The organism is Burkholderia plantarii (assembly GCF_001411805.1).
Taxonomy (GTDB): domain Bacteria; phylum Pseudomonadota; class Gammaproteobacteria; order Burkholderiales; family Burkholderiaceae; genus Burkholderia; species Burkholderia plantarii.
In genome coordinates this window covers 1541463-1655824 of sequence record NZ_CP007212.1, presented here as the reverse complement: position 1 = coordinate 1655824, position 114362 = coordinate 1541463, and the positions used below count along the sequence as shown (strand labels likewise).

General features: G+C 67.7%; 104 protein-coding genes and 1 pseudogene (2 of these 105 cut by a window edge). 56 read left to right on the top strand and 49 right to left on the bottom strand.

Annotated features, from left to right (window positions below):
- The 5 genes from bpln_RS07120 to bpln_RS07100 form a co-directional block, all read left to right on the top strand.
- Positions 1–156, top strand: partial view of a BufA1 family periplasmic bufferin-type metallophore gene (locus bpln_RS07120; protein ID WP_042624587.1) — the 3' end only. It extends 156 nt beyond the left edge of the window; 156 of the gene's 312 nt are visible here — the last part of the coding sequence; the start codon falls outside the window, past its left edge; its stop codon occupies positions 154–156.
- A gap of 25 nt (positions 157–181) precedes the next feature.
- Positions 182–1126: an MNIO family bufferin maturase gene (bufB, locus tag bpln_RS07115; RefSeq protein ID WP_082465219.1), complete on the top strand. Its 945-nt coding sequence runs from the start codon at positions 182–184 to the stop codon at positions 1124–1126.
- Positions 1116–1895 carry an HvfC/BufC N-terminal domain-containing protein gene (locus bpln_RS07110; protein WP_055138434.1) on the top strand — a complete coding sequence of 260 codons (780 nt, stop codon included), beginning with the start codon at positions 1116–1118 and terminating at the stop codon, positions 1893–1895. The genes bufB and bpln_RS07110 overlap by 11 nt, the downstream gene beginning before the upstream one ends.
- A 5-nt stretch (positions 1896–1900) precedes the next feature.
- Complete coding sequence (locus tag bpln_RS07105; RefSeq protein ID WP_042624585.1) at positions 1901–2404, top strand: DoxX family protein; 504 nt, start codon at positions 1901–1903, stop codon at positions 2402–2404.
- 127 nt (positions 2405–2531) lie between these two features.
- Entirely contained in the window at positions 2532–3173 is a 642-nt protein-coding gene (locus bpln_RS07100) for a DUF1109 domain-containing protein (protein WP_042624584.1), read from the top strand.
- A gap of 12 nt (positions 3174–3185) precedes the next feature.
- Here the strand turns inward: bpln_RS07100 and bpln_RS07095 are convergent, their stop codons facing one another.
- Both bpln_RS07095 and bpln_RS07090 read right to left on the bottom strand, forming a co-directional pair.
- A complete protein-coding gene (locus tag bpln_RS07095) occupies positions 3186–3512 on the bottom strand; it encodes a hypothetical protein (protein ID WP_042624583.1) in 327 nt (108 codons plus the stop codon).
- Positions 3513–3659: 147 nt separating this feature from the next.
- Complete coding sequence (locus bpln_RS07090; protein WP_123863457.1) at positions 3660–3902, bottom strand: hypothetical protein; 243 nt, start codon at positions 3900–3902, stop codon at positions 3660–3662.
- Here bpln_RS07090 and bpln_RS35165 point away from each other — a divergent pair.
- Positions 3901–4311 (top strand): hypothetical protein, encoded by a 411-nt coding sequence (locus tag bpln_RS35165; RefSeq protein ID WP_148653954.1) that lies wholly within the window; start codon positions 3901–3903, stop codon positions 4309–4311. The two genes, bpln_RS07090 and bpln_RS35165, sit on opposite strands and share 2 nt — an antisense overlap.
- A gap of 38 nt (positions 4312–4349) precedes the next feature.
- Here the strand turns inward: bpln_RS35165 and bpln_RS07085 are convergent, their stop codons facing one another.
- From bpln_RS07085 to bpln_RS07075, 4 genes are all read right to left on the bottom strand, one after another.
- Positions 4350–5093, bottom strand: coding sequence for a helix-turn-helix transcriptional regulator (locus bpln_RS07085; protein ID WP_226993617.1), 744 nt, complete (start codon positions 5091–5093; stop codon positions 4350–4352).
- Positions 5094–5270: 177 nt separating this feature from the next.
- On the bottom strand, positions 5271–5450 hold the full coding sequence (locus bpln_RS35160) for a hypothetical protein (protein ID WP_148653953.1): 180 nt from the start codon (positions 5448–5450) through the stop codon (positions 5271–5273).
- Between the two features lie 112 nt (positions 5451–5562).
- Positions 5563–6813, bottom strand: coding sequence for a dicarboxylate/amino acid:cation symporter (locus bpln_RS07080; protein WP_055138433.1), 1251 nt, complete (start codon positions 6811–6813; stop codon positions 5563–5565).
- Positions 6797–7459 carry a GntR family transcriptional regulator gene (locus tag bpln_RS07075; RefSeq protein ID WP_055138432.1) on the bottom strand — a complete coding sequence of 221 codons (663 nt, stop codon included), beginning with the start codon at positions 7457–7459 and terminating at the stop codon, positions 6797–6799. Before bpln_RS07075 ends, bpln_RS07080 begins: the two co-directional genes overlap by 17 nt.
- A gap of 140 nt (positions 7460–7599) precedes the next feature.
- Between bpln_RS07075 and bpln_RS07070 the strand changes: the two genes are divergently transcribed.
- Positions 7600–8058 carry a GNAT family N-acetyltransferase gene (locus tag bpln_RS07070; protein WP_042624578.1) on the top strand — a complete coding sequence of 153 codons (459 nt, stop codon included), beginning with the start codon at positions 7600–7602 and terminating at the stop codon, positions 8056–8058.
- A 338-nt stretch (positions 8059–8396) separates the two neighbouring features.
- On the opposite strand, the gene bpln_RS07065 is transcribed toward bpln_RS07070, so the two are convergent.
- From bpln_RS07065 to bpln_RS07045, 5 genes are all read right to left on the bottom strand, one after another.
- The gene (locus bpln_RS07065) at positions 8397–9683 is read right to left on the bottom strand and encodes an MFS transporter (protein ID WP_042624577.1); all 1287 of its coding nucleotides are present in this window, start codon (positions 9681–9683) and stop codon (positions 8397–8399) included.
- Between the two features lie 62 nt (positions 9684–9745).
- A complete protein-coding gene (locus bpln_RS07060; RefSeq protein WP_042624576.1) occupies positions 9746–10888 on the bottom strand; it encodes a mandelate racemase/muconate lactonizing enzyme family protein in 1143 nt (380 codons plus the stop codon).
- 257 nt (positions 10889–11145) lie between these two features.
- Positions 11146–12465, bottom strand: a complete 1320-nt coding sequence (locus bpln_RS07055) for an MFS transporter (RefSeq protein WP_042624575.1) — start codon at positions 12463–12465, stop codon at positions 11146–11148.
- A 142-nt stretch (positions 12466–12607) separates the two neighbouring features.
- Entirely contained in the window at positions 12608–13882 is a 1275-nt protein-coding gene (locus tag bpln_RS07050; protein ID WP_042624574.1) for a glucarate dehydratase family protein, read from the bottom strand.
- 37 nt (positions 13883–13919) lie between these two features.
- A complete protein-coding gene (locus tag bpln_RS07045; RefSeq protein ID WP_042624573.1) occupies positions 13920–15254 on the bottom strand; it encodes an MFS transporter in 1335 nt (444 codons plus the stop codon).
- Positions 15255–15578: 324 nt separating this feature from the next.
- On the opposite strand from bpln_RS07045, the gene bpln_RS07040 reads away from it, so the two are divergent.
- The 8 genes from bpln_RS07040 to bpln_RS07005 all read left to right on the top strand — a co-directional run bounded on the left by bpln_RS07040 (position 15579) and on the right by bpln_RS07005 (position 24340).
- Positions 15579–16307 (top strand): GntR family transcriptional regulator, encoded by a 729-nt coding sequence (locus bpln_RS07040; protein WP_080937120.1) that lies wholly within the window; start codon positions 15579–15581, stop codon positions 16305–16307.
- Positions 16308–16751: 444 nt separating this feature from the next.
- Positions 16752–17615, top strand: coding sequence for an STAS domain-containing protein (locus bpln_RS07035; RefSeq protein WP_042624572.1), 864 nt, complete (start codon positions 16752–16754; stop codon positions 17613–17615).
- 10 nt (positions 17616–17625) lie between these two features.
- A complete protein-coding gene (locus tag bpln_RS07030) occupies positions 17626–17985 on the top strand; it encodes an STAS domain-containing protein (protein ID WP_042624571.1) in 360 nt (119 codons plus the stop codon).
- 20 nt (positions 17986–18005) lie between these two features.
- Positions 18006–18431, top strand: a complete 426-nt coding sequence (locus bpln_RS07025) for an ATP-binding protein (protein ID WP_042624570.1) — start codon at positions 18006–18008, stop codon at positions 18429–18431.
- Positions 18416–19558: an ATP-binding SpoIIE family protein phosphatase gene (locus bpln_RS07020; RefSeq protein ID WP_042624569.1), complete on the top strand. Its 1143-nt coding sequence runs from the start codon at positions 18416–18418 to the stop codon at positions 19556–19558. Before bpln_RS07025 ends, bpln_RS07020 begins: the two co-directional genes overlap by 16 nt.
- Before the next feature lie 57 nt (positions 19559–19615).
- On the top strand, positions 19616–21151 hold the full coding sequence (locus bpln_RS07015) for an ATP-binding protein (RefSeq protein WP_055138431.1): 1536 nt from the start codon (positions 19616–19618) through the stop codon (positions 21149–21151).
- Complete coding sequence (locus bpln_RS07010; RefSeq protein WP_042624567.1) at positions 21139–22668, top strand: ATP-binding response regulator; 1530 nt, start codon at positions 21139–21141, stop codon at positions 22666–22668. The genes bpln_RS07015 and bpln_RS07010 overlap by 13 nt, the downstream gene beginning before the upstream one ends.
- A 478-nt stretch (positions 22669–23146) precedes the next feature.
- Positions 23147–24340 carry an SDR family NAD(P)-dependent oxidoreductase gene (locus bpln_RS07005; protein ID WP_055138430.1) on the top strand — a complete coding sequence of 398 codons (1194 nt, stop codon included), beginning with the start codon at positions 23147–23149 and terminating at the stop codon, positions 24338–24340.
- An 88-nt stretch (positions 24341–24428) separates the two neighbouring features.
- Here bpln_RS07005 and bpln_RS07000 read toward each other — a convergent pair whose 3' ends face one another.
- From bpln_RS07000 to bpln_RS36630, 3 genes are all read right to left on the bottom strand, one after another.
- On the bottom strand, positions 24429–24824 hold the full coding sequence (locus bpln_RS07000) for a tautomerase family protein (RefSeq protein ID WP_055138429.1): 396 nt from the start codon (positions 24822–24824) through the stop codon (positions 24429–24431).
- 126 nt (positions 24825–24950) lie between these two features.
- Complete coding sequence (locus tag bpln_RS06995) at positions 24951–25856, bottom strand: LysR substrate-binding domain-containing protein (RefSeq protein WP_042624565.1); 906 nt, start codon at positions 25854–25856, stop codon at positions 24951–24953.
- Positions 25857–25876: 20 nt separating this feature from the next.
- Positions 25877–26032: a hypothetical protein gene (locus bpln_RS36630; protein WP_158512012.1), complete on the bottom strand. Its 156-nt coding sequence runs from the start codon at positions 26030–26032 to the stop codon at positions 25877–25879.
- On the opposite strand from bpln_RS36630, the gene bpln_RS06990 reads away from it, so the two are divergent.
- Positions 26031–26429, top strand: coding sequence for a tautomerase family protein (locus bpln_RS06990; protein WP_042624564.1), 399 nt, complete (start codon positions 26031–26033; stop codon positions 26427–26429). The genes bpln_RS36630 and bpln_RS06990 overlap by 2 nt on opposite strands.
- A 122-nt stretch (positions 26430–26551) precedes the next feature.
- Positions 26552–26896 carry a DUF3088 domain-containing protein gene (locus bpln_RS06985; protein WP_055138428.1) on the top strand — a complete coding sequence of 115 codons (345 nt, stop codon included), beginning with the start codon at positions 26552–26554 and terminating at the stop codon, positions 26894–26896.
- 139 nt (positions 26897–27035) lie between these two features.
- Here the strand turns inward: bpln_RS06985 and bpln_RS06980 are convergent, their stop codons facing one another.
- The 6 genes from bpln_RS06980 to bpln_RS35155 all read right to left on the bottom strand — a co-directional run bounded on the left by bpln_RS06980 (position 27036) and on the right by bpln_RS35155 (position 32907).
- The gene (locus bpln_RS06980) at positions 27036–27806 is read right to left on the bottom strand and encodes an SDR family oxidoreductase (protein ID WP_055138427.1); all 771 of its coding nucleotides are present in this window, start codon (positions 27804–27806) and stop codon (positions 27036–27038) included.
- 100 nt (positions 27807–27906) lie between these two features.
- Positions 27907–28317, bottom strand: a complete 411-nt coding sequence (locus bpln_RS06975) for a cupin domain-containing protein (RefSeq protein ID WP_042624561.1) — start codon at positions 28315–28317, stop codon at positions 27907–27909.
- 247 nt (positions 28318–28564) lie between these two features.
- Positions 28565–29962 carry a carbohydrate porin gene (locus bpln_RS06970; RefSeq protein ID WP_404990976.1) on the bottom strand — a complete coding sequence of 466 codons (1398 nt, stop codon included), beginning with the start codon at positions 29960–29962 and terminating at the stop codon, positions 28565–28567.
- A 123-nt stretch (positions 29963–30085) separates the two neighbouring features.
- A complete protein-coding gene (locus bpln_RS06965) occupies positions 30086–30904 on the bottom strand; it encodes an ABC transporter ATP-binding protein (protein WP_042624559.1) in 819 nt (272 codons plus the stop codon).
- A 22-nt stretch (positions 30905–30926) separates the two neighbouring features.
- Positions 30927–32648, bottom strand: a complete 1722-nt coding sequence (locus tag bpln_RS06960) for an ABC transporter permease subunit (protein ID WP_042624558.1) — start codon at positions 32646–32648, stop codon at positions 30927–30929.
- A 61-nt stretch (positions 32649–32709) separates the two neighbouring features.
- Positions 32710–32907 (bottom strand): hypothetical protein, encoded by a 198-nt coding sequence (locus bpln_RS35155; protein ID WP_070106394.1) that lies wholly within the window; start codon positions 32905–32907, stop codon positions 32710–32712.
- A gap of 646 nt (positions 32908–33553) precedes the next feature.
- On the opposite strand from bpln_RS35155, the gene bpln_RS37625 reads away from it, so the two are divergent.
- The 6 genes from bpln_RS37625 to bpln_RS06935 all read left to right on the top strand — a co-directional run bounded on the left by bpln_RS37625 (position 33554) and on the right by bpln_RS06935 (position 39546).
- Complete coding sequence (locus tag bpln_RS37625) at positions 33554–34078, top strand: hypothetical protein (protein WP_244486968.1); 525 nt, start codon at positions 33554–33556, stop codon at positions 34076–34078.
- A gap of 30 nt (positions 34079–34108) precedes the next feature.
- Complete coding sequence (locus tag bpln_RS37620; protein ID WP_226993614.1) at positions 34109–34624, top strand: fimbrial protein; 516 nt, start codon at positions 34109–34111, stop codon at positions 34622–34624.
- A 7-nt stretch (positions 34625–34631) separates the two neighbouring features.
- The gene (locus bpln_RS06950) at positions 34632–35372 is read left to right on the top strand and encodes a fimbrial biogenesis chaperone (protein WP_055138426.1); all 741 of its coding nucleotides are present in this window, start codon (positions 34632–34634) and stop codon (positions 35370–35372) included.
- A 13-nt stretch (positions 35373–35385) separates the two neighbouring features.
- Entirely contained in the window at positions 35386–37815 is a 2430-nt protein-coding gene (locus bpln_RS06945; protein WP_055138425.1) for a fimbria/pilus outer membrane usher protein, read from the top strand.
- On the top strand, positions 37812–38765 hold the full coding sequence (locus bpln_RS06940; protein ID WP_055139470.1) for a fimbrial protein: 954 nt from the start codon (positions 37812–37814) through the stop codon (positions 38763–38765). The genes bpln_RS06945 and bpln_RS06940 overlap by 4 nt, the downstream gene beginning before the upstream one ends.
- Positions 38766–38889: 124 nt before the next feature.
- Positions 38890–39546 carry a response regulator transcription factor gene (locus tag bpln_RS06935; protein WP_042624554.1) on the top strand — a complete coding sequence of 219 codons (657 nt, stop codon included), beginning with the start codon at positions 38890–38892 and terminating at the stop codon, positions 39544–39546.
- Positions 39547–39615: 69 nt separating this feature from the next.
- On the opposite strand, the gene bpln_RS06930 is transcribed toward bpln_RS06935, so the two are convergent.
- From bpln_RS06930 to bpln_RS06920, 3 genes are all read right to left on the bottom strand, one after another.
- Positions 39616–43053, bottom strand: a complete 3438-nt coding sequence (locus bpln_RS06930) for a hybrid sensor histidine kinase/response regulator (RefSeq protein ID WP_055138424.1) — start codon at positions 43051–43053, stop codon at positions 39616–39618.
- A gap of 281 nt (positions 43054–43334) precedes the next feature.
- Positions 43335–44561, bottom strand: a complete 1227-nt coding sequence (locus tag bpln_RS06925; RefSeq protein WP_042624552.1) for a beta-ketoacyl-[acyl-carrier-protein] synthase family protein — start codon at positions 44559–44561, stop codon at positions 43335–43337.
- Positions 44561–44959: an acyl carrier protein gene (locus bpln_RS06920; protein WP_141755106.1), complete on the bottom strand. Its 399-nt coding sequence runs from the start codon at positions 44957–44959 to the stop codon at positions 44561–44563. Before bpln_RS06920 ends, bpln_RS06925 begins: the two co-directional genes overlap by 1 nt.
- Before the next feature lie 378 nt (positions 44960–45337).
- On the opposite strand from bpln_RS06920, the gene bpln_RS06915 reads away from it, so the two are divergent.
- The gene (locus bpln_RS06915) at positions 45338–46555 is read left to right on the top strand and encodes an MFS transporter (protein ID WP_055138423.1); all 1218 of its coding nucleotides are present in this window, start codon (positions 45338–45340) and stop codon (positions 46553–46555) included.
- A gap of 73 nt (positions 46556–46628) precedes the next feature.
- On the opposite strand, the gene bpln_RS06910 is transcribed toward bpln_RS06915, so the two are convergent.
- Positions 46629–47276, bottom strand: coding sequence for a carbonic anhydrase (locus tag bpln_RS06910; RefSeq protein ID WP_042626507.1), 648 nt, complete (start codon positions 47274–47276; stop codon positions 46629–46631).
- A gap of 357 nt (positions 47277–47633) precedes the next feature.
- The gene (locus bpln_RS06905; RefSeq protein ID WP_244131902.1) at positions 47634–48743 is read right to left on the bottom strand and encodes a GGDEF domain-containing protein; all 1110 of its coding nucleotides are present in this window, start codon (positions 48741–48743) and stop codon (positions 47634–47636) included.
- A 432-nt stretch (positions 48744–49175) separates the two neighbouring features.
- On the opposite strand from bpln_RS06905, the gene bpln_RS35150 reads away from it, so the two are divergent.
- The 28 genes from bpln_RS35150 to bpln_RS06770 all read left to right on the top strand — a co-directional run bounded on the left by bpln_RS35150 (position 49176) and on the right by bpln_RS06770 (position 69685).
- A complete protein-coding gene (locus bpln_RS35150; RefSeq protein WP_148653952.1) occupies positions 49176–49418 on the top strand; it encodes a hypothetical protein in 243 nt (80 codons plus the stop codon).
- A 28-nt stretch (positions 49419–49446) separates the two neighbouring features.
- Positions 49447–49713 carry a flagellar biosynthesis protein FliQ gene (gene fliQ / locus bpln_RS06900; RefSeq protein WP_042624550.1) on the top strand — a complete coding sequence of 89 codons (267 nt, stop codon included), beginning with the start codon at positions 49447–49449 and terminating at the stop codon, positions 49711–49713.
- Positions 49714–49715: 2 nt separating this feature from the next.
- Positions 49716–50474, top strand: coding sequence for a flagellar biosynthetic protein FliR (locus tag bpln_RS06895; protein WP_055138421.1), 759 nt, complete (start codon positions 49716–49718; stop codon positions 50472–50474).
- Positions 50467–51534, top strand: a complete 1068-nt coding sequence (locus tag bpln_RS33725) for an EscU/YscU/HrcU family type III secretion system export apparatus switch protein (protein ID WP_082465217.1) — start codon at positions 50467–50469, stop codon at positions 51532–51534. The genes bpln_RS06895 and bpln_RS33725 overlap by 8 nt, the downstream gene beginning before the upstream one ends.
- The gene (locus tag bpln_RS06885; RefSeq protein ID WP_055138420.1) at positions 51531–53603 is read left to right on the top strand and encodes a flagellar biosynthesis protein FlhA; all 2073 of its coding nucleotides are present in this window, start codon (positions 51531–51533) and stop codon (positions 53601–53603) included. Before bpln_RS33725 ends, bpln_RS06885 begins: the two co-directional genes overlap by 4 nt.
- Positions 53604–53621: 18 nt before the next feature.
- Positions 53622–54347 carry a flagellar hook-basal body protein gene (locus bpln_RS06880; protein WP_042624547.1) on the top strand — a complete coding sequence of 242 codons (726 nt, stop codon included), beginning with the start codon at positions 53622–53624 and terminating at the stop codon, positions 54345–54347.
- Complete coding sequence (locus bpln_RS06875) at positions 54344–55117, top strand: flagellar hook-basal body protein (RefSeq protein ID WP_055138419.1); 774 nt, start codon at positions 54344–54346, stop codon at positions 55115–55117. Before bpln_RS06880 ends, bpln_RS06875 begins: the two co-directional genes overlap by 4 nt.
- Positions 55118–55194: 77 nt before the next feature.
- Positions 55195–55929: a hypothetical protein gene (locus bpln_RS06870; protein ID WP_055138418.1), complete on the top strand. Its 735-nt coding sequence runs from the start codon at positions 55195–55197 to the stop codon at positions 55927–55929.
- Between the two features lie 2 nt (positions 55930–55931).
- The gene (locus bpln_RS06865) at positions 55932–56522 is read left to right on the top strand and encodes a flagellar basal body L-ring protein FlgH (protein WP_055138417.1); all 591 of its coding nucleotides are present in this window, start codon (positions 55932–55934) and stop codon (positions 56520–56522) included.
- The gene (gene flgI / locus bpln_RS06860) at positions 56516–57661 is read left to right on the top strand and encodes a flagellar basal body P-ring protein FlgI (protein ID WP_244131904.1); all 1146 of its coding nucleotides are present in this window, start codon (positions 56516–56518) and stop codon (positions 57659–57661) included. The genes bpln_RS06865 and flgI overlap by 7 nt, the downstream gene beginning before the upstream one ends.
- Positions 57662–57674: 13 nt before the next feature.
- A complete protein-coding gene (locus tag bpln_RS06855; protein ID WP_042624542.1) occupies positions 57675–58040 on the top strand; it encodes a flagellar basal body rod protein FlgB in 366 nt (121 codons plus the stop codon).
- A gap of 2 nt (positions 58041–58042) precedes the next feature.
- The gene (gene flgC, locus bpln_RS06850) at positions 58043–58492 is read left to right on the top strand and encodes a flagellar basal body rod protein FlgC (RefSeq protein ID WP_055138415.1); all 450 of its coding nucleotides are present in this window, start codon (positions 58043–58045) and stop codon (positions 58490–58492) included.
- Complete coding sequence (gene fliE / locus bpln_RS06845) at positions 58489–58791, top strand: flagellar hook-basal body complex protein FliE (protein ID WP_042624540.1); 303 nt, start codon at positions 58489–58491, stop codon at positions 58789–58791. Before flgC ends, fliE begins: the two co-directional genes overlap by 4 nt.
- 3 nt (positions 58792–58794) lie before the next feature.
- On the top strand, positions 58795–60267 hold the full coding sequence (fliF, locus tag bpln_RS06840) for a flagellar basal-body MS-ring/collar protein FliF (RefSeq protein WP_055138414.1): 1473 nt from the start codon (positions 58795–58797) through the stop codon (positions 60265–60267).
- The gene (locus bpln_RS06835) at positions 60257–60829 is read left to right on the top strand and encodes a hypothetical protein (RefSeq protein WP_055138413.1); all 573 of its coding nucleotides are present in this window, start codon (positions 60257–60259) and stop codon (positions 60827–60829) included. Before fliF ends, bpln_RS06835 begins: the two co-directional genes overlap by 11 nt.
- On the top strand, positions 60826–61542 hold the full coding sequence (locus bpln_RS06830) for a FliH/SctL family protein (RefSeq protein WP_055138412.1): 717 nt from the start codon (positions 60826–60828) through the stop codon (positions 61540–61542). Before bpln_RS06835 ends, bpln_RS06830 begins: the two co-directional genes overlap by 4 nt.
- Complete coding sequence (locus tag bpln_RS06825; protein WP_055138411.1) at positions 61535–62860, top strand: FliI/YscN family ATPase; 1326 nt, start codon at positions 61535–61537, stop codon at positions 62858–62860. Before bpln_RS06830 ends, bpln_RS06825 begins: the two co-directional genes overlap by 8 nt.
- Positions 62857–63309 (top strand): hypothetical protein, encoded by a 453-nt coding sequence (locus bpln_RS06820; protein ID WP_055138410.1) that lies wholly within the window; start codon positions 62857–62859, stop codon positions 63307–63309. Before bpln_RS06825 ends, bpln_RS06820 begins: the two co-directional genes overlap by 4 nt.
- Complete coding sequence (locus bpln_RS06815; RefSeq protein WP_055138409.1) at positions 63306–64043, top strand: hypothetical protein; 738 nt, start codon at positions 63306–63308, stop codon at positions 64041–64043. Before bpln_RS06820 ends, bpln_RS06815 begins: the two co-directional genes overlap by 4 nt.
- A complete protein-coding gene (locus bpln_RS06810; RefSeq protein WP_055138408.1) occupies positions 64033–64446 on the top strand; it encodes a flagellar hook capping FlgD N-terminal domain-containing protein in 414 nt (137 codons plus the stop codon). The genes bpln_RS06815 and bpln_RS06810 overlap by 11 nt, the downstream gene beginning before the upstream one ends.
- 22 nt (positions 64447–64468) lie before the next feature.
- Entirely contained in the window at positions 64469–65662 is a 1194-nt protein-coding gene (locus bpln_RS06805; RefSeq protein ID WP_042624532.1) for a flagellar hook protein FlgE, read from the top strand.
- On the top strand, positions 65659–66462 hold the full coding sequence (locus bpln_RS06800) for a FliM/FliN family flagellar motor switch protein (RefSeq protein ID WP_055138407.1): 804 nt from the start codon (positions 65659–65661) through the stop codon (positions 66460–66462). The genes bpln_RS06805 and bpln_RS06800 overlap by 4 nt, the downstream gene beginning before the upstream one ends.
- Positions 66459–66791, top strand: coding sequence for a FliM/FliN family flagellar motor switch protein (locus tag bpln_RS06795; protein WP_055138406.1), 333 nt, complete (start codon positions 66459–66461; stop codon positions 66789–66791). Before bpln_RS06800 ends, bpln_RS06795 begins: the two co-directional genes overlap by 4 nt.
- On the top strand, positions 66788–67138 hold the full coding sequence (locus tag bpln_RS06790) for a flagellar biosynthetic protein FliO (RefSeq protein ID WP_055138405.1): 351 nt from the start codon (positions 66788–66790) through the stop codon (positions 67136–67138). The genes bpln_RS06795 and bpln_RS06790 overlap by 4 nt, the downstream gene beginning before the upstream one ends.
- A 1-nt stretch (position 67139) precedes the next feature.
- Positions 67140–67931: a flagellar type III secretion system pore protein FliP gene (fliP, locus tag bpln_RS06785; protein WP_063891195.1), complete on the top strand. Its 792-nt coding sequence runs from the start codon at positions 67140–67142 to the stop codon at positions 67929–67931.
- Positions 67928–68713 carry a sigma-70 family RNA polymerase sigma factor gene (locus bpln_RS06780; protein WP_082465216.1) on the top strand — a complete coding sequence of 262 codons (786 nt, stop codon included), beginning with the start codon at positions 67928–67930 and terminating at the stop codon, positions 68711–68713. Before fliP ends, bpln_RS06780 begins: the two co-directional genes overlap by 4 nt.
- Before the next feature lie 90 nt (positions 68714–68803).
- Positions 68804–69307: a tetratricopeptide repeat protein gene (locus bpln_RS06775; protein ID WP_148653951.1), complete on the top strand. Its 504-nt coding sequence runs from the start codon at positions 68804–68806 to the stop codon at positions 69305–69307.
- A gap of 18 nt (positions 69308–69325) precedes the next feature.
- Complete coding sequence (locus bpln_RS06770) at positions 69326–69685, top strand: hypothetical protein (RefSeq protein WP_055138403.1); 360 nt, start codon at positions 69326–69328, stop codon at positions 69683–69685.
- Between the two features lie 220 nt (positions 69686–69905).
- Here bpln_RS06770 and bpln_RS06765 read toward each other — a convergent pair whose 3' ends face one another.
- From bpln_RS06765 to bpln_RS06755, 4 genes and pseudogenes are all read right to left on the bottom strand, one after another.
- Positions 69906–70451: a DUF4410 domain-containing protein gene (locus bpln_RS06765; protein WP_055138402.1), complete on the bottom strand. Its 546-nt coding sequence runs from the start codon at positions 70449–70451 to the stop codon at positions 69906–69908.
- Between the two features lie 216 nt (positions 70452–70667).
- Positions 70668–71115 (bottom strand): annotated as a pseudogene (locus bpln_RS37615) (integrase core domain-containing protein); the annotation flags it as partial.
- A gap of 504 nt (positions 71116–71619) precedes the next feature.
- On the bottom strand, positions 71620–71937 hold the full coding sequence (locus bpln_RS35145) for a hypothetical protein (RefSeq protein ID WP_148653949.1): 318 nt from the start codon (positions 71935–71937) through the stop codon (positions 71620–71622).
- Between the two features lie 4 nt (positions 71938–71941).
- A complete protein-coding gene (locus bpln_RS06755; RefSeq protein ID WP_158512010.1) occupies positions 71942–86497 on the bottom strand; it encodes a LysM peptidoglycan-binding domain-containing protein in 14556 nt (4851 codons plus the stop codon).
- A gap of 227 nt (positions 86498–86724) precedes the next feature.
- Here bpln_RS06755 and bpln_RS35140 point away from each other — a divergent pair, with 227 nt between their 5' ends.
- Complete coding sequence (locus bpln_RS35140; protein ID WP_055138400.1) at positions 86725–87849, top strand: tetratricopeptide repeat protein; 1125 nt, start codon at positions 86725–86727, stop codon at positions 87847–87849.
- 115 nt (positions 87850–87964) lie between these two features.
- Here bpln_RS35140 and bpln_RS06745 read toward each other — a convergent pair whose 3' ends face one another.
- Positions 87965–88555 carry a DUF4442 domain-containing protein gene (locus tag bpln_RS06745; protein WP_175937905.1) on the bottom strand — a complete coding sequence of 197 codons (591 nt, stop codon included), beginning with the start codon at positions 88553–88555 and terminating at the stop codon, positions 87965–87967.
- Between the two features lie 78 nt (positions 88556–88633).
- Positions 88634–89314 carry a TetR/AcrR family transcriptional regulator gene (locus bpln_RS06740; RefSeq protein ID WP_055139467.1) on the bottom strand — a complete coding sequence of 227 codons (681 nt, stop codon included), beginning with the start codon at positions 89312–89314 and terminating at the stop codon, positions 88634–88636.
- Between the two features lie 107 nt (positions 89315–89421).
- Here bpln_RS06740 and bpln_RS06735 point away from each other — a divergent pair, with 107 nt between their 5' ends.
- Together bpln_RS06735 and bpln_RS37295 are read left to right on the top strand one after the other, a co-directional pair.
- Positions 89422–90567, top strand: coding sequence for an FAD-dependent oxidoreductase (locus bpln_RS06735; protein WP_055138398.1), 1146 nt, complete (start codon positions 89422–89424; stop codon positions 90565–90567).
- 227 nt (positions 90568–90794) lie between these two features.
- Complete coding sequence (locus tag bpln_RS37295) at positions 90795–91985, top strand: FUSC family protein (protein WP_055138397.1); 1191 nt, start codon at positions 90795–90797, stop codon at positions 91983–91985.
- A 66-nt stretch (positions 91986–92051) separates the two neighbouring features.
- Here the strand turns inward: bpln_RS37295 and bpln_RS06725 are convergent, their stop codons facing one another.
- Positions 92052–92771: a ribonuclease activity regulator RraA gene (locus bpln_RS06725; RefSeq protein ID WP_055138396.1), complete on the bottom strand. Its 720-nt coding sequence runs from the start codon at positions 92769–92771 to the stop codon at positions 92052–92054.
- A gap of 320 nt (positions 92772–93091) precedes the next feature.
- Here bpln_RS06725 and bpln_RS06720 point away from each other — a divergent pair, with 320 nt between their 5' ends.
- A complete protein-coding gene (locus tag bpln_RS06720) occupies positions 93092–93847 on the top strand; it encodes a cytochrome c (RefSeq protein ID WP_148653947.1) in 756 nt (251 codons plus the stop codon).
- A 73-nt stretch (positions 93848–93920) separates the two neighbouring features.
- On the opposite strand, the gene icmH is transcribed toward bpln_RS06720, so the two are convergent.
- The 17 genes from icmH to tssH all read right to left on the bottom strand — a co-directional run.
- The gene (icmH, locus tag bpln_RS06715; protein WP_055138394.1) at positions 93921–95135 is read right to left on the bottom strand and encodes a type IVB secretion system protein IcmH/DotU; all 1215 of its coding nucleotides are present in this window, start codon (positions 95133–95135) and stop codon (positions 93921–93923) included.
- A gap of 21 nt (positions 95136–95156) precedes the next feature.
- The gene (gene tssM, locus bpln_RS06710; RefSeq protein ID WP_055138393.1) at positions 95157–99257 is read right to left on the bottom strand and encodes a type VI secretion system membrane subunit TssM; all 4101 of its coding nucleotides are present in this window, start codon (positions 99255–99257) and stop codon (positions 95157–95159) included.
- 25 nt (positions 99258–99282) lie between these two features.
- Positions 99283–100602, bottom strand: coding sequence for a type VI secretion system protein TssL, long form (tssL, locus tag bpln_RS06705; protein ID WP_082465213.1), 1320 nt, complete (start codon positions 100600–100602; stop codon positions 99283–99285).
- Positions 100603–100604: 2 nt separating this feature from the next.
- Positions 100605–100886 carry a PAAR domain-containing protein gene (locus bpln_RS33720; protein ID WP_082465212.1) on the bottom strand — a complete coding sequence of 94 codons (282 nt, stop codon included), beginning with the start codon at positions 100884–100886 and terminating at the stop codon, positions 100605–100607.
- Between the two features lie 24 nt (positions 100887–100910).
- Positions 100911–103271 carry a T6SS phospholipase effector Tle1-like catalytic domain-containing protein gene (locus bpln_RS06700; RefSeq protein WP_055138392.1) on the bottom strand — a complete coding sequence of 787 codons (2361 nt, stop codon included), beginning with the start codon at positions 103269–103271 and terminating at the stop codon, positions 100911–100913.
- Between the two features lie 12 nt (positions 103272–103283).
- A complete protein-coding gene (locus bpln_RS06695; protein ID WP_055138391.1) occupies positions 103284–103805 on the bottom strand; it encodes a DUF3304 domain-containing protein in 522 nt (173 codons plus the stop codon).
- Positions 103806–103964: 159 nt separating this feature from the next.
- Positions 103965–104576 carry a DUF3304 domain-containing protein gene (locus bpln_RS33715; RefSeq protein ID WP_244486967.1) on the bottom strand — a complete coding sequence of 204 codons (612 nt, stop codon included), beginning with the start codon at positions 104574–104576 and terminating at the stop codon, positions 103965–103967.
- Between the two features lie 13 nt (positions 104577–104589).
- The gene (locus tag bpln_RS06690) at positions 104590–105117 is read right to left on the bottom strand and encodes a DUF3304 domain-containing protein (RefSeq protein ID WP_055138390.1); all 528 of its coding nucleotides are present in this window, start codon (positions 105115–105117) and stop codon (positions 104590–104592) included.
- 159 nt (positions 105118–105276) lie between these two features.
- Entirely contained in the window at positions 105277–105804 is a 528-nt protein-coding gene (locus tag bpln_RS33710) for a DUF3304 domain-containing protein (RefSeq protein ID WP_080937102.1), read from the bottom strand.
- Positions 105801–106685 (bottom strand): DUF4123 domain-containing protein, encoded by an 885-nt coding sequence (locus tag bpln_RS06685; RefSeq protein WP_055138389.1) that lies wholly within the window; start codon positions 106683–106685, stop codon positions 105801–105803. Before bpln_RS06685 ends, bpln_RS33710 begins: the two co-directional genes overlap by 4 nt.
- A gap of 10 nt (positions 106686–106695) precedes the next feature.
- The gene (locus tag bpln_RS06680) at positions 106696–109227 is read right to left on the bottom strand and encodes a type VI secretion system Vgr family protein (protein WP_055138388.1); all 2532 of its coding nucleotides are present in this window, start codon (positions 109225–109227) and stop codon (positions 106696–106698) included.
- Between the two features lie 184 nt (positions 109228–109411).
- Positions 109412–110758, bottom strand: coding sequence for a type VI secretion system baseplate subunit TssK (tssK, locus tag bpln_RS06675; protein ID WP_042624512.1), 1347 nt, complete (start codon positions 110756–110758; stop codon positions 109412–109414).
- A gap of 31 nt (positions 110759–110789) precedes the next feature.
- A complete protein-coding gene (tssJ, locus tag bpln_RS06670; RefSeq protein WP_055138387.1) occupies positions 110790–111296 on the bottom strand; it encodes a type VI secretion system lipoprotein TssJ in 507 nt (168 codons plus the stop codon).
- 87 nt (positions 111297–111383) lie between these two features.
- A complete protein-coding gene (locus bpln_RS06665; protein ID WP_042624510.1) occupies positions 111384–111869 on the bottom strand; it encodes an Hcp family type VI secretion system effector in 486 nt (161 codons plus the stop codon).
- Between the two features lie 86 nt (positions 111870–111955).
- Positions 111956–113449, bottom strand: coding sequence for a type VI secretion system contractile sheath large subunit (gene tssC, locus bpln_RS06660; RefSeq protein WP_042624509.1), 1494 nt, complete (start codon positions 113447–113449; stop codon positions 111956–111958).
- 27 nt (positions 113450–113476) lie between these two features.
- Positions 113477–114019: a type VI secretion system contractile sheath small subunit gene (gene tssB / locus bpln_RS06655; protein ID WP_042624508.1), complete on the bottom strand. Its 543-nt coding sequence runs from the start codon at positions 114017–114019 to the stop codon at positions 113477–113479.
- A 38-nt stretch (positions 114020–114057) separates the two neighbouring features.
- A protein-coding gene (gene tssH / locus bpln_RS06650; protein ID WP_055138386.1) for a type VI secretion system ATPase TssH crosses the window boundary here: on the bottom strand, positions 114058–114362 show its end. Its footprint extends 2389 nt past the window's final position; only the last 305 of its 2694 coding nucleotides appear in the window; its start codon lies beyond the right edge, outside the window; its stop codon occupies positions 114058–114060.

Here is a 114362-nt window from a genome sequence, read left to right as displayed (position 1 = left end):
CAGAACGATTGCGCGGCAGGTCCCGGCACGACCTGCCAGGGCACCTCGACGGTCGATTTCCAGGGCAACTCGTGGAAGTTCGTCCAGGGCGGCACGTGCGCCAGCATCTCCGTGCCGAACGGCGGCCACGGCTCGCTGACGCCGATCAAGTCGTAAGCGGCGCACGGCACTGGAGACGACCATGGCACACACCATCGTCAGCCCGGCAGGCCACGATCCCGGTCGTCTCCAGCCGGCCATCCCGCACGGCCTGCTGGCCGGCACCAGCTTCAAGCCACAGCACCTCGCCGAGATCCTCGACGACGGCCTTGCCGGCGGTTTCTTCGAAGTCCACGCGGAAAACTACATGGGCGCGGGCGGCCCGCCGCATCGCTCGCTCACGGCGATCCGCGAGGCGTATCCGCTTTCCGTGCATGGCGTCTGCCTGTCGATCGGCGGCCCGGCTCCGCTTGATCGCGACCATCTCGCCCGCTTTGCCCGCCTCGTCGCGCGCTACCAGCCGGCGCTCGTCTCCGAGCACCTGGCCTGGTCCACGCACGACGGCGCATACTTCAACGACCTGCTGCCGCTGCCCTACACGAAGGCCACGCTCGACCGCGTCTGCGAACACGTCGACCAGGTGCAGACGGCGATCGGCCGGACCCTGCTGCTGGAGAATCCTTCCACCTACGTCGCGTTCGAGGCATCGACGATGAGCGAGACCGAATTCATCGCCGCCATCGCGCGCCGCACCGGCTGCGGCCTGCTGCTCGACATCAACAACGTATTCGTTTCGGCGACCAATCACGGCGAATCGGCGCCACGCTATCTCGCCGCGTTCCCGCTCGACCGGGTCGGCGAAATCCATCTGGCCGGCCACACCGCGCAGCACGACGACGAAGGCGCGCCGCTCCTGATCGACAGCCACGATCGCGCCGTGGCCGACGCCGTCTGGCAGCTCTATGACGACGTGCTGGCGCGCACCGGCCCGCTCCCGACGCTGATCGAATGGGACAGCGCGCTGCCCGACTGGCCGACGCTGCGCGGCGAGGCGCTGGAAGCGCGGCGGCGCCTGTCGGCCGCGGCGCGGGCACGGACATCGGCACGAACGCAGACACCCGCGGAGGCGCCCGATCATGTCAGTTGAGATTGATTCGGATCACTATGCATCGGCGTTCTCTTCCGGCCTCGTGAATCCCGAACTGGCCGCGCCGCCCGGGGTCGTCGCGCACGGCGGCAAGGGCGTCGTGACGCGCTACAACGTCTATCGCAACAACGTCACGGTCAGCCTGATCGACGCGCTGGCCGCGATCTACCCGGCCGTGCAGCGCATCACCGGCGTGGAATTCTTCCGCGCGATGGCGCGCTTCCATCTGCGCGAGACGCCGCCCGTCTCGCCGCTGCTGTTCGAATACGGCCGTGCGTTCCCCGAGTTCATCGCGCGCTACGAGTACGCGCGCGAGATGCCGTGGCTCGCCGACACGGCACGCATCGAGCGCGCCTGGCTCGACGCCTATCACGCGGCCGACCTGCCGGTGCTCGCGGCCGACGCGTTCGCGTCGATCGCGCCCGAGGTGCTGGCCGACGTCACGTTCACCGCGCACCCGGCCACGCGGATCGTGCGCTCGCCGTACCCGGCCGTCGCGATCTTCGCGATGAACAAGCAGGACGGCCCGGTCGAGCCGCTCGTCCGCGGCGACGCCGAGGACGCGCTCGTCACGCGGCCCGATCTCGACGTGATCGTCTCGCGCCTCGCGCCCGGCGGCGCCGCGTTCCTCACCGCCCTGATCGACGGCGCCCCGCTCGGCGAGGCCGTCGCGATCGCGCTCGATGCCACCCCCTCGTTCGATCTGCCGGCCAATCTCGCCGCGATGATCGACACCGGCGTGTTCAGCGCCGTTCACCTCGGAGACTGATCGACATGTCAGCCCCTCGCATGCCTTCCCGGCCGCTGTCCGGCGGCCTCCCCGAACTGGTCCGCCGCGCGCGGCTGGCCGTCGAATGGTTCGCGCAGCCGTGGCTCGCGCAACTCGCGCTGCGGCTCGCGCTCGCGGTGCCGTTCTGGAAATCGGGCGTGCTCAAATGGAGCGGCGTCTTCCAGTTGAGCGACACGGCGATCCAGCTGTTCACGAGCGAGTTCCAGCTGCACCTGCCCGGCGGCCCCTACCCGTTCCCGATGCCGGCGCTGTTCGCGTTCCTGTCGGGCTGCGGCGAGGTGGGGTTTCCGGTGCTGCTGGTGCTCGGCCTCGGCACGCGGTTCGCCGCGATCGGCCTGCTGCTGATGACCTGCGTGGTGGAGCTGACGGTGCCCGACGGCTGGCCGGTCCATCTGACCTGGGCCGCGATGGCGCTCGGCATCGCCGCCTGGGGGCCGGGCCGGATCTCGCTCGACAGCCTGCTCGGCGATCGCTCGCCGCGCGCGTGAACCGGCACGTCGTGCGCGCGCCCGAGGTTCGGAATGGTCGACGTGATCGAGGCGGTCGAAGCGACCTTCGGGACGCGCTTCACGGCCCGCATCGATCGGCCGGCGGCGCCGCGGCCCTGGCTCCACGATGAAGACGCGCGATCTCGTCACGCGGCTCGCGGCCGACCTGCGGCCGGTCGAGCCCGGTGCCGTCGCGCGCCGCATCGAGCGCGCGCTGCTGACCGGCTTCGCCGGCAGCGTCGCGCTGCTGGTCGGGCTGTACGGCATCCGCAGCGACATGCCGGAGGTGATCCTGACCACGCGGTTCTGGGCGCGTCTCGCGTTCCCGCTCAGCCTCATCGTCGCGGCGATGAAGCTGACCGAGCGGCTCGGGCGGCCCGGCGCGCCGGTGCGCATGGCATGGATCGCGGCGGCGCTGCCGGTGTTGACGATGCTGCTGGCGGGCGGCGGCGTGCTGCTCGCCACGCCGCCCGGCTACCGGCTGCAGCTGATGCTCGGCACGAGCGGGTGGCTGGCCGCCGCGAACCTCGTGCTGCTCTCGCTGCCGCCGCTGGCGGCGGCGATGCACGCGCTCAAGGGGCTCGCGCCGACGCGCCTCGCGCTGGCCGGCGCGGGCGCGGGCCTGCTGGCCGGCGCCCAGGGGCTGCTGGTGTTTTCGCTGTACGGCGCCGACGTGTCGCTGTCGTTCTGGGGAATCTGGTACGCGCTGGCGATCGTGCTGACGACCGCGATCGGCGCGGCGCTCGCGCCCGGCTATCTCAGGTGGTGAGACGCGCGCCGCTCAGCCGCCGTGCAGGCACTCGCCCACCACCGGCGCGGCGATGCATTCGCGCAGCGCGGCGGTATGCTCGATGAAGGCCGCGTACATCAGGAGCGAGCAGTCGCTCTCGCGCAGCGACAGGCTCATGTTCGCCGTTTCGGCCTCGAGGCGGCGCAGCAGCCCGTCCTTGTCCGGACAGATCTCCATCAGCGCCTTGAGCAGCGCCTCCTGCGCGTGAATCCGGCCGGACAGCACGTCGATGCGCATCTCGTCCTTCGTCATCCTGCCCGGCGGCATGCCGTGTACCTCGCCCACGTATGCCGTCCGCGTCTCCTGCCGCACGTTCATCTGGTCTCGCTCCTTAAGTCCCAATCGCGGGCGCTACATCGCCGTGCCACCACGGCGAACGGCGCCGCCGCAGCCGTCCTGCCCGCTCCATCGATCCCGCGCCCGTCCTTCGATCACGCCCTCTCCACCGTTTTGCCCGCGCCCGCCTCAGCCATGCCGCCACGGCGCACCCGGCGCGGCCGGCGGCGGCCGCGCGGCGTGCCTGGCCGCACCGGCCAGCAGATCGCCGCGCGCGACGGCGCCCTGATGCATGCCGGCGTCGTCCGGCGTGCAGCCGCCGAGGATCGCCAGCGCGACGGCACAGGCGACAAGCAGCGCGCTCGCGGCCAGACAGCATTTCTCGACCGTCACGGCGAAGCTCCGGTGCTCCTGACTGAATGGACGTTCCATGGCTCTCCCGATGGTGACCCGGCCCCGCGCCGCGCACGCCGCCGTGATACCGGCGGACCACCTCGCGCCGCGCTGCGGCAATAAATCGATATCGTCAATTATGTTCGGCTTCGCGTGCAATTCATTCGGGCATTTATGCCGAACACAAAATCAACCGTATTCCGTGATTGACCGCGATTCGATCGGCCTGGCGCCAGCCGCCGCGCCGGCATGGCCGGCATCCGGTTATCGAAAAAAAATAACGGATTACTTCACGAGTGCCGCGACCGGCGCCGGCACCGTCCGCCCCGCCAGGGCCGGCACGGCCTTGCCGGCCGGCGCACTCCGCCCGTGCGCCCGTATCGTAACACCCGAATTTTCCAGTCACTATATTAAATATCAGTGCTGTCTGATAGCCTTTTATCGATGAAAAAAGATTCCGTGACGCACATGTTTTAAGTGAATCATTTATTGATCCAGCAAACCCAGGGTGGCAGCCCGCTTTACCGTCAGCGAAATGTGATTTACAGAAAATTTTTCGTTGAGCCGTTTGTAATAGCCGTAGACCGTCGGTACCGCGACGCTCAACTCCTTGGCGATGTTGTGGGCGGTATAGCCGCTGCGCAGCAGCCGCAGGATGCCCGTTTCACGCTCGGTCAGCGCCAGCGAACGCGCCGCGTCGCGGCGGATCTGCCCCGCGTGCCAGTCCAGCAGTTCGTTCGCGATCAGCCGGAAGAACATCCGCTTCGCGTGCAGCGCGGGCTCGGCCTCGCGCGCGGGCGCGGCGCTGCCCACGTAGAGCACGCCGCCCAGGTTCAGCGTCGGCAGATGGGCCGGCGCGATCAGCTTCGCGCCGAAGCCGTGCGCGGCGTCGTGCGTGCGCAGCGCGAGCTGGCCGTCGGTCTGCGGCGCGATCGAGCCGGCCGTGGTGGGCGTGGAGGTGCGGCGCGCGTAGGCGATGCCGGGGTCCGCGTCGAACCAGCGCCGCTCGCGGTAACCGCTGAGCCAGCCCGGCGCCGCGTCGGTCAGCACCGCGTCGTCGTCGAGCCGCGGATGCGCGGCGCCCTCGGCCGGCATCAGCAGGAACGCGAAGCGCTCGCCGCCCAGCGGCCGGATCAGCCGCGTCACGATCTTGCGCAGCGCGGTGCGGTCCGACGCGCGCTCGAGTTCGTCGAACACGGCGAAATAGTTCTGCTGGTCGATCTCACGCACGGCGCCCACCTCGCGCGTTGGGCCGCGCCGGTGCCGGCGGACCTCGCCGGGCCTCGGCCGGTTGCTGCATCCGGGTTTCCGTCAGGACAGTCATGCGAACGCTCTCTCTCGGTAAGCTGCGACGTCCGAGAGCGGCTGCGCTGCCCTCGATCACGTCGCGACGTCATGGACACGTCTTCACTTCGCCTGCTGCATGCCGACGATCGCGCGAATCTGCGATCGCAGTTTGCTTGATCCTTTCCATCGAAACGCGGCCGTCATTCCCGCCTCGGGAAAGCCGGCCTTGCCGCTACCGCTGATACTGCCTCGACCGCCGATACCGCTTGCCGCCGCGTCGCCCGCCGTGGACGATGCCATCGGCCGGCGCCGTGCCGGATGAATCCAGGCCGGCGCGCGGCAAGCCTCGCGCGACGGCGCCGGCCGGCCGCGCGGGCGCCCGCGCCCGCGCCCGGGCCCGGGCCCGGTCCGATCAGTTGGTGCGGTACGAGGCGCCGCCGTCGACGCCGTCGGCCGCCGTGATCCGTTCGTCGCTCGACAGGCGCAGCGACACCGTCATCGCCACGGTGCTCGCGTAGACGTTCATCGCCGTGCGGCCCATGTCGAAGAACGCGTCCACGCCGAGGATCAACAGCACCGCCTCGGCGGGCAGCCCCACCGCGGCCAGCACGATCGTGATCGCGACGATCGCGCCCGACGGCACGTTCGCGGCGCCGTCGATGGTCAGGATCGTCAGCGCGAGGATCGTCAGCGCGAGCGGCCAGCTCCAGGCCACGTGATAGGCATCGGCCAGGTAGCCGACCGCGAGCGCGGTATAGAGCACCGCGCCGTCGCGGTTGAAGATGTACGACAGCGGCAGGATGGTCGAGGCGATCGACGACGGCACGCCCATTTCCGTCAGTTTCTTCAGATGCACCGGATAGGTGATTTCCGACGAACGCGTGGTGAAGGCGAGGATCAGCGGCTCGCTGACCTTGCGGATCACGGCGAGCGGCTGGTTGCCGGTGGCCACGATGATCAGCGTCAGCAGCACGGCCAGGATCGCCATGCCGAGATAGGCGATGCCGAGCAGCTTGACGAGCGGCATCAGGCCGGCCACGCCGCGGCTGCTCATCAGCCCGGCCACCGCCGCGAAGATCGCCAGCGGCGAGAGCGCGACGATCCACTCGACCATCTTGAACAGGCCGGCCAGCAGCGAGGCGAACAGGTTGATGGCCGGGCGCCCCGCTTCGCCGGTGGCGCCGAGCGCGGTGCCGAGCATCACGCCGAACACCAGCACCGGGATCGCGTTGCCCGAGGAAAGCGCGGCCACCAGGTTTTGCGGCACCATGTCGGTGATGAACTTGATCCAGTCGATGCTGGTGGCGAGGTGGTCGGGCAGCGCGCCCGAGCCCGTCATCGAGGCGCCGAGGCCCGGACGGAACAGCCAGTACAGCCCGAGCCCGAGCGCGCTCGAAATGACCGTCATGACGATGAAGAACAGGATCGCGATCACGGCCGTGCGCCCGAGGTGGCGGCGCTGCTCGACGGCGCGATAGCTGCCCACCACCACCGACAGCAGGATCAGCGGCATCACCACCATCTTGATGGCATGGCCGAACAGCGTGGAGAGGAAGCCCACGTCGGCCGCGAAATGCGGGGCATAAACGCCGGTCAACGCGCCGAGAATCAGCGCGATGATCATGATCAGCGGTAGCGAGGTGCTGCTATTCTTTTGATTCATTTCTGGCCCGGATTAATTTGATTCTTGCAGGGGTTCCATCTACGATGTGATTCCACATGTGACCGCGGGCTTCCTCGGGTTGTCCGTCCCGAATCGCGGAATAAATCGCCAGATGTTCCGTGGTGCCACGCCGAACCGTCTCGATGTCCTGACGTGGCAATTCATTCAATGCAAGCGTCTGTGCTCTCAGTAATTTATAAAAATTGTGCAGCCGTTCGTTTCTCGCGGCCAGAAACATTTCCTGATGAAAAACCCAACCGATGCGCTGCTCGGCCATGATGTCGGTCTCGCCGCTCTCGATCAGCCGCTCCATCCGGTCCACCGAGGCCGCCATCGCGGGCGTCGGCCCGCGGCACGCCGCGAGGTAGGCTGCCGTGCTTTCCAGCGCGAGCCGGACCTCGAAGATCTGCTGGAGATCGTCGCGCGTCGGATCGTTCACATAGGTGCCGCGCTTGTCGAACACGGTGACGAGATTCTCGGCGGCCAGGCGTTGCAACGCGCTGCGCACCGGCATCTGCCCGATTCCGAGTTTGCTTGCCAACCCGCGATGTGAGATTTTCTGGCCTGGTTCCAGGCGTCCGTCGAGAATTCGTGTTCGAATTTCGTCATACGCGTGGTCGGCGTCTGAATTTGTTTTTTCTTCCATTCTGTGATCGCAGTATTGTCTTTTGCTAAACACGCAATCGGCCCGCGGACGAGGATACCCTTACCGCCAGCTCCGAGCAACCGTCAGATGTGACGGGCAACACTGATTTCAAAGACCGCTCTCTATCGCCCAGATTCTCGATGATTAATCACGCTTCGCTGTTTGAAATTGTTATGGTCGGCGCCGACGACGTTTATCCGCTGCGCGCCCGCTTGCTGCTCGATGGCGATGAAATCGCCTCGCGCCTCGCCGGCGATCTGGAAGCGGACACGCTGCATCTCGGCATCCGGCGCGACGGGAGGCTGGTCGGGGTGGCCTCGGTATGCCGCGAGGATCACCACGCGTTGGCGCCGGCCGGCGGCTGGCGCCTGCGCGGCATGGCGATCGACGAGCCGCTGCGCGGGCTCGGTTTCGGACGCGTGCTGGTGCGGCTCTGCGCGAACCACGCGCGCGAGCATGGCGGCAAGACGCTCTGGTGTACCGGCCGCGAGACGGCGGCCGGATTCTACGAGGGGCTCGGCTTCGCGCGCGATCCCGAGGCGCTGACGCTGGCCTCGAAACCAGGCGTGCTGTTCTACCGGATGTGGATGGCGATCTGATTCGCGTGCCGCCGAGGCAGGGCGGCGGCAGGCCGATCGACGCGCAAGGCGTGATGCCGGCGCGCAGCGATGGCGGGGGAAGCGAAGCGACGGCGCGGCGGCGCCGTCTGTCGCGGCGTCGCCACGGCCGCGGGCCGGCAACGCGAGCACGACGCGCGGGATCCGTCTCGCGGATCGGACGATGCTCGGCAATGGAAACGGTCCCGTGGAAACCGGCGCGCGCCGGCACCGGTTCGGGCACGCGGCAACCGCGCGCGTAACGCAGACGGACCACCCACCGAATTCACCCCGTCCCGACTGCGGCCCGCCCCTCCCTCAACGGCGCGCCGGCCGACGCTTCACGCCGCGCCGCGCAGCCGCTCGACGGCGGCTGGGCGCACCGCGAACATCAGGATCAGCGCGCCGACGAACGCCGACGCGCCCGCCAGCACGAACGCGCTCTCGTAACCGCCGCCGTACTGCACCAGCCAGCCGGTCAGGCTCGGCGACAGGATCCCGGCCAGGTTGGCCAGCAGATGGACGAAGCCGCCCGCGGCGCCCACCCGGCGGCGCGGCACGATCTCCTGCAGCAGCGACCAGCAGGCCTGCGGCGCCATGAACGCGAACAGGCTCGCGATCGCGATCAGCGTGACGGCCGCGCCGAGCGAACTCACGCGCGAGGCCAGCAACACGCAGGCGGCGGCCACGCCGAGCCCCACCACGATCACGATCTTGCGCGCGAACAGCACGTCGCCGGTGCGCCGGTAGATGCGGTCCGACACGCTGCCGCCCGCGGCGAAGCCCACCGTCGCGCCGAGCCACGGCAGGATCCCCACCACGCTCATCTGCTTGATGTTCAGGTGCTGGTAGTCGGTCAGGTAGCTCGGCAGCCAGGACAGGAAAAAGTACAGCACGTAGTTGAAGCTGAAGAACGCGAGCGCCACGCCGAGCACCGGCCGCGACAGCAGGTAGTGGACCAGGCCGCGCTCGCCGCCGCCCGGCGCGCCGGACTCGGCCACCGCATCCACGGCGCGGTCCGCCACGATCTCGCGCGCCTCCTCGGCCGACACGCGCGGGTGCGTGGCCGGGTCGTCGCGGAACACGGTCAACCAGGCGGCCAGCCACAGGAAGCCGAGCGCGGCGATCACCACGAACGAGATGCGCCAGCCGAACTGCAGCGCGACCAGCCCGACGACGGGCGCCGCGATCGCCGCGCCGAGCGGCTGCCCGGCGTTGGTCCAGCCCACCGCGCGGCCGGCCTCGCTGCGCGGGAACCAGTTCGAGATCGACTTGTTGGTGGTGGTGCCCATCGGCCCCTCGCCCACTCCGAACGCCACGCGCACGATCATCAGGTGCGCGAACGAGCCGGCCAGCGCGGTCGCGCCGCAGAACAGCGACCACACCGCCGCCGCCACGCCGAACACGCGGCGCGGGCCGAAGCGGTCGGCCGCCCAGCCGCCGACGAAACAGAACAGGCAGTAGCCGACGAAGAAGCTGCTGAACAGCACGCCCATCTGCGCGTCGTCGATGCCGAGGTCGTGCTTGATGATCGGCGCGACCACCGACAGCGCGGCGCGGTCGAGATAGTTCAGCATGCCGGCGCCGAACAGCAGCGCGCCGATCCAGTAGCGATAGCGGATTGTCATCGTGTCTCCGGGTGATCTTGATCGTCTTGGTTCTGTTCGTGCGATTTGAGCGCGGCGGCGCCTCAGTCGAGCGTCGCGTGGGCCAGCGTGTTTTGCGCCAGCAGCGCGAGATCGGGCGCGAAGCCGAGGCCCGGCGTGTCGGGCAGCGTGAAGCGTGCGCCGGGGCGCTGCGCCGCGTGCAGCCGCTCGGGCCAGTCGAGGTAGGGAATTTCCAGCGCGACGTCGGCGGGCAGCGTCGCCACCACGTGCGCCGTGGCCAGCAGCCCCGCGCCGTAGTAGAAGCAATGCGGCACCACGCGCACGCCGTGCTGCGCGGCCAGCGCGATCACGGCGCGCATGCCGGTCGGCCCGCCGATCTTCGCGATGCTCGGCTGCGCGACGTCGAGCGCGCCGCGCTCGAGCAGCTCGCGAAAGCCCGCCACGCCCGAGGCGTTCTCGCCGGCCGCCACCGGCACGCCGAGCGCGCGCACGCGGGCGAGGCCCGCGACGTCGTCGCACGGCCAGACCGGCTCCTCGATCCAGCCGAGGCCCAGCTCGCGCAGCGCCGCGACACGCGTGGCAGCCTCGTCCACGCGCCACGGGCAGTTCACGTCCACCATCAGGCGCCCGCCCTCGGGCAGCGCGGCGCGCGCGGCCGCGATCGCCGCCTGCGCGGTCTCGTGCAGCTTGATCGAGCGGAAGCCCTCGTCCCATGCGCGGCGCACGTGGCGCGCCACTTCGTCGGCGTCGTTCTCGTAGCTGACCAGGCTCGCGTAGACGTCGATCTCGCCGCGCTCGCCGCCGAACCAGCGGTACAGCGGCAGCCCGGCGGCCTGCGCGGCCAGGTCGTGCAGCGCGGTGTCGATCGCCGACAGCGCGTAAAGCACCGGGCCGGTCCGGCCGAACGCATGCAGCGCCTGATCGGCCCGCTCGCGCAGCGCGGCGATGCCGTCCGGCGTCGGCTCGAATTCGGCGCCGCGGAACCAGCGGCCCACCGGGCCTTCGAGCGCGGCGAACGTGACCGGATTGATCAGATGGCCGAATGCCTCGCCCCAGCCGGTGCGGCCCGCGTCGTCGGTGAGCCGCACCAGCAGCGTCTCCATCCGGCGCAGCGAGCGGTCGGCGGCGTTATAGGTATCGGTGGCGGAATCGGGCACGGCGGCGGGGCGGCGCCCGGCGTCGAATGCGAGTGACAGGCGGATGACTTCGACGGCGGCGATTTTCACTGGCGACTCTCGTGACCGCCGGCCCCCAGGATGGCGCCCTCGCCGTGCGCGCCGTCATGGCGACGCGGACGAGCGACGGACACCCCGCCTCGGGGCCGGCTCGAATGAATTGTCCGTCATCGTATGACATAGCGAAACACAATGCAATCGACGGAATTGTTCATTTTTTCAGCGATCTGGCGGCACGACATCCCGGATCACGCCGCCTTTATCATTAGACGTCGTATATCTTGTCGATGTGAAGCGATGCCTGCCGTTCAGCCGGGCGCGCGCAGGCCGCCCGCCTCGCCGGCCTCGCGCAGCATCACCGGCGTCATGCGCGGCATCAGCGCATGCATGATCGCGAGCGCGACCAGATAGGCCAGCGCGCCGATCGCGAACAGCGCCCAGTACTGCCCGGTGCGCTGCAGCGTCTCGCCGATCACGCCCGAGAACAGGAACGAGCCGAGCATGCCCATGGTGCCGCCGATGCCGATCACGGTGCCCACCGCGCGGCGCGGGAACACGTCCGACACCAGCGTGACGAGGTTGGCCGACCAGCCCTGGTGTGCGGCGGCCGCGAGCCCGACCGCGAGCACCGCGAACCAGAGCGTGTGGAACTGCGAGAGCAGCGCGATCGGCGTGACGCAGAGCGCGCAGACCGCCATCGTCAGCTTGCGCGCGTAGTTCACGCGCCCGCTGCGCGCGATCAGCCGCGACGACGCCCAGCCGCCCAACACGCTGCCGCCGCAGGCCATCGCGTAGATCGTGACGAGCGGCGGCCCCATGTGCTGCATGTCGATGCCGTTCGCCTCGTTGAGCCACTTCGGCAGCCAGAACAGGTAGAACCACCAGACCGGATCGGTCAGCAGCTTGCCGACCATGAACGCCCACGCCTCGCGATGGCGCAGCACCGAGAGCCAGCCCACCTTGCGCTCGTCCGGCACGGCGCCCTCGTCGGCGTTGATGTAGGCGAGTTCGTCGGGCGCCACGCGCGGATGCCGGGCCGGCTTGCGGTACATCACCAGCCAGGCGGCGAACCAGACGAAGCCGACCGCGCCGCTCGCCGCGAAGGCCGGCCGCCAGCCCCACAGCACGGCCATCGCCGGGATGATGGCCGGCGCCACCACGCCGCCCACCGTCGCGCCCATGTTCCAGATGCCGGTGGCGAGCGCGCGCTCGCGCTTCGGGAACCAGACCGCCGTGGTGCGCAGCGCCACCGGGAAGTTCGACGCCTCGGCGAAGCCGAGCAGCCCGCGCACCGCCGCGAAGCCGGGCACGCTCGCGGCCAGCGCATGCAGCATCGCCGCCGCGCTCCACAGCGCCATCGCGCCGCCGTAGACGAGCTTGGTCGAGAGCCGGTCGGCCACGCGCCCGAACAGCAGCAGGCCGAGCGCGTAGGCGGCCGTGAAGATCATCACGGTCTGCGCGTACTGCACCTGGCTCCAGCCGATGTCGGCCTGCATCAGCGGCGCGAGCAGGCCAAGCGTCTGGCGGTCCATGTAGTTGATGGTGGTGGCGAAGAACATCATCGCGCAGATGGTCCAGCGGTAGCGGCTCGACAACGCGCCGGGGCCGCCCGGGTTCGGTGGGTTCATGTCGTGTCTCCGTCGTTGTGATGATGTTCGTGGCTTGCTGCTTGGCTGCATGACGCTGCGCGGCGCGCCGGCCTGCCGGGCCGCGGCGCGTTGCGTCCCGCCGCCGCCGGCCGCGAGGCGGGGCGGCGGCGACACACGCAGCTCAGAAACGCGGCTTGCGGTGGGTCCAGTCGGGCCGGTACTTGCGCATCTGGCCGACGTCGTCGCGCTGGCGGATGCCGCAGGTCCGGTACAGCTCGTGCAGCTTCATCAGCTGGTCGCGGTCGATCTCGAGGCCGAGCCCCGGCGCGTCGGTCAGCGCCACGCAGCCGCCCGTGATCGGCAGCTTGCCGCCCTTCACCACTTCCTCGTCGCCCTCCTGCCACGGATAGTGCGTATCGCACGCATAGGACAGGTTCTCCACCGACGCGGCCACGTGCGTCATCGCCATCAGGCTGATGCCGAGGTGCGAGTTCGAATGCATCGACACGCCGATGCCGAATGTGTCGCACATCCTCGCCAGCTGCTGCGTGTCGCGCAGGCCGCCCCAGTAGTGGTGGTCGGCCAGCACGATCTGCACGCTGCCGAGCGCCACGCTGCGGCGGAATTCGTCGAAGTCGGTCACCACCATGTTGGTGGCGAGCGGCATGCCGGTGCGGCGGTGCAGCTCGGCCATGCCCTCCAGGCCCGGCGTCGGATCCTCGTAGTACTGCAGGTCGTCTCCGAGCAGCCCGGCCATGCGCAGCGCGGTGTCGAGCGACCAGTTGCCGTTCGGGTCGATGCGCAGCGGCGCGTTCGGGAACGCGCGCTTCAGCGCCTTGATGCAGGCCACCTCGTGCTCGGGTTCGAGCGCGCCGGCCTTCAGCTTGATGCTCTCGAAGCCGTGCGCGTCGATCATGCGGCGCGCCTGCTCGACGATCTGCGCCTCGCTGATCGCCTCGCCCCAGGCATCGGGCGCATAGGGGCTGTCGATGTGCTGCGCGTACTTGAAGAACAGGTAGGCGCTGAACGGCACCTCGCGGCGCACCGCGCCGCCGAGCAGGTCGACGAGCGGCGCGTTCAGGTAGCGCGCCTGCGCGTCGAGGCAGGCCACCTCGAACGCCGAATAGGCATTGCTGACCGCCTTGCTCGCGTGCGAGCCCGGCGCCAGCTCGGCGCCCGGCGCGCTGGCCGGCGCGCGGCTCGCCACCACGCCGCGCACGATCTCGCGCAGCCGGTTCAGCTTGAACGGATCGAGCCCGATCAGCTCGCCCTTCACGGCGTCGAGCACGGCCAGCGCCGGCGCGTCGCCGTAGCTCTCGCCGAGACCGACGTGGCCGGTGTCGGTCTCGATCTCGATGATCGAGCGCAGCGCATAGGGCTCGTGGATGCCGGCCGCGTTCAGCAGCGGCGCGTCCTTGAACGCGATCGGGGTGACGGTGACACGGGTGATTTTCATGGGGTTCCGGGACAAGTGGCGAAAAAGGCGGCGGGCCTCAGCCGGCCCGCGCGCCGCGCGCCCGGCGGGGGCGCGTGAGCCAGACGGCCGCGACCGCGGCGAGCGAGGTGGCCGACAGCCCGGTCAGCCCGCCGCGGATCGAGCCGGTGTGCTGCTCGAGCAGCCCGAACACGGCCGGCGCGACGAAGCCGCCGAGGTTGCCGATCGAGTTGACCAGCGCGAGCACGCCGGCGGCGATGCGCGCGTCCAGGTGCTGCTGCGGGATCGGCCAGAACAGCGACGAGGCGGCCTTGAAGCCGACCGCCGCGAAGCAGATCGAGACGAACGCGAACACCGGGCCGCCGAAGGTCGAGACGAACATGCCGGCCGCCGCGATCACGAGCGCCACCGAGGTCCACAGCTGCTGGTGGCGAAAGCGCGAGGCCAGCGCGGCGAAGCCGGTCATCGCGACGATCGACACCAGCCACGGGATCGAATTGAACAGGCCCACCTCGATATCGCTGAACTGCCCCATCTTGCGGATGATGCTGGGCAGCCAGAAGGTCGCGCCGTAGATCGTCAGCGACACCGCGAAATAGATGAAGCAGTAGAGCGCGATCTTCGGATCGGCCAGCAGCTTCCATGGCGACCGGTGCGCGGGCCGCTCGCGTTCGCGCTCGGCCTGCTCGGCAGCGATGGTTTCGGCGAGCGCGCGGCGCTCGTCGTCGGCGAGCCAGCGCGCGTCGGCGGGCCGCGAATCGAGCCAGAACCAGACCGCGACGCACAGCACGATCGAGGCCGCGCCCTCCACCACGAACATCCACTGCCAGCCGCGCAGCCCCGCGCCGCCCAGTTGCAGCAGCGCGCCCGAGATCGGCCCGGCCACGATCGAGGCCAGCGCCGAGCCGCTCAGGAACACCGCCATCGCGCGGCCGCGCGCACCGGACGGCAGCCACTGCGTGAAGTAATAGATGACGCCGGGAAAGAAGCCCGCCTCGGCCACGCCGAGCAGGAACCGCAGCAGGTAGAACGAGGTTTCGCCGCGCACGAACGCCATCGCGGTGGCCGCGATGCCCCAGGTCAACATGATCCGCGCCAGCCAGGCGCGGGCGCCGAGGCGCGCGAGCAGCAGGTTCGAGGGCACCTCGAAGATCGCGTAGCCGATGAAGAACAGCCCCGCGCCGAGCCCGTAGGCCGCGGTGTCGATGCCGATGTCGGCCGCCAGGTACACGCGCACGAAGCCGATGTTCACGCGATCGAGGTAGTTGACGATGAACATGACGACGAACAGCGGCAGCACGCGCCGCTCGATCTTCGCGACGGCGCGGGCGAGCGGCGCGGCCGGCGCCAGTGCGGGCGTGTCCGGCACGACGCGATGCTTCGCAGTTTCCACGGTGTCTCCTGGTTGCCCGGTCGGCGCTCGGCGGCCGGCGCGGCGGCGCGGCGGCTCGATGATGGCGAGGCCCGGTGGCGAACTCGATTTGGCCGGATTAAAACACTAAAACATTAGTGCGTCAATGAAGCCGAACTGCGCTATCGTTGCGGCTGCCGCCATGACGGCGCATGGGCATGCCGGTGCGCATCATGCGGTGCCGGGCCTCGCCGCCTGGCGCCGCCCGGCACCAGCGCCCGCCCGGTCGTGCTGGCCGCCGCCGGGCGCCCGAGGCGCCGCGGCTGCCCGGGCCTGCCCCGTACTCCCCGTTTTCCGATTCGACCGATGACCCCGACGCTTGCCGAGCTGCCCGCCGCCACCGCCCTGTCCGACCTGATCGCCCCGTCGTTCGACCGCTCGCGCCATGCCGCGCCGCAGGTGTTCGAGCATCTGCGCGAGCTGATCGTGGCGATGCGCCTCGCGCCCGGCACGGTGCTGCAGCGCGCGGATCTGGCGGCGCTGTACGGCCTGAGCCAGACGCCGGTGCGCGACGCGCTGATCCGGCTCGGCGAGGAAGGGCTGGTCGACATCTTTCCGCAGCACGCCACCGTGGTCAGCCCGATCGACGTGCCGCTCGCGCGCCAGCAGCTGTTCCTGCGCCGCTCGGTCGAACTCGAGATCGTGCATCGGCTCGCCAGCGACACGCCGGCCGGGCTGGTCGCGCGGCTGCAAGACGGCATCGAGCTGCAGCGCATGCACGCGGCGCGCGAGAACTACGCCGAATTCGTGCGCGCCGACCAGGCCTTCCACCAGTCGATGTACGACGCGGCCGACGTGGCCGGGCTGTGGGCGCTGGTGCGCCGCCAGAGCGGCCACCTGGACCGGCTGCGCAGCCTGCACGTGCCGATCCCCGGCAAGACCGGGCGCGTGCTCGAACAGCACGAGGCGATCGTCGCGGCGATCGCCGCCGGCGACGCGGCCGGTGCCCAGCAGGCGCTGCGCGCGCACCTGTCGGGCACGCTCTCGCAGGTCGAGGACATCCGCGCGCGCTATGCGGCGTTCCTGAAATACTGACGACCGGCGTGCCAGCGCGCGGCCTCCAGCCGATTTCGACCGGCGCCATCGCAAAATCGCCGGCCACCCGATGCCCCACCCGCTCCTCTGGATGCCTTGCGCCGCGCGGCGCCGACGCCATCAGGCCTGGCAGGATCCGGCAGGATCGCCCGCCGACCGGTCCCGCGCCGGCACGAGCGCGGGCCGCGCACCGCCCGCCATGCCGATATCGATTGCTTTTGGCCATCGGGGGTCCTATCCTCCTAACTCGAAAAAACGGACGAATGCCATGCCGCCTGCGCGACGGCTCCGTCGCCCGCCGGGAACGGCGTGCCGGAACCCGTCGCGCCGCCGCGGCATGCACCCACGACCGCGGGCGGTGATTCACGAGTCGGGCAGCAAGGCCCGCCGATCGAACCGCAACACCACGACCAGGCACGCTTACCGACTCTTTCCGGAGCATTCATGAATCAACCGAACCGCATTGCGCTGGCCGAAGTCCTTTCGCGCAACCGCGCCACCCTGCTCAACGACTGGCTGAACCAGCACCTGTCCACGGCGCAGCGGCGCGGGCTCACCACCGATGCCGAGATGTCGGACCAGTTCCGCGGCTTCCTCGGCATCTTCATCGACACGCTCAGCAGCGTGGAAACCATCGACGCCGCGCGTCCCGAATGGGAGCCGGTGCGCGAGTTCCTCAGCGAGATCTCGAAGCACCGCGTGCGGCTCGGCTTCACGCCGGTCGAGACCGCCACCTTCGTGTTCTCGCTGAAGCAGCCGCTCTACACGCTGCTGCGCAGCGAGTTCGGCAGCGACTCGGCCGCGCTCGCCGAGCTGAGCTGGGCCGTGAACCTGCTGCTCGACGCGCTCGGCCTCTACACCACCGAGGTCTACCAGCGCAGCCGCGAAGCCATCATCCTGCGCCAGCAGGAAGAACTGCTCGAGCTGTCCACGCCGGTAGTGCAGCTGTGGGAAGGCATCCTCGCGCTGCCGCTGATCGGCACGCTCGATTCGGCGCGCACCCAGATCGTGATGGAAAGCCTGCTGCAGAAGATCGTCGAGACGGGCGCGGGCATCGCCATCATCGACATCACCGGCGTGCCGACCGTCGACACGCTGGTCGCCCAGCATCTGCTCAAGACCGTCGCCGCAGCGCGCCTGATGGGCGCCGACTGCATCATCAGCGGGATTCGCCCGCAGATCGCGCAGACCATCGTGCACCTCGGCGTGGACCTCAGCAACGTCACGACCAAATCGACGCTCGCCGATGCCTTCGTCGTCGCGCTCAAGCGCAACGGCACGAGCATCGCCGGCGGCGCCGCGAAGTGAGGCGCGCGACATGGACCGCATTCCGATATTGCAGCTCGGCGACGTCCTGATCGTCGCGATCCAGGCCGACATGCACGACCGGCTCGCGCTGTCGCTGCAGGAGGACCTGACCGAGCGCATCGTCAAGGTAACGGCCAAGGGCGTGCTGCTCGACATCTCGGCGCTCGACGTGGTCGATTCGTTCATCGGCCGGATGATCAGCAACATCGCCGCGATGGCCACGGTGCTCGACGCCGACACGGTGGTGGTCGGCATGCAGCCGTCGGTGGCGATCACGTTGGTCGAACTCGGACTCACGCTGACCGGCGTGCGCACCGCGCTCGACGTCGACCGCGGCATGGCACTGCTGCGGCAGCGGCGGCGCCATTGATTTCACCCACCTATTCCGCCATGGACACCGCCGGCGTCACCGTCGTCTCGACCACCCGGGTCGGGCTGCGTTCGGACCAGGAGATCGTCAGGCTGCGTCAGCTCGTGCGCGACCATGCGATCGAGCTGGGCCTGTCGCTGGTCGACCAGACCAAGTTCGTCACGGCCGCCAGCGAGCTGGCCCGCAACACGCTGCTGCACGGCGGCGGCGGCGACGCGGAGCTGAGCGTGCTGGAGCGCGGCGCGCGCAAGGGCCTGCGGGTCGCGTTCATCGACACCGGCCCGGGCATCGCCGACATCGACCGCGCGCTGCAGGACGGCTTCACCACGGCCGGGGGCCTCGGGCTCGGGCTCGGCGGCGCGCGGCGCCTGTCCGACGAGTTCCAGATCGAGACCGAACGCGGCAAGGGCACCCGAATCACGATTGCAAAATGGAAAATTCGCTGAGCGGCCTGCGGGCCGCGCACGCCTCGTTCGAGATCAGTGATCCGAGCGGCGTCGCGTTCGCGCGGCGCGGCGCGAACGAGATCGCGCGCCGCTGCCTGCCGGGCGAGACCGACCTCGGCCGGGTCGCGCTGATCGTCACCGAAGCCGCCACCAACATCCTCAAGCACGCGAAGCACGGCGAACTGCTGGTGCGCGAGCTGCCGACGCGCGGGCCACCATCCGGGTTGTCGCCGGCGGGCGGCGGCGTCGAGCTGATCGCGCTCGACAACGGCCCCGGCATCCTCGACGTGCGCGCCGCGTTCGAGGACGGCTACTCGAACACCGGCACGCCGGGCACCGGGCTCGGCGCGATGCGCCGGCTGTCGGACGAACTCGCCGTGTATTCGCAGCCGGGGCTCGGCACCGTGGTGCGCGCCGTCGTGCATGCGCGCGGCGTCGGCAGTGGCGGCGCCGTCGCGGCGGAAGTGCCGGATCTCGACATCGGCGGCGTTTGCGTGCCCTACCCGGGCGAAACCGTCAGCGGCGACGCCTGGGGCATCGAAGTGGACGGCGCCGGCCTCGTCGTGACGGTGGCGGACGGCCTCGGCCACGGCCCCGACGCGCATGTCGCCGCGACCTGCGCGATCGACATCGCGCACCGCAACCCCGGCTTCGCTCCGCGCCGCCTGATGCACGCGATGCACGACGCGCTGCACGCCACGCGCGGCGCGGCGGTGGCGATCACGCGCCTCGATCCGGCCCGCACCGGGCTGTCGTTCTCCAGCGTGGGCAACGTCGCCGCGTCGCTGTGGGGCGGCGGCCGGCCGCTGGCGATGCCGTGGCCGGTGGGGCGCCCGACTCCCGACGACGCCGGCTCGCGCGGCGAGCGCGAAAGCTGGCAGCTCGCCTCGCGCAACGGTATCGTGGGACATGCGATGCGCGACGCGCAGGAGATCGCGGCGCGCTGGCAGGACGGCACGATGCTGATCCTGCACTCGGACGGCATCGGCACGCGCTGGGACCTGGCGGCCTACCCGGGGCTGCGGCTGCAGCCGGCGGCCGTGATCGCGGCCGTGCTGTATCGTGACTTCTCGCGCCGCCGCGACGACGCGACGGTGGTGGTGGTGAAGGCAGCGCAATCACGCTGAAAAACCGGGCCGACGAACCAGGCCGACATCGAGACTCACGAACAGGTCCACCCGAGCATGGCCATCCAGATACAGCTCATTTCACTCGATTCCGAGGAACAGGTGGCGGCCGCGCGCCGTCAGGCGCGCGTGATCGCCGCCGGCCTCGGTTTTGCGCCGCTCGACCAGACCCGCATCGCCAGCGCGGCGTCGGAGGTCGCCCGCAACGCGCTGGTCCATGCCGGCGGCGGCACCGTGTCGTTCGAATTCGACGTTCAGGCGCGGCCGCAGGCGCTCACGCTCGTGGTGCGCGACGACGGCCCCGGCATCCGCGACCTGCAGGCCGTGCTCGACGGCAGTCACCGCTCCGGGCCCGGCGTGACCGGCAACGGCATCGCCGGCTGCCGCCGCCTGATGGATCACTGCGCGATCGAATCGACGGCCGGGCGCGGCACCACCGTGACCATGCTGCGCGTGCTGCCGGCCGACCGGCCGCCCGTCGCGGCGGCGGCCGCGCAGGCGCTGGCCGATGCGCTGCGCGGCGACCCGCCCGCCTCACTCGCTTCACCCGCCGCGCCGGGCTCGTCCGGTCCGCAGGCCGCGCCCGCCGCGCCGCGCCCGTTCGCCCAGGAGCCGCGCAACCCGTTCGCCGAGCTGCAGCAGCAGAACCACGAGCTGCTGACTGCGCTGACCGAGCTGCAGGCGCGCCAGGAGGACCTGTCGCGCCTGACGAGCGAGCTCGAGGCCACCAACCGCGGCGTGGTCGCGCTCTACGCCGAGCTCGACGAGCGCGCCGAGGAGCTGCGCCGCGTCGATTCCCTCAAGACCCGCTTCCTGTCCGACATGAGCCACGAGCTGCGCACCCCGCTCAGTTCGATCCGCGCGCTGTCGAACCTGCTGCTGAACCGGCTCGACGGCGAACTGACCAGCGAGCAGGAACGGCAAGTGCTACTGATCCGCAAGTCGGCCGAGGATCTGACCGACATCGTCAACGATCTGCTCGACCTGGCGAAGATCGAGGCGGGCCGCACCGACGTGCTGCCGGTGCCGTTCGAACCGCACAACATGGTGGCGGCGGTACGCGCCACGCTCGCGCCGCTGTTGAGCAGCCCGACCGTGCAGCTGATCTTCGACGACATGCAGGGCTTGCCGTCGATGCTGACGGACGAGGCCAAGGTCACGCAGATTTTGCGCAACTTTGTATCGAACGCGCTCAAATTTACAGAGCGCGGCGAGATTCGCGTCAGCGCGCGCTTGCAGCCCGACGACGAGCACATCACGTTCTTCGTCTCGGACACGGGCATCGGCATCGCGCAGGAGGATCAGGAATTGATATTCGAGGCATTTGGGCAGGTGCGCAGCCATCTGCAGCAGCGCGTCAAGGGCACCGGGCTCGGCCTGCCGCTGTGCCGCAACCTCGCCGCGCTGCTGGGCGGCGAGGTCGGCATGGAAAGCCGCCTCGGCGAAGGCTCGACGTTCTACGTCACGCTGCCGCTGCGCTTCGACTCCCAGCCCCCGGCGGCCCCTGACGGTACCGCCACGGTGGCCCGCGCGCGCGCGGCCGGCGGCCTCGACGCCCCGATCTCGCGCGGAGGCAACGCATGGCCGCGCTGAACCCGCTGATCCTCAACGTCGACGACAACGAGGGGGCCCGCTATGCCAAGACGCGCGTGCTGGTCCACGCCGGCTACGAGGTGATCGAGGCCGGCACCGGCCAGGACGCGCTGGAGCTGGTCGAAGCGCGCCGCCCGGCGCTGGTGCTGCTCGACGTGCGGCTGCCCGACATCAGCGGCATCGACGTCTGCTCGCAGATCAAGCGCGACGCGCACACGCGCTCGACGCTGGTGCTGCAGACCTCGGCCGCGGCCGTACAGTCGCTCGACAAGGTGCGCGCACTCGACGGCGGCGCCGACAGCTACCTGACCGAGCCGATCGCGCCGGCCGAACTGGTCGCGAACGTGCGTGCGCTGCTGCGCCTGCACCGCGCCGAGGAAGCGCTGCGCGACGCCGACCGCCGCAAGGACCAGTTCCTCGCCACGCTCGCGCACGAGCTGCGCAATCCGCTCGCGCCGATCCGCAACGCGATCGAGCTGATGGACCCCAAATACCACGCGGCCGAGGCGCTGGTGCAGGACGCGCGCATGATCGCGCGCCGCCAGGTGGATCACCTGAGCCGGCTGGTGGACGACCTGCTCGACGTATCGCGCATCACCCACGGCAAGATCGCGCTGCGCATGGAGCCGGTGGACATCGAGGCGGCCGTGGCCGCCGCGGTGGAAACCAGCCAGCCGGCCGTGGAGCGCAAGCACCACCTGCTGCGCGTGAACATGCCGACGCTGCCCTGCGTGGTGCGCGGCGACGCGATCCGGATCTCGCAGGTGATCGCCAACCTGCTGTCGAACGCGGCCAAGTACACGCCCGACGGCGGGCGCATCGAGCTTGGCGTGGCCATCGCGCCCGGCGCCGTCGAGATCAGCGTGGCCGACAACGGCATCGGCATCGCGCCGGCCGAACTCGACGACGTGTTCAACCTGTTCATGCAGTCGGCCGACTCGGTCAAGCGCTCCGAGGGCGGGCTCGGCATCGGCCTGTCGCTCGCGCGCACGCTCACCGAACTGCACGGCGGCACCATCGGCGTGAGTTCGGACGGCATCGGCCACGGCTCGCGGTTCGTGGTGCGGCTGCCGCTCGCCGTCCCCGACGAGGCCGCCGCCGGCCCGGACGCCGCCGACGCGGCGCCGCGCCCGCAGCGCCGCGTGATGGTGGTGGACGACAGCGTGGACGGCGCCGAATCGATGTCGGTGCTGCTGCGCATCCTGGGTCACGAAGTGCGCACGCTCTACGACGGCGCGTCGGCAATCGCGGCCGCGCCAATGTTCCGGCCCGAGGTGGTGATGCTCGACATCGGCCTGCCCGGCATGGACGGCTACGAGATCGCGCGCGCGCTGCGCGGCCTGCCCGCCACGGCCGGCGCGCTGCTGATCGCGCTGACCGGCTACGGCCAGGAAAGCGACCGCCAGCGCACGCGCGCGGCCGGCTTCGACCACCATCTGGTGAAGCCGGCGACGCTCGAGGATATCGAGCGCGCGATCGCCACCGCCGGCACCGACGCGGTGGCGCGTCGGCACTAGGCGGTACCGGCGCGACTTGGCGGCGCCGAGCGGGGCCAGACTGCGCCGGATGACGTCGGGCGGCGCGGGGTGGCCGCGTTCCGGCATCGGGCGAGCTGGATCAAGCCGCGCCGGCCCGACCACACCGGGTCGAACCCGGGTCGAATCCAAGCCGCCGCGTCGGCCCCGGCCATCGAGCCGAACCGGGCCGCTGAACCGGATTGCCGCCTCTCGGCCCGTGCGGACGACGGGTCCCCACGGCCGGACTGAATCGGCCCGCCGGCCCGCGCCAGCCGCGCGCCGCGGCTACCCCGGCTGCCCGCCGGTCGACGCCCGCCGGCCCGCTCTCTCCCTCGACGATCTTTCACTTCTCTTTCGCCGCATCACCCGATTGTCCGCGCCCGGCGCGGCTTCGCCGGGCCGGGCACACGCGTTGCTCGATCTCTCGCGAGCCTCGGGATCGCGATCCCGGTTCCCGTTCACGACCAGGAGCTTCGCCATGTCCGGCAGCATGGATCAAACCACGATGCGTGATCCGCTCACGCAATACCCGCGTCCCGACTTCGAGAAGCAGCCGCAGCCCGCGCCGGGCCTCGCCCGCGAGATGCACCCGAAGCCCGACCACGGCGAAACCAGCTATCGCGGCACGGGTCGCCTGAAGGGCCGCCGCGCGCTGATCACCGGCGCCGACAGCGGCATCGGCCGCGCCGTGGCGATCGCCTTCGCGCGCGAAGGCGCCAGCCTCGCCCTGAACTATTTACACAGCGAGGAAGCCGATGCCCGCGAGGTCGTGAAACTCGTCGAGGACGCCGGCCGCCAGGCGCTCGCGCTGCCCGGCGACATCGCCGACGAGGCCTTCTGCCGGCAGCTCGTGACCGACGCGGTCGACGGCCTCGGCGGCCTCGACATCCTCGTCAACGGGGCCGGCAGGCAGGTCTGCGTCGAGCCCGGCGAGGCGAGGCCGCGCGGCTGCTTCATCGGCTGGCCCGACGCGCGGCCGGAATCGGAACGCTATCTGGCGCTGATGGAGGCGCTCGGCGCGCGCGCGATCGACCGGCAGCTCGCGTTCCCGCTGCAACAGCGCGATCGCGACGAATGCGCGGCGCTGGTGGCCGCGCACGGGCTCGAACCCGAGCGGCTGGTACTGATCCATCCCGGCGCGCGCCTGCCGTCGCGCCGCTGGCCGGCCGAGCGTTTCGCGGCCGTGGCCGACAACCTCGCCGCCGACGGCTGGCAGATCGCGATCACCGGCACCACCGCCGACGCGCCGTTCACGGGTGCCGTGCTCGGCGAGATGGCCGCGCCCGCGCTGCATCTCACCGGCCTGACCTCGCTGGGCGGGATGGCCGCGCTGGTGGCGCGTGCGCGCCTGGTGGTCTGCAACGACACCGGCATCTCGCGGATCGCCGCCGCCGTGCGCACGGCTTGCGTGGTGGTGGTCGCGGGCAGCGACACGCGCCGCCCGGCGCCGCCCGACCGCGCGCTGGCCGACTACCCGCCGTGCCGCCCGTGTCAGCCGCAGGAATGCCCGCACGATCACGCCTGCGCGCACGACGTCAGCGTCGAGCAGGTGGTGGGCGCCGCCTGCGCGCAGCTGGACCGCGTGCGCGGCGCGGTACCGGCCGAGCCGAACGTACTGCACACGGCGGCGGGGCTGGCGCGCGCGGCGCGGGAGTGGCATCACGCGGCGTGAGCGTGGCCGCGGGTGCGCCGGGCTGGCGTCGCGCGCCCGGCGCGCGGCACGGCCACGGCGCCCGCCGCGCCTCCTACCGCCGCGCCTCCTACCGCCGCGCCGCCCCTTGCGCGCGCTGCGCCTGGGTCAGTCCGTCATAGCCCCAGCTGTCCTTCGGCACTTCGTGAACCACCACGTAGCAGACCTCGGACAGCTCCGGGCCGAGCACCGAACGCAGCAGTTGCGCCGTTTCGGCGATGAAACGGGCCTTCTGCTCGGGGGTATTGGTACCGGCGCTGACGATCGCATCGACCTGCGCCACGCGGCGCACCGGCTCGCCGCCCACGCTCCAGGCCGCGAGCGGCACCTGTTCGACCAGTACGCCGACGAGCGGCCCGACCTTGCCGAGCACTTCGGCCATCAGCGCGGTGACGCCTTTCTGGAGGTGCGCAACCTGTTGCGGTTCGAGCGGCCGGCCGGCCACCTTGACGTCGATGAAGGGCATTCTGCTTCTCCTTGGCTTGGACGGGCCGCGCAGGCAGCCCCGAGACCCCAGCTTAGGCAGACGTCATGCTTCTGAAAAGTTGAAAGTTTGAAATGCTTGCTTCGCCGGAATCGAACGATTCGAGCCTCAGGCGGCGCGCTCCGCCGCCATGCCGATCTCGTCGCGGACCATCTCGAGCAGGATCGCGGTGAGGCGTTCGACGGCGGCCGGCGGATCGGTCTCGGCGCGGCACAGCACGAGCGGGATCGACGGCAGCCGCGGCAGGCCGGTGGCGGCCGGATCGAGCGCGGCCAGCGTCTTCGGCAGATGGATGGCGGTGCGCGCCGTGATGCCGAGGCCGCCCTCGGCGGCGGCCCAGAGCCCCGACAGGCTCGGGCTCGTGAACACCAGCCGCCACGGCAGCCCGGCCGCGTCGAGCGCCGCGACCGCCGCCGAACGGAAGCCGCACGGCGGCGCGAACGCCGCGAACGGCAGCGGCTCGGCGCCGAGGCTGGCCACGCCTGGCCAGCCGGGCGCGCCGATCCACTGTAGCGGCACGTCGGCCACCTTCTCGCCGCGCGGCATGCCTGCCGATTCGCCCCACACCAGCGCGATGTCGAGTTCGCCGCGCAGCGTGCGCTCGACGAGCGGCACCGCACGGTCGACCTGCACCTCCACGCGCACCTTCGGATGGGCGCGCGCGAAACGCTGCAGCACCGCCGGCAGCCAGCCCTCGGCGAAATCCTGCGGCAGCCCGAGCCGCGCCCAGCCTGCCACGTCGGTGCCGCGCAGGCTCTCGACCGCCTCGTCGTTGAGCGCGAGCAGCCGCTTGGCATAGCCAAGCAGGCTCTCGCCCGCCGTGGTCAGCGCCAGCCCGCGCCCCGACTTCTGCACCAGCGGCTGGCCGACCTGCTCCTCGAGCCGGCGCAGCTGCGTGCTCACGGCCGACTGCGAGCGCCCGAGCCGCTCGGCCGCGCGCGCGAAGCTGCCCAGTTCGAAACCGGTGACGAAGGTGCGCAGCACGTCCATGTCGAGATTGGTGCGGGAAGCCATGATTCGATTTTATGGAAGTATTAATTCATAAATTTCAAATTTTCAGAATAATTGTTGGCGCCTATCGTAGCGATGTCAAGCACGACGCCAAAGCCGGCTTCACCCTTCCCCACAATGGTTTCCGGGCCGGCGCCGGTGCCGGCATCCATCCCGTGAACCTCAAGGAGTCCTGACATGCCGCTTGTCCATCTCTCCCTCATCAAGGGTAAATCCCCGGCGTATATCCGCGCGATCGGCGACGGCGTTCACCGCGCGCTCATGGAAGCCTACGGCGCGCCCGCCGACGACCGTTTCCAGCTCGTTCACCAGCACGAGCGCGACGAACTGATCTACGACCCCGACTATCTCGGCATCCATCGCACCGACGATCTCGTGATCATCCAGATCATCGCCGGCAACTGGCGCGACACGCCGAAGAAAAAGGCGCTGTTCGCCGCGATCGCGGCCAATCTCGCACGCGATCCGGGCCTGCGCCCCGAGGACGTGATGATCACGCTGACGCCGAACGCGCGCGACGAGTGGTCGTTCGGCAACGGGCTCGCGTCCTATGTGAAGGACGACGACGCCAGTTGACCAGGCCGCCGCGCGATTAGCACGATCGCGCATATGGTTGGCTCGATTTCTTCGTGGCCGACGCCGCGAGGCACCGGCAGAATCAGGCCCTCCCCTGATCGATCACACGAGGACCGAACTTCATGAGCCGTGATCTCCTGCTCCTGCTCGAACCGGGTTTCACCGATCCGGCCCATCCCGCCGAGCGCTTCGTCTGCCCGCACGGGCTGCCGATCGAAGGGCTGCTGGCGAGCGACCCGACGCGCGCCGCGCGGCTCGACGTGCGCCGCGTGCCGTTCGCGCGGCCTCGCCCTGCCGTGGTGGCGGCGCTCGATGAAGCGCATCAGGGGCTACCCGTGCTGATCCTCGGCGACGAACACCCGGCGCCCGACGACGCCGAGACGCTCGGCACCACGCGCTTCGTGACCGACCCGAAGCGCATTCTCGCGCTGCTGACGGAACGCCACGGCTTCCCGACGCTGCATTGAGCCGGTCCCGCGTCCGGGCGGGCGGTTTCGCATCGACCGCACTGTCGATCGCGCCGGCCGCGCCGCCCTGCCATCCCGGCACCGCGAAGCATGAATCAGGCACCACCGGGGCGGCGCTTGTCCGCGCCGCCCCGCCCGCTCACCGGTACTTCGCCCCGCCGTCCGCGTCGATCACGACGCCGCTCAGGTACGACGCGCGATCCGAGGCGAGGAACGCGACCAGATCGGCCATCTCCTCGGGCTCCGACGGCCGGCCGAACGGCAGCGCGTCGAGCAGTTCGCGCCAGCGCGACGCGTCGCCGAACGCCGTTTCCGCGCGGCTGCGGTACAGCTTTTCGAGCCGCTCGGTGGCGCACGGTCCCGGATTGATGCCGACCACGCGCACGCCGCGCGTCGTCGCGTGCGCGCCGACCGCCTGCGTGAACGCCACCAGCCCGGCATTGGCCGTCGAGCCGAGGATGTAGTCGTAGCGCGGCGTCACGCCGGCCGCGCCGATCACGTTGACGATCACGCCGCTGCCGCGCGCCATCATCGCCGGCAGCGCAAGCCGCGCGAGATCCATGTAGCCGAACAGCTTCAGCTCCCAGGCCGCGCGCCACGCGGCCTCGTCGACGGCCCCGAGGCCGCCACCCGGGATCGCGCCGGCATTGTTGACGAGGATGTCGATCGGGCCGGCCGAGGCGAGCAGCTGCTCGCGCGCCCGCGCGTCGGCCAGATCGAGCGCGGTGGCGCGCACCGGCACGTCGAAGGCCGCCTCGACCGTGTGCTTCGCGCGCTCGATCGCGTCGGGGTTCGACGACACCAGATGCACGCTGCATCCCTCCTTCGCCAGCGCCATCGCGCTCGCGAGACCGATGCCCTTCGAGGCGCCCGTGACGAGCGCCGAGCGGCCGTTGATACCGAGATCCATGTCCTGCTCCCGTTGATGATGAGAAAACGCGCCGGCCCGACGGCCACCGCGGAATACGCGCGATACCGGCCGGCAAGCGAGCCGGGCGGGCCAGGCGAACCTATTGCGTCGCCACCGGCGCCGAGGCCGGCGTGGCGAGCGGCTTGCCCTTGTCGACGACGTGGACCGTCACGAGTTCGACCGGCGTGGTGCCGTCGTTGCGCACGCTGTGTGCGATCCCGGCCGGCACCACGAACGCGCCGCCGGCATGCACGGTCTGCTGCGGCCTGCCGGCCACCATCAGCGTCAGGTCGCCCGTCGTGACGTAGCTGATCTCGTCGCCGAAATGCGTGTGCCAGCCGAGCACCGCGTGCGGCGGTACCTCGACGCGCGCGACCACCGCCTGGCGCCCCGGCACCGACACGTCCTGCTTCAGCACCTCCGTGCGGCTGATCCCGGAGCCCTGCGCGTGCGCGACGGACGCCGCCGCGACGATGAGCGTCGCCAGCGCGACGCGAGCCGTTCTTTTCATGGATGTCTCCCCCGCCCGAATGAGCGTGCTTCGTGGAAACCGCATGTTACGTCGGCGCGGCGCAACGCGTGCGACCGGCATGCACGACCTCGGCCGAGGCTTTCGGAATGCCGAAAGAATGCTTTCACATCGACTTCGCAAGCATCGGCCGCCACGAAGCCTGCATCGATCGTTGCGGCCGCAACCGACACTCCACGATGGCGAGGACGGCAAGCCGCCCCGCCGCCGCCGCTTCATCGCGCCCGCGTCAGAACTGCAGCACCGTCTTCACGCCGGCGATCACTTCATTGCCGATGCGCCGGCCCGGATCGAGCGGATTCGGGATGCCGCCCGACGGCCGGAACACGTACTGCAGATCGCCCTGCAACTGCCACCACGGGGCAACCTGATACTGGTATGTGGCCTCGACCACGGTCTCGGCGCTGCGCCGCGGATAGCCCGGCGTGGTGGCGGCGGTATCGCGGTCGAGCGCGCGCGCATGCGAGCCGATCTGCGAATAGCCGACCGCGATGCCGGCCACATCGTCGTCGCGCCCCGCGAACGGCGCCTTCAGCGCGAGACCCGCGTTCACGCCGATGCCGACCACGTTGCGGTCGTCGGGCGCGCCCATCACCTCGGCGAACACGCTCAGCGCGCGCGGGCCGCCCGCCGCGCGCCAGACCGTCTGGTCGGCAATCGCGTAAAGGCCGTAGTTGCCGTGATGCGAGCGCGCCGTGCCGCCGCTGGCCGGGTCCGAGAGCGGCACGCCGTCGGCACCGTCGCGCAAGTCGTCGAAACGCCCGGTGTCGTACCAGAACCCGACCTTGTAGGTGCCGGGCAGGCCCGCGGGCGAATGGCCGGCCGCGCCGTCATCCGGGTTCAGTGCGTATTGCGCCTCGCCGATCAGCAGCGTGCCGCCATGCAGGTTGAACGTGGTGCCGTGGGCGTTCAGGCGTTGCGGGTCGCCGTCGCCGGGGCCGGCGGGGTTGTCGTCGAACGCGCCGGCCAGGAACGTCCAGTGCGGCGACGGCGCGAGCCGGAACCGCACGCCGAGCGACGACAGCGGATAGGCGGGGCCGCCCGCCGGCATGTCGACGGACGGCAGGCCCGGCCAGCCGAACGCGGCGTTCACGAACACCGCGCCGGTATCGCTGACCATGAACTCCTGGTCGAGGCTCTGCTGGCCGATCTTCACGTCGAACGCGCCGTCGAACAGCGACTGCCTGTACCAGAGTTCCCACAGCCGCGTGCCGGAATCCGCCTCGAGGCCGCCCGCGTTCTGCATCAGGCCGAGATCGTGCATGCTGAGGCTGCGGCCGTGGATCTGCAGGCCCGACACGTTGAACGTGCCGCCCGGCAGGCCGAACGCCTTCCTGGTGTCGACGCCGATCGTCAGCTGCGTGGTGCCGCTGTATTCGCCGCCGCGCCGCGTGCCGCCCGTGAAATTGCGGAAATACTCGGAGCTTTCCTGCAGGCCCAGATCGACGCCGTGATCGGCCAGCCAGGGGCGTATGCCGCCGAAGTCGCCGAACAGCGTCGCGCGCTGCATCAGGTCGGTGGGGGCCGCGTCGGCTTCGGTGCCGGCCGCGCAGGCGCCGCGGGAGACGAGCAGCGCCAGCAGCGCGCCGAGCGCGGCGGCGTCGCGCTTTCGCAGGAACAGGTTCATCTTCTTCATCGCAGGTGGGTTGTGCATCGATCCGGTGTTGCCGGCAATGCTTTCGTTAAGGATTCCTTCGTTTATTGACAACACCGTGATCCGGCCGCCCGTTCGGCGGGCGGCCGGCCGGTGTCAGGCGTAGGACAGCGCGATCTGCGTGTTCAGCAGATCGGTCACGTGCTCGATCCGGTCGAGCATGTTGCGCACCGTGCGCTCGGCGCGCGGCGTGTCGATCGAGATCTCGTGCATGATGCGGCCGGGGTTCGAGCCGAGCACGACGAGGCGGTCGGACATCATCACTGCCTCGGTCACGTCGTGCGTGACCATGATCATCGACGCGGTGCCGATCTGGCGGCTGGTCCACATCGCCATCAGGTCGTTGCGCAGCTTCCCGGCCGTGAACATGTCGAGCGACGAGAACGGTTCATCGAGCAGCAGCAGGTCCGGCTCGATCGCGAGCGCGCGCGCGAAGCCCACGCGCTGCTTCATGCCGCCCGACAGCTCGCGCGGGAACGCCTTTTCATAGCCCTGCAGCCCGATCAGCCGGATCAGGTTGGCGACCTCGTGATCGATGCGCGGCGCCTCGATGCCGTTGGCGTGCAGGCCGAACGCGATGTTCTCGAACACGGTCAGCCACGGATACAGCGCGAAGGTCTGGAACACCATGCTGATCGCGCTGTGCGGGCAGGTCAGTTCCTCGCCGCGCAGCGACACGACGCCGAGCGTCGGCTGCACCAGCCCGCCGATCGTCTTCAGCAGCGTCGACTTGCCCGAGCCGGACTTGCCGAGAATGCTGACGAATTCGTTGACGCCGATCTCGAGATTGATCTCGTGCAGCACTTCGTGGCCCACGCCGCCCTGGCCGATGAAGGTCTTGTTGACGTTCTTCAGTTCGAGGAAGTGCGACGGCAGCGGCGCCGGGACACGGGACGGGTTCGACAGGTTCTTCATGAGGTGACTCCTTGGGATCGGATCAGTCGTAACGGAATTTGCGTTCGGCGAAGCGGTACAGCGGCTGCCAGACGAACATGATGCAAAGCGCAACCATGAAGCACATGGCGGTGCAGCCGAGCGCGGCGGCCGCGTTGTCGCCATTGCCGGTGGTGGTCGAGATGAAGGCGCCGAGGCCCGAGGTGCTGGCCGTGCGCGAGCCCCACTGCACGACCTCGGCGGCGATCGCGGCGTTCCAGGCGCCGCCCGCGGCGGAGATGGTGCCGGTCACGATGTACGGGAAGATCGAGGGCAGCATGTACTTGCGCCACCACATCGCGCCCTTCACATGGAACATCTGGCTGACTTCGGTGATCTGGGTGGGAATCGCGAGCGTGCCGGCGATCGTGTTGAACAGGTAGTACCACTGCGTGCCGACCATGATCATCGGGATCGTCCACCAGCCGAGCGAGCGGTGCGCGGTGATCACGAACAGCGCGATCAGCGGGTAGTAGATGTTCGGCGGGACCGCCGCGAGCACCTGCGCGACCGGCTGGAACACCGTCAGGCGCCTGGGGTGGCTCGCCATCCAGACGCCGAGCGGCACGAACAGCACGCAGCTGAGCAGCATCGCGAGCGTGACGCGCCCGGCGGTCTCGAGCATCCACCACGGCAGGACGGCCAGGTTGTCCTTCGGGAAATATTCCCAGAGCTGGTAGCCGCCATAGGCGCAGCCCACCGTGAGCGCGAAGTACCAGATCGTCGACCAGAGCCAGTTCGCGCGCGCGAGCAGGCGCGTGGCGCGGTCGAGGCGCAGCGCGTACCAGACGCGCGGCAGCCGGAAGATCCAGGCATCGGCCAGCCGCGCGAGCAGTTGGCCCGCCGAGCGCGCGATCCGCGAACTCGCGAGGCAGTCGTAGAACCACGAGCGATACTGCATGTCGCGCTTGGCCGCGGAATCGTCGTTCTTGAAGCGGATCGTGTAGCGCACCAGCGGGCGGAAGATGAACTGGTCGATCACGACGATGTTCAGCACCAGCGCGACCAGCGCGTAGATGACGGCGCGATAGCTGGCCGCGTCGAGCGCCATCGACACATACGAGCCGACGCCGGGCAGCAGCACCGTGTCGCCGTTGGCGGCGGGAATCGCCTCCGAGGCGACCAGCGCGAACCAGGCGGCCGCCTGCGAGTTGATCGCGTTCCAGAGGAAGCCCGGCACCGAGTACGGCCATTCGAGGCGCCAGAAGCGCTGCCATGCGTTGTAGCGAAACGAATCGGCCACCTCGCGCAGTTCCTTCGGCACCACGCGCATGGTCTGGTAGACGGTCAGCATCATGTTCCAGGCCTGGCCGGTGAACACGGCGAAGATCGCGAGCGACTCCATCCCCATCGTGTTGTGCGGATAGAGGCCGAGGAAGAAGCCGGTCGTGAACGTCATGAAGCCGACCAGCGGCACCGACTCCATGAAATTGACGAACGGCAGGATCACGCGGCGCATCGGCGCGTAGCGCGCGGCGAGCACGCCGAACACCAGCGAGAACAGCGTCGACCAGACCATGCCGATCAGGAAGCGCATGGTGGTGCGCACCGAGTAGTACAGCAGGTTCGCCGGCGCGAGCGCGAGCGCCGGGTTCTCGCTGGCCGGGCGGTGCATGTCGATCCACGCGGTCACGAAGAACCACGCGAACAGCGCGATGCAGACGAGCACGATCGCGTCGCTGCCGAGCGAGACGTCGCGGCGCTTCGGAAAAACAAGTGACTTCATGTTGCTGGCTCCTGGGCTACGGAACGGTTTGGGAAAGCGGTGCGGCCGGCACGGGCCGCGCTCAGAGGCCGGCTCGGGGACGCTCCGGCACGACGCGAGCGCGGCGCCGGCAGCGCGTGGCCGGCACGGCGCGACGCGGGGCGAAGCGAGGCACCAGGCGCGGCAGGACGGAGCTGCGCGCGTCCCGGCCGGCGATCGGGCCCAGCGAGAAATACAGCTGACTCCTGAGAATGAATTGCGAGCGAACGGCGAGTTTCATGGCTCGTCTCCACGTCAATGAATCGGACTGCCAACCGATTTCCGTGATTACGAAACCCGGCGCCGCGCCCGGTTCGGGCACGGCGAGTCCGTCGTGACATTCGACATGGACCGCCAAACCGTGGCACCGCCCTCGACCGCCGGCCGACCGTGGCGCCAGACGACATCCGGCGGCGACGCCCGGCAAACGGGCGCGCGCCACCGTCGCGTCAACGCACTGGCGGCGCCGCGAGCAGGGAACAGGAGCGGAACACGCGTCACCGCGCAGGCGCGTTGCCTGCCGTGGGCGATCCGGGTCGTATGTCGTGAAAGGTTTCCGATCGACGCCGCGGGCCGGCCGCCGTCAGGCGGCGCATCCGGGTCGTCCCGGTCGATCAGTCTTCAGGCGGGAAATCTGCCCGGTCGGGCGAGATGACACCGCATCCGCGTTCCGGGATGCGGCGCAGGGAAGTGCGTCGAATCCTCAGTCGGCGGCAGGATGGGGGCGTAACCCACTACTGCCTGCATCGGCTTGCACTGAAGTCTCCGAAGGTGAGAACAGGCCGAATGGTAGGTGCCTTTCGTTCTCGATGTCAAAGCAGCACATCGGACGCCGTGACGCACATCAAGAAAAAAACGCCCTGAAAGGACGCTGAAACCAACCCCATGTGGGTTTTTCCCGCATCACGATCACCGTCTCGACATTATTCGAAATCCTATGCATATCACGTCACCCCTGTTCAACCATTGCTTACAAGGAACTATCATTTCCCGCACTTCTTCACCTCCTCTTCTCCCGTGAAACCAACATGAATCACGACCCGAGTCTTTGGGGCCCAGAGAACAAGATAGTCTGCGTCGAACTCCATCAATCCGGCCTCCTCTCCGACGAGCAACTGCGCATCGACACGCTCTATTACCGGCGCGTGCTGAGCACGCGCGACTGGCACGGCTATCGCATCTGGGGCAGCTGGCTGGTGGCGCGGATGCGGCGCCAGCCGGCGCTGGCCGCCTGCCTGAGCCGCCCGGCCCGCTGGCTCGCGAGCGATTCCGCATACCAGCTCGGCCTGGCGGCCCGGCCGCATCTCGGCGGCATGCTGGTTCGCCGCCTCGCCTTCCTGCCCTTCTGCCGCATCGCCGGCGCGCTGGCGGCACCGGCCCACCGTCGCAGCCAGCCCTCGTCCATCGCCTGACCCGCTTCCACCCACCACACGACTCCTTCCATGAACACGCATTCATTTCGTTGCCTCGCCGGCGCGCTGCTCGCGCTGGCGGCCTCGACCTCGGCGCATGCGGTCGACGGCACCGTCAACTTCAGCGGCCACATCGTCGATACGCCCTGCACGATTTCCACCGACGGGAAAACCGTCGCGGTCAACATGCAGGACGTCAGCGCCGGCGCCGTGCTCGACACCAGTGCCCCGAAGACGCCCTTCAGCATCAAGCTCAGCAACTGCTCGACCGCCCTGAAGAAAAACGTCCAGGTGACGTTCAGCGGCACACAGGTGGCAAACGGGCTTCTCAGCCTGCGGAACGAGCCGGGCGCGGCTAAGAACGTCGCCATCCAGCTCTACCAGGACGGCAAGACGCTGAGCCTCGACAAGCTGTCGGAAAGCGTGCCGTTGAAACAGGGCGCCAGCGAGATTCCGTTCGCCGCGCAATACGTGGGTTACGGCGGCCAGTTGCCCGTCTCCGGCACGGCAAACGCCATCGCCCAATTCACGCTGACCTATCCGTGAGCTTGGGATGACAGCCCCGCATGCCGCGTCGCGGCGCACGTCGGCCGCCGCGCGGCGTCGGCGATATCAGGCCGGCGCCCTCGCGCTGACGGTCGCGATGCTGTTGCCCTGGCACCCTGCGAGCGCGGAAATCCGGATCGGCAAGGTGCGCGTGATCTATTCGGCCGACCATCCGGACGCAACGCTGGCGGTGACGAACGCCGGCACCGAAGCGGCAATCGTGCAAACCTGGATCGAGTCGGCCGACGGCTCGCTCGATACCCCGTTCTTCGCCGCGCCGCCGCTGTTCCGCCTCGATCCGGGCGACACCAACCTGGTCCGCGTGACGCTGGTCGGACAGGCGCCGGCCACGCGCGTCGAGCGCCTGTACTGGATGAACGTGAAGGAGATCCCGCCGTCGCCGCCGGAGTCCGCCGGCAACACGCTGCAGTTCGCGATCCGCACGCGCATCAAGCTGCTGTACCGGCCGCCGGGACTCGACGGCGCGTTCGACGCGGCCCGCGACCTGGCGTTGAGCCGCGACGGCACCTCGCTCGACAACACCTCGCCGTATGTCGCCTCGTTGTTCGTCGGTTGCCCGGGCGCCCATCAGCAGGAATCCTTGACCATCAACCCGCATGCTTCGTTGCCGATGCCCCGGATGTCCTGCCCGCCGGCCGACGTTCGAATCCAATCGATCAACGACTATGGCGGCATCAGCCCGACCGTCACGCTGCCGCCTGGCGGCCCGCGGCCCGCGTCGCACTAGGCTCGCGCTTGCCGTGCTGCTGCTGGCCATCGCCAATGCCGCAAGAAGCGACGAAGCGCTGCGTTTCAACAACGACTTCCTGACGCTGGACGGCGTTGCGCTACCGGTGGATCTCAACTACTTCGCAAAGGAAAACAGCGTGTTGCCCGGCCGCCATCCCACCCTCGTCACGTTCAACCGCGAGCAGACGGGTTTGCATACGATCCGCTTCGTCGCGCGCCGCGCGAACGACGTGAAAGGCGAGCAGGTCGTGCCCTGCGTCACGCGCGCCATGCTCGATCGTTGGGACGTCGATACGGCGCACCTCCCTGCTTCCGGCGACGCCTGCCTCGACATCGAATCGCTCGTCCCCGGCTCGACCGTGCGCTACGTCGCACGCACCCAGTCGCTGTTCGTGACCGTGCCGCAGACCGCGATGATCCGGCGCGCGGCGGGCGCCGTCGACCCGCGCCTGTGGAACTACGGCGAAACCGCGGCCGTGGCGAACTACGACGTCAGCGCCAGCCACGACGCCGTGAATGGCGACACCGGCGCGACGCTGAACCTCGACACCGCCGTCAACCTGGGCCGCTGGCTGTTCCGCAATCGCAACTACGCGAGCCTCGATCGCGGGCGGACCACCTGGCAGCCGGCCGAGTTCTCGCTGTCGACGCCGCTCGCGCGGTTCGGCGGCGCGCTGACGGCCGGCGACACGTCGTCGACGAGCGACCTGTTCGACAACTTCCGGTTCCGCGGCGTCACGCTGCAGTCGGACGAAGGCATGGTGCCGGACAGCCTGCAGGGTTATGCGCCCGTGATCCGCGGCGTGGCAACCAGCGAATCGCGCATCACGATCCGCCAGAACGGCGGCGTGGTCTACGACAGGTACGTACCGCCCGGCCCGTATTCGATCGACGATCTCGGCAGCGCGTCGGCCGGCGCCGATCTCGACGTGACGATCACCGACGCCGCGGGCAAGGTCACGCGCTACCGCCAGCCGTACAACACGCTGCCGATCATGCTGCGCCGCGGCCGCACGCGCTATCACATCGCGGGCGGCGCCTACGATGGCTACGGCGGCCGCCGTCACGATCCGTTCGTCTGGGCCGAGGTCGAGCACGGGATGCGCCACAGCCTCACGCTGTTCGGCGGCTTGATCCAGGCATCCCGCTACACCGCCCGCAGCATCGGCGCGGGCGTCGACCTGGGCCGCGCCGGCGCGGTCTCGGCCGACCTCGTGCGCACCACGGCGGCCCTGACGGGCAACCTGCCGTCCCTGGCCTACCGGCTGCGCTACGCGAATTCGATCACGCGCCTGCGCTTCGACGTGAACGCCTCGCTGCGCCGCTACACGAACGCGGCGTTCCTGAATTTCGACGACGCGATGGGCGACACGCTGCAGACCTCCATCGAGCACGGCGTGCGCTCGCACGACCAGTTCGGCGTCAACCAGGGGCTGGGCGGCACCGTCTCGCTCTACGCGTCCTACGACCATCGCGCGTATTTCGGCGGCCTGCCGGCCGACCGGATCCTGCAGGTTGGCCTGTCCGGCTCGTACAGCGTCGTGAGCTACAACCTCGCCATCGGCAACATCCGCCAGCGCGGCCGCAACGTCAGCAACTATCTGCTGCTCACGCTGAACCTGCCGCTCGGCCGGGCGACCAACGTCAGCTATTCGGGCAACTACGACCAGCGCCAGGGCCTGTCGCAGCAGGCCAGCGTGTTCGGTTCGCTGCTGGACGACGGCCGGCTCGGCTACACCGCCAACGCCTCGCGCACGCAGCGCGACAGCAGCCTCTACGCCTCCACCACCTACGCGGGGTCGAAGGGAACGGTGTCGCTGTCGCAGACGTTCGCGAAGCATGCCGCGCGCACCATCGCCGAATTCAAGGGCGGCGCGATCGGCGACGCGCGCGGCGTGCTGCTGTCGCAGCGCATCGACGAAACCGCCGCCATCGTCGATGCACCCGGCCTGCGCGGCGCGCTCGTCAACGGCAACCCGGGGATCCGCACCAACCGCGACGGCCGCGCCGTGGTGACCAACCTGCTGCCGTACCGGCGCAACCAGATCCGGCTCGACGAGGATCGCCATCGCAGCGGCGACGACGACGCCGAGGCCACGCTGCTGCAATCGTTCGCCACCACGGTCCCCACGCGCGGCGCGATCACGCGGCTGCATTTCCAGACCGCGATCGGCTGGCACTCCTTGAACACGCTGCTCGACGTGCATGGCAAGCCGCTGCCGTTCGGCACCATGATCCGCGATGCGCGGCGCCGCATCGTCAGCGTGGTGGGGCCGCTCGGACGGGTCTGGCTGACCGGCCTGCACGACGAAAACGACTTCACCGCCACACTCGGCGGCACGTCCCTCGCGCTGTGCCGGTTCCAGGTCACGCGCCATCGGCGCAACCAGCCGCTGACGTGCCTGCCGGCCCGCTCGCTGTCGGCCTCCAGCACGCCATGACGCATACCGGCCGCCGCCTCGCCCTGCTCGTCCTGCTCCTGTGCCTCGCACCGGCGGCCCGCGCGTTCTGCCTGCGCAACCCGGCCTGGGGCGGCACGCGGATCGTGATGGCCCCCGGCAAGTCGTTTTCCGCCGACCCCGCGCTGCCGGTCGGCACCGTGATCACGGAAGGCCGCCTGACGATGCCCGTACCGAGCAAGTGGACGCGCCAGTACGTTCCGATCGGACGCTGTCCGGTGGGGACGACCGAGATTTTCGCCGCCACGCACCCGCTCCTGTCCGGCGACCTGTTCTCGACCAACGTGCCCGGCATCGGCTATCGCTTGATCTATCCGAACGGATGGCACGCGCCGCAGTTCATCCGCAATGTCAAACCGGGCTTCGTACTCTACTATCCGCAAGGGGACTTCCAGATCCAGTTCGTGAAGACCGGGCCGATCAGCCCGGGCGTGGTGCCGGCCGGCCGCTATGGCTACGACACCGTGAGCGGATACGAGGATTTCATCGTGTTCACGCTGAACAATCCGATCGTCGTCACCGTGCCGAGCTGCCACGTGGCCGCCGGCTCGGCGCAGCAGACGGTGCGCTTCGGCGATGTCGCCAGTACCGACTTCTCCGGGATCGGCACCGCCGCCGGCAGTCGCCCGTTCTCGATCCGGCTGCGATGCGACGACGCCGTCTCCGCGGTCGGGCTCAGCTTCGACGCCACCCCGGACCCGTCGGGCCAGCCCGGCACGCTGCGGCTCGGCGGCGGCGACGGTGCGGCGACCGGCGTCGGCGTCCAGGTACTCGGCGCCGACGGCAAGCCGATCCACTGGCACCAGCGCGTGGCGCTGCCGATCGCCTCGGGCGAGGCGCGCCTCGACATGTCCGCCCGCTACCTGCAGACGGGCCAGGAAATTCGCGGCGGCGTCGCGAACGGCGTGATGACGTTCACGATCACCTACTGATTCACCCGCCAATGCCAGATCCCGCCATGACGCCGCGCCGCCGCCCGTTCCATCGCGCCGGCCATGGCGGCACGGCCCCCCCGCCGCCCGACGCGGCACCGCGTTCACTGACGAAAGCCCGATCATGACTCTATCGCCCTCCATCAACCGCCGAATCCGCGTCGCGCTCGCCGACGATCATCCGCTGATCGCGGCCGCGATGACCAAACTGCTGAGCGAGACGCCATCCATCACGGTGGTCCACGTCTCGCATTCGGGAGCGGAACTGCTCCAGCAGCTGCGCGCCGATCCCTGCGAGCTGATCATCACCGACCTGAGCATGGGCACCAGCGACCAGGCCGACCACGACGGGCTGAAGCTCGTCAGCGCGCTGCGCAAGAACTGGCCGAGCGCGCGCGTGATCGTCTACACGGCGCTCAATCATCCCGCGCTCGCGCAGCGCCTGCTGCACCTGGGTGCGCATGCGGTGGTCTGCAAGGAGGATTCGCTCGACGAACTGCTGGCCGCGGTCGACCAGGTCGCCGTGCCGGGCAACACCTACCTGTCGCGGCAGCTGCGCGGCACGGCGCCCGTGCCCGCTTCGGCGCTGACGCCGCGCGAGCTGGAAGTGCTGCGCCACATCGGCTGCGGCCTGTCGGTCGTCGATATTTCGCGGCGCATGTTCGTGACGGTCAGCACGGTCTCGACGCACAAGCGCAACGCGATGGACAAGCTCAACATCCGCTCGACGGTCGAGCTGATTCAGTACATCCACGCGGCCGGCCTCGCGAACCTGCGCTGAGGGCCGGCCCGCCGCGCCGGCTCGGTGGATTTGCTCCGTGCGGCGCGCCGGTGGCGGCGAACGCAAGGCTCAGGACGCGTCGGCGGCGGGCTCGTCCGGCCCGCTCGCGAGGCGCACGCGCAATGCGTCGAGCGCATCGATCAGGCGCATCGCCGAGATTCGCACGCGTGCCGCATCGCCGTGTTCGGCCAGACGCTCCAGCGCCGCGCAGTCGTCGCGCAGCGCATCGAGCCGCTGCCACGCCAGCGCGCCGCGCAACCGGTGCAGCAGGCGGGACAGGCGCTGCGCGTCATCCTGCGCGACGCAGTCGCGCAACGCGGCCAGTTCCTCGCCGAGATAACGCGCGAACTCGTCCGGCCCGAGCGCCGGACGCTCCGTCCCCGCCGGCGGCGCATCGCCGAGCGTGGTAGCGCGGTAGCCTAGGCGCGCGTAGGCGCTCAAGAGCGCCGTGGACAGCACGTCGAACGTCGCGGGTTTGCCGATGTAGTCGTCGAAGCCCGCGCGCAGGCCGGCCTCGACGTCCTCGTCGCCGACGCTCGCGCTGACCGCGATCACGATCCGCCGCGAGTCGTCCGCGCGCAGCGCCGCCAGCAGCGCCTGCCCCGACATTCCCGGCATGTCGAGATCGGTCATCACGATGCCGACCGGATGGGCGCGCAGCATCGCGAGCGCCTCCGTGCCGCCGCGCGCGACATGGGCCGTCACGCCGAGCCGGCGCAGGTGCTCGGCCAGCAGGTTGCGGCTCCAGACGTTGTCGTCGACCACCAGCACCGCCGGCAATTCACCGTCCTCTTGCGACAGCAGCGACTGCGGCGCCGCGGCGGGCAGCTCGCGACAGGGCGCGGTGTCCCGCCCGGTCAGCGCATCGAGCGCGCGGGCCAGTGCGGACACGTCCCATTCGTCGATCGTGCCGAACGGCTCGCCGGCACGATAGGGCGCGGCTGGCGAGCCCGCCGCGGGCTGCGCGTCGGTGGCCGTGTGGCAGACGATCCGCAGCACCGCGCCGAAGCTCGGCGAGCCGGTGCCGGCCACGCGTTCGGCATCGGTCGGCCGAGGCGCGCCGCCGGCCGGCGGCGGCACCGTGTCGGCGCGCAGCAGCAGATCGTAATGCGGCGCCGGCAGCGTGGCCAGTTCGGCCATCGCGGCACGCTGCTCGACGTCGAACCCGTAGGCATGCAGCCATTCCGTCAGCGCCTCGATGCCCTCAGGCGCCACGGCCGCCGCCTCGGCGCCGGTCACGAACACCGCGTGCCGGCTTCCATCCGGTGCGCGCGGCGCGGGGTCGTTCGCGCCGGACGGCGTGAGCGGGATTTCAAAGCGAAAGCACGCGCCGCGCCCCAGCTCGCTCTCGACTCGAATCAGGCCGGACATCTGCCGGCACAGCTCGGCGCAGATCGCGAGGCCGAGCCCGGCCCCGCCGCGTCGCCGGGCCGGGGACCGGCCGCCCTGCTCGAACGGCGCGAAAATCCGCTTCTGCTCGGACACGGCGATCCCCGGCCCCGTGTCGCGCACCTCGCCGACGAGCCGCGCGGTGCCGTCCGCATCGTCGATGCGCTGCGCGCGCAGCACGATCGCGCCGCGCCGCGTGAACTTCAACGCGTTCGACAGCAGGTTCGTGACGATCTGGCCGATGCGCGCCGGGTCGCCATGCAGGCTGCCGCGCAGCGAGGGCGAGAGCCACGCCGTGAAGCGCAGCCCGTTGCGCACCGCGAGCGGCCCGAACAATTGCGCGGCCTCGTCGAACAGCGCGAGCGGCGAGAAATCCTCCGGCACCATGCGCAGCTTGCCGATACTCAGGCGCGACATGTCGAGCATGTCATTCGCGGTAGCGAGCAGCGAGCGCGATACCTGCTCGATCGTCTTGAGCCGCGCGGCCACCGGGTCCGGCATCGGCTCGTCGGCCATCAGTTCGAGGTGGCCGATCAGGGCCGAGAGCGGCGTGCGGATCTCGTGGCTGATCGCGGCGATGAAGCCGGTGCGCATCCGCACCAGCGCCTCGGCGCGCCGCCGCGCATCGCCGAGCGCGCGCTCGACCTGCTTCTGGCGCGTGACGTCGACCACCACGCAAACCAGCACGTCATCGCCGTGATAGCGCACGGGCGCGAACGTGACGCGCAGGTAGCGGTCGCGCGGCGCGATCCGGTCGCGATATTCGAAATGGAAGATGCGCGCCGCCTCGCCCGCGGCGCGATCGCGCTCCGACATCTGCGGGCTCGACAGCCTCTCGCCGAGCGGGGTCGGCAGCGGTTCGCCGTCGACGATGCCGAGCATCGAGCCGGCCAGCGTGTTCGCGATCAGCACCACGGCGTCGCGGCGCCGTGAAATGAACAGCGCGGCCGGCGTCACGGCGGCGAGCAGGTGATAGGCGGCCTCGCGTTCGAGGATCCGGCGCGATTCCTCGCGGCCGCGCCGGCGGCGGCGCGACGCGATGGCCGCACTGATCGCGATCGCTACCGCACCGGCCAGCCCGCCGCCGAGCGGCCAGCGCAGCGCGCCGAACAGCTCGGCATAGTCGAGCCGGTGGACCAGGAAACCGATCTGCGGATTGGCCGGGCGCACGATCGCGAGACCGTCCGAGGTCCAGCACCAGCCGGGATCGTCGGGCTGCTCGCAGAGCGGGAGCGGGATCGCGGGCGCGGCGCGCATCTGCGGCGACGTCGCCGCCACCACGCGCCCGCCCGGCGACACCAGCGCGACGTCGTGCGCGCCGACATCGATGCTCGCGTCGTGCAGACGGCCCTCCAGCGCCGCGCCCGGCAGCTGCGCGATCACGTAGAGCCGGCCGAAGCGCGTGTCGATGGCCGACGCGACGGCGATCGACGAGCCGCCGCCCGCCTCCGTGAACGGCCCGAGCCAGAGCGGGCCGTGGCGCACCAGCCCGGCGCCGCCGGCCCGCGCGGCCGCGTCCCTGACCTCGCGCAGCAGCACGCTGTCGGCCACGCCGCCCGGCGGCGGTGCCGACATCGCGACGAACGGCGGCGCCAGCCCGACCACCCAGACCTGCCGGTCCCGGTGCTCGGCCGCCGACACCGCCGCCGAGAACGCGGCGACGTTGGCGGCGGCGCCGGCGATCTGCCGCCACGCGGGCCCATAGGCGGCTCGCGACGCAGCCGGAAACACGATGCAGAGCGGCACCCCGCCGCCATAGGGAGAAAGCGTGACGCAGCGGGCGCCAGGGGCCAGCGCGCGATCGACGGTCCGGTCGTCGACCGGATCAGGGCCGAGTGCGAGCCGGGCGAGCAGCGCCGTGGCGGCGCGCCGGTTGTTTTCCGCCTCGCGCACGCTGAACGTCTCGACGCGCCGCGCGATCCGGGCCAGCCGGAACATCTCGTCGTCGATCCGCAGCGACAGCGCGATCGTGCAGCCCGCGATCACCATCAGCAGCAGCGCGGCGCCCGCGCCGGCAACAGTCAGCCAGACATGGCGCGTGCCGCGCACGAGCGTCGCGTTCACGCGCCCAAACGCTTCATGGAGCGCCTTTTCGGTCAGGTTCAGGATCTGTTGCATCGGGAAGGAGCGGGCGCGATCGGCGGCCCGGATCGGGAAGCGTCGGTGGAGTCGGAAGACCGGCCGCTGCGGGGCCGGCCGGGATGAACCCACGCCGCGAGCGTAAATGGGGAGCGCGGTGCGGGCCGGGGGATGCTCGCCGCGGCGGCGGGCGTCCGGCCACGGCACGCAAACGGTTCGCGAAATGGCGACGTGCCGTGCCGAGCATCGACTCTAACGCTGGCGACCGTTGCCGTCTCGTAAACAATCTGGATTATTGACGAACGACAAAAACAAGAGGACTACGGAATAATCCTGCGCAGGATCAGACTCGCGTTATTGCCGCCCATGCCGAACGAATTGCTGAGCACGTAGTCGAGTCCGTCAACGGGGCGCGCGCGATCGGGTACGTGATCAAGGTCGCAGTGCGGATCGAGCGCGTCGAAGTACAGCGTCGGCGGCACGCGCTGCTGCTGCAGCGCCTGCACGCAGATCGCGAATTCGAGCGCGCCGGCCGCGCCGATCAGATGGCCGGTCGCGCCCTTCGTGCTGCTGACGGGAATCCGCGCCGCATGGCTGCCGAGTGCGAGCTTCAGTGCCTGCGTTTCGGCCGCGTCGCCGCTGCGCGTGCCGGTGGCGTGCGCGTTCACGTAGCCGATCGCATCCGGCCCGATGCCGGCATCCACCAGCGCGCGCTCGATCGCGAGCGCCTGGCCCGAGGCGTCGGGCTTCGCGAGATGCGTGCTGTCGTTGCTGGTGCCGTAGCCGACCAGTTCGGCGAGCGGCACCGCGCCACGCGCCAGCGCGTGATCGAGATGCTCGATGCAGAAGATCGCCGCGCCCTCGCCGACCGCCATCCCGGTGCGCGCCGCGCTGAACGGCCGGCAGCCGGTATGCGGCGCCTCGGGCGGCTCGTCGCAGAGCACGCGCGCCTGCTGCCACGCGCCGATCAGTTCCGGCGTCAGCATCGCTTCGCTCGCGCCGCACAGCGCGATGTCGAGATAGCCGTCGCGCACGCGCCGGAACGCCTCGCCGAGTGCCACCGCGCCGGCGGTACAGGCGGTCGCGTAGGTCTGCGCCTCGGCGCGCGTCTTGAGCTGCATCGCGACATGCGCGGCGATCGCGTTCGGCATCGCCGCCGGAATGATCAGCTTCGGCCCCTTGCGGATCAGGCCGTGGAACGACAGCACGCCCTCCACGAGCGAGCCGACGCCGCCGATACCGGTGCCGATGAACACGCCGCACCGCTCGCGCAGCGCTTCGTCGTGCAGCGCGGCCGCGTTGCCGGCCTGCTGCGCGGCGATCACCGCGAGCAGCGTGGCGCGGTCGCAGCAATCGAGCATGCGTCGCGAGAAATAGACGGTGGGATCGATGTCGGCCACGCCGACGCAGCGCGTGATCGCCGGATCGGGATGCCGCGTGATGCCGCTGCGCCCGTCGCAGAGCGCGGCGAACATCGAAACCGGGGTCGCGCCGAGCGGCGACACCGCCCCCATGCCCGTGATCACCACGGCGCGCGGCGCGCGCATCAGAGCGGCTCCGCGGGCGCGTATTTCAGGCGGCGGGCGGCCGCCTCGATCTGCGCGGCCAGTGCCTCGAGATTGGCCGGCGACGACGCGGCGCTGTCGGCCTGGCCGGTCGGCACCTCGTCGAGCCTCAGACCGAACTCGCCTTCGAGCATCAGCACGATCTCGAGCAGGATCAGGGAATCGAAATCGGGGATCACCTCGGCGAACGGCACGCCGGCTTGCAGCCGCCCGGCGTCGACGTTCAGGTGCCCGGCGATGCGGGATGCGATCGCGACACGCAGTGCGTCGCCGGCCGGAAGGATGGGATTCGTCATGCGATCGATACGTAACGTGCGACGGCCCCGCGACACGCGGGGCCGAATGGCGTCACTGTAGCGACGGGCCAGGGGCGTCACCATCGTATGAATTGGAGAACGTTACCGGTTTTGCGCGGCTCGTCCGTGTCATGCCATTCGCCTGTCGACGCGGGCGCGGACATGGGCGCGACGCAGCGCGAGCGGCCCTGACGCGGATGGCGGACCCCGCCATCGCCGGGGCTTTCCGGCCGGGCTTCGACGCCACGATTTCATCCGACCAGCCGCGGCGCGACACGGCCGGGCGATCGATTCCGCCGGCCATTTCCGCCAGTCGACGTCGAACCCGTCCGATTCCGCTCTCCACTTCCTCGAATTCCAAACAGGTGTCATTCGTCCCGATGCGTTTCTCCACGCCGGCGCGCCACCTGAAGTTGCGTCACGAAACTATTTTGAACCCACGTCTCAAGAAGGGGGAGTCTCATGGATCGTCGTCTTCTCACCCTGGCGCTCGGCATGTTCGCGCTCGGCACCGACAGCTTCGTGTTCGGGGGCATCCTGCCTCAGATCGCCCGGTCGTTCCACGTCAGCATCGGCGCCGCCGGCCAGTTGATCATCGTCTATGCGCTGACCTTCGCGCTGCTCGCGCCCACCATCGCCGCGCTCGCCGCCGGCGTGGCGCGCAAGCGCCTGCTGCTCGGCGGCATGGGCCTGTTCGTGGTCGCCAATCTCGGCACGATGCTGGCCCCGAACCTTGGCATCGCGCTGGCCATGCGTGCGCTGGCCGGCCTCGGCGCCGCGATGTTCTCGCCCACCGCGAGCGGCACCGGCACGCTGCTGGTCGCGCCGCAGCGGCGCGGCTTCGCCCTGTCGATCATCGTCGCCGGGCTGACCACCGCCACCGCGCTCGGCACGCCGCTCGGCGCCGTGATCGGCGGCATCGCCGACTGGCGCTGGACCATGGCGTTCGTCGCGCTGCTCGGCGCGGCCGGCTTCGCCGGCATCCAGGCGCTGCTGCCCGAGGTGCTGCTGCCGCCCGCGATCTCGCTGGCGAAGCGCCTCGCGCCGCTCACCGACGCGCGCGTGGTCCTGACGCTCGCCACCACCGTGCTCGCGCAGATCGGCACCTTCGTCATCTACGACGACTTCTCCGTGGTGTTCGACCGCGCCGTCGGCGGCAGCGCCGTCGTGCTCGGCATGCTGCTGGTGCTCTGGGGGCTGGCCGGCACGTTCTCGAACCTGATGACGGGACGCGTGCTCGACCGGATCGGCTCGCGCAAGGTGGTGGTCGTGATGCTGGTCGCCGTGGCGGGCGTGATCGTCACGATGCCGTGGTCGGGCCGGCACCTCTGGAGCGCCGCGCTCGCCGTCACGGTGTGGGGCGCCTGCGCGTGGGGCGTGCTGGTGCCGCAGCAGTTCCGGCTGGTCAGCCTGAACCCGCCGATGGCGGCCGTGCTGGTCGGGCTCAGTACCTCGGCCACCTACGTGGGCGTGTCGATCGCCGGCGTGATCGGCGCGGCGGCGATCCCGGTGGTGGGCAGCCATCATCTCGGCTACCTCGCGAGCGCCGTGGTGGGCGTCGCGCTCGTGTTCTCCGAGCTGGCCAGCGCGCGGATCGCCGCCGCCGCGAGCCGCGAAGCGGCATGCTGCGCGGCGACGGCGCAGGCGCACCGGCCGCTTCGGCCGCTTCGGCCGCTTTAGCCGGCTTCGCCGTCGGGGCGTCGGGACGGCCGCCCTCGCTCGTCGCCGACCGAACCGGCGGCGCGCTGCCGGATCAGGTGTGCGTGCGCAGCGCGCAGACGGAACGGTGCTCGGACAGCGGGAGGAACTCGCCCGTTTCGCCGTCGAGCGCGTCGATCGCGCCGGCCTGGATGTCGTAGACCCAGCCGTGGAGATTGAGGCGCTTTTGCGCGAGCCCCAGCGCGACGCCCGGATGCGTGCGGATGTTGGCCAGCTGGGCGACGATGTTGTCGCGCACCAGCGAATCGAGCCGGCGCTCGGGCGAATCGTATTCGCGCGATTCGTTGACCGCGCGCGCCGCGTCGGCGTGGCGGAGCCAGCTGCCGACGGCCGGCAGGTGATCGAGGCACATGCAGGTCGAGATCGCCTTCATCGCGCCGCAGTCCGAGTGGCCGCAGATCACGATGTCACGCACGCCGAGCACGGCCACCGCATATTCGACCGTCGCCGACACGCCGCCCGGCTCGGGGCCGTATGACGGGACGATATTGCCCGCGTTGCGGATCACGAACAGATCGCCGGGCTGCCCCTGCATCAGCAGTTCGGGCACCACCCGGCTGTCCGAGCAGGTGATGAAGAGGACCTTCGGGTCCTGGCTGTTGGCGAGCTTGCGAAACAGCTCCGAACGGGTGGGATATACCTCGTTCTGAAACCGGATAAAGCCGTCAATCAGATTCTGCACGATCCATTTCTCCACGAATTCGACCCGCGCGTATCACGCCGCGCGGTGTCCCGGCGCGTTCGGCCGGACACGATATCGAAAGGCCGCCGACACCCAGCGTCGGCGGCTCCCGCCGCCATCGTACCGCAAGCCGCGGCGAGATCCGGAAGAGCCGGACCGACCGGCCTGGCGGCAAGCCACGCGTGGGATGGCGGCGGTGGCCGACGGCACTTCCCGCCTTCCCGGATTCGCGATGGATGGTGATCGCCGAAAGCATGCGTTGCCGCGGCGATCCGGTTGCATGCGCAACCAGATGGGCAACCCGAGGCGGGGTCCGGTTCCTCGGCGCGGGACGCGGCGGCGCGGTCGCGGTCGCGGTCAGGGCGCGGGTAGTGCCGGCGCGCCCGGGGCGGGCGCGGGGGCGGGCTCGGACGACGGGCGGTGCAGCGCCACGCAATTGCGGCCGCCGTGCTTGGCCACGTAGAGCGCGCGGTCGGCGCGCTCCACGAGCCGCCTGGCGGCGCCGGCCTCGCCGTCGGCGATCTCCTCGACGTTGCCGACGGCCACGCCGATCGACACCGTCAGGCTGACCGGATCGCCCTCCACCTCGACGGCCACCAGCGCCGCCACCGCCGCGCGCACGCGCTCGGCGACGGTGCAGGCGTGGACCGCGTCGCCGCGCACCAGCACGACGAATTCCTCGCCGCCGTAGCGCGCGACCGTATCGCCGTGGCGCACCGTCTTGCGGACGCAGGCGCCGATCGCGGCGAGCACGCGGTCGCCCACGGCATGCCCGTAGGTGTCGTTGACGCGCTTGAAGTGATCGACGTCGATGAACAGGCAGGCGACCGGCGACTTGGCTCTGGCCGAGCGCTGCATCTCGTCGTGGATGCGGCTGTCGAAGTAGCGGCGGTTCGGCAGGTTCGTGAGCATGTCGGTCATGCCGTAGCGGGCCACCTGCTCGCGATGCGCGACGTTGACCACGCCGGCGCCGACGAAGGCCGCGAAGCGCTCCAGCAGATCGGTGGCCTTGCCGCCGGTGAAACGCCCGGCGTCGCGGCTGCCGAGGCATAGATAGCCGTTGATGCCGTGCTCCTGGTGCAGCGGCAGCACCGCGACGCTGGCGGGCATTTCCGAGTCGCCGTAGAACATCGCGCGGGCCGTCGCGCCGAGATCGTCACCGGAACCGAGCCAGGCCTGGCCCGGCTCGCCGGGCATCGCTCCGACCAGCGGGTCGAGCCGGCCGCGCAGCGCCACGCGCGCGCCCGGCTTCGAGCGCGACACGGAATCGAGCATCTCGCGAATCAGCGAGATGTCCTCGTTGAGCCACAAGGTCACGAACGGCAGGTCGAACGCCTGCGCGAGCGCCTCGACCAGCGTGTCGTGAAACGCCGCGAAATCGGTGGCGCTCACGAGCCGCAGTTCGATCTGCTGAAACCGCTGCAGCACGCGCTCGTTGTGGCGAACCGTGTCGAGCAGCGCGTGCATGCGCCTTTCCAACGAAGAATCCTCGGTCACTGGCGATATCGGATTGGGGGTGACCCTAAGCATATCGACAGGTTTACGGGTTTCTTAAGGCAGGAAACGGCTTCGTGAATGCGCACCGGCGCATGCGGCCCGGATCCGGCGCCCTCGCCTCGGGCCCGGCGCACGCCGCTGCCGGGCATCCGCGCGGCGAGGTTCGAATGCATGCGACGGGCGCCTGCGATGGCGGGACGGCTCCGGTCAAAGCGGCAAGACACACGGGCCGAACGACATCGGCCCACTTACCCGATTCAGGATTAATTTCTTACACCCGGAATCCCGAATCGGATTTTTCACGAACATGAAAAACATTCGGAATCCTTATCCATTCATCGAGCCAGCGGACAAAATCACGATTTTTCCCGCACGAAGCATCGATTCCTTCATTGCCTGGAAATGAAAAATCGCCATCGTCGGGAGACTGCGGATTCAGACTTTCCGGTGACCGCCATCGCCCGTCAATCAATCTTATTGGTCATCGGGCCGATTATTCGCCATTCGCCCGACGCGCCTCGCTCGGCTGGTCATCGCAAGGTAAAAATTACTGCCGGCACGGACCAATGCGAAATATTAGAAAATCTTACTTACGCGTTGCTTGACATCGCCTGTCACCCACCATCAAAATACGCAAAAATGTAACCTTTTGTAATATCCCGGGGATGGTGGTATGTCGAGCGACAGCGCGTTGAACCTGATGGCCCAGCTTCTGTGGACGGGCCTGCTGGTCGCCGGCCCCCTGCTCGCCGCCGCGCTCGTGACCGGTCTCGCCATCAGCGTGTTCCAGGTGGTCACGCAATTGCAGGAAATGAGCCTCTCGTATGTGCCGAAACTGGTCGTGGTCGGCCTCGTCATCGCCGTGCTCGGCTCGTGGATGCTCGCGCGGCTGACCGGTTTCACCCAATCCCTGTTCAATCTCATCCCGACGCTGGGCTGATCATGACCAATCCGTTTGTCGGATGGTCCACGGCGGCGCTATTGCTGTCGTTGCGCACCGGTCCGGTATTCGCGCTCGCGCCGCCGTTCTCGCAAATGCAGATCCCGATGCGGGTCAAGGCGGCCATGACGCTCACGCTGTCGGCCTGTCTCGCCTCCACGATCCGCTACGAAACCGTGGCCGGCATCGACGTGGTGTCGGCCGCGGCCTGGGAATGCCTGCTGGGCCTCGCCATCGCCTTCGCGTTCCAGGCCGCGTTCGCCGCGCTGTCGTTCGCCGGACGCGTGCTCGACGTGCAGGCCGGCTACGGCATCGCGATGATCATCGACCCGGGCTCGCGCAGCCAGGCGCCGATGTTCGGCACGATCCTGACGATGACGGCCGGCGTGATCTTCTTCGCCGAGAACGGCCACCGCGACCTGCTCGGCCTGCTCGTCGCGCTCACCCAGGCGTTCCCGCCCGGCGCCGTGTCGGTGGTCGCCGATCCGGCCGTGTTCGCCTCGTATTTCGGCACGCTGACGAGCGTCGCGCTCGGCGCGACCGGCGCCGTGATGCTGACGCTGCTCCTGACCGACCTCGCGATCGCGTTCCTCGCGCGCGTGCTGCCGCAAATGAACGCGCTCGTGCTCGGCTTCCAGGTCAAGACCCTCGTCACGCTCGCGGCGATGGCGATGTCGGCCGGCACGCTCGCGCCGGTGGTGCTGCGCCTCACGCGGCTCGCCCTCGATTTCGTGCCGCAGGCCTTCCGCAGTCATGGCTGAACAGGATCAGAACCGCTCCGAGGCGGCCACCGCGTACCGGCTGGAGCAGGCACGCAGGAAAGGCATGGTGGCGAAGAGCCAGGAACTCGGCATGTTCGCGAGCTTCGCGACCTGCGCCGCGTATCTGTGGATCGACGGCGGCCGGCTCGCGCGGCACGTCGCGGCCACCAGCGCGCACGCGCTTGCCGGCATCGGCGACGTCGCGCGCTCGCCCGCGGCGATGTCGGCCTGGTTCGCCGCCGTGCTGCTCGACCTGATGCACCTGCTCGCCCCCGTGACGCTGCTTACGATGGCCGCCGCGATCCTGCCCGCGGTCGTGCAGACGCGTTTCCTGTTCGCGCCGGGCGCGCTGCGCTTCGAGCTGTCGCGCCTCAATCCGGTGCAGGGCTTCCAGCGCCTGTTCTCGTGGCAGACGCTGCTCGAGACCGGCCGCACGCTCGTCAAGGCGGCCGTCTACGGCACCATCATGGCGGCCTGCATCGCGCCCGTCGTCGTCAGCAGTTCCCACACGCCGACGACCCCGCACCGCCTCGCCGGGCTGCTGCAGGGCGCCAGCCTCGCGCTGATGGGCAAGCTGCTGATCGCGGCGGCCGTGTTCGCCGCGATCGACCTGGTGGTCGTGCGGCGCCTGTTCGCCGGCAAGATGCGCATGAGCCGCCACGAGATCCGGCAGGAACACAAGCAGCGCGACGGCGACCCGCGCATCAAGAGCCAGCGCCGCAAGATCCGGCGCGAGCTGTTCCAGCAGGCGCGCGGCCTGCGCCGCGTGCGCGAGGCCGACGTGCTGATCACCAACCCGACCCACTACGCGGTCGGGCTGAAATACCTGCCGGCCCGCATGGCGGCGCCGATGGTGATCGCCAAGGGCACCGGCGACTTCGCGCAGCGGCTCAGGAAGGTCGCGTTCGTGTACGGCATCCCCGTGGTCGAATCGCCCGCGATGGCGCGCCGGATCTTTCGCGAAACGCGCGTCGACCAGGAAATCCCCGCCGACGTCTATCGCGACGCGGCGGCCATCTACCTGCGCCTGCGCGCGCGCACGCAGCGGGCGGCGGCATGAACAGCCTCGCCTCGCGCCTTCGCCACCAGCGCGACCTCGCGCTGGTGCTCGCGGTCATGGCGATCCTGCTGATCCTGTTCGCGCCGATCCCGTCGGCCGCGCTCGATCTGCTGATCATCACCAACTTCGCGTTCGCGTTCACGATCCTGCTGCTGACCATCTACGTGGCGCGGCCGGTGGACTTCTCCACCTTCCCCTCGCTGCTGCTGATCGCGACGCTGTTCCGGCTGTCGCTGAACATCGCCGCGACCCGGCTGATCCTGTCGGGCGCCGAGGCCGGCCAGGTGATCGGCGCGATCGGCGAATTCGTGGTGCAGGGCAACTTCGTGATCGGCCTGATCATCTTCTTCATCCTGATCGTGGTGCAGTACGTGGTGGTGACCAACGGCGCGCAGCGCGTGTCCGAGGTGGCGGCCCGTTTCGTGCTCGACGCCATGCCCGGTCAGCAGATGAGCATCGACGCCGACCTGAACATGGGCCTGATCGACCAGGACGAGGCGCGCGCGCGCCGCAAGGCGCTCGAGAAGGAGGCCGGCTTCTACGGCTCGATGGACGGCGCGAGCAAGTTCGTCAAGGGCGATGCGATCGCCGGCATCATCATCATGCTGATCGACATCCTCGGCGGCTGGGCGGTGGGCGTCGCGCAGATGGGCATGCCGCTCGGCCAGGCGCTGCAGAAGTTCACGCTGCTGACGATCGGCGACGGCATCGTCACGCAGGTGCCGGCGCTCGTGATCTCGGTGGCCACCGGGATCATCGTCACGCGCTCGTCGTCGGACGGCCAGCTCGGCCAGGAAATTTTCCGCCAGCTCGCGCAGTTCCCGAAGATCCGCATCGTCGTGAGCTGTGCGCTGGTCGCCCTGCTGGTCCTGCCGGGCATGCCGAAGTGGCCGATCCTGATCCTCGCGCCGCTGGCCGTGATCGGCTGGTGGCTGGCGCGCTCGCCGGCCGCGACCGAAGCCGGCACGGCCGACGGCCAGCCGCTCGCGCCCGCGCCGCCGGGCACGGCGGACGCACAGGTGGCGCCGGTGGCGCCCGTCGAGGTCGGGTTCGGCGCCGAGCTGGCGCGCGCCTGGATTCCGCTGCAGGGCGTGCTGGCCGAGCGCGTGGCCGCGTTCCGCAAGCAATATGCCGAGGAGATGGGCGTCACGATTCCGCCCGTGGTGTTTCGCGACGCCGCGCAGCTCGGCTCGAACGACTACCGCGTCTCGCTGTTCGGCAACCGCTTCGGGCAGGCGGCGCTGCATCCGGACCGCACGCTGGCGATCCACCCGACCGGCCGCGCCGAGGGCATGCCCGGCATCGCCACGCGCGACCCGGCCTTCGGGCTGCCCGCGGTCTGGATCGACGCCGAGCAGGTCGCGCGCGCCGGCACGCTCGGCTACACGGCGGTGGACCCGATGACGGTGCTCGTCACGCACGTCACCGAGATCGTGCGCGCCAACGTGTCGACGCTGCTCTCGCGCGCCGACGTGGTCGCGCTGCTCGAGGGCGTGCGCGCGCGCTCGCCCGGCCTCGTCGAGGAACTGGTGCCGGCCGTGCTGTCGATCGGCGACATACAGGCCGTGCTGCAGACGCTGCTGGCCGAGCAGGTGCCGATCCGCAACATCGACCAGATCGTCGAGGTGCTCGCGGACGCCGGCCGCCACGAGAAGGACCCGGCCCAGCTCGGCGAGCGCGTGCGCCAGAAGCTCGGCCACGGCATCTGCCAGCGGCTGCTCGGCGACAAGGACGTGCTGGCCGTGCTCACGCTCGAGCCGTCGCTCGAGAACATCATCGCGCACAACCTGCAGGGCGCGGACGGCAACGGCGCGTTCGTGCTCGATCCGCGCCTGGCCGAATCGTTCCTCGCGCGGCTCGCCGAGCAGGTGGACGCGATGCTGCGCCAGAACCTCGCGCCCACGCTGCTGTGCCGCCCCGAGCTGCGCCGCCACCTGAAGATCTTCTCGCGCCGCATCGCGCCGCGCCTCGCGGTGCTGTCGATGAACGAAATCCCGCATGCGATTAACCTGCGTTCGTTCGGGACGGTCGGCGTCGAACGTCCCGTCCCTGCCGCGCAACCGGCCTGACATCCTTCGAGCCCACCCATGGACAACCTGATGACCACCGCCGTCGCCCTGCTCGCGTCCGAGACGCGCCAGGTCGAAACCGCCGCGCAGAACATCGCCAACCTCGCCACGCCGGGCTACAAGCGGCTGATCACGTTCGGCGACGCGGTCTCGCAGGCCGCGGCCGAGACGCGGCAGGCCGCGCCGCGCGCCGATGCCAAGGCCCCCGGCGTCGCCACCGACTTCACGCCGGGCCGCATGATCCACACCGGCAACCCGCTCGATCTCGCGCTCGCGAGCGACGGCTTCTTCACGGTGGCCACGCCGGACGGCATCGCCTATCTGCGCGGCGGCTCGTTCCGGCTCGACGCCGAGGGCCGGCTCGTCACGCGCGAAGGCTGGAAGCTGCAGGGCAGCGGCGGCGGCGACGTGGTGGTGCGCTCGACCAACTGGCACGTGCAGGCCGACGGCACGGTGCTCGACGACGGCCAGCCGGTGGCCGTGATCGGCGCGACCGCGTTCGCCAATCCGGCGAAGCTCGTGCGCGCGGGCGAAGGGCTTTACCGCGCCGACGGCGCGCAGCCCGTGGAGCGCCAGGACCCGCGCGTGCTGCAAGGCTACCTGGAAGCATCGAACGTCGCGAACGGCGACGAAATGGTCCGCATGATGGCCGCCATGCGCCGCATCGAATCGGGGCAGAAGCTCGTGCATGCCTACGACGACATGATGGGAACGGCCCTGCAACGCCTCGGAGACATGTCGTGAACAACGTTTTCTACATCGGCGCGACCGGCCTGGACGCGCAACAGACCGCGATCGACGTGACCGCGAACAACATCGCCAACCTCAACACGCCCGCCTTCAAGCGCGGCACGGTGGGCTTCTCGGAGCTGCTGACCACCGAGCCCGCGCCGCTCTCGCGCAACTACGCGAACGCCACCAGCACGGTGGCCGCCGGCGTGGCCGCCGATCCGTCGCTGCACGTGTTCGCGCCGGGCGAGCTGAAATCGACCGGCAATGCCCTCGATCTCGCGATTCGCGGCGACGGCTTCCTCGAGCTCGCGTCCGACTCCGGCCAGACGCTGCTCTGGCGCGGCGGCACGCTGCACGTCGGCACCGACGGCTACCTCGCGGCACCCGACGGCCAGCGCCTGAAGGCGATGATCTCGGTGCCTCGCGACGCCAGCGCCCTCACCATCACGCCGACCGGCCAGGTCCAGGCCACCGTGCCGGGCCAGACCGACCCGCTCGGCATCGGCGAGCTGGAAGTGATGCTGCCGTCCGACGTGAGCACGCTCGAATCGGTCGGCGGCGGCGTCTATCGGACCCGCGACGACGGCTCGACGCTCACGCGCGCGCGCCCGGGCGAGGACAACGCCGGCACGCTCGCGCAAGGCTTCAGCGAAGCGTCGAACGTGTCGCTGTCGGACGAGCTGGTCGGCCTGATGCTCTACCAGCGCACCTACGCGGCCAACGCGCGGCTCGTGCAGGTGGGCGACGAACTGATGTCGATCGCCAACGGGCTGAAGCGATGACGCGCCACTTGCCATCACGCGCGTCCGGGCGCGCCCGCGCGGCGCGGCGGCGGTTCGGGGCCGGCCTCGGCCTGGCCATGGGCGCGCTCGCCGTGAGCGCGGGCAGCGCATGCGCCTTCGCGGCATCCGCGTCGGCGTCGGCGCCCGAGTCGGCACCCGCCGCCGCGATCCGCTTTCATGCCGCCGTGGCCGTCGACGGCACCGGCGTCACGCTCGCCGAGCTGGCCGACCTGGCGCCGCTGCCGCCGGCCATCCGCGAGCGCGCCGCCGCGCTCGTGGTGGTGTCGCTCGCGCCCACCGCCAAGGCCGTCCATGTCGACGCACGCCGGCTCGCCGACGCGGCGCGCCACGCCATGCCGATGCTCGCGCCGTGGCTCGCCGGCACCACCGCGCGCGCGATCGAGATCGTGCGCCGCCCGCCCGCCGCGACGGCCGCGCAGGCGAGCGGCATCTGCGTGACGCTGCGGGTCGACCTGCCCGCCGCCGCGAGCCCGTCGGCGGACCAGCTGGGCCGCACGCCCTGCCCGCCCGCCGGCGTGCGCACCGCCTGGCGCTACGACGCGGCGCAACGCGTGGCGCGCGCCACGCGCGCGCTGCCCGCGGGCGAGGTGGTGCGCCCGCCCGCCGGACCGCTGCTGGCCGTCGTGCATGGCGGCGAGCGCGTGTCCGACACGGTGCGCGTGGGCGCCGTCACGGTGACGCGCACGGGCACCGCGCTGACCGACGCCGGCGCGCGCCGCGCCGCGGCCGTGCTGACCGGCGACGCCGCCGTGCAGCTTTGGCGCGCGCCCGCCGAAGACCGGGGCTCCTGATCATGCGCGACCCACTTCGTCATGCACTGGCGGCCACGCTCGCCGCCGCCTGCCTCGCGAGCGGCGCGGCACGGGCCGCCGACCTCTACCAGGGCGACGGCTACCAGCCGCTGACCTCGGACCGACGCGCCGCCAAACCTGGCGACATCGTCACGATCCTCGTCTACGAAAGCTCGACGGCCAGCAACACGGCGGACACCTCGACCAAGACCGGGTTCGGCGTGCAGGGCAGCGTCGCGACCCAGTACGCGGGACAGAACTCCGCCCAGGTCGGACTCGGCGACAACTACGGCGGCAAAGGACAGATCCAGCGCACCGGCCGGCTGCTCGCGCAGCTGAGCGCCAACGTGACCGGCGTCACGCCGGGCGGCGACCTGCTGGTGGCCGGCGCGCAGGACATCGACGTGAACGGCGAGAAGACCCACATCCGCATCGAGGGCCGCGTGCGCCCGGTCGACATCGCCGCCAACAACACAGTGCTGTCGACGCGGATCGCCGACGCGCGGATCGACTACGACGGCGAGGGCTTCATCACCGACCGCGCGCGCCCCGGCCTGATCCCGCGCTTCTTCGGATGGCTCGGGCTATGGTGAAGACGACACCGCTCCTGCGCCGCCTCGCGCTGCTGGCCTGCCTCGTGCTGCCGGCCCTGTTCGCCATGCAGGCGGCCCGGGCCGCGCAGACCGACGTGCGCCTCAAGGACCTCGGCCGCTTCCTCGGCTGGCGCGACAACATGCTGGTGGGCTACGGCATCGTCACCGGCCTGTCCGGCTCGGGCGACACGCCGCGCAACCAGGCCACGCGCCAGGCCATGACCAACCTGCTCTCGCAGTTCGACCTGAACCTGACGCAGGACGAACTGCAGAGCCGCAACGCCGCGATGGTGATGATCACGGCCTCGCTGCCGCCCACCGCGAACGTCGGCGACAAGTTCGACATCAACGTGACCTCGATGGGCGACGCGCGCAGCCTGTCCGGCGGCACGCTGATCATGACGCCGCTGCACGGGCCGGACCGCCGCGTCTACGCGCTCGCGCAGGGCCCGGTCTCGGTGGGCGGCTATCGCTACGACGCGAACGGCAACCTGCGCATGAAGAATCACCCGACCGCGGGCACCGTGCCCGAGGGCGCGACGGTGGAGGTGCCGGTCACCGCGAAGCTCGTCAATCGCGACGGCTACCTCAGCTTCGTGCTGAAGGACGCCGACGCGACCACCGCCGAGCGGATCGCCGCGCAGATCAACCGCGCGCTCGGCGACGGCACCGCGCGCTCGGTGGACGCGAGCACCGTGCGGATCCGCGCGCCGCTCGACGACGGCGGCCTGAACGGCTACGTGGCCCGCATCGAGACGCTGGCGGTGACGCCCGACCAGCGCTCGCGGGTCGTGATCAACGAACGCTCCGGCACCGTGGTGGCGGGCGGCGACACGCACATCGAGCCGATCACGATCTCGCACGGCGACATCAAGGTCAGCGTCGATACGCAATACAACGCCTCGCAGCCCGGCCTGATCGGCATCAGCGGCCCCAACGTGCGCAGCCTCGTGGTGGGCAACAGCGAACTGAGCGTCGACGAGCCCGGCCAGACGGTGGCGGCGTCGTTCCCGCGCGGCAGCGTGGGCGAACTCGTGCAGGCGCTCAAGGCCAGCCGGATCAGCACGCGCGACGTGATCTCGATCCTCGAGGCGATCCGCGCCGCCGGCGCGCTGCATGCCGACATCATCGTTCAATAAGGAAACCCCAGCCATGTCCACCGACCTCGTCGCCGCGATCGCAGCCAAGGCGCTCGATGGCCTGTTCGCGCGACAGACCGCGACCGCGCAGAACGTCGCGAACGCCAACTCCGTCGGCTACGTGCCGGTGCGCGTGAACTTCGAGGCCGCGCTGCGCGAGGCCGCCCAGGCGCAGCCCGGCGATACCGCGCAGTCGCGCCTCGCCCGCATCCAGGCGGTGGCGCCGTCGCTCGACGCGCCGCTGCCGATCGACGTCAACACGGTGCGCCTCGACGACGAGATCGCCACCGCCTCGGAAACCTCCGCGCGCTACGCGATGCTGGTCGGCATGCTCGACCGCACGCTGCAGCTGCGCCAGCTCGCGATCAAGGGAAGCTGACCATGGACGAGAACAGCCTGTTCGCCATCGCGCGCTCCGGCCTCGAGGTGGAGCGCCAGCGCATGGACGTGATCGCGCAGAACCTCGCCAACGCCGGCACCACGCGCACCGCCGACGGCGAGCCCTATCACCCGCTGCGGCTCGTCTCCGGGCCGCGCATCGGCGCGAGCTTCGAGCACCACCTGCAGGCGGGCGGCGCCGCGGCTCCACTCGAGCTGACCGGCGTGCAGAGCTACGGCGTCGAGCGGCTCGACACGCCGCCGCGGCTCGTCCACGACCCGGCCCATCCGCATGCCGACGCCAACGGCATGGTGGCGTACCCGGGCATCGACCACGCCGGCGAGATGACGCTGATGGTCCAGACGCTGCGCAGCTACGAGGCCGACACCGTGATGTTCAACGCCGCGCGCTCGATGTACCTGCGCGCGCTCGAACTCGGCGCCCACTCATGAACCCCTATCCGATCGAACCGGTCGCGCCGCTGGACGCGGCGCCGGCCGAGGCGCTGCCGGCCGTCGCGCTGACGCCCACCCACGGCTTCGCCGACTGGCTCGTCAGCGGCGCCGCCCAGGTCGACCGCAGCGCGGCGCTCGCCGACGACGCCGTGGCGCGCTTCGCGCTCGACGGCTCGGAGCCGCCGCACCAGGTGATGCTCGCGCTGGAGGAGGCGCGCCTGTCGCTGCAGTTCGCGCTGCAGGTGCGCTCGCGGCTCGTCGAGGGTTATCAGGAACTGATGCGGATGCAACTGTAAGCCATGGATTCCCCGCTTTCCCGTTTTCGCCGCGCGTTCGGCGACGCGTCGCCGGGCCGCCAGCTGGCCGGCGTCGCCGTGGTGGTGCTGGTCGTCGCCGCGCTGAGCGTCGCGGCGTATCTGATGCTGCGCCCGCGCTACCAGGTGCTGTTCCGCAACCTGAAGCCGCAGGACAGCGCGACGATCGTCGCCGAACTCGAACGGCAGAAGGTGCCGTTCCGCGTCGATGAGGCGTCGGCCGCGGTGCTGGTGCCCGAGGCCGACGCGGCCGTCACGCGGCTCAAGCTGATGAGCGGCGACCTGCGCCTGCAGGGCACGGTCGGCTTCGAGCTGTTCAACAACGCCGACCTCGGCCTGACCGACTTCGCGCAGAAGGTCAATTACCAGCGCGCGCTGCAGGGCGAACTGGCGCGCACCATCATGTCGCTCGACGAGATCGAGCTGGCGCGCGTGCATCTGGCGCTGCCCGATTCGTCGCTGTTCCGCCGCGCGGACGATCGCCCGAAGGCGTCGGTCGCGCTGTTCATGCGCCACGGCCAGACGCTCACGCCCGACACCGTGCATGGCATCCAGCGCCTCGTCGCGGCGGCGGTGCCGCAGCTGTCGGCGGCCGACGTCACGGTGGTCGACCAGCGCGGCGAGCCGGCCACCTCGCGCGACGCGCCGATCGACGATCCGCACTTCGCGCTCAAGCGCGCGATCGAACGCGAATACGAGCGCAAGATCGACACGCAGATCGCCCCGCTGCTCGGCGCGCGGCATGCCACCGTCAGCGTCGACGCCACGCTGGATTTCGACCAGGTGCGCGTCACCAGCGAATCGGAACTGCGCCGGCCGCTTGCCGGCAGCGCCGACGCGGGCACGCCGCTGCCGGCCGTCCCGGCCGCGCACGGCGCCGCCGCGCTGGTCGGGCCGCCGCCGCTGCCGGTGCAGGCCACGAGCGAAGGCAGCCGCACCGAGCACCGGGTCGAGCAGATCGTCTCGGCGCCCGGCTCGCTCAAGCACCTGAGCGTGGCCGTGGTGCTCGACGAGGCCTTGCCGGCCGAGACGCTCGCGCAGCTCAAATCGGTCGCCGCGACCGCCGTCGGCATCGACGCGGCGCGCGGCGATACGGTGGTGGTGGTCGCCCGAACGGAGGCGGCCGCATCGACGGCCACGCCGCTGGCCGTGCCGCCGGCCTCGCTCGCGCCACCGCCCGCGGTCGACACCGCCCGCGAGAGGCCGGCCGCCACCGCGCCGCGCGGCGCCTCCGGCGAGGTCGCGCGCGCGCTGGGTGCCCTCGGCGCGCCCGCCACCGTGCCCGCCGTCGTCGTGCTGGCAATCGTGTTGCTGACCGGCGCCGCGTGGGGGTGGCGCCGGCTCGCGCGCGGCCCGCGCCGCGCCGGCATGCGCGCCATGACGCCGCCGGAGCGCGACGAGTACGTCACGCGCCTGCGCGCGCTGCTTTCCGAAACCCGCCAGCACCATGAAAACTAACTCCATCGCGCCCGCCGACCGACGCCTGCGCGGGCTGGTCGCCGACCTCGCCAACCGCGGCGCCGAGGATATCGAGGCGGTCTGGCACGCGCTGTCGGCCAGCGAGCGGGCGCAGCTGCGCCCGCTGCTCGTCGACGCGGCCGCGCTGCGCCCGGTCGCCCCCGACACGTTCGAGTCGATGCTGCTGCCCGCGCCGGCGTCCGCCGAGGTGCGTCAGGACCCCGGCGTGCGCGACGCCGTCGACGCGCCGATGCTGCCGATCGGCCGCCTTGCCGGGCACTGGCCCGACGCGCTGCTCGCGCGGCTGGCGGGATGCCTCGACGAGGCGCAGCGCGAACGTTGCCTCGCCGTCCATCCGCAATGGCGCCTGCGGGCCGCCGCGCCGCTCGCGCCGCGCGCACGCGAGGCGCTGCTGAAGGCGGCGCGCGACGCCGTCGAGGCCTTGCCGGACAACCTGCGGGACGGGCCCGCGCCGGCCGCTTCGGCGACGAAGACGCCGGCTCCCGCACCCCGGTCGTGGGCGCGGCGCCTGCTCGTTTCGCTGCGAGGTGGGCGCGCATGAGCACGCTGCTCAAGGCCAAACAGGTGGTGCTCAGCAGCCGGCGCCTGGCCCTGGCTCCGGAGCGGATCGCCACGCCACCGGGCGGCGCGGCAGGGCCGGCGCCCGCTGCCCGCGCGCCGGCCCTGCCGCCCGGCGCCGACGCGTTCGCGCCGGAGCGCGAGCAGTTGACGGCCCGCATCGCCGAACTCGAGGCGAGGCTGGCCGGGCACCTCGCCGAACGCGAGCACGACACGCGCGCCGCGTTCGGCCAGGGCGTCGAGCAGGGCCGGCAGGAAGCGGTCCGGATGGACGACGAGCGCGTCGCGGCGTTGGCCAGCGGCATCGCGCGCGCACGCGATGCGTTCGCCTCGCGCCTGGCCGAACTCGACCGGCTCGCGGCCGAACTCGCGCTGGTCGGGCTCGAACGCGTGCTCGGCGACCCCGCGCGCTACGCGGAACTCGTCGCCGGCACGGTGCGCCACCGGCTTCGGTCGATCGCCGACGGCTCGGTGCTCGAGGTGCGCGTCTCGGCGGCCGACTTCCCCGACGCCGCGCGGCTCGACGCCATGCGCGGCGCGCTCGGCGCGGCCCCCGCCGTCGCGCTGGTCGCCGAGCCGGGGCTCGCCGCCGGCGCCTGCGTGATCGGCCTGACGCTCGGCAGGCTCGACGCCGGCGTCCCGCAGCAGCTGGCCAGCCTCGCGTCGTCGCTGCGGGAGCTCGACAACCATGCCTGACGCCTCGCGCGAACACCGCTATGTCGAGGCGATGCGGCGCGTCGATCCGGTCGCGCGCCTCGGCACCGTGACGCGCATCATGCCGACCTTCATCGAGGCCGACGGCCCCGGCGTGCCGGTCGGCTCGCTCTGCGTGCTCGGCGAGGCATCGGCCGCCCCGCTCCATGCCGAGGTCACGCGCGCCGAGGTGGGCCGCGTCACGCTCGCGCCGTATCAGGCGACCGACGCGCTCTGCGTCGGCACCAGCGTGCGCGCCGTCGGCTCGGACGCGACGCTGCCGGTCGGCGAGGCCTATCTCGGCCGCATCGTCGACGCGCTCGGCCGTCCGCTCGACGGCGGCCCCGCCGTCGCCGCGCCGCATGCGTGGCCGCTGGCCGGCGTGCGCACGGCACCGCTCGATCGCGTGACGCCCGATGTCGCGCTCGACACCGGCATTCGCGCGATCGACGCGCTGCTCACGCTCGGCGTGGGACAGCGCATCGGCATCTTCGCCGGCAGCGGGGTCGGCAAGACCACGCTGCTCACGTCGCTGGCGCGCAACGTCGAGGCCGACGTCTGCGTGCTGTGCCTGGTCGGCGAACGCGGGCGCGAGGCCGAGGATTTCTGGCACCGCGCGCTGCGCGACGACACGCGCGCGCGCTCGCTGATGGTGATCGCCACCTCGGACCAGCCCGCCATCCTGCGCGCGCGCAGCGTGGCCGCCGCGCTCGCCCACGCCGAATATTTCCGCGCGCAGGGGCGCCACGTGCTGCTGCTGCTCGACTCCGTCACGCGCTACGCGCTCGCCCTGCGCGAGATCGGGCTCGCCGCCGGCGAACCGCCGACGCTGCGCGCCTACACGCCGAGCGTGTTCGCCGCGCTGCCGAGGATCGTCGAGCGCTGCGGCGCGCTGCGCGGCGGCGGCGCGATCACGGCCCTGATGACGGTGTTGACCGAAACCGACGAGGTCGACGATCCGATGGCCGAAACGCTGCGCGCGCTGCTCGACGGCCATCTCGTGCTGACCCGCGCGCTGGCCGAGCAGGGCCATTTCCCCGCGATCGACGCGACGCGCAGCATCAGCCGCGTGTTGCAGCATGTCGCCCGCGACGCGGACCGCGCGCTCGCCGCGCGCGCGCTGGCGGGCCTCGCGCTGCACGAGCGCTCGCGCACGCTGATCGAGGCCGGCCTCTACGTGCCGGGCAGCAATCCCGCGCTCGACGAGGCGCTGCGCGTGCGGCCCGAGCTGATCGCGTTCCTGCGCCAGGACGCTGCCGCCACCACGCCGCGCGCGCAGTCGCTCGCCGCGCTGGCCACCCTGCTTGGGGGCGCCGCATGAGCCGCGATCGCGACCGCTGGAACGACGCCCGCGAGATCGCGGGCCTGCGCCAGTTGCAGCGACAGCGCGCCGTGACCGACGCGGCCCGCGTGCAGGCCGCGCTCGAGGCCGAGCGCGAGCGGCACCGGCAAGCCGAGGCGGACCACGACGCGCAGCTTCGGGCGTGGCGCGCCGCGGCAACGGCCGAGGCGCTGTCGCCCGCGCTGCTCGTCAATGGCGCCGCCGCGCTGGCCGCGGCGCGAGCGCGCCGTGACGCCGCCGGGCACCGCGTCGAGACACAGGCCGCCGCGCTCGATGCCGCCAGGCACGCGCTGCGGCAGCGCGATCGCCTGGCCGAAGCCGCCGAGGACCTCGCCTCGCGCGAGGCCGCCCGCCATCGCAGAACGCTCGACGAACAGCGCATGAGCGAACTCGACCTGCGCCTCGCGCTGCAAGGAGACACACCATGAACGACATCCACCCCTCGCTTCGTCCAACCGGCGGTGGCGCCGACCCGCAGCCGAGCTCGGCGAGCGGCACCGGCAATGCCTTCGGCCAGTTGCTGCGCTCGATGGAACAGACTATGTGGCGCGGCGCGGAGTCGGCCTCGCCGGCCGGCGGCCAGCCGGCGGCGCCACGCACCGCTGCTGTCGCCACGGCACCGCACGTCGGCCGTCTCGCGCCGGCCATCGCCGCGAGCGCGCCGCCGTTCGAGCCGGCCGCTGCGCCCTTGCCATCGTTTTCCGGCGCCACGGCGGCCCGCAGCACTGCCACGACGAGCGACGCGACGGCCGCCGCCGCTCATCGAGAAGCGGCCGCCGCGCGACCCTCGCCCGCCTCCGACACGCCGTCCCCGCTGCTGCCGCAGGCGCGGCCGGGCGGCACGCCCGCCGCCGCGGCGGCGGCGATCGAGCCGCCCGACGAAGCCGACGCCACGCCACCGGCGCCGGCGGCGGCGTCCACCGACACCCGACCAGCCCCGGCTGCCCCCGCGCCCGCGCCGCTGCGCGTCACGCTCATGGCGGGCGAGAACGCTGCCTCGGTAGCAGTGCGTGTCGCGTCCGCCGGGCCCGGCGATCTCGACACGCTCGATTCCCTGATTCGCACCACCCTGCTGCAGGGTGGCTACGCCACGTCGAAGCTCGTGATCAACGGCGTCGACCGCACCGTCACTGCCTCCGGAGATACCCCTCATGGCAACTGATCCCCTCGGCGCCGCCGCCGCGCTCGGCACCCGGACCGATTCGCTCGGCCTGAACCTGCAATCGCTGCTGCAGATCATCCTGACGCAGCTGCAGTATCAGGACCCGCTCAAGCCCGTCGACAACTTCGAGTTCGTCTCGCAGCTCGCGCAGTTCACCTCGCTCGAACAGACGCGCCAGATGAGCGACAAGATCGACAACCTGCTCTCGGTGCAGTCGGCGACGCAGACGGTCGGCCTGCTCGGCCGCAACGTCGACGTGCAGACCGACAGCGCGAGCGCCGTGCAGAGCGGCGTCGTGAAGAGCGTGTCGTTCAAGGACGGCCAGCCGCAACTGACGATCGAGACCACCGACGGCCAGTTCCTGACCAACGCGACCGTGTCGCAAGTCACGGCCGTTCGCTGACCCACGCCCCCGGGAGACCCGCATGCTCGACAGCATCTACATCGCCATGAGCGGCCTGAGCGCCTACTCGCGCGGCCTGCAGACCATCAGCAACAACGTGGCGAACCTCAACACCGCCGGCTTCAAGAGTTCCACGCCGCAGTTCGCCGATCTGTACTACGGCCAGCGCTACGCACCGGGCTCGCCCGGCAACCCGAACGTGTCCTACGCGGGCAGCGGCGTGGAGTACGGCTACGCGTCGCTGAACTTCGCGCAGGGCGACACGCACGCGAGCGACGGCCAGCTCGACCTCGCGATCCAGGGCGACGGCTTCCTGACTGTGCTGGACGGCCAGGTCGCGCGCTACCAGCGCACCGGCCAGTTCGCCGTCGAGCCCGACGGCTCGATCCGCGACAAGGCCAACGGCCTGCAACTGGCCATGCTGACGCCGGGCGGCGGCGTGACCGGCCTGTCGATCGCCGGCAGGCAGCTGAGCCCGCCAAAGGCCACCACCACGGTGAAGTTCACCGACAACCTCTCGTCCGGCGCGACCAGCGCCTCGATTCCGAGCATCGACGTGTACGACGCGAACGGCGGCAAGCACACGCTCAAGGTCGACCTCACGCCCGATTCGAGCGTGCAGGCCGGCCGCTGGAAGGCCGTGGTCACCGACGAGAACGGCGCGACCGTGCAGACCGACTTCCTGCAGTTCAACGGCGGCGTGCCCGACCCCGCGCACGACCGCATCGACGTCACGCTGAGCCCGGCCAACGGGCCGCTGCTGACCGTCTCGCTCGATTTCTCGAGCGGCGTGACCAACTTCTCCGCCGGCACCACCTCGACGCTGCGCGTCGACACCAAGGACGGCTACGGCACCGGCACGCTCTCGTCGCTGAGCGTCGACGACAGCGGCCAGCTCGTGATCCAGTATTCGAACGGCCAGAGCGACAAGCTCGGCACCATCGCGCTCGCCAGCTTCAGCGATCCGCAACAGCTGATCCAGCTGGGCAAGGGCCTGTTCGACGCGAGCCACGCCGCGCCGGCCGCCTATCGCGCCAGCAGCGGCGCCGGCGTCGGCAAGCTGCTGTCCGGCGCGACCGAGGCCTCGAACGTCGACCTGTCCACCGAGTTCGGCGAACTGATCCTGATCCAGCGCGGCTTCCAGGCGTCGTCGCAGGTCATCAGCACCGCCAACGACATGCTCATGCAGCTGCTGCAGATGCGAGGCCAGGGATGAGCGCACCTGCCGTTGCCTGGCGCCCCGCCAGCGATGACGATGCGAGGCTGGCGCGCGCGCTGTTCGATGCCGCCCTGGCCGACTGGCAGGCGCGCTGGTTCGCGCGGCCCGCGTTCGCGATCGGCGCGATCGTGCGCCGGCCCGGAGGGGAAGTGCCTGTCGTTGCGCCTGGCCGCACCGGCCATCGCTGCGCGCCCGGCCTGCGGCTCGATCCGCGCGACGCGCTCGCGCGCCGGCTGATCGGCGCGGCCTACGCGACCGACGACGGCGTGTTCGACGCGCCGGCCAGCAAGGGTGCGCTCGCGTCGATCGCCGCCGAAATGCTCGACGACCTGGTCGCCGCGCTCGGCACGGCGCTTACGCCCGCCGCGGCCGCGCCGCGCGACGGCGACGCGCCGTCGTTCAGCGGCTACGGCACGCTCGATCTCGCGATCGAATCGATGGACGGCGAGCCGTGCGCCTCGCTCGTCTGCGACATCCGCCATGTGTGGGCGCGCCATGCGGCTGCGTCGTCCACATCGCCCGCGTCATCCACGGCCGCCGCGCTGACGCCGAGGCGCGAGGCGCTCGACGCCACGCCGGTCGCGCTGTCGGTCGTGCTGGGGCGCTGCGAACTGTCCGCGGCGCAACTCACGATGCTGTCGCCGGGCGACGTGATCGTGCTCGATCGCCGTCTCGACGAGCCGGCGACGCTGGTGGTCGACGCCACCGCCGCGCCCGTCGCGCTCGGCCTGCCCGGCCGCGGCGCCACCTCCCTGTCCTTCAAACTGACGTCGCTCGCGACACCCGATTCGCCATGACCACCCACACCTTCCCGAAACAGGCCGTCGCGGCCCATGTCGACTTCCCCGAACAGCAGGCCGAGGCACCCGCCGAGCCCGCCGCCCGTCCGAAGCTGGACCTGCTCGACGGCGTGAAGGTCAACGTCGACGTCGTGCTCGGCCGCTCCGTGCTCGACGTCAAGGACATGATGGCGCTGCAGTCGGGCAGCGTGCTCGAACTGAAGCAGGCGATCGGCGACCCCGTCGAGGTCGTGCTCAACGGCAGGACCATCGCCACCGGCGAGATCGTCGCCGTGGACGGCCGCTTCGGCGTGCGCATCGCCGAGATCGGTGCCGGCGGCCGATGAATCCGCCCGCCCCGACCTCCTGGCTCGACCATGCGTCCGCCGCATCGGCATCGCACCCGGGCCTGTTCGCCTACCTCGGCGTGGACTGGACGCGCATCGTGCTGGCGCTGCTGCTGTGCATCGCGATCGGCGTGGCCGCCGCGTTCGTGCTGCGCGCACGCACGGCGCGCAGCGCGCCGCGCGAGGCCGGCGCCGCGCCGCGCATTCGCGTGGTCGAGCACGCGCGCCTGCCGCCGCGCACCACCCTGCACCTGGTCGAATACGACCAGCGCGTGGTGCTTCTCATGTCGGATGCGAGCGGCACGCATGTCGTCGACGCGCATGACCGCCCATTGCCGGAAGCCTGAGATGCGCGCGATATCCCGACTTTTGCCCGCCGCCGCGATGCTCGCGCTGTTCGCGCTGTTCGCGCTGCTCGGCGGCCTGCCCGGCGTCGCTCACGCCGCGAGCGCCGCGCAGGCCGCCGCGCCGATCACGGCGCAGGACATCGCCAGCTTCGCCAAGCCCGCCGCCGGCATGTCCGAAGCCGTGCGGATCGCCACGCTGCTCACCGTGCTCAGCGTGCTGCCCGCGTTCGTCGTCTCGATGACGGCCTTCATCCGCATCGCGATCGTGCTGTCGATGATCCGCCACGCGTTCGGCATGCCCGAGACGCCGCCCACGCCCGTGCTGATCAGCCTCGCGCTGTTCCTGACGCTGTTCGCGATGCTGCCCACCTTCCAGGCCGTCAACCACGATGCGCTCCAGCCGTTCCTGAGCGGGCACCTCGATCTGCCGCAGGCGCTCGAACGCAGCAGCGGACCGCTGCGCCAGTTCATGCTGCGCCAGGTGCGCGAGGACGAACTGAAATGGATGTACGAGGTATCCCATGAGCCGCTGCCGGCCACGCCCGACGACGTCAGCCTGCTGCAGCTGACGCCGGCGTTCATCCTCAACGAACTGCGCGTGTCGTTCCAGATCGGCTTCGTGATCCTGCTGCCGTTCCTGCTGATCGACCTGATCGTGTCGAGCGTGCTGCTCTCGCTCGGCATGCTGATGGTGCCGCCCGCCACCATCTCGCTGCCGCTCAAGGTGCTGATGTTCGTGCTTGTCGATGGCTGGGGGTTGATCCTGCGCGGCGTGCTGGGCGGTTTCAAATGAATCCGGCAGGTGCGCCGCTCGCCGGCGATGCCGTGCCGCCCGATGCGGGCGACGCGGCGCTGTGGCACGCGTTCGAAGCGGCGCGCGCGGCGCCCGCGCGCGAGGCGATCTTCGAGTTCTACCTGCCGTATGCGACCAGCGTGGCCGCGAAGCTGTATCGCGGCCGGCACCGCGACGACGTCGATTACCCCGACTACCTGCAGTTCGCCTGCATCGGCCTGCTCGAATCGATCGACCGCTTCGACCGCGCCAAAGGCAACGCCTTCACCACCTTCGCCACGCAGCGGATCAAGGGCAGCGTGCTCGACGGCGTCGTGCGGCTGACCGACGGCCAGGAGCAGACCGCGCTGCGCGCGCGCGTGCGCCGCGAGCGGCTCGAATCGCTGAACCAGGCGGCCGATGACGCACCGCGCGACGTGTTCCGGATGCTGGCCGGCGTGACCGTGGGCCTGGCCATCAGCTTCATGCTCGACGACACCGGCATGGTCGAGGCTCGTGCGGAAGACGCTGGCGGCGCGCCGGCGGCGTACCCGTTCCAGGACATGCCGTACCGCAGCGTGGCGCAGCAGCAGACGCGCTCGCGCCTGCAGGAAGCCGTGGGACGCCTGCCGGAGCGCGAGCAGAAGATCATCCGCTATCACTACTTTCATCGGCTGAATTTCGAGCATATCGCCGATCTTCTCGGTCTCTCGAAGGCGCGCGTTTCGCAACTGCATCGTGCCGCGCTCGATACGCTGCGCGGCCAGATCGGCACCGGCGAGGACTTTTACCTGCTTGCATGAACCAACATGAACGAACCCCACCCTTCCCGGCCGTGCCCTGACGCGAGAATGGCCGACATCGTCGGCGCCGTGCAGTCGGGCGATGAAAACGTGATCGCGATGCTGAACGAGGCGCGGCAGGCCTGGCCGCATGACCATCGCCTGCCGTTCCTGCGCGGCGCCGTGCAGGCCGGCGAACGCCGCTACGACGAGGCGCGCGCCGATTTCGTGGCGGCGCTGGAGCTGGCGCCTGAGTTCTCGATCGCGAGTTTCATGCTCGGGTTTCTCGATCTGACGAACGGACAGGTGGAGCGCGCGCGGGCATCGTGGCAGCCGCTCGATGCGCTGCCCACCGATGAGACGCTGCGCGTGCTCAAGACGGGACTGCTGAACCTCGCGGAGGATCGCTTCGAGCTGGCGATTGCGCAGCTGCGCGCGGGAATGGCGTCGAACGAACGTTACCCGTTGATCAATCCCTACGTGGCCGCGGTGCTGGCGCAGCTGGAGGGGACCGAGCCGCCGCCGGGCGGCAGTGCCGATCCGCATGACGGCAAAGCGGGTATGCTCGGCAGCGACCTGCCGCATGCTTACCCGCATCCCTACTTTTCCCGCTGATATCCGACGAGGTTGGCCATGATTTCACGTACCACGCTGAACCAGCTCACCGATATCCTGCGCAGCGAACTCGACCGCAAGGTGCAGTCGCGCCCCGGTGCGGTTGGGGGCAAGGCGGCCGGCGCCGCCGCCCGGCAGGACGGGCCGCGTCCGCTGGCGGAATCGCTGCGCGCGCATATCGCCGGGCTGGTGAATGCGGGGGTGACGGACGAGGCGCAACTGGCGCGCGCGGCGGTCGAGCATATGCTGCATCGGCAGTTTGGGGATGAGCTTGTTAACGATCCGTCGTTTCAGTCGGTGGCCAGTCGAGTGGCGCAGACGGTGATGGAGAATGAGGAGTTGAGGAAGGCGTTGATGGGGGCGGTTTTGGGGGGGTGAAAAGGGCCGATCTCCCGGCGGGATGTGCAGTCCTCTCGATGTTCCCGGGTATTGAACTCGGTGGAGCTGCGTTCGACCCTGTTCCAGTTCTCGGCCGAACCATGTTGCATCGGCTCGCATTTGGATCAGTAGGCATGTCTCGCGGGAAAGACGACCGGGCGCCACCCGGTCGTGCGATCTTCAAGATGCGGAGCGGATGGCGCCCGCTCCGCTCGACGCGTCACTGCGGCTGCAATTCCGCCAAGGTTTTTTCCGCGAATTTCTCGTACAGCCAACCCATCCGCGCTTCATCCTGACCGCCGGCCAGACCGCCCAGCGCATAGGAGGTCGAGACCTTGAAATGATCGATCGGCTGATGATTCGGATCGACCAGGCTCACGCTTCCGTCAATGTAATCGCTGCCCGCCATGAATCCGAACATCACCGCCGAGAAGTTCGAGCGCACCCGGATGCCCGTGATTTCGACGTTCAACTGCATGGCATTGGCATCATCTTTCGACGCCAGCAGCTTGCGTGCGTCCAATGCGCTTTCCAGTGTTTCCTGAAGCTTCTTGGCGTTGAATTTGAGGTTGTCCTTCAGTGCATCCTGGGCTGCCGGGTCCAATGTGATCTTGACCTGCACCGGCACGGTACCGAACTTCACCGTAGATGCGGTCGGAGCAGTGGCGGCCTGATCAGCCGCATCGCGCGTGACGCTGCTTGCGCAGCCCGAGAGAAAACCGACCACCAGAACGGCAGCCATCAAGTAGCGGCAAAACGATTGCATGGTTACGAACCTGTTTTGAATATGTTTTTGAAATTTATATCCCCGACCGATTCGGGTTGCGAATCAGCTTTCTGAATTATCTTCTGTTTATGGAGGAATGGCTATTGGTTTTTCGGGTGATTTCGGGGATCAGGTCGAAGGATTGAAATTCTTGAATATTTCTGGCAGGTGGCGGTTGTTCTGGAGGGTTGGCCCGACTGATTTCTTCGGATCGCGTCAATCCTGGGGAGCCGCCTGGCTTGCCTCAGTTGAACAGTATCGCTGCTTGAACTCGTTGGGCGTCAGGTAGGCCAGACTCGAATGCGGCCGAATGCGATTGTAGCGACGCCGCCATTGCTCAATGACGATCTTGGCTTCGACCCGTGTCCGAAACCATTCCAGGCTCAGGCATTCGTCGCTGAACTTGCCGTTGAAGCTCTCATCGGCGCCGTTCTGCCATGGCTTGCCGGGATCGCTCAACACCATCTCCATGCCGTTCCGGACAGCCCGTTTCAGAATGGCGCGTAACACGAACTCCGGCCCATCGTCCGAATGCGGGTAACGTGGCACACCGTGCAGGCTGACCAGTCGTGGCAACACTTCGATCACCCCGCCCCGAGAGAATCGACCCTGCCACGTCGATGGCCAGGCATTCGCGGGGGTATTCGTCGATCACCGTCAACGCCGACCGAACACCGACCCACCTTTTCGGCGATTCGCCGAAGTAAATCTGACCCACCCGGGCTCCGTGTTACGCGGTAGCGTTCACGCTCGCCCGCGAGCCGCCACGGTCACCGGGCCCGGTCGGCGCTCATCGAATGGCTTTGCCGATCCGGAAAAATCGGGATCCGACGGAACCGTAGCGCGGGTATCGTGCCGAGAACCCACATCGCCGCCAGCACCGGCCAGCATCTTCTTCACTCGCGCGTTTTCCTGCTCGCGCTGCTTCAAGCGCAACTGGTCCGAAAATCGCCAGGCAGATCATCGACAACCAACTATTCATCGCGGCGAACGGATTACACCACGCCATACATATACTTGAGATAAAATTCGCCGAGAGACTGTGACCCGTTACGAGCCAGCACTCGAAACCATAACGAACGCATCAAACGCTCGCCCAATTCATATAAAACAATAATTAATATAAATCCAAGCAATATGTTGAGTAATATCCAGTTTTTTATTGCACTCAAATCAACTTTGATGCCTCTCGCGAAATAGCCGCCATGACAACTCTCATCACGGCATCGGCATCGATTCCCCCGTCGTCGATCTCGAGAAAATGAATTTCGTCGATATGATTTTTTTCAATATCTCGCGCCAAATCAACATTCTCCCGATTCACTATCCCCATCCCTAACCCAATTATCGAAAAAAAATCCGTTTTATATTTCATATGAGGATTGAAAATTCCAATTTCAGCAACCTCATGCCGACCTCTCGCATCGAGCAAGTCAAGTCCAGCCGTTACGGCCGCCTCAAGGGTTTCTGGATAAATTAATTTCATGATCTTACCTTTTGTAGAAATTGTATTGGAGTGTTGGATTTTTGGACGAAAAGCGAACCCACATCTCGTTCACCAAATATCCTTTCCGCTCTATACCTTGAAGTTGCGAAGGCACAGTCATCGCACCCGATCGAACGTCTGCCATAATCTCTCGCCCAATTTCATTCGTTTGAGCATGCAAATATCCATAGGCTCCTGCATAGTCGCCACGGTACGCTGATCCAAAAGAACGATCAAATGTAAGCTCGTATGTTCCATCGGCAGTCGAGGCTCGAATTCCTCGTGCGCCGTATGCTACAGCACCAGCAAGATCCTCAATACCTAGCGTCAAACCGCTTGGGTGATTATGTGTTATCCAATTCCCTTCCGCCAATGCCCACTGCTCATCTCCAAATCGGAAACTTGCGGTTGATTGACCATAAGGCTGACGTGCAACTGTCAGTATATTTCCGGAAGTTGCGTCGACAATGAAACCGACCTCTCTAGCTACTGCACCAAACCGAGATTCAATCCGACTTAATCGTTGCAATGCGTTCGTTTCAGCGTCAACAAGCGCGCTCTGCCCCGACACCCCCTTCACAGTCCCCGTCGCCACCGGCACAACGCTTGCTGCCATCCCAGCCAAGACGCCGGTATATTGCGCAGCATCCAGCGGGTCAACGCCAGTTGGACTGATGTAGTTCGCAATGGAGCTTGCAGCGTACGCCGCGCCCCCCACCGCGCCCCCGATGGGATCCAACGCAACTGCAAGCCGGCTCACCGTCCGATCGTACGGTCCAGTCCCCGCCTTGCCATCCCAAGCCTTGAATCCGGGCTGGTTATCCACAAGCGGCGGCAGCTTGATCAAGTCTTCCAGTATTCGCATCGTCGGCGGCTGACCGGCCGTCACCCCGATTGAACTCAGGAAGTCCGGCTCATTAGCCAATTGCGATGCATAAGCCTTCTCGGCCCGCATCTGCGCTTCCAGTCGCGCAGCGTCCGCTGCGTGTTCGGTTCGTTGTGCCGCAAGTTTCTGGTTCGCGGTCGAAACGAACTCCAAGCCAAGCTGGCGCTTGAATGCTGCGTCTCGAGCACGCGAGGCAGCCAGCGCGTCGTTGGCCAGTTGACCAAACTGATCCTGCAAGCCGTCAATAAACGCTTCCTCCCGCAGGCCTGCATCCAGTTGCCGACTCCAATTCGCGCGACTTGCGAAATCCTGCTCAGGATCGCCGCTATAAGCACGTACCGCTTCGGCCGTCGTCGAATTGACGTCACCTCCTGGACCATATAGCAAGCTCGCGCTCGACGTCGGCTGGCCCTTCATCCGGTCCACCACCATATTGCCAACCGTACTCGCCGCCGCATCCGCCGCAATCGCCCCAAAATCACGCGACAAACTCCCGCCGCGCACCAGTGTACTCGCAGCCCCCGCCGCCACGCTAGACGCAAATTCACTGGCATACGGAAGCTGCCCCAGGTCTGTCTGCCCCACTGCCGCCCCTGCCCCGTTCGCGATCGCGCTGGCCGCCACCCCCTTCCAATCAAAACCGCGCTGCGCACCGGTCGCGATGCCCAGCCCCTGCGAGATAGCCGAACGCGCCGCCCCTGACACGATTGCGCCGCCAGTCACGCCCAGGCTCTTCTGCAATGCAGCTGCGATACCCGACGCACCGAGTGCCGACCCAGCCCCCGCCGAGAAAGCCGATAACGCGATTCCGCTCAGGCTCAGGCCATGCTGCTGGCCTCCGGCAATCATCACGGCCTGGCTCGCCAGAGCACCGGCCGCGCCGCCCACGCCCGCAGCAATCGCGCCCGACGCGGCACCCAGTGAGCCGCCCGTCACACTCCCGGATACGGTCGCCACACCCAGGCTGCCGATCCCTCCACCTGCCGAAGTACCCGTCGCCGTCACGCCAAGCAATTCGGATGCGGCTCCCGCGGTATATATGGTCACCACCACCGCCACCACGATCGCGATAATCGGCAAGAACGAACCACACCCGCCTCCCTGAGAAGGTGGCGGAGGCGGAGACGGCAACGTCGGCTGCGTATTCCCAATCGCAAGGCCCGGATCATACGGTTTGAACGTGGTCGCGTTGTTATGGATGTTCGTGACCTTGTTGGGCACCGTCAGCAACTGCCCTAGCCGCAGCTCGTCGCCGTTCTTCAGCCCGTTCGCATCGGCGAGGATGTACCACAGGCTCGAGTCCCCCCACAGCGCCGACGCCACCGACTGCAGCGTATCCCCGTCACGCACCGTCCACTGCCCCGCACTCTGCGCCGGATACATCCCGTTAATCGGCATGTAGTTTTCGTCGAAATCCGCTGCGCTGATCGGCGTGAATACCTTGTACTGATTGTCATTACCCTTGCCCAGCTTACCGGCCAGCTCCTGCATGTAGTCGATCTGGTCGATGCCGTCGTTGCCCTGGTTACCGATCCGGTTGCCGTTCAGATAGTAGTAGTTGTGCTTGCGATCCCCCGATGCGCCGGAGATCTTGCCGTTCGTATCAACGCTGGCTCCCGTCAGCTCGTCGCGCCGCTGCACCTGTCCGCGTAGATCGGTCCAGTACTGAAACGCCCGCGCGTTGCCCGGCTGATTGCCGCCATCGTCATAGGTGCTTTGCAGGTTGCCGTTCGCGTCGTAATTGAAATACGACGTCGCCGGCTTCCATCCCGGGGAATTCGGATTCGTAGCCTGGGTCGTCACGCGCGACTGCTTTGCGTCATCCCACCATTCGTACGCGTAAGTCGAGACCGTGCTCGTCTGTAGTCTGTCATCGGGAGTCGTCGCGATTTGCGTCAGGGTGCCGTCCGCCATGCGTGTGTAACTTGTGGATGCGCCGTGCAGGACATCGCGTTCCAGCTTCAGCATCCCGTCGGCATCCCAGTCGCGGCTCAGCCCCGTCACCTGCTGCCCCGTCGCCGGGTCATATTCCAGAAACGTCGTCACGCGCCCCATCAGATCGTTCGTGCGCTGCTGCACGATCGCGTTATTCACGCGCTGCGTAGACAAGTAGCCGTTCGCGTCATATTCATACGTCTCGGTGCGCCCGTCCTTCGCATAGACGGCTACCGTCCGCTCCCCGGCCGCGTTGTAGGCGATCTGCACACCATCGCCGCCCGCCGCGCCCGCCACGATGTGGACGCTGGTGTCGTTCGGATCGGTGGCCGGCGCGCCGGACAGGCTGCCCATCGATACCGTGAAGCGGTTCAGCGCATCGTATTCATACCAGTAGTCCTGCGTCTGCTGGTGCGAGCCCACCAGATCCGTATACACCGCCTGCATGCGCCGGCGGTTGCCTACCGCGTCGTACTCGTAATACACCTTGTAGCTGCTGTCTTCGATCGCGGTGACGCGATTCAGCGCGTCGTAGGTCACCGCCGACTGCGCGAAGATGTAGGTATAGCCGAAGTTCGTGAAGTATTCGGAGGTCCGGTTGCCGTCCCCGTCGTATTCGTACAGCGACTGTGTCTGTTCCGTGTTGTCGACGATCGACCGCACGAGCCCGTTCGAGTAATAGCTGTAGTCGACGTTCTGCCCGCTCGTGCCTCGTTGCTGGGACAGGAGCCCTGCCCAGTTGTACAGGTACTGGAACACGTGACCACCGAGGTCGGTATGGATCATCAGACGGCCGAACAGGTCGTTCTGGTCGACGATGCTCATGCCGTTGGCGTTGGTGGTCGTTCGTACCCAGCCGCCCGTGGTCACGGCGCCAGCCGAACCGATGCTCGACGCCCAGCGATAGTCATAGGTCAACGTGCGCCCGGCGGCGCTCACGGTCCTCACGATCCGTCCGTCGGCATCGTAGTAGGTGCGCTCGCGATTGCCGAGTGCATCGGTATGCGCAATTCGCTGGTTCAGCGAATCGTATTCGTAGCGGTCGACACTGCGCTGGCCATCGTTCAGCAGCGGGTGGTCGACTTCGATCAATCGGTTCCTCGCGTCGTACAGGTAATCGGTGCGGCGCCTCAATTCGTCATAGGACGTCCGCAGGTTGCCGAAGCTGTCGTACTGCATCTGCTTGGCATTGCCTAGCGCATCCCAGATCTTCACTGTCGAGGGCGTGGCGCTACCGTAATTCCATTGCTGCGTGGACAGATTGCCGTCTGCATCACGAGTTCCGACCAGATTACCGGTGCGATCGTAATAGAACGATGTTTCAGGCCGGGTCTGCACCTTCACGCCGTTCGCCAGCGTGACGCTGACCTGCGGCTCGCGCTTGAGCACCAGGGAACCCATGGTGTTGTATTGCGAATCGGTCCAGTTGCCGCGTCCGTCGCGCTCGCTGGACACCTCGCCGAACGCGTTGTGCAACTGCAGCCGATCGATCGTCGAATCGAGCGTGGTCTGGTAGAACCCGCTGATGATGTCCGTATTCGTAGCCGGATTATTGCGCGTGCCGGTATCGAAATAGCTCCCGCGCTCCAGCAGCACGTTGCCGGCGGCGTCTTTTGCCTGATAGCGATATTCAAACTCGACGTCGGTCGGCAGATCCGTCGCGTCGAACACGAAATAGCCCGATGCATCGCGCGTAAGCGTCACCTGGCTGAACGGGCGGTCGTAATCGTGATCCTTGTCCGTCGATGCGCGGTAGAAAAGCGTGAGCGTGCTGGCGGGCAGCGGCTGGCCGTCCAGGCCGGTCGGTTGAAACTTGAGGTAGGTGCGGCTCTGGCTGCCGGTCAGTTGGATCGTCGGGGTGCCGTATCCACCGACGGTAATCTCGCCCTTCCCCATCGACACCGGCCGTCCCGCTGCGTCATAGGCCGTGAAATTGATGGCATAGTTTTGCGACGATCCGCTTGCCGACAACAGGCCGCGGATATCCCAAACGAGTTCGCCGCTCAGACGCGGCACACGCGCATATTTCGTTTCGCCGCCCTGCTCCCAAGACACATCGATATAGTCGACATTGGACGGCTCCGAGAACGTGACGGACGTGTTCAGGTTGGCGAGGTAGTCGAGCGTCTTGATCGATGGGGAGCTTCCGCCGCCCGTGAGGGCGACTTCGCCGCTCATGGCGTCGATCTGATGCCAATTCGCATCGAACAGATCGATTTCCATCTCCCAATCGCCAGGACCATATCCCGACATGTCGATCGAAAACGCGCCGGTAACCGGGTTGCGTGTGAACCCGGCAGCATTGCCCCATTGCGTCGTACCAGCTTGGCGCATCTTCACGGTGACAATCGAGGCTATCTGCCGCGCACCAGCGCCACCGCTCGGCGCATACAGATTGAGAACCTGCGGAGAGGTCCAGATGTAGCTACCGGTCGCGTCCACGGTCAAACCCGGCCTGGAGCTTGCTGTACCGCTCGAGATCGATGTAGGGTCCATGGTGACGGAAGACGCTCCACCATGCGCGACGTGCAGGATATAAGCATCCCGACGCAACAGCGTGCCGCTCGGGTGGCCGTCGCCTCCGCCAGAGACGGCCATGAAAATCATCTCGTAGTCGCCGTTCGGCAGGCCGCTGAAATCAGCGGTATATGAGTTCGGTTGACTGAACGCGCTTCGGCCCAGCGGCTGGAACGTCTGCCCGGAATTGAGCGGGCGATAATACAACTGCGCACCAGCATCCGTGGGCAGATCATTCCGCGCCACGCTAACGAGATTGGTGGCGCCCTGCAGTGACGCACCTGTATAGAACGCATTCTGGGGAGCAATAGTGACGCCGTCGTACGGGCTATTAGCCTCTTGCGGCTGTCTTGCCTGGAATAACGTTCCTCCTTGAGAAATTGTCCCGACAGAAATGCGCCCCATTCCATTACGAGGTGTTATGAAAATCTCGGAAGTCGACGAAAAGTTCACATAATTCTGGCTACCCGCTCTGCTGGCTGCCCACAAGAACCCCGGCACATTGTAAGCAAGAGAAACCTGGAGCTGAGTGGAATTGACTGGTTGCGGAAGCGAGGTAGCTACGTCGACATGATCGAACGGGAACGATCTCCCCTCTCCATCTTGGGCCCATCCCCAGACATTTCCGTAGACGTGGTAGCTGACGCGCACTTCGACATCGTAAGCGCCATATACCTGCGAAAAATCAGGCAATGTATAGCTGAGCACACCCAGCGTGATGTGACCGGCTTCAAGGGAATAGTCTTGACCGAGATCGCCGTAGTTCATCGTCCATCCAAGGCTGACGTAGCCAACGCCACCCGCTGTCGCCACACCGGCACCGTTGCCTCCCGCGGCTAACGTCTGGACAGGTGCTATCACTACACGTTGCGCCTTCGACAGCCACCCCCCGATCTTCAGCACCGTATTCGCGAACGTCCCGCCCTCGATCTGGATATCGACCGGCGCGAAGCCCACGCGCGGCTGCCCGGCAGACGTCTTCGGCTGGCGGATCTGCACCACCTCGTTGCGTGCGTCATACAGCGTGAACGTCTGCATCATGTCCACGCGCTGCAGCAGCGCATTGAGGTCGGTCACGGTCTCGATCGAGAAGCTGCGCAGGTCGCTGCCCATCGACTCGATCTTCAACGTCGCGTTGCCGTTGCGGTCGTACATGTACAGGTGCGAGATGCCGTCGTCGAAGTTCGTCCGGACCACACGTCCCGCGTTGTCGTAGTCGGCATACTCCTGCCACTCGCCGTTCGGCCCGCCGCCGTTGGTGCGGCGCGCCACGACGTCGCCATAGGCGTCATAGCGCGTCTCGTGCGTCGTCCCCGTGTTCTGCACGCTCCCGTCGCGAGCCGCTAACTGCACGCTGCGATAGGTCTCTCGATTCCGTGCGTCGTAGAGGAGGGTCGTGATGTCGACCAGTCTTTGGCCGTCCGCGTCGTCGCGCGCCTGCGCGAACCCGACGATATTGCCCGCCGCGTCATAGCTGTAGTTGATGTAATTGCCGTTCGCGTAGACCTTGTTCACCAGCCGCCCGCCCACGCCGTACTGATAGAACGTGACCTGATCGATATCGCCCTTGCGCGTCTCCTTCACGAGATTGCCGAGCCCGTCATACTCGTACAGCGTCGTCGCGCGCGTGGCGCTGCCGTGATAGTCGAGGAACGTCGGCAGCTTCTCCGAGACGCGATGACCGAGCGCGTCGTAGACGTAGTCGTAGCGGTTGTTGTTGGCGTCGATCTGATCCAGCAGGTTGCCTTCGCCGTCATACTGGTACTGCGTCGTGGCGCTGCCGACCTGCTGCAGGAGCTTGCCGTTGTCGTCCACCGTGGCGTACTGCACGTTCAGGCGTGACTCGCTCGTCTTGCGCCCGTTACGGTCCCAGGTGTATTCGGTGATGCGATCGTCCGCGCTGCGCGGCCAGGTATCGATCAGGTTGCGGGCCGCACTCTGGTTCGACGTGTACTGATCGGGAAACGCGGTCGCGAACCGCGTTTCCCGAACCACCTCGCCGCGAGCGTCGAGATCATAGGCAATGCCGTAATGCATCGGATCGATCTCGAGGATCTTCTGGCCGCTGCCGTTGTAGAAATACACCGTGCGCCCCCCTGCCGGATCGACCTTCGCGATCACGGCGCCGCGGCCGTCGTACTCCCAGCGCGTGATGAGATCGGCGCCGGACGAGATCACATACTCTTCCTTGACGTCGATCGGCGTGGTCGGATTCGAGTCGGAATTGAGCACGAACCTGCCGCTCGCGACATCCACCACGCGCGATTCGAGCACGTGCGCATCGGCGTCATAGATGAACCGCGTCTCGCGAACATTGGTCTGGTCGACCGGCGCGGGCGGCTGCGAGCCCCGGGTGGGCTGCACCGGATCGCCGAACACGCGCGAGCGCAGCACATTGCCGGCTTCGTCGTAGGTCCACAGCGTCAGCGTGCCGGTCGCGCTGACCTCGCCGGTCTTGCGGCCCACCGCGTCGTAGTACCAGGTCGTGGCATGACCGTTCGCGTCGATCTGCGAAATCTGGTTGCCGCGAACGTCATAGATCGATTGCTCCGTCACCGTTCCGGTGGTGCCCGCCAGCTCCACCTGCTTCGTCGTGCTCACCTGCCGGTTCAGCAGATCGAAGCCGTAGCGCGTGACACGTTCCTCGGGCAGGCCCTGCGCCTCGATGCTCGTGATGCGGTTGCCGCGCGCGTCGTACTCGTAGCGATTCACCACCGGCCAGCCGCTCGACGTCACCGGCAGCGTTTCCGACAGCATGTGGCCCATGCCGTCATACGTGTACGCGAACGTGCCGCCCACCTTGTTGGTGTAGCTCACGCGATTGCCGAAGCCGTCGTAGGAATAGGTCTGGACATAACCCTCGGCGTCGGTCGAGCGCGTCAGCCGGCCGAGCTTGTCGTACTCCATGCGCGTGACCGCATCCTTCGGATCGCTCGGCGGCAGGATCGTGGCCGGATCCAGGCGCCAGCCGTCACGCTTCCACGCATCGTCCATCGCACCGGCGCGTGCGCTCAGGTAGTCGGTCACCTTGCTGACGTTGCCGAACGCGTCGTAGTTCGTGCCGACCACCCAGTTCTCGGGGCTGACCTGCGCCACCACGCGATTGAGCTTGTCATAGAACGACACCGTCACGGCACCCATCGGATCGGTGGTCGTCACCGCGTTGCCGAATGCATCGTATTGATAGCGCGTGGTGTTGCCCAGCGCGTCCACCTTCGCGATCAGCCGGCCCGCCGCGTCGTAGGACTGCGTGCTGGTATGCGCCTGCAGCAGCCGCAGCTTCTGCGCATCGGTCAACGCCGCCATGGCCAGCGGCGCCCCGCTGGCGTCCACCACGCCGAGTTGCGAGCGCTCCCCGAGCGTCCACGACGTGTCGTGCTCGATCAGCTCGAAGCCCTGCGCGTCGGTCGCGGTGAGCTGGCGGCCGACGCCGTCATACGAGTAGCCGGTCGTGCTCGCCACCGCCGTGCCGTAGCCCACCGTCTTCTGGATCAGGTTGCCGGCCACGTCATAGACATTGTGCGTCGTGGACGCATCGGCGGTACCGGCCGCCACCGTCGTATCGGTCACCCGGCCCAGCGCATCGAGCGTGTATCGCGTCACGACCTGCTGCGCATCGGTCGTCTCGATCAAGCGCCCGGCGCCGTCGTAGCGATAGCCCGTGACGGCCGCCTGCGCCAGTTGCGCCGGATCGGCGAAATACCCGGCCAGCGTCGCGTAATTGTCATCGCTGCCGGTATAACGCCGGGCGTAGCGAATGGTCTGGGCAAGCCGGCCGGCGCCGTCGTAACGGTTTTCCGTCGCGTAGCCCTCGGCGTCCACCGTGTAGCGCAGGCGGTTCACTGCGTCGTAGACCTGCGTCGTCACGTGGATCCGGCCGGCCATCGCGGGCGACTGGAGCCACGCCTGCATCTGGTTCTCGAAGGCCGCCGCGTCTATCTCGCCGGCCGCCGCGTAGGCCGCGTCATACTGGATGCGCTGCGTGACGTTGCCATTGACGTCGTAGACGTTGCGCGTCACCGTGCCGGCGGCGTCGATCGTCGCGATCAGGCGATTGCCGCCGTCGTACACCATCCGCGTGACGTGATCGGCCGCGGTGCCGAGCGACCGGGGATCGCTCGCGCCCGCATAGGCGATCACGCGCACCACGTTGCCGGCGCCGTCGTATACCTGCTCCTTCACGTGGCCAAGCGCGTCTGTCGCGTAGCGCAGTTGGCCCAGCGCATCATAGGTGCTGTAATCGATCTGGTCGGCCGCCGAGCGGATGACCGATGCCAACAGTTGCGTTTCAGTCAGGCGCGACGGCAGCCCGCTCACGTCGATCGGCGTGGCGAATTTCTCCTGAGAAACGATCCGGCCTTCGGCGTCGCGCACGAAGTGCGTGACGGCCCCCGTCGGCCCCAGCACCCAGGTCTGCCGGCCGGCAGCGTCGTAGACGTAGCGCGTCACCGCGCCGGTCGCATCGGTCACCGCCACCGCGTTGCCCATCGCGTCGTAGGCATAACGCGTGCTGAGCCTGAGGCCGTCGGGATCGACGATGCGCTCCTGCAGGCGGCCGGCGCTGTCGTAGACGTTGCGCGTGACCTTGGGCGTGGCGCTGCCGTCGCCCTCCGTTACGGTCAGGACCTGACCGGTGGCGTCGTAGGTGAAGCTCGTCGCGAGCCGCCGGCCGTCCGGGTCCACCACCACGCTCACGCGCTGGCCGATCGCGTCGTAACGGGTACGCGTCACCATGCCGGACGGATCGGTGGTCTGCACGAGATGGCCCATCGCGTCGTATTCGTAGCGCGTGGTCAGGCTTGCCTCGCTCGACGAGACGAACTGGGTGCGCGTCAGCACGCGCCCCGCGAGGTCGTAGGTGTATTGCGTGGTCGCGCTGCCCGCCGCCGCGCCGCCTTCAGCGAGGCGTTGCCCGGCGTGATCGTAGCGATAGGTGAGCGTGGTGGTCGGGCTCGTGGTCCTGACGAGATTGCCGTCGAGGTCGTACTCGCTCGTGACCGTGTCGCCGCGCCCATCGGTCAGCGCCACCACCTGTCCCAGTTCGTCATAGGTCGTGGTGGTGACGATGCCCTCGAGCGTCATCATGTGGACCTGGCGGTTCGCGGCGTCGTACGAATAGCGCGTGGTGTTGCCGAGCCGGTCGGTCTGCGTCAACACGTTGCCGAATGCGTCATAGGTGGTGTGCGTCTGCCCCGCGCTGTCGCGCACGCTGACCAGCCGTCCGTCGCGGTCGTAGTCGGAGAAGCGCGACACGCCGTTCGCATCGACAGTCTGCGTTGCCCGGCCGAACGCATCGTAAGCGGCCGTCGTGACCAGCTTCAGGCCGTCGACGTCGGCCAGCTGCCAGGTCTGGTTGCCCGCCCGGTCGTAATCGTAGAACGTCCTGCGCCGCACGCCGTTCGCCACGTCCTGCGTCTTCGAGGCGACCTGGCCGAAAGCATCGTAGGCGTAGTCGACGGCCTGCCCCAGCGCATCGGTCTGTCGCGTCAGCCGGCCATCGGTGTCGTAATGAAAGCGCGTGTACGAGGTGTCGGCGCTGTCGAGCGCGGCAAACACGGCGGCGACGTCGTCGCCCAGACGCCCGCCCTGCAGGCCGGCGAGCGTGCCGGCGGCAAGCCGCACCGCGTAAGCGACCGTCTGCTCGATGTTGCCGAACGCATCGCGGCTTTGTCGCACCACCTCGCCGGCCGCGTTGACGGTCGCTACCACGCGATCGTAGGCATCGTAGTAGTACAGCGTCTTGCGGCCGATCGCGTCGGTCGACGACGTGCGCAGCCCCGCGGCGTCATAGGTATACGTCTCGCTGAACAACTGGCCGCGCAAGGCGGCGGCCGTGGCGGCGTCGCCGCCCGCCTCGGCCTGCGCGATCGAAGCCAGGATCCGGCTCGCCTCGCCCGAATACTTCCGCACGAGCCGGCCCCGCACGTCGTATTCGTAGGTGATCGTGGATTCGTGCGGCGGCGTGCCCTGGGTTTCGGTCAGCACCTTCCCCATCGCATCGTAGGTGTAGCGCGTCGTGCTGGTGCCGGTGACGGCGGCCGTGACCTGTCCGAGCAGGCGCCCCATCGCGTCATAGGCATAGGTCGTGCGCTCGATGGCGTCGGGCGCCGGAGCACCGGCCAGCAGCGCGGCGGCGTCGAGCGTGTAGCGCGGGTTGACGACCTGCGGCGACAGGCTCGCCGACGGCGACGCGACGATCGGCGTGAGGGGATGCTCGCCCAGCGACGCCACGTACAGCGTCACCGGATTCGCGGTCGAGATGTCGAACTCGATCGTATGGACGTCGAGCGCCACCACGCCCGGCACCGCCAGCGAATAGCCGGCATAGTCGCTCGAGGTCAGCGTCACGGTGCCCACCAGCACGCCGTCCATGCGCACGCCGACGGTGGCGCCCACCGCGCCCGACATCGCGAGCCTGAGCCAGACCAGCTGCGGCTGGCCCAGCGTGTCCTGCGCGACGCGCTGGCCGGTCACGCGCTCGGTCAGGTTGCCGCGCGCGTCGTATTGATAGCGCGTCAGGTAGCCTTCGCCGTCGATTTCCGCGGACAGCAGCCCGCGTGCATCGTAGACATAGCGCGTCACGACATCCCGCGCGCTCGCGGCCGGAATCAGCATCGCGAGCGTCGGCGACGGCGGCGACGCAGGCGAGGCCGCGAACGCGTTGCGCAGCGTCTCGTCCACCGGCGTGGCGTAGGCGATCACCTCGGTGCGCTCGCCGGCCGCGTTGTAGCGCGTCTCGGTCAGGTAGCCCTGCGGATCGATCTCGCCGCGCAGCAGCCCGTCGCGGTCGTAGAGGTAATGCGTCGTGCGGTCCCGCTGCGGGTTCGCCGGCGGCAGGCCGGTGGCGGGAATCGCGTTCGGGTCGAAGCGGTTGTAGCGCACCGTCTTCGAGATCAGTTGACCGAAGCCGTCGTAATCGTATTGCGTCACCACGCCTTCCGAGTCGATCGTGTGATCGATCCAGCCGGCGTTGGTGCGCGCCGAGATCTCCCAGCGGTCGGCGGCCGTGCCGGCCGGTCTCAGGTTGGCGTTGTCGAGCGTCAGCGCGGCGCCCGAGGCGGTGCGCGAGAGCGGCCGGCCGTTGCCGTCGACCAGCGTGGCGAGCTGGGCCGCGGTGAGGCGCGTGGCGTAGGTGATGGTTTTCGTCTGCAGCGCGGTGGCGGCGTCGTAGACGGTTTCGGTCAGCGTGCCGTCCGGCCCGATCACGGCGACCTGCTGGTTGCGCGAGTTGTAGAGGTAGTGCGTGCTGCGCCCGTCGGCATCGGTGCTCATGCTGAGCCGGCCGTCCGGATCGTAGGCGTTGCGAACCTGCGAGAGCGTGGTGCCGTGCGCGCTCTCGACCGTCGAGACCAGTGCGCCCGCACTGTCATAGGTCGAAGTGCGCGTCAGGCCGCTGGCGAACGTCACCGACACCGCGTGGTGGACGTCGTCGTACTGGTAGGTGGTCAGCGCGCCGTCGAAGCTGGTCGAAGCGAGCAGCCGGCCCAGCCCGTCGTAGGCGAACTGCTCGACCTGCTCCTGCCCCGGCACGCCCACGTAGTGCTGCAGCAGGCGGCCATGCGGATCGTAGACATAGCGCATCTGCGTGATGCCGCCCGAGGGGTCGCCCGTGCCGTCGGCCAGCAGGCGCTCGTAGCGCGTCTGCACGGCGAGGTTGCCGCGCCAGTCGTAGCTGGAGTCGATTCGCAGCGCGTTCTGGCGAACACCGGCCCCACCTGCCCACGTGTCGAGCGCGCCCAGCGACAGCGCGCGCGTGTCGGGCAGCGCGCTGACGTCGTAGACGGCACTCGCGTAATGGATCTCCGAGACGCGCTGGCCCGCCGCGTCGTAGCGATATTCCGTGACGCGCCCTTCCGCGCTCACCACGTAGCGCAGATGCCCGAGCGCGTCGTAGGCATAGCGCGTGGTCTCGGTGCCGAACTCGGCCGCCGGATACGGGCCGCCGATCGTTTCGGTCAGCAGCTCGTTGTGGGCGCCATAGGTGCGGGTGATGCTCGAGAGCAGCCCCGACTGCCGGATCAGGTTGCCTGCCGCGTCGTAGCTGAGGTCGATGTCGCCCAGCGCGGTGTCGCTCTGATGGACCAGATTGCCGGCGGCGTCGTACCGGAAGCTGATGCTGCGTGCTTCGGACAGGTTCGACACGCGGGTCAGGCGCCCCGCCGCGTCCCAGTCGAGCTGCTGCGCGAAACCGAGCGGATCGACCACGGTGACGCGCTGGTTCGCGAGGTCGTACTGCAGGCGCGTCACGCGATCGATGCCGTCGACGCCCGTCTGCGTGATCGTCGCGACGCGATAGAGCCCGTAGTCGAGCGTGTAGGTGAACGCCAGCCGCGAGCCGTCGGACTGCGCGAGCGAGGCCACGCGCTGGCTGTCGCCGTCGTAAGTGTAGGTGGTGGTGAACACCTGCCCGTCGGCGATGCTGCCGTCCTGCGGCGTCAGATCGATCGTCACCGAGGACAGGCGCCCCAGCGCGTCGTAGCCGTAGTACACCGAGGTCTCGGTGGCCTGCTGGCCGCCGGCGAGCCGGTAGGTGCTGCGCAGCGCGGCGAGCCGGCCCGCCGCGTCGTAGTCGAGCCGCGTGACGTCGCCGCCGCTGGTCGCCACCGTGGTGAGCCGCCCCGCCGCGTCGTAGACGTAGCTGACCGTGTTGCCGTCCTCGTCGCGACTCGCCACGAGCCGCCCGCCGTTGCCCGCGTCGTAGGTCTCGGTGGCCTGCCCGCGACCGTCGCTCCAGATCCAGCGGTTGGCCGCCGCATCGAAGCGGATCGTGGCGTGCGCGCCGGTGGTGGTCACGGGCGCGAGGCCCGGGTTCAGCGCGTCGCCGATCGCCACGCCGGTCGGGGCGTTCGAGACGTAGGCGCCGAGCGCGGCGTCGTAGGTGTAGGTCGTGTACGAACCATCCCAGTCGGTCTGCACGATCGTGCTGCCCGCGGCGCCGAGCGTGCCGCTCAGCTCGCCCACCGAGCGCGTGGCGCCCTCTCTCCAGCTGTCGCCGGCAAGCTGCCCGAGGCTGTTGTAGGCACGATAGACGGCTCCGCTCACGCCCTGGCCGAGCAGCATCTGGTCGCGATCCTGGATCATCAGGTTGCCGTTGGCGACGTTGACGTAGACGCTCTCGCCGGACTGGCCGAACGCCGCGCTGCCGAGCACGCCCCGGCCGCCCAACCCTTGCAGCGAAGACGATTGCAGCCCCAGCCCGTTGCCCGTGACGATCCCTACCATCGCGCTCTCCCCGTATGCGTATGCTTGCCGCCCGGGTCGATGGACGCGGGGCGGCGGTTCTCGGGGAGTTATCCGGGGCTGGAGAAATCCGTTCAGTGTTTCGGGGCGTTTGTTACATTTCGTTGCAATCCCGCCAAACGAATCCGGATGCGGCCGTCGCTGCCTCGCCATTCGTTCCGCGGTCCTGCTATCCTGCCGCGAACTTGACTTGCCCAGGGAAAGACGCGATGACCGTTGCCTCGCAGGCCGAATCCGGCCGACTCGATCGTCTGCTCGGCTACCTCGAACAGGATCCCGAGAACCTCGCTCTGGTCGCCGACGCCGCCGCCTGCGCGTTCGACGCAGGCCACCTCGACCAGTGCGGCGTCCTGCTCGCCCGCTACGAGGCGGCTCGCCCGCTGCCTCCCGGACTGATCCACCTGCACGGCCTGCTGGCCATGGCGCACGGGGAATTCGACGAAGCGCTGCAACGCTTCGAATCGCTGGGCGAGCAGCACGGCCAGCCCGGCGTGGACTACAACATCGCCTACGCGCACGCCATGCGCGGGCGCTACGAGGCCGCCGCCGCGCTCGACGCCGCCGTACTCGACGCGATTCCCGACGCGCCGGCGCTGAAGCTGCGCGGACTGCACGCACTCGGCAGGCTCGACGACGCCACGCAGCTCGGGCGTGCCTACGTCGATCGGCCGGACGCGAGCCCGGCATTCGTCGGCGCGTTCGCCACGCTGCTGTTCGATCGCGGCGACCCGGACGGCGCGCGGCGCCTCGCCGAGCGCGCCCCGGACACCGCCGACGGCCTCGTGATCACCGGCCTGTTCGCGCTCGAAGCCGGCGACGAGGCGCGCGCCGCGGCGCTGATGCAACGTGCGCTGCAAACCAACCCGCGTGAAGCGCGCGCGACGCTGGGGCTCGGCCTGTGCCTGCTGTCCGGCCAGCAGTTCGACGCGGCGGGCGGCACGCTCGACGACGCGGCCTCGCGCCTCGCGACGCATGCCGGCGCCTGGGTCGCGGCGGGCTGGGCCTATCTGATGGGCGGCAGGATCGGCGCCGCTCGCGAACGCTTCGAACGCGCCGCCGCCCTCGATCGCGGCTTTGGGGAGGCACATGGCGCGCTGGCCGTCGCCGACGCGCTCGACGGTCGGGCCGATGACGCGCGGCGCCATGCGCAGGTCGCGCAGCGCCTCGATCCGTCCGGCCTGTCCGCCGCCTTCGCGCAAAGCCTGCTGGCCGAGCAGCACGGCGATACCAACAAGGCGAACGAGATCCGCAGCATCGCGCTCAATCGCCCGCTCGGCCCGGACGGACGCACGCTGATGCAAGTGCTGACGGCGCGCGGCCAACGCGAATCGTGATCTCGCCGGCGCGCTCGCCGATGATGTCGGCGTGGACGGCGGGCATCGCGGCGGCCTGGCCAAGGCCAGGTGCGAGTCGCTCCCCGGCATGTGCCGCTCCGAACGGCAAGCGCCCTCACCCCTTCGCCTTGAAACTCCAGGTAAAGAAGAACTCGCCCACCTGATCGCCCTGCTCGTCGGTGCCGACGCTGCGCATCCGAAGCGTCCGCGGCACGCTGTCGGCAACCACATCACGCAGCACCGCATCCACCGCCTCGCCCTCGTCGCAGCGAAACGCGATCCGGCCGACCGCCTTCTTCGAGAAGTTCGCCTCGAGCCCGACCAGCAGCAGCGAAATCCGGCGCTCCGTTTTGCGCAGCCTGGCGATGCAGAGCGCGCCGGTCGAGAACTCGGCCGCCATGCCTTCCACGGCCCAGAACATGCTGTTGAACGGGTTCCGGTTCAGCCAGCCGTAGCGCACCGCCATCCGGCAGGACCTGTCGTCCAGATGCTGCAGCTTCACGCCGGCGATCCAGGCGATCGGCACCTTGGCCAGGATGAAGGCGTTGAAGAAGAGTCGATTCATCGCGCGTGCTCTCGTGGGCGGCTTCGTGAACGCGTCTGCGGGACCGGGGGGTGAGGGGTTCGGCACGATCGCCAGCGGACCACCGCCATGGTAAGCGACGGCACCGGCCGTTCGATCGGCCATGTCTTCGAGGAGAGCCACGTCACGTTCCGCGGCGTCGATCCGGTCGCGAGGGACAGCCTCAGGCATCGCCGCCGCCCCCCGCTCCGCCGCCGCGCGTCACCGCCCGTGGGCCGCCTCGATCCCGCCGACGATCAGGTCGATGCCGGCCAGAAAATCGTCGCGATCGTCATGCGCGCGCAACTGCGCGGCGATACCGCGCGTGAACGGATACGCATCGGGATCGAGCGCCGCCCAGACCGTCGCCACCTCGCCCAGCAGCGCGTCGCGATCGGCATCCAGCTCGCGCGCGATCAGCGCGTTCGCCGCGTTCTGCCCGCTCACGCCGAGGATGTAGCTCGACAGCGCCGATACGGCGGCCCACTGCGCGCGCGCCGGCACGCCGAGCGCCTGGATCTGCCGGCCGAGCCGCTCGAGAATCCGCACCATCGGCAGCGCGCCCGGCGCGCGCGTGAGCGCGGCCCCGACCCAAGGATGCGCGTCGATCGTCTCGAACAGCCGCCGGGCCAGTTCGCGGATCGCCGCACGCGGCGCCGCGCCGTCGTGCGCCGGGTCGGTCGCGCGCGCCACCACGGCGTCGCAGGCGGCCGTCAGCAGGTCGCGCTTGTTGTCGATGTGCCAGTAGATCGTGCCGGGGCCGGTGGCCAGCCGCCCGGACAGCGCGCGAAACGTCAGCCCGCTCTCGCCGCCGCTGTCCAGCAAGGCGATCGACGCCTCGACGATCTGCTCCCGCGACAGCGACTCGCTGCGCCGCTGCGCACTGCCCGCCTTCTTCACCATGCCGTTCTCCACGCCCCGTTCCACGGGCTGTCTTGATTTCAATGGAATGTTGTTCCAGAATGACTGGAATGACGTTCCACAGAGTAGCGCAATCAACGGGAATCCGGATGACCATCTCGATCGCCATCGTCGGCGCGGGGCTCGGCGGACTGACGCTGGCCCGCGTGCTTCACGTCCACGGCATTGCCGCGACGGTCTACGAGGCCGATGCCTCGGCCGATGCGCGCCCGCAGGGCGGCATGCTGGACATCCACGAACACAACGGCCAGCGGGCGCTGAAGGCGGCGGGCCTGTTCGAGCGCTTCGTCACGCTGATCCATCCGGGCGGCCAGGCCACGCGCGTGCTGGACCGGCACGGCACGGTGCTGTTCGACCAGCCCGACGACGGCACGGGCGGCCGCCCCGAGGTGCCGCGCGGCGCGCTGCGCCAGCTGCTGCTCGACGCGCTGCCGGCCGGCACGGTGCGCTGGGGGCACAAGCTCGTGGCGGCGAGCCCGCTCGGCGGCGGCCGTCACGCGCTGCACTTCGTCGATGGCTCGACGGCGAGCGCCGACCTGCTGGTCGGCGCGGACGGCGCGTGGTCGAAGGTCCGCGCGCTGGTCTGCGCGGCGCAGCCGGCCTACGCCGGCGTGAGCCTGGTCGAGACCTGGCTCATCGACGCCGACACGCGCCATCCGGCCAGCGCGCGCATGGTGGGCGGCGGCGCGCTGTTCGCGCTGGCGCCCGGCCGGGGCATCCTCGCGCATCGCGAGCCCGGCGGCGTGCTGCACACCTACGTGGAACTGCGCAAGCCGAAGGACTGGCTCGACGCGATCGATTTCGGCGATCCGGCGGCGGCACGCGCCGCGGTAGCGGCCGAATTCGCGGATTGGGCACCGGCGCTGACCGCGCTCGTCACCGCCGGCGACGCGGCGCCGGTCCCGCGGCCGGTCCATGCGCTGCCGGCCGCGCACCGCTGGCCGCGCACGCCCGGCGTGACGCTGCTCGGCGATGCCGCCCACCTGATGCTCCCGTCGGGCGAAGGGGCCAACCTGGCCATGTTCGACGGCACCGAACTCGCGCGCGCCCTCGTCACGCATCGCGGCGACGTCGAGGCCGCGCTCGCCGCCCATGAAGCGGCCATGTTCCCGCGCAGCGCGGCCGAGGCGGCGCAGGCGGAGGATCTGCTCGAGGTCTGCCTGGGCGCCGGCGCGCCGCGCAGCCTTGTCGAATTCTTCACGCGTCATCCGTCCGCGCCGCGCGCGACGTCCTGATTGCGCAATTTTGATCGACTATCATCGGGGGAAACCCGAACTACCTGACCGGCGTCGTACCCTCGATGCCGGCCGGATACGTTCGTGGACTCGCCTCAGCGGGCACGCGCCAGGCCGGAGATCCCGGCACCGACGCGCCCCGAGGCGCCCTCAACGCCGGGCCGTCGTGCCCGGAAGTCGGCGCACGGCCACGAGCCGGACGCCGACCTGCACGGAAATCGTCGATCATGATCGCCGCCTGCTCGCGCGCATTCAGCCGCGTCCACACCCATGACCCCGCGTTCGCGCGCCTGCGGGTCGCCCTGCGTTCGACGCTCGCCAGCCTGCTGACGGCCGGCCTCGGCATCCTCGAAGCACTCCAGCATCACGACTCGCCCACCGTGGCCATACCGGGTGCGCTGTTCGCCATGATCGCCCCGCTGTTCCTGCGCGAGGCGCGCTGGTCGGGCTGGCTCGTCTCGCTCGTGATGCTTGGCGCCTGTGCCGGCGCCGCCTTCGCCGCCGCCGCCGAGGTCGCCACGCAGCCCGCGCTGCGCGGCGCCGGCTCGCTGCTCGCCGTGTTCATCGGCGTGCTCTGCCAGTCGCTCGGCGCGCGCGCGGTGGGCGCCGCGATGCTGACCCTGGTGTGCTTCTACCTCGGCCTGTATCTGCATCCCGCCGGCGAACGGCTCGCGGACATGCTGACCGTGATGGCGATGGCGCCGTTCGTCGTCGCGCTCGTGGGGCGCGTCGTCATTCCGATGGAGCGGGTCGATCCACCGGCGCCGGCGCAGGCGTTTGCGCGCACGCTGCCCCACGGCCTCGCGGCAGCCAGCACATGGGCCGCCGCCGCGCTGCGCTACGCGGCCGATCTGGTCGTGACCGGACGGCCCAGCGAACGGCCGCTCGCCGAGCTGCTCGCGCACCGGCTGCATCGGCTCGCGTGGCGCCCGGCGCTCGCCGCCACGCTAGCGGCATTGCTGGCCATGCTCGCCGGCAACGCGATGTCGGAGGAACGCTCGATGTGGGCCGTCATCAGCACCTTCGTGGTGTTTCTCGGCACCACGTCGTATCAGGGCACGCGCGAACGCATCATGAAACGCGTGGCCGGCACGCTGACGGGCGCGGCGGCCAGCGTGCTGCTGATCACCGCGTGCGGACACCAGCCGTGGGTGCTGGCCGCCGCGATCGTCGTGTCGGTATTTGGCTGGGCCTACTACATCCTGCATGCCTACGCGCGCGGCGTGTTCTTCATCACGATGCTGGTCGGGCTGCTGTATGGCCAGTTGGGCTTCGCCATCATGCCGCTGGCGCGCCTGCGTATCGAGGAAGTACTCGCCGGCTGCCTGATCTCGCTGGCGATGGCCTTGCTGCTGATGCCGTCGACCGGCGCCCGCGGGGCGGTCGCGCCGGGCGGCGGGCAACGCGCTGGCCAATGAACGGATAAACGGGCCGCGCCGGCATCGTGGCCGCACACACGCCGCCGCGCGTATCGGCCGGCGCTCTCAGCGGCCGTGACGGCTGCGCCAGGCCGCGAATTTCTCCTGCGTGGCCGGATGCGTCGCCGGGTAGAGCCCGATGATCGTCTCGCCGGCCCGCACCTGCTCCATCACGAAGTCCTCGAACGCGGTCATCTCGACGGCCTCGGTGGTTATCGCTGCGACAAGGTGCGCCGGAATCACGATCACGCCATCGTTGTCGCCCACCAGCACGTCGCCGGGAAACACCGGCGCGCCGCCGCAACCGATCGGCACGTCGATGTCGAGCGCCTCGTGCAGCGTGAGGTTGGTCGGTGCCGAGGGGCGTTGATGGAAGGCCGCGATGTCGGCCCGCGCGATCTCGTCGGCATCGCGAAAGCCGCCGTCGGTGACCACGCCTGCCACGCCGCGCTTCATCAGGCGCGTGACGAGAATGCCACCCGCCGAGGCCGCGCGCGGATCGTTGCGGCTGTCCATCACCAGCACCGCGCCGGGCGGACAGGTCTCCACCGCCTTGCGCTGCGGATGCTCCGGATCACGGAATACCTCCAGGCCGTTGCGGTCCTCGCGAGCCGGGATGTAGCGCAGCGTGAACGCCTCGCCCACCATGCTTTTGTCGAGCCGCCCGAGCGGCGTGACGCCCTGGATCACCTGGTTGCGCAGGCCGCGCTTGTAGAGCGCGGTGGCCAGCGTGGCGGTGCTGATCGTTTCGAGTTGCTGACGCAGGGCGTCGGTCAGTCGGGTCATGGGCGGGCCTTGGCTGGATGGATTTGGAGCGCCTTGCGGCGGCGGGCTAGGCGCGATCCGGTGGCCGACGATTCCCGCTGCAGCCGTGAACGATGGCGCGAAGGTGACTATCACGGATTGGCCGGCTCAGGTCACGGAACGCCACCTCGAATGCCATATGCCAATCCCCGTAGCTTAACCAGAACTGATGCTCAATGGCGTAGTGCATAGTGAGGCGCGCCACGGGCGCTCGCTTACATGAGGCCGATTCGATGCCATGCCGTCTGGATATCGAACCATCTCACAGATGAGCGGAGACAATGACGGGACGACGCACGTTCGTGAAAGAGGCGCTGGTCACGGGGACTGCCGCCGTGCTGGCGAACCCCGGCACCGGCATCGCGCAGGAATCCGCCATGCAACGGGCGTTCGACACGATGCGCACCAACGCCCGGGAAGCCGCCACGCGCGCATGGGACGGCTCGCCGATCAGCACGGCGCGCCTTTGCGCCGAAGTGTGGAACGTGATTCGCCGCTGCCGCCGCCGATCCCGACGTCCAGGCAGGCCGCGCGCCGTTCATGCAGAAAAGGGATGCTACGAATGCCACGGCATCTCCGGCCAGGGCAGCATCGGCACGGGGCCGGCACGCGCGCCGCCCCCGCTGCCGCTCGCGGCGATGCCGGCCTACGTGCATGCACCGACCGGCCAGATGCCGCCGTTCAGCGCGAAGATCCTCTCGAACGACGATATCGCACGGATTCACGCCTACCTCGATTCGATTCCCGCGAATCCGCCCGTTGCCGCGATCGCGCTGCTGAACGACGGAACCGTGGGCACGCATGCCACGCGGATGGCGGCCGAGACGGCCGGGGTCGGCGTCGGAAACGCTCACGGAGCGTCGATCTTCGCGGCGAATTGCGCGGGATGCCATGGTCCGCATGGTGAAGGCGGCGTGGGACCGAAGCGCGTCGGCATCGCGGCAACGCTGTCGCTCGATGGCGTGGCATCACGTATCCGCGAGCCGTCCGGGATCATGCCGATGCTGTATCCGAAACCCTCGATGCGACCCACGTGGGGGACGTGGCGCGTCATGTGACGTCGCTCGCGGAGTAAGGGGCGATTCGGCTGCAGGCATGTCTCGCGGCGCGGTCGATGCCTGCCGTCGATCCTCAATCCATGACGGTCACTTCGACGCGCCGATTTCTCGCCCTTCCCGACGCGGTACCGTTGTCCGCCAGCGAATCGGCGTCGCCATTTCCCTCGACGCTGATGCGCGACGCCGGTACGCCGGCCGCGACGAGAATCCGGGCCACGTGCCGGGCGCGTGCCTCGGAAAGCGCCTGGTTGGAGGCGCGGCGCGTCGAACTGATCGGCGTGCTGTCCGCGTATCCCACCACCCGGACAGCCGCTCCCTCGGTCACCGTCGCGATTTCGCGGCCGGCCGAGGCCGCCATCGACGCGCCCCACGGCGCCACCGTTGCCTCGCCAGGCCCGAACATCCCGCTGAATCGGAGCGTCAACGCATCGTTCCCGGCGCCGTGAATCAGTTCGACATTCCCCGCCGCCATGTCGTCGCGCAACCGCTGCTCCAGATTTCGAGCCAGCGTGTCGAGCGGCGACGCCCGGCGTCTGCCTTTCGTGCGCATCCAGAGGTCCGCCGCCGCGTAGCCGCCCGCCCCCAGCAGCAACGCAATCGCGAGACTTCCGACGAACCTCGCTCGCGACCGGCGTACCACCACCGGACGTACCCACGGATCGACCGTCTGCCGCGGGCGTCTCAGCGGCTCGCCGATGCGGCCCGTGCTCTGCCCACCCGACATGACCACGTCGTGTACGTGTTCGCGAATGACCTGCCAGCGCTTTTGCCCACCGGCTTCAAAGCGGTATCGTCCACGAAACCCGAGGTCGAGTACGTTCTGGTACAACTCGATCAGATCGAGATTCTCACGCGGGCTGCGCATTGCCTCGTCGATCAGCCGGAAAACATGGTCGCCGCCTTGATGATCATGGCCCATCGCGGCTGCCAGCCCTTCGACCTGCCATTCGACACCGGTTGCCTCGCCTTTTCCCCAACGCGTCTGCATGGCGGCCTCGTCGAGCGCCGAGCACAGACAATAGCTCGCGTACCGCACATGCTCGGGGCGGAGCCGAAGCTCAGCGCAGATCCGCGTGAAAAGCCGGATCTCGCTCGCCAGCCACTGACGCCGCCGGGCAACCGCGGCCGCATCGAGCATTTCCGGCGTGTCGGCCAACGCCCGCAACAGGACGCGCGCCGCCTCGAGCAACGGGTTGATCGCCAGCTCCGCAGCCTTGAGCCGTGCGGCAACAGGCGGCGACACGACAGCCCCTGCATGGCTCTGCGCACCAGTCGTCAAAAACGTCATCTTGATCGATTCCTCTCTGATTCAGCGGACTGCGCCCGTCGGCAACGCGCCACGCGGCAAGCCAGGCGGCGGGCCGCTATCCGGCAAATTGAACGCCGCCATCGCGCTGGGGCACCGGAACGTCCTCAGCACGTCGCTCGTGAGCGGATTTGCGACGCTCCCGGCGCTTGCGACGTCGAGCGCCGCCTGACGCCCGTCGAAACTGAATGCGACACGCGTGCGGCCCGGCGTGGCCGCCTCCACCACGCGACCTTTCTGGAGCAGCCGCATCAACGCCCACGGCCCGTCCGCCGCGATCGTCGACGTATCGGGCCGGATCCGCGGGCTGGCCGTGATTTCCGCGTGGACGCCGCCGCGCGGCCCGGGCCAGGTGACCGTGAAAGGCGCGACCGGGCCGTGTCGATAGCGCATCGTCTGTCCGTCGATGTCGAGCGACAGGCTCATGATCGTCGGGTCGAGCTCGGGGATCCGGAAGTCGGCCTTCCAGGTCAATTGCTTGTGGCCGGGATCGTCGAAGAAGACGTCGCGGATTGCCTTCGCCTGCTCGAACGGTGCCAGGTCCGGCCCCTGCATGGGCTCGGTCGCGCCCGGCAGCGTCCGGTAGCGCCAGGGCTTCGCGGCCGTGTCGACAAACGGTGAAAGCGTTTTCGTGAAGAAGTCATCGATCAGGCCGCCCTGGGCGAACACGCGCGTAAAGTCTTCGATGCCAACGTCGCGCTTGCTGCCGGGCACGAACGGATAATTGCCCTCGATCGTCAGCCGGCAGGTGTCGCCGATCACGGCCTGCATCTGGCGCGACAACAGCTGGCCGATGCCCTGGTTGACTTCGCGCGAGCCATCGGCCGCGAGTTGCAGCAACACCGCGCGAAACGGCGCGGGCATCGTGTCGGCCGTCATTTTCAGTTTCGCGGCGACGTCGCTCGCCGGCGGCATGCTGTTGTTCGACAACGCATTGTCGGCAACCGTGAGCGCCGTGTAGTAATCGTTCAGCAGGTTGGAAACGCCGTCGAGCCCGGTTTTGTCCGCCTGCGCGGCGGCGGGCCGCGTGTCGGACTCCACGTCCACGCTTCCCGTCACGACCTCGCGCAGCGCCGCAAAGTGCTTGTCGACGAGTTCCCGTTCAACGCGCTCCGACGCCCGAATGCCCAACGCCTTGTTCTCCTTTTGATCGAGCGGGGCAGCGGCCCGCTGCAGCAGCGGGCCGTCCGATGCAGCCATCGACTGCGTGAGTGTCGTCTCATGCATGGCCGCGCGGGCAAGCCGCACGAGCGGCGAATCCGGCGCCGCGAAGCTGCGCAGCACCTTCAGATTGAACGCGAGACTCGTGCCGCTCACGGCCCGGATGTCGTCGAGAAACGCGTCCCATCGCTGCGCGTATTCGGTCAGGTATTCGCGGCGAACCGCATCGGTCAACGCATCGTCCGCGCCAGTCGCGCCGCTCACGATTTCAGCCGTTTTTTTTTGAGCCGAATTCGACGCCCCAGCCAGGTACGAGCGGCCCATCACCCACGCGTCGTCGTCTCGGGCGATCCGCACGAATTCAGTCAGCCGCTTGTCGAACAGATTCCGATAACCGTCGAACGTGAAAATCCCCGGCACGCCGCGCGACAAGGGCGCATCGCTCGCTCGCGTGAATACCGTTCCCGCTTGCGGGCCGACCGCGCGCAGCAGCGTGAACTCATCGGGCGCCTCCTTCTGCATGGCCTCCTTTGCGCGCTGATAAAGGCGATCGGTGGCGTTGCTGCCGTCGAGAAACGCGCGTGTCTGCTGCACCAGCGCGTCGTTGCGGATCAGCGGAGACTGCACCACGCGCGCCCCGGAGAAGAGCTGTTGCAGATGGTCGATCATCGCCGCCCTTCCGCCAAAAACCGCCGCGCTGTCGGTCTTCGCCCAGTCGTCGAGCACCCATGCCTTGACGTCACCGGCATTGAACTTCGCCTTGTCGTACAGCATCAGGTAGACGCGCAGCGCATCGTAGGCGGCCTTTGGATTCTTGCGGGCGATGGCGCCGGACATGACACCCTCCAGACGATGCACGATCTGCGGCAACAGCAGGTGATCTTCGAGCGCGTCGTAGGTGTGGCGACTCTCGGCTGCAATGTCGGCCGGCGTGTAGAGCCCGTAGCGCCACGCGCTGTCCGGATCGGACAGATCGAGCCCGGAGAAGGTCGGCAAATTGCGCGCTTCCGTCAGCGTGTCGGGAACGGCTTGCAGCTTGGGCGTCTTGTACAACGTCGTGACGCGGGGCGTAAGCGCCTGCACCTTGCGGCCGATCGTGTCGAGGTAATCGCTGTTGTTGCCGAAGCTCACGCGCAAGCCGATCGCCAGCCACGCGAACAACAGTAGCGCCAATGCGTGGCCGATCAGGCGCAAGAGCCGGTAGCGATATTCCCAACGCAGGTTGGGACTCACCAGATGCGCTTCCGGAAACACGACGCGGGTCAGGACGTCGTGCAGGAAGAAGCCCTGGTTGCCCTCGGCACGCGCCGACGTAACGGGAGCGCGGCCCTGGGTCGACAGAAGGCGTTGAACGACCGTGCTGCGCTCGACAACGATCTCACTGTCCCGCTGCCGCGCGCTCGTGAAATACACGCCGCGCAACGTCGAATGGAGCTGGGTATCGTCGTACCGTGAATCGAGGAACACCTGGTCGATCAGGTCGAGCAGCGGTCCGAGCAGCGCGGAAAACTCCTCGGGCAGCACCGCGAGCGAGCGGCGCTTGTGCGCATCGTATTCATCCTGCAGATGCGTATCGATCGAACCGCCAAGCCGCTGCGCGAGTTCGGCAAGCTCCGCGCGGCAGCGCTCGCGCAAGCCTTCCTTCGCAACCGTCTCCTTGCCATACGGAAGCGTAAAGCCCCATGCCTGCGCTCTTCCCTCGGCGGTCAACGCCCCGAAATACTCGGTGAAACCCGTCAGGCGGTCCATCTTCGTGACCATCACGTAGACGGGGAAACGAATACCCAGCTCCTGTCTCAACTCAGCCAGCCGCGCGCGCAACACAGCCGCCTCGGTCACCCGCGCCTGTTCGTCGGCGCCTGCCAAGGTGGCAAGATCGATCGTCAGCAATGCACCGTTGATCGGCGCGCGAGGCCGATGCCGACGCAACATGCCCAGAAATCCAAGCCATTCGGCGCGATCGATCTTCTGTCGGCGTTCAGCCGGGCCTTGACCGGGTGGAATGACTTGGCCGCTGGTTGTCGATGCGGCAGCGGCTTTCGATTGCGATGCCTCATTCCGCTTCGCCTCGTCTTCGGCGCCTTTCGCAGTCGGCTGGGTATCGGCGCCGTCCTTGCCCGGAACACCGGTTGTTTGCTTACCCGTTTCCGGGGCCGAGGCACCGACGTCCTCGGCCGTCGATGTGCCATGGCGCGTGTAGTAGCCGGCCGTGTCGATCAACACCGCGTCATTGGTCAGCCACCAGTCCACCGAAGCAGCGTTACCGGCGAGCGTCCCGGCCGCACGCTGCATCTGTTCGGCAACGGGGAACACCAATCCGCCGTTCATCAGGATGCTGGTCTTGCCGGCCCCTTGCGAGCCGAGCGTGATGTACCAGGGCAACTCGTACAAATAGCGCTTGCCCTGGAACAGCTTGCCGAGGCCGCGCGCGCCGGTACGCATCAATTTGAGGCGCGCGAGCGCGCTCGTCACGATCCCTTCGATTTTCCGCAGGCGTGGCGTGGCGGGCGATTCGTCCTTGCGGCGATCCATGCGCAGCATCTTCTTCAGGAACGCATCGTCTTCGCGCATTTTTTGCCACAGGCGGACGATCCAGAAAAGGACGAAAACGGCCACGACCAGGGCGATCGCCATGAGTCGGGTCGACACCGGCTCGAGCGGTGCCGTATGGTCGAACGACAGCAGCGGCGCCGCATACCAGATCAGCAAGCAGAGCAACGCAACGAACACGACGCTCGTCGACCAGCCCGCGAGCCAGAGCAACACGCCGGCGAGCAACAACGCGATCAGCAGCACGCGCATACCGACACCGGCGAGCGGCTTGAGCCCGCCGAACGCGAACGTCGGCCCGACGAACCAGATCACCAGTGCGACGACGATCAGTGCGAGGAGCACGAGGAACTGGCGCGAAGCCAGAAACGACAGGAACTGGAACTTCTTCATGTGGTATTCCGGAAACGGATCTGGCTTAGCGCGCGACGTCGATCGCGACGCGCCGGTTTTGCGCACGGCCTTGCGCCGTGCGGTTGTCGCCGACCGGATCAGCCTCGCCCTTGCCGACGGCTTCGAGCCGGTTCGCCGGTACCCCGGCGGCTTGCAGCATCTGCATGACCTGGGTGGCACGCTCTTCCGACAGTGCTTGATTTGACGCGAAATGCCGGCTGCGAATCGGCACGCTGTCGGTGTAGCCGATGATCGTTACCTTGCCCGGCACCTTGACGATCTCTCCGGCGATCTTCGCAATCAGCGGATTCATCGATGCCTGAACCGAAGTGCCGCCGGGCTTGAACATTGTGTCGCCGCGGAACGTGACGACGCTGTGGCGGGCGTCTTCGGTGACACTGACGGTGCCGGCGGCGATTTCGTTCTTTAGCAACGGCTTGAGGTGTAGTTGTGACTGTGATGCGGGTGGCGGCGCGGGACGCGGCGCAGGCGGTGTCGTCATGCGGGCGAGGTCGGCAATCTGCCTCTGAACGTCCGCGCTGCGACTGAACAGTTCGTACTTGAACCATCCGAACAGTCCGAGCAGGATCACCGACAGGACGGTGACGCTGATCCATACCGGGAAATCGGTGAACGACAGGCGCTTACCTTTCGCGGTCGATTGCCAGCGGGGTGACAGCGTCAGCGGCACCGGTTCGCGCTGCGACGTAATCACGTTGTAGAGCCGCTGACGAATCGCGTCGTGCTTGCGCTTGCTGCCTCGGTAGCGGCCTTCGAAACCGAGGCTGAGAATCCGGTAAATCACTTCCAGCAGGTCCCGATGCTCGTCAGGATCCTCCAGCAATCGGCCGATCAGCAGGTAGACCTTGTCGCCACCCTTGAGGTCTCCGTGGAAAGTGATCGCAAGCCCGCCCTGGATCCATTCGATCGCCGATGATCCCTCCCTGCCCCATGCGGTTTGCGTCGCGGCTTCGTCCAGTGCCGTGCATAGGCAGTAGCTCGCGCCGATCATGTGATCGCGACGGATATTTGCCTGTTCGCAGAGCTTTTCGAATACGCGGACTTCCTCCATGAGAAGCTTGCGCAACAACACGATTGCATCTTTTGACTCGAGCCCTTCCGGCATGTCGGCCTGCGCACGCAGCAAGACGCGCGATGCCTCCAGCAACGGGTTCGGTAAGGCCTTTACCTTGGCCAGACGCTGCTCGAAAACTTCGGGAGGCGCAATATTCTGGGTGACGGGCGGATCGTCTTTCCGGTTCAGCGCCTCGCGCAGCGTTTCCTCTCCGTCCGGCGAAACATCCGCGACACCAGCCGGCAGGCTGGATTTCCTTGGTGTCGACATGACTAGCGCCCCACCTTGGCCGTTGACCCGGCGATCAGCGAGCAACCACATTCGGTGCGATGGCCGTGTAATGCCACGTGGCGCCCACCGACGCGGAGTGTCGGATGCGCTTCGATAATCTTGTTGATGCCGTGCGGACGTCCGTCCGGATAGGTCTTTGGACAATCGACAAGATCATGCAGACGGGCTATTTTCTTGCCGCCAATCTTGTGCGTATCCGAGCCGGTAATGATCCGGCCGCCGTGGTCGGTTGCGTCCCCGACGACTGCAATGCTGATTGACATGGTGCTACTCGCAGGATGGCACGCTCACAGGCGCGAAAAAGTACTGAAGTCGACTTTCACCGGCGGCGGCGAGGTCCTGAACTGCTCGGCAAGATACCTGCCACGATCTGCTGCCGCCGCTCTTTCGCGCTCGATGCCAATCTGTGCGGCATTGTCTTTCAGACCGAGCGAGCGAACGCGCCTGTCGTTGCCAACGAAAACCGTCCGCGCCCAACCGTAACCGCCGGGCGCGTATTCGTGGAAATAGGGCACGCGGAACCACGCGCGGCTATCGTGAACATAGTCGTCCAGCAAGCGAATCACGGCGCGAGGCAGCTTTCGCACTGCTTCGTCAGAAGTGTGCTCAAGCAGGAACGGCAGCATCTCCTGCCTCGGCGCGAGAACGAAATCCAGCACGGGCTGATAGCTGGCGACGGCGCCGAGCAGCATGATCACCCGGTCGTGCTCCCCCATCCACGCAACCTTCGACCCTTGTCTGCGGTGCGTAGCAACATTGTTCCGGTCAACCGTCAGGTAATAAGCATTGGCGTTTTGCTCCAGGGGAACCGCCTGTCCGATCGACCCGGCCGTCAGCTCCACTGAGTCTGCCGGTGGAAGTGCCCAGTACACCTGCCAGCGCCATCGCTGATCGGGATACAGGTATGCCAGCAACAGCCGGAACTCCTCCGCGGCTTCCAGAAGGTCGGTCTTGTCATTGGTCGTCATGTCTGTCGTGCCCTCGCCAGGACGCGGAGCTTTCCCCGCTGCCGCCGCCAAGATGTCGGCCTCTTTTTTCGTGAGTTGCCTGGCAAGTTCGGCAGCCTTTTTCCTGAACGGATTCGCGAGGATCGGAATGGCAAGCACGCTGAGCGCCGCTGTATCAAAGGCCGCCTTTTGTTTTTCGAGCTGCTGCTTCTCGCGCTTCAAGTCGTCAAGCCGCGATGCCGATGTGGCCTTGCTCGCGATTCGTATTTCCAGTCCGTACGGCGTGACCTCGTTTTCGGGCGCGCGTCGGAAGAATTCCTGCGAAGTGATATAGGCTTGCGGATTGCCATAATCCGCGCGCAAGGTACGCCACGCGAGCGACTGCGCCATGCCGATGCGAAGTGCCGATTCGACACTGTCGAGGGGTTGTTGATTGACGGTGGAGAGCCAGTCGTTGAAGGCGCGGATGACGCTCGATGAGATCCGAAAATCTTCTTCCACTACCTGCGGAAGTGGAGTCTTTCCGGCTTTGACTAATAGCGGCACGCCTGCTTTAAGCGCCTCGATATACATGTTGTGCAAGGCGATCTGACTAAGCTTGCTACCGTCGCCGTCCCGCGATTTGCCCTCGTCGTTGAACGCATAACCTCCTCCCACATCCGAATGCACCCCCGGGTAGGCAACTTCAATCCTGCGCGGCGCGCTGACCGGATAGGCTTGCTTCTCTCGAATGGAATCGAGCGGAAAACTCATCCGCTGCTCGTGGATCGAGAAGAAATGCACACATTTCTTGACCGATGCCGGGATGTTGAGGGCGCCGTTTCCCGTCCATGCCCAGTGTCCGTCAAAATCCGACAAATTGATCGCCGCAGTAACGGTATCCGGCAACCCGACCGACGCCACCGTGTCGAAAATACCTAGAAAATTGATTTCGTACGGAATCGAGCCGGCAATCATTCCATAGGGTGCCCAAGTGTTGATGAGGCGGTTGACGAATACACGCGCGCTCGCCGCTCCGCGCGAGAACCCAAAAACGTTCACCCATACTTTCTTGATCGAACGATTGAGTTGGCCGCCCGGCCCGCTGTGTTTCTTTTGAAGCGCGGTCAGTTCTCCGTGGAGACGCGCCAGCTTCGCCTGAGACTTGTATCCGTAGGTTACAATCGCCTCGGTCACTGGGAGAGTCTTAGACACGCTTTCAGCAAACCGAGTCATCGTTCCGCTCGACTCAATCATATCCCTGTCGATCAATAGACAAAGAGCGCGAGCATCTGGATTCTCAAGCAAGCGATTTCCCGTCATCGCAACATGTAAAGCGTTCAGTAAGCGGGTGTATCCCCACGCCACACGCATACCGAAACCGCGAGCGAATGCCTTTCCCTCCGATGAGAATGAAGTCTCACCGATTTCAGGAAACGGAGTACCAACGCCTGCCACGTAAAATCGATACTCCCCGGCTTGGGGTTTGTCACTGCAGGCGTTGAACAATCGTGCGACGTTGCTATGCGTGGGTCTTTTCTCATCTTTAGAATCCCATTCCTTGTTGTTATTTGTCCCATCGAAGAACAGATTGACGTGCAGTGTCTGCGGGCACCCCGGGGGTGCCTCTGCCAGTGTACTGTGGCCAAACAACCGGGCAGTTTCCCCTTCGGCAAGACGTCCTTGCTCGTTGAACGGTTCAGGCCAACGGATTACGGTCATCGTGCCTTCTCCTTATTCTTTATTCAATTCAGGGTCCAGCACACCTTGCACGATATAGGGATCCTTATCATCTATTGTTGGGAGCACCCCTTTCTCGTCCCTGATCTGGATGCGAATCCGGTCGCCAGGCAGAAAATGCACGATAAACCCCGCCGTACGTGGCCCATACGGTGGCACCTTCGTCGTCGCCGTATACCAGGTACCAAGATGCTTACCGTCCAGTATCTTGTCGACATTCCACTTGACCACCAGCTTCATGCCGGATCGCCATTTTTCTGGAATACCAATACAACAAACGTATTTCCCTCCTCCTGAGCGCTCCTCACCAGGCTCTTTCGGGAAAACGTTTGGCCCACCGGCCGAAATCTCTTGACCTTCATTGCCGATACGAAATCCCCCGATGTAGTATCCGGTATAGTTGTAGCCACTTACATTTGACGGGTTAATCTCATTTTTACCCGGACATCCAGCCAAGGCAAACAACAACCCAACGACGAATAGCGCTACGAAATCATTTCTAATAGACATAACCATTTCTTAACATCCTGTTCTCGACGCGGCTTCGAATTTTTTCGATATCGCGCGCCAACCTCCGCCAGACACGCTCATCCGTCGGACTGATTCCCCTTCGTCCGGACTCCCTTGCTCGTTGAATGGTTCGGGCCATCTAATGACACTCATTCGATCTTTTCCTTATTTCTTATTCAATTCCGGGTCCAACATACCTTGCACGATGTACGGATCGTTATCTGCGGGTTTCTCTGGCATTTCCGGCTTGTCCTGTATCTCCACGCGGATTCGATCATCGGGCAGAAAATGCACCCAAAACCCGTAGTTATGCGGCCCGTACGGTGGTACGTCAGTGGATGCAGTAAGCCATTGATCACCACTACGATCGTCGTCGTAGGGTTTCGTGTCCCGCCGCCAGCGGATCACGAGCTTCAGGCCTGGACGCCAGTGAGCAGGAATGCCGATGCAGCAGACGGATGCCCCTCCACCCGAACGTGCCTCTCCTCGCTCTTTCGGAAAGATGTTTGGCCCGCCCGCCAGGAATTCCCGGCCCTCATTTCCGATAAGAAATTGATCAATGTAATAGTCTGTGTAGTTGTAGCCGCTCACACTGGACGGACTGCTCTCGTCCTGATCCGAACAAGCCGTCAATATAAAAAATAGTAAACCCACGAATAGCACAGTGAAACACTTTTTGGCGAACACAATTACCCCCATCTTCGGACTTTGGATTTTCTCCGATTTTTTTTTAATAACCTTACTCATTAAATTACTCAGACCAACGGACTGCGCCAATCGCGCCATATCCTCACCCCTTATTCAACTCGGTGTCCAGCACACCCTGCACGATGTAGGGGTCCCGATCGTCGATCTTGGGTAGCACTCTTTTCTCATCCCTGATCTGGATGCGGATTCGGTCGCCGGGCAGGAAATGCACGATAAACCCCGCAGTACGTGGTCCATACGGCGGCACTTCCGTCGTCGCGGTAAGCCATTGATCACCGCTACGATCGTCGTCGTAAGGGTGCGTGTCCCGTCGCCACTTGACCATGAGCTTCATGCCAGGCCGCCATTTTTCTGGAATGCCAATGCAACAAACGAATTTCCCTCCTCCTGAGCGCTCCTCGCCAGGCCTCCTCGGAAAAATATTTGGCCCACCGGCCGAAAGCTCCTGACCTTCGTTGCTGACACTAAATCCTGCAATGTAGTAATCGGTATAGTTGTAACCGCTTACGTCTGATGGACTAATCTCATTTTTACCCGAACAGCCAGCCAAGGCAAACAACAACCCAACGACGAATATTGCTACGAAATTTTTTTGAATAAACATAACCATTTCTCAACATTCTGTTCTCGACGCGACTTCGAATTTTTTCGCTATCGCGTGCCAACTTCCACCAGACACGCTCATCCGTCGGACTGATTCCCCTTCGTCCGGACTCCCTTGCTCGTTGAATGGTTCGGGCCATCTAATGACACTCATTCGATCTTTTCCTTATTTCTTATTCAATTCCGGGTCCAACATACCTTGCACGATGTACGGATCGTTATCTGCGGGTTTCTCTGGCATTTCCGGCTTGTCCTGTATCTCCACGCGGATTCGATCATCGGGCAGAAAATGCACCCAAAACCCGTAGTTATGCGGCCCGTACGGTGGTACGTCAGTGGATGCAGTAAGCCATTGATCACCACTACGATCGTCGTCGTAGGGTTTCGTGTCCCGCCGCCAGCGGATCACGAGCTTCAGGCCTGGACGCCAGTGAGCAGGAATGCCGATGCAGCAGACGGATGCCCCTCCACCCGAACGTGCCTCTCCTCGCTCTTTCGGAAAGATGTTTGGCCCACCGGCCGAAAGCTCCTGACCTTCGTTGCTGACACTAAATCCTGCAATGTAGTAATCGGTATAGTTGTAGCCGCTCACATCTGATGGGCTAATCTCGTTTGAATCTGAACACCCCACCGATGCAATTAGCAATCCAACAGCGAATAACGTCACAAAGAATTTCCGAATAAACACAATCACTCCTCGACCTCCTCCTCTTGGGGTGGCTTCGTCTGTTTATCGAGACCACGCATCAACTCGCGCCAGACATATGCCGGAACCATTTCGAACGACTGTGTCAACGGCACCTCGCCGGTAATACTCGACCGAATCGCCGATCGGATTTCATCGTGGCGATCGAAGGACTCCCCGTATTGGTACGAGGCCGCACAGAATGCGTGGCGATCCGCGCGAGAACTCAACCCCCAGTCGCCCGCACGGTGATAGCGCCGGAGGAAATCCTGGTATCTGGTTGCATACGACTGGCTCGCGTCGATCAAATCAAGTTCGCTCAACTCGCTCATAAGCGCATGCGGTTCATCATGCCGCTCCAACTCATCGAGTTGCCGTTGACTAAAGCACTGGGGAAACTTTCCCGCGTCAGCAACGCACACACGCTCGACGATTTCAACGTGTTGCCACTCCGAGTGGCCACCCCGGTATATCCACATCACCATCGGACGAGAGAGTTCGGCCCGCGCCGCTTTCCCCCAGACCTCCAGAATCGCCGGGAGCGAACGCGGGTCGAACCAGCGAAGCATCACTTGCATCCCTTCCCCGACGTCGACAAAAAGAAAGCGCCGCAAGTGCAGCTTGAGCTCATCAATACTCAATGCGCTGCGCATCACCGTGAAGCATGGTCGATACCGGTCCATCTCATCTATCTGGTGAACCCATTCGCTCGTCGCATCGCCAATCTCGAAGAGGATCGGCGCGGCATTTCCGGCTTCTGCCTCTGGCAATCCCTCGAATAGCGATCGCACTTCCGACGAGAACTCAAGTACCCACGTAGCAAGCGCTTCGGGATACTGCGCACCGTCAACCAGGCCGTAGAGTGTTCCGTTGCCGTCTATCGTTTTCATGAAGCAAGCCTCAAAGCCGAGGAACAACGGATGCACCGCTCTTCGCGGCTTTCAGCAGGCACTCAATGCATACCTTGGGAACATGTAGCTCGACAGGCACTTCATCGGGTTGCAGGAAATGGTGATTGGCCGCATGCGCAAACCAGGCGCCGCTGGTGCTGCTCTTGATACTGCCCTGCTCAAGCTCGATATAGCTACCGCCACCGTTAAGTACCAGCTTCTTCCTGGCACTGATATGAATCGTGTCGCTGGTTACGTTGACCTCGAGCAGTGCCAGCAAATTGATCGCCTTGTTGAGCGCATGAATGTCGATGTCCCCATCCGCCGCGACGGTTTTCATGCCGCCGCGTGCCACAAACGCGCGCAACGTGTCTTGCGCACTAATGAGGACGCTTCCATTCGCCGATGCAGCGATATGCTCTCCGCTCGTCAACGCGACATGCTGCCCGCTTGCGATATGCGTTGTCGCCGGAGTCGTGGTCTGAATGCCGGCGGCGCCGGCAATGACCATGTGTGGCGCGCCGAGTTCAGGAAAACCATCGCCGACGCTGCCCGATGCCCCGCTGATCGCAGCGTTTTGTTTGGCGAGCGCCCTGGCCACTTCCTCCTGATGGCTGTTCGTTTCCTGAGCCGTCGCCCGCTGGGCCAATTGTGCGATCACCGACTGCCAACGCTCGGCTTCTTCCAGCCGCGCCGTCGTTTCGCCCATGTCAGTGACGTGGGCCTGCGCGCCTTGCCGAATTTCGGTCGTCAGCAGCATGCCCTGCCCGGCGCGAAACACGCCATGGCCGTCCGTGCGCAGTTCAGCCCCATGGCCACGCGCATCCTGCCGCCCGGCATTCCCCGCAATGCGCGTGATGTACCCCAAATTCAACTGCGAGGCGCCTTCGTCGCTCGACAGGTGTGCCTGGATTTTTCCGTTCGTATCGTCGAAAGCCAGCGTATTCGCCCGACGACCGCCAACCTCCCGGCTTCGATAGCCGGCCAGCGTCTGGTTCTCGGGCAACGCGAACGGCGGCATGTTGAACGCATTGGTCGCGCTGCCCACGATGATCGGCAAGTCCGGATCGCCGTTGACAAACGCGACTTCGACCTCCTGCCCCCGACGCGGCAGAAAGATTCCGCCAAACTGATCGCCATGCCACGCACCGGCCACGCGCACCCAGCAGCTTGAACGTTCGTCGTGATTGCCGAGCCGGTCCCAGAGAAATTGAAGCTTTATCCGACCATACGCATCAGTCCAGATTTCCTGATTCTCCGGGCTCGTCACGACGGCATATTCGACGCCGTTCATACGTGGCTTCGCAATCGTCCGAAGCAGCCTGAACGGCTCATTGGTTGGTTGCACCGTAAAATCCGTTTCGCACTGGTAGTGCTGGCCGGACCCCGATGCTTCGCCAACCTCCTCGATCGTCAGCTGACAGGCGATCACCGCATACTCGCGATTCGCCACGTCCTGCGGATAGTGCGACAGCACGAACGTCTGGCCCGTCACCACGCCCCGCAGGTTGCCTTTGCCGCAAGCCCTCAGCCCCTGACAACGCCAGGCCTCCATCTGTACCAGCGTCAGGTACTCCGCTTCCGTGCGCGGCTCGTTGTGATCGCCAGAGAGCCCGGCCGCGCCAGCTTGCGGCTGCGCGTAGTCGCCCCATGTGTAATGCTCCTGATGGGCGAGCCCCGTATCGCGAGGCTCTTCACGCCTCACCGTCAGGTCCGCACGCGGCAACGTATAGTCGTAGTCGACGCTCGTCACCGCGCCCGTGGTCAGCACATGGGAGACCGAGAAGTCCTGAATGTGCTCCTCGTCAAGCCGTCGCCCCGTCGGAGGCTCGTAGCGAAGCACGGCATACGCGTCACCCAGCGGTTTGAGCGCGCCCATCGAGTCGCACAGCACAAGCCGGTGCTTGCCTTCGCTATGCTCGAAGAAGTAGTAGATGCCCCACTCTTCCCACAGGCGCTGCAGGAACGCCCAGTCGCTTTCGAGGTGCTGGCGTTGAATGTCCCGCTTGGGCCATGCCTTGTTCGGTCGCGGTGTGGTGAGACGTTTTTCGACCGGGAACGGATAGGACGAGAGCACCGCATCGGTGATCTCGACCACGGACATATCCTGAAAGATGCGGCAGTCGCAATTCCTGGTCGCGTGCCAGAGCCACGGGCGCAGCGTGAGGACATATACGATCGAACGGCCATCCTCACGCGCGATCGCCGCATGGCTCACGATACCGGTGATCTCGCGTGTGCCTGCACCAAGATTGGCCGTGCCGGCGCCTCCGGCCAGGCCCGGAATGAAGCGGCCCTTGCCTTCGAGCTGAATCGATACGGTCACTTCCGTGCCGATCAGCTTGTCGAGCTTGACGTTCGCCGCGACGCTCTGCGAAAACCCGAGCGCGTCCGGCGTTTTCAGTTCGAGCGTGTACTCGAACAATGCTCCGATGGTTTCACTGCCGGTCAGCCTCACTGGCGTGAGAATCGACGCTCCGCCGTACATCGGCAGCGCAGCGCCGGAAACCGACAACGTCCGTGGTGCATCAAGCAAAGCCATTCCGGGATCTCCGTTGATTCGATCCGATCATCGACCGTCTTTCATGTATTCAGCATGTGACGGATTGCCCCCCATCACTTCCAATCGCTTGCGCACAAACAACCTGACATTATCAACAGGATGACTAAATAAATAATCTTCACCGAGATCTCTTTAAACATTTCCTATTCCTCAAAAAAAGCGCTCATGCGCGCACGCCCCACAATTCGAGCTTGAGCGACGGGAAGTCCCCCGCGACGTGCAGGGCGACGCCCCCGTGACGTACCACTTCCTCCCAAAGCGGGCCGCCCCGGGTGAGCTCGTAATAGATGTAGCCCGCATTGAATGGAATCTGCCGAGGCGGTACCGGCAGCGCTTGCAGGCCGATGCCCGGCAAGTGACTGCGCACCAGGCCCGGCAGTTTGTCCGAAGGCCCTGCCTTCGCCTGCGCCAGAAACTGCTGCTGCAGCACATCCTGCGGCATTGCCGCGTGCACGGCCAGCACCAGTGCGGTAAACGCTTGCATGTCGACCGGGTCGACCACCGCGTTGCGCATGCCGTGGCCGCGATCCTCGAGCGCGATGCTCTGCGCGCTACGCACCAGCACGGCGTTGAGCAGACGATGCGTGTCGTCGACGACCGGCTTCAGGCATACGTGCGGCGTCGTGTGCTGATACGGCGGATGCGTCTCGAGCGGCCGGCGCGTGTCGGTGCGCAGATGCGTCGACAACTCGCCCGCCATGCCGATCAGGAGCGCGTACACATCCGCCGGCGACGTCACCGGCACCCGCAGCAGATGCTGCAGGAGCGGCTCATAGCGATTCAGGATCTGCAAAAGCAGGTAATCGGTCACCGTCGCCGCGCTTGCCGTCGTGTCGTCGGTACCGGCGAGCCGCTGCGCGAGTGCATTCGCGCGAAGGCGTGCGAGATCGTGAATCTTCGTGACCCAACTCGTGAGCAGGTCGCTCGCGCCGTAACCGGATACCGGTGGCACGAACGTATCGTCAAGCACGATACTGCTGTCCGCACGGATCGTCGTCACGCGCGTGAGTGCAAGGCCGATCCAGGCATCGCCCAACTCCTTTTCCGGCAGCAGGCGCATGCGCAGGTTCGACAGTTGTACCGCCTCGGGCGCAAGACCGATCGAGTTCGTATCGCGCAGCTCCGTGTCGAACACCTGATAGCGCGCCAGCGAATCGGGGGGGTTATCGAAGGTGGTTTCCTCGCGATTCGGCAACCGGACGGGCACGGCCAGATAGATGACCTGATCGAGATGCTCCTGCCGAATCGTCAACGGCGGCGGCAACGGCGTGTTGCCCGGTGCATCGAACGGCGTGCCGTCGGTGAATACGCCCGCAGCCGACTTGACGATGACCTTGCCAAGCGCGAGCGCTTCGATGTCCAGTGCAAAGTGCGTGAAACCAAAAAAGAATGGCGACAGCGGCGCCGCCCGCTGATGCGCGTATTTCTCGAAATAGCGGTCCTGCTGCTGGAACAGCTGAGGCCGGAAGAACAGCCCTTCCTGCCAGGCGACCTTGGCGTACCAGCTCATGCGTGCTGCCTGCTCTGTTGCGCGACGTGTTTCATTTCTTGGCTTCCGTAATCTTGATACCCTTGGCCTCGAGATCGATGGTCAGTTTCAGCTTCGGCGTGGACAGGCGGTACCACGCCTTGTCCGGTGCGGCCGGCATCGCGTAGACTGCCCGCCACACGGCGTTCGGCAAGTCACGATAAGCCGCGATCACGCCGATGGTCGTCGTGGCCGGATCGGGCCGGCGCATCACTGTCTGATGTTCGCCGGGACGCAACTGCCATTCGTCGCGCTTCACGACATCGTCGCCAAGCACGGTCTTGTCCCGGGTCTGCAGCGTAAAGAAGTCGGCGGCCTCGAACGCACCGGCATTCTTCAGTTCGTAAATGCGCACGACGATCGGCGCAGCTCGTCCTCGCTCGTCCGGATTGACGTCGGGTAGCGCATTCACGCGCATGTCGAGCCGAATCGGCTCCTTCTGTTTCGGTTCGCCACGGCTTGCGCAGGCGCAAAGCGTGAGCGCGCAGGCCAGCGTGACGGCGATCGATATCGAACGCATGCAGCTATGAACCTTTATTCTCAATACGGGACACCCCTCAACCGGCGCAGGCAACGCGCCTGCATCGGTTGCGGGGCATCCGCGCGATTACGCTTCCTTGTTGCCCTTGATGTCGAAGCCCGCGGTCACGGCGCCGCCGCTGCCGCCCTGTGCGTTCTGCACGACGTACTCCTGCTTGACCTTCGAGAACGACAGCGACACCGATTCGCGGCTCTTTTCCGCATCGTGCTTGCTACCCGACGGCTTCACGCGCGTGACGATCACGTCGTTCATCGTGAGCTTCAGGTATTCGAGCGGGCTCCCGCCAGCCTTGCGCATCACCAGCGTCGCCTGGTCGATGTGCTTGCCCGTGAGCGCATACTTCATCAGGTTCGGGCTGGCGCGGTCGATGTTGTGCTCGAACATCAGATCCTTGACGGTCGCCTTGCCGGCACCGCCGCCGCTGCCGGCGTGCATCGACGATTCCTGCTGGATGTCCCACTCCCAGTTCAGAACCTCGATTTCGTCCTTGTGCTTGTCATCCAGCGATTCGCCGTTGATGCCGTCGATCTTCAGGAAAATGTCCTGCGCCATGTCAATGCTCCTGGTTTGAATAAAAAGAGACCGCGCACCGCGAGAGAAGACGGTTCAACGCGCGGCCCAAGGCCACCTGTATCCGGTTACGCCGCCTCCTTGATCGACGGCAGCTTCGTCACGAGCCGTAGCGAGACGGTCAGCCCTTCGAGCTGGAAGTGCGGGCGCAGGAAGAATTTCGAGTTGTAGTAGCCGGGGTTGCCCTCCACCTCCTCGACTACCACTTCGGCGGCCGCGAGCGGCCGGCGCGCCTTCGTCTCCTGCGACGAGTTGGTTGGATCGGCATCGACGTAATGCATGATCCATTCGTTCAGCCAACGCTGCATGTCTTCGCGCTCCTTGAACGCGCCGATCTTGTCTCGCACGATGCACTTCAGGTAGTGCGCGAAGCGCGAGCACGCGAACAGGTACGGCAGGCGCGCGGACAGGTTGGCGTTGGCCGTCGCGTCCGGATCGTGATACTCGGCGGGCTTCTGCAGCGATTGGGCGCCGATGAAGGTCGCGTGATCGGTGTTCTTGCGATGCACGAGCGGAATGAAGCCGTTTTTCGACAATTCGGCTTCGCGCCGGTCCGAGATCGCGATTTCGGTCGGGCATTTCATGTCGACGCCGCCATCGTCGGTCGGGAACGTATGAGTCGGCAGATTCTCGACCGTCCCGCCCGATTCGACGCCGCGAATCAGCGAGCACCAGCCGTACTGCTTGAACGAACGGTTGATGTTGACGCCCATCGCGTATGCGGCGTTCGACCAGCCATAGCGTCCATGGTCGGAACCGTTCGTGTCTTCCTCGAAATCGAATTCGTCGACCGGGTTGGTTTTCGCGCCGTATGGCAAGCGCGCGAGAAAGCGCGGCATCGCCAGCCCCACATAGCGCGCGTCCTCGGTGTTGCGCATCGAGTTCCAAGCGGTGTATTCGAGGTTTTGCGTGAAGATCTTCGTCAGGTCGCGCGGATTCGCCAGTTCCTGCCACGACTCCATCTGCAACACCGAGGGTGAGGCACCCGTGATGAACGGCGTATGGGCGGCCGCCGAGACCTTCGCGATCGAGCCGAGCAGATCGACATCCGGCGGCGTGTGGTCGAAGTAGTAGTCCGCGACGAGGCATCCGTAAGGTTCGCCGCCGAGCTGGCCGTACTCCTGTTCGTAGATCTGCTTGAAGAGCGGGCTCTGATCCCAGGCGATACCCTTGTAGCGGCGCATCGTGCGATGCAGATCGAGCTTCGAGACGTCCATGAAGCGGATCTTCAGATGTTCGTCGGTTTCGGTGTTCGACACGAGATGATTCAAGCCGCGCCATGCCGATTCGAGTGCCTGGTAATCCTCGTGGTGCAGGATCAGGTTGATCTGCTCGGAGAGCTTGTGATCGATCTGCGCGATGATCGCTGCGATGCTCTTGTACGCGTCGTCACTGAGCGTCGCCGTTTGCGCCAGCGCCTGCTCGGCGAGCGTCTGAACGGCCCGCTCGACGGCTTCGCGCGCGTCGTCGGTCTTGGGTCGGAACTCGCGCTCCAGCAGCTGGGTGAAATCGGACTGCGTCGCCGTCTGCTCGACAGCGGCCCGTGTTTCCTGCTTCGCCATGATGGTTATCCCTTCTCGGTTCGTCGGTCAGTTCGCGGGGGCTTGATCAGCGGCTTCGTCGGCTTGCCGCTCGGGCTTTGGCGCGGCGGCCAGCGATTTGAGCAGCGCAGGGTCCTGCAGCAGCTGCGTCACGAGCGCCTCCGCGCCCGACTTGCCGTCCATGTAGGTCTGCAGATTGGCAAGCTGCGTTCGCGCGTCCAGCAGTCGGCGCAGCGGCTCGACCTTGCGCGCGATCGCGGCGGGCGAAAAATCCTCCATGCTCTCGAAGCTCATGTCGACCATCATCTGGCCGTCGCCCGTCAGCGTATTTGGCACGGCGAACGCGACGCGCGGCCGGATCGCCTTCATGCGCTCATCGAAATTGTCGATGTCGATCTCGAGAAAGCGCCGGTCCGATACGGCCGGCAACGGCTCGACCGGATGCTTGCCGGACAGATCGGCAAGCACGCCCATCACGAACGGCAACTCGACCTTCTTCTCCGAGCCGTAGACCTCGACGTCGTACTCGATCTGCACACGCGGCGCACGGTTGCGTGCAATGAATTTCTGCGAACTGCTGGAAGCGGCCATGAATGAAGCTCCTGAGCGGTGGTGGTAGGACGGCGAGCTCAGCGAACCGGCTCGTCTGAATGAATGACGGTCGCCTCGAACGCGAGGGCCTGTGCCGGTGGGTCGGACGGGTCGACCACGCCGATCGCCATGCGCGCCAGCGTCTGTTTCGATGCAAAGGCATCGAGCCACAGCGCTGACAGGCGAGGCAGCACGTGCTGCTCGATGAATCCGATCAACACGCGTGCGCCGGCCTCCTGCACGAGACAGCGGCCGACGATGTAATCGACGACCGCGTCGTCGTACGTCAACGCGATGTCGTGGCTGTCGGCCATGCGCTTGACGACGCGCCCCAGATGCAGGC

Excerpts from the sequence above, each read along its gene's own strand:
- bufB (WP_082465219.1), top strand. The coding sequence starts at position 182 with ATGGCACACACCATCGTCAGCCCGGCAGGCCACGATCCCGGTCGTCTC.
- bpln_RS07110 (WP_055138434.1), top strand. The coding sequence starts at position 1,116 with ATGTCAGTTGAGATTGATTCGGATCACTATGCATCGGCGTTCTCTTCC.
- bpln_RS07105 (WP_042624585.1), top strand. The coding sequence starts at position 1,901 with ATGTCAGCCCCTCGCATGCCTTCCCGGCCGCTGTCCGGCGGCCTCCCC.
- bpln_RS07100 (WP_042624584.1), top strand. The coding sequence starts at position 2,532 with ATGAAGACGCGCGATCTCGTCACGCGGCTCGCGGCCGACCTGCGGCCG.
- bpln_RS07095 (WP_042624583.1), bottom strand. The coding sequence starts at position 3,512 with ATGAACGTGCGGCAGGAGACGCGGACGGCATACGTGGGCGAGGTACAC.
- bpln_RS35165 (WP_148653954.1), top strand. The coding sequence starts at position 3,901 with ATGGCTCTCCCGATGGTGACCCGGCCCCGCGCCGCGCACGCCGCCGTG.
- bpln_RS07090 (WP_123863457.1), bottom strand. The coding sequence starts at position 3,902 with ATGGAACGTCCATTCAGTCAGGAGCACCGGAGCTTCGCCGTGACGGTC.
- bpln_RS35160 (WP_148653953.1), bottom strand. The coding sequence starts at position 5,450 with ATGGCATCGTCCACGGCGGGCGACGCGGCGGCAAGCGGTATCGGCGGT.
- bpln_RS07080 (WP_055138433.1), bottom strand. The coding sequence starts at position 6,813 with ATGAATCAAAAGAATAGCAGCACCTCGCTACCGCTGATCATGATCATC.
- bpln_RS07075 (WP_055138432.1), bottom strand. The coding sequence starts at position 7,459 with ATGGAAGAAAAAACAAATTCAGACGCCGACCACGCGTATGACGAAATT.
- bpln_RS07070 (WP_042624578.1), top strand. The coding sequence starts at position 7,600 with ATGATTAATCACGCTTCGCTGTTTGAAATTGTTATGGTCGGCGCCGAC.
- bpln_RS07065 (WP_042624577.1), bottom strand. The coding sequence starts at position 9,683 with ATGACAATCCGCTATCGCTACTGGATCGGCGCGCTGCTGTTCGGCGCC.
- bpln_RS07055 (WP_042624575.1), bottom strand. The coding sequence starts at position 12,465 with ATGAACCCACCGAACCCGGGCGGCCCCGGCGCGTTGTCGAGCCGCTAC.
- bpln_RS07050 (WP_042624574.1), bottom strand. The coding sequence starts at position 13,882 with ATGAAAATCACCCGTGTCACCGTCACCCCGATCGCGTTCAAGGACGCG.
- bpln_RS07040 (WP_080937120.1), top strand. The coding sequence starts at position 15,579 with ATGACCCCGACGCTTGCCGAGCTGCCCGCCGCCACCGCCCTGTCCGAC.
- bpln_RS07035 (WP_042624572.1), top strand. The coding sequence starts at position 16,752 with ATGAATCAACCGAACCGCATTGCGCTGGCCGAAGTCCTTTCGCGCAAC.
- bpln_RS07030 (WP_042624571.1), top strand. The coding sequence starts at position 17,626 with ATGGACCGCATTCCGATATTGCAGCTCGGCGACGTCCTGATCGTCGCG.
- bpln_RS07025 (WP_042624570.1), top strand. The coding sequence starts at position 18,006 with ATGGACACCGCCGGCGTCACCGTCGTCTCGACCACCCGGGTCGGGCTG.
- bpln_RS07020 (WP_042624569.1), top strand. The coding sequence starts at position 18,416 with ATGGAAAATTCGCTGAGCGGCCTGCGGGCCGCGCACGCCTCGTTCGAG.
- bpln_RS07015 (WP_055138431.1), top strand. The coding sequence starts at position 19,616 with ATGGCCATCCAGATACAGCTCATTTCACTCGATTCCGAGGAACAGGTG.
- bpln_RS07010 (WP_042624567.1), top strand. The coding sequence starts at position 21,139 with ATGGCCGCGCTGAACCCGCTGATCCTCAACGTCGACGACAACGAGGGG.
- bpln_RS07005 (WP_055138430.1), top strand. The coding sequence starts at position 23,147 with ATGTCCGGCAGCATGGATCAAACCACGATGCGTGATCCGCTCACGCAA.
- bpln_RS07000 (WP_055138429.1), bottom strand. The coding sequence starts at position 24,824 with ATGCCCTTCATCGACGTCAAGGTGGCCGGCCGGCCGCTCGAACCGCAA.
- bpln_RS06995 (WP_042624565.1), bottom strand. The coding sequence starts at position 25,856 with ATGGCTTCCCGCACCAATCTCGACATGGACGTGCTGCGCACCTTCGTC.
- bpln_RS06990 (WP_042624564.1), top strand. The coding sequence starts at position 26,031 with ATGCCGCTTGTCCATCTCTCCCTCATCAAGGGTAAATCCCCGGCGTAT.
- bpln_RS36630 (WP_158512012.1), bottom strand. The coding sequence starts at position 26,032 with ATGTCAGGACTCCTTGAGGTTCACGGGATGGATGCCGGCACCGGCGCC.
- bpln_RS06985 (WP_055138428.1), top strand. The coding sequence starts at position 26,552 with ATGAGCCGTGATCTCCTGCTCCTGCTCGAACCGGGTTTCACCGATCCG.
- bpln_RS06980 (WP_055138427.1), bottom strand. The coding sequence starts at position 27,806 with ATGGATCTCGGTATCAACGGCCGCTCGGCGCTCGTCACGGGCGCCTCG.
- bpln_RS06975 (WP_042624561.1), bottom strand. The coding sequence starts at position 28,317 with ATGAAAAGAACGGCTCGCGTCGCGCTGGCGACGCTCATCGTCGCGGCG.
- bpln_RS06970 (WP_404990976.1), bottom strand. The coding sequence starts at position 29,962 with ATGAACCTGTTCCTGCGAAAGCGCGACGCCGCCGCGCTCGGCGCGCTG.
- bpln_RS06965 (WP_042624559.1), bottom strand. The coding sequence starts at position 30,904 with ATGAAGAACCTGTCGAACCCGTCCCGTGTCCCGGCGCCGCTGCCGTCG.
- bpln_RS06960 (WP_042624558.1), bottom strand. The coding sequence starts at position 32,648 with ATGAAGTCACTTGTTTTTCCGAAGCGCCGCGACGTCTCGCTCGGCAGC.
- bpln_RS35155 (WP_070106394.1), bottom strand. The coding sequence starts at position 32,907 with ATGAAACTCGCCGTTCGCTCGCAATTCATTCTCAGGAGTCAGCTGTAT.
- bpln_RS37620 (WP_226993614.1), top strand. The coding sequence starts at position 34,109 with ATGAACACGCATTCATTTCGTTGCCTCGCCGGCGCGCTGCTCGCGCTG.
- bpln_RS06950 (WP_055138426.1), top strand. The coding sequence starts at position 34,632 with ATGACAGCCCCGCATGCCGCGTCGCGGCGCACGTCGGCCGCCGCGCGG.
- bpln_RS06940 (WP_055139470.1), top strand. The coding sequence starts at position 37,812 with ATGACGCATACCGGCCGCCGCCTCGCCCTGCTCGTCCTGCTCCTGTGC.
- bpln_RS06935 (WP_042624554.1), top strand. The coding sequence starts at position 38,890 with ATGACTCTATCGCCCTCCATCAACCGCCGAATCCGCGTCGCGCTCGCC.
- bpln_RS06930 (WP_055138424.1), bottom strand. The coding sequence starts at position 43,053 with ATGCAACAGATCCTGAACCTGACCGAAAAGGCGCTCCATGAAGCGTTT.
- bpln_RS06925 (WP_042624552.1), bottom strand. The coding sequence starts at position 44,561 with ATGCGCGCGCCGCGCGCCGTGGTGATCACGGGCATGGGGGCGGTGTCG.
- bpln_RS06920 (WP_141755106.1), bottom strand. The coding sequence starts at position 44,959 with ATGGTGACGCCCCTGGCCCGTCGCTACAGTGACGCCATTCGGCCCCGC.
- bpln_RS06915 (WP_055138423.1), top strand. The coding sequence starts at position 45,338 with ATGGATCGTCGTCTTCTCACCCTGGCGCTCGGCATGTTCGCGCTCGGC.
- bpln_RS06905 (WP_244131902.1), bottom strand. The coding sequence starts at position 48,743 with ATGCACGCGCTGCTCGACACGGTTCGCCACAACGAGCGCGTGCTGCAG.
- bpln_RS35150 (WP_148653952.1), top strand. The coding sequence starts at position 49,176 with ATGAAAAATCGCCATCGTCGGGAGACTGCGGATTCAGACTTTCCGGTG.
- fliQ (WP_042624550.1), top strand. The coding sequence starts at position 49,447 with ATGTCGAGCGACAGCGCGTTGAACCTGATGGCCCAGCTTCTGTGGACG.
- bpln_RS06895 (WP_055138421.1), top strand. The coding sequence starts at position 49,716 with ATGACCAATCCGTTTGTCGGATGGTCCACGGCGGCGCTATTGCTGTCG.
- bpln_RS33725 (WP_082465217.1), top strand. The coding sequence starts at position 50,467 with ATGGCTGAACAGGATCAGAACCGCTCCGAGGCGGCCACCGCGTACCGG.
- bpln_RS06885 (WP_055138420.1), top strand. The coding sequence starts at position 51,531 with ATGAACAGCCTCGCCTCGCGCCTTCGCCACCAGCGCGACCTCGCGCTG.
- bpln_RS06880 (WP_042624547.1), top strand. The coding sequence starts at position 53,622 with ATGGACAACCTGATGACCACCGCCGTCGCCCTGCTCGCGTCCGAGACG.
- bpln_RS06870 (WP_055138418.1), top strand. The coding sequence starts at position 55,195 with ATGGGCGCGCTCGCCGTGAGCGCGGGCAGCGCATGCGCCTTCGCGGCA.
- bpln_RS06865 (WP_055138417.1), top strand. The coding sequence starts at position 55,932 with ATGCGCGACCCACTTCGTCATGCACTGGCGGCCACGCTCGCCGCCGCC.
- flgI (WP_244131904.1), top strand. The coding sequence starts at position 56,516 with ATGGTGAAGACGACACCGCTCCTGCGCCGCCTCGCGCTGCTGGCCTGC.
- bpln_RS06855 (WP_042624542.1), top strand. The coding sequence starts at position 57,675 with ATGTCCACCGACCTCGTCGCCGCGATCGCAGCCAAGGCGCTCGATGGC.
- flgC (WP_055138415.1), top strand. The coding sequence starts at position 58,043 with ATGGACGAGAACAGCCTGTTCGCCATCGCGCGCTCCGGCCTCGAGGTG.
- fliE (WP_042624540.1), top strand. The coding sequence starts at position 58,489 with ATGAACCCCTATCCGATCGAACCGGTCGCGCCGCTGGACGCGGCGCCG.
- fliF (WP_055138414.1), top strand. The coding sequence starts at position 58,795 with ATGGATTCCCCGCTTTCCCGTTTTCGCCGCGCGTTCGGCGACGCGTCG.
- bpln_RS06835 (WP_055138413.1), top strand. The coding sequence starts at position 60,257 with ATGAAAACTAACTCCATCGCGCCCGCCGACCGACGCCTGCGCGGGCTG.
- bpln_RS06830 (WP_055138412.1), top strand. The coding sequence starts at position 60,826 with ATGAGCACGCTGCTCAAGGCCAAACAGGTGGTGCTCAGCAGCCGGCGC.
- bpln_RS06825 (WP_055138411.1), top strand. The coding sequence starts at position 61,535 with ATGCCTGACGCCTCGCGCGAACACCGCTATGTCGAGGCGATGCGGCGC.
- bpln_RS06820 (WP_055138410.1), top strand. The coding sequence starts at position 62,857 with ATGAGCCGCGATCGCGACCGCTGGAACGACGCCCGCGAGATCGCGGGC.
- bpln_RS06815 (WP_055138409.1), top strand. The coding sequence starts at position 63,306 with ATGAACGACATCCACCCCTCGCTTCGTCCAACCGGCGGTGGCGCCGAC.
- bpln_RS06810 (WP_055138408.1), top strand. The coding sequence starts at position 64,033 with ATGGCAACTGATCCCCTCGGCGCCGCCGCCGCGCTCGGCACCCGGACC.
- bpln_RS06805 (WP_042624532.1), top strand. The coding sequence starts at position 64,469 with ATGCTCGACAGCATCTACATCGCCATGAGCGGCCTGAGCGCCTACTCG.
- bpln_RS06800 (WP_055138407.1), top strand. The coding sequence starts at position 65,659 with ATGAGCGCACCTGCCGTTGCCTGGCGCCCCGCCAGCGATGACGATGCG.
- bpln_RS06795 (WP_055138406.1), top strand. The coding sequence starts at position 66,459 with ATGACCACCCACACCTTCCCGAAACAGGCCGTCGCGGCCCATGTCGAC.
- bpln_RS06790 (WP_055138405.1), top strand. The coding sequence starts at position 66,788 with ATGAATCCGCCCGCCCCGACCTCCTGGCTCGACCATGCGTCCGCCGCA.
- fliP (WP_063891195.1), top strand. The coding sequence starts at position 67,140 with ATGCGCGCGATATCCCGACTTTTGCCCGCCGCCGCGATGCTCGCGCTG.
- bpln_RS06780 (WP_082465216.1), top strand. The coding sequence starts at position 67,928 with ATGAATCCGGCAGGTGCGCCGCTCGCCGGCGATGCCGTGCCGCCCGAT.
- bpln_RS06770 (WP_055138403.1), top strand. The coding sequence starts at position 69,326 with ATGATTTCACGTACCACGCTGAACCAGCTCACCGATATCCTGCGCAGC.
- bpln_RS06765 (WP_055138402.1), bottom strand. The coding sequence starts at position 70,451 with ATGCAATCGTTTTGCCGCTACTTGATGGCTGCCGTTCTGGTGGTCGGT.
- bpln_RS35145 (WP_148653949.1), bottom strand. The coding sequence starts at position 71,937 with ATGAAATTAATTTATCCAGAAACCCTTGAGGCGGCCGTAACGGCTGGA.
- bpln_RS06755 (WP_158512010.1), bottom strand. The coding sequence starts at position 86,497 with ATGGTAGGGATCGTCACGGGCAACGGGCTGGGGCTGCAATCGTCTTCG.
- bpln_RS35140 (WP_055138400.1), top strand. The coding sequence starts at position 86,725 with ATGACCGTTGCCTCGCAGGCCGAATCCGGCCGACTCGATCGTCTGCTC.
- bpln_RS06740 (WP_055139467.1), bottom strand. The coding sequence starts at position 89,314 with ATGGTGAAGAAGGCGGGCAGTGCGCAGCGGCGCAGCGAGTCGCTGTCG.
- bpln_RS06735 (WP_055138398.1), top strand. The coding sequence starts at position 89,422 with ATGACCATCTCGATCGCCATCGTCGGCGCGGGGCTCGGCGGACTGACG.
- bpln_RS37295 (WP_055138397.1), top strand. The coding sequence starts at position 90,795 with ATGATCGCCGCCTGCTCGCGCGCATTCAGCCGCGTCCACACCCATGAC.
- bpln_RS06725 (WP_055138396.1), bottom strand. The coding sequence starts at position 92,771 with ATGACCCGACTGACCGACGCCCTGCGTCAGCAACTCGAAACGATCAGC.
- icmH (WP_055138394.1), bottom strand. The coding sequence starts at position 95,135 with ATGACGTTTTTGACGACTGGTGCGCAGAGCCATGCAGGGGCTGTCGTG.
- tssM (WP_055138393.1), bottom strand. The coding sequence starts at position 99,257 with ATGAAGAAGTTCCAGTTCCTGTCGTTTCTGGCTTCGCGCCAGTTCCTC.
- tssL (WP_082465213.1), bottom strand. The coding sequence starts at position 100,602 with ATGTCGACACCAAGGAAATCCAGCCTGCCGGCTGGTGTCGCGGATGTT.
- bpln_RS33720 (WP_082465212.1), bottom strand. The coding sequence starts at position 100,886 with ATGTCAATCAGCATTGCAGTCGTCGGGGACGCAACCGACCACGGCGGC.
- bpln_RS06700 (WP_055138392.1), bottom strand. The coding sequence starts at position 103,271 with ATGACCGTAATCCGTTGGCCTGAACCGTTCAACGAGCAAGGACGTCTT.
- bpln_RS06695 (WP_055138391.1), bottom strand. The coding sequence starts at position 103,805 with ATGGTTATGTCTATTAGAAATGATTTCGTAGCGCTATTCGTCGTTGGG.
- bpln_RS06690 (WP_055138390.1), bottom strand. The coding sequence starts at position 105,117 with ATGGTTATGTTTATTCAAAAAAATTTCGTAGCAATATTCGTCGTTGGG.
- bpln_RS06685 (WP_055138389.1), bottom strand. The coding sequence starts at position 106,685 with ATGAAAACGATAGACGGCAACGGAACACTCTACGGCCTGGTTGACGGT.
- bpln_RS06680 (WP_055138388.1), bottom strand. The coding sequence starts at position 109,227 with ATGGCTTTGCTTGATGCACCACGGACGTTGTCGGTTTCCGGCGCTGCG.
- tssK (WP_042624512.1), bottom strand. The coding sequence starts at position 110,758 with ATGAGCTGGTACGCCAAGGTCGCCTGGCAGGAAGGGCTGTTCTTCCGG.
- tssJ (WP_055138387.1), bottom strand. The coding sequence starts at position 111,296 with ATGCGTTCGATATCGATCGCCGTCACGCTGGCCTGCGCGCTCACGCTT.
- bpln_RS06665 (WP_042624510.1), bottom strand. The coding sequence starts at position 111,869 with ATGGCGCAGGACATTTTCCTGAAGATCGACGGCATCAACGGCGAATCG.
- tssC (WP_042624509.1), bottom strand. The coding sequence starts at position 113,449 with ATGGCGAAGCAGGAAACACGGGCCGCTGTCGAGCAGACGGCGACGCAG.
- tssB (WP_042624508.1), bottom strand. The coding sequence starts at position 114,019 with ATGGCCGCTTCCAGCAGTTCGCAGAAATTCATTGCACGCAACCGTGCG.